Here is a 104,517-nt window from a genome sequence, read left to right as displayed (position 1 = left end):
TTGTCACCAGGCAGCGGTGGTTGTGGCAGAAGATGGCTGCGGCGCTGCCTGATGGCCTGCAAGCTCAGGGCGCAAAGCTTTCCACCCAGTCGATCAGCCGTGGCAGGCTGTGGCGCTTGAGGTCGTAGCCTTCCTCGATGGTACGGCGCGCGGCAGCGCCCAGGCGGGGCGCCTCCGGGTCGCCGGCAAGGGCGCGGATCAGCGCCGCCTCCAGCGCCGGCTGGTCGAAAAAGCCCACCAGGCGGCCATTCTCGCCGTCGCGGATCAGCTCACGCACCGGTTCGGTATCCGAGGCGACGATCTGGCAGCCCGCCGACATCGCCTCGGTCAGCGACCAGCTGAGGACAAACGGATAGGTCAGGTAGCAATGCACCCGGCTGACCTGCAGCAGCGCCAGATATTGCGGATAGGGCACCCGCCCCATGAAATGCAGCCGCGACAGGTCCAGCCGACCCGACAGTTCCGCCAGCAGCTTTTCCTTCCAGTTCGGCGCATCCCTGGGCAGGCTGCCATAGCTGACGCCGTCGCCGCCCACCAGCACCACCTGCGCCGCCGGCCGCGCGCGCATCACCTCGGGCAGGGCGCGCATGAAGCGGTGAAAGCCGCGATAAGGCTCGAGCGAGCGCGAGACATAGGTCAGCACCTCGTCGCCGGCGCGCAGGCTGCGGCCTTCGGGCAGCGCGAATTCGGCCTGCGGATTCGGGCAGACCACATCGGTGTCGATGCCGTCATGGATTACCGTCAGCTTCTGGCGCAGTTCGGGCGGAAAGCTGTCGGCTTGATAGCGCGTCGGGGCCAGTCCTGCGTCGGCCTGCACCAGCCCCTGGATCAGATGCGCCGAGCGCGCGACCGTGCCGACGCGGCCCTCGTCGCTGGCCGGGCTGATCTCGGGGTCGAAACCCACATCCTGGCCGCGGGTGCGGTAAAGCAGCTCGGCATAGACCAGAAGCCGCGCCTCGGGCCAGATCTCGCGCAGGAACAGCGTCTCGCCCCAGCCGGAATGGCCAAAGATGACATCCGGGGTAAAGCCGTGCCGGTCCCGCAGCGCCCGGCAGCCGCGCGCAGCCAGCCAGCCGCGTTCGGCATGTTCGCTGTAGGTGCGCCCCAGCATCGGCGGCAGCTTCATGTCGCCGGGTGACTTGTAACGCACCACCCGGACCGGCGAGGGGCGCGGGTTCTTTTCGTCGGTCAGCGCCAGCACCTCATGGCCGCGCGCCGCCAGCGCCGGCGCCAGATGCAGGAACTGCGCGGGAAAGTTCTGATGCACGAACAGGATCTTCATGCGCTTGCCGTCAGAAAGGCCGCCTCGATCAGGCGGCGGGTGTAATCGCTTTGCGGCGTCCGGAAGACGGCCTCGGTCGTGCCCTGCTCGACCACCTCGCCGGCGCGCATGACCATGATCTGATGCGACATGGCGCGCACCACGCGCAGGTCGTGGCTGATGAACAGAAAGGCCAGGCCATGCTTTTTCTGCAGGCGGCGCAACAGTTCCACGATCTGCACCTGCACGGTCATGTCAAGGGCGCTGGTGGGCTCGTCCAGCACCACCAGCTTCGGGCGCAGGATCATGGCGCGGGCGATGGCGATGCGCTGGCGCTGCCCGCCGGAGAATTCATGCGGATAGCGGTGCATGCTGGCCGGGTCCAGCCCGACCTCGCGCATGATCGCATCGACCAGATCGCGCGGGTTGGCGCCGGCATCGACGCCATGCACGCCCAGGCCCTCGGCGATGATCTGCTCGACGGTCATGCGCGGCGACAGGCTGCCATAGGGGTCCTGGAACACGATCTGCATGTCGCGCCGCAACCCGCGCAGCGCCCGCCCCGGCACCGAGGCGATGTCGCGCCCCATATAGACGATGTCGCCCTGGCTTTCGATCAGCCGCATGATCGCCAGCGCCAGCGTGGTCTTGCCCGAGCCGGATTCGCCGACGATGCCCAGCGTCTCGCCGGCGCGCACGGAGAGCGTGGCGCCGTTCACCGCCTTGATATGGCCGACGGTGCGGCGCAGCAGCCCGCGCTGGATCGGGAACCAGACCTTCAGATCGCGGGTGGCGGCGATCTCGGGCGCGTCGGGGGGCACGGGATCGGCGCGGCCCTGCGGCTCGGCCGCCAAAAGCATGCGGGTATATTCGTGCTGCGGATCGGCAAAGATCTGCGCCACCGGCCCCTGCTCGACAATCTCGCCGCCCTTCATCACGCAGACGCGATCGGCGATGCGGCGCACCAGGCCAAGGTCGTGGCTGATGAACAGCATCGACAGGTGCTCGCTGGCCTTCAGCTCGGCCAGAAGCTCCATGATCTGGGCCTGGATGGTCACATCGAGCGCCGTCGTCGGCTCATCCGCGATCAGCAGTTCCGGGCCATTGGCCAGGGCCATGGCGATCATCACCCGCTGGCGCTGGCCGCCGGACAACTGATGCGGATAGTCGGCCAGCCGGCTTTCGGGATCGCGGATGCCGACGCGGGTCAGCAACTCGATGATGCGGGCGCGCATCGGCTCGCCGCGCAACCCCTGATGCAGGGCAAGGCTCTCGCCCAGCTGCCGTTCCAGCGTGTGCAGCGGATTGAGCGAGGTCATCGGCTCCTGGAAGATGAAGCTGATGTCATTGCCGCGCACCTGCCGCAATTCGTCGTCCGAGGCGCCGACCAGTTCCCGCCCGCCATAGCGCACCGAGCCCTGCAGCTCTGCCGCCTCGCCCAAAAGCCCGACGGTCGACAGCGCGGTGACGGACTTGCCGCTGCCCGATTCGCCGACCAGCGCCACGGTCTCGCCCTTGCTGATGCTGAAGCTGACCCCCTTGACCGCGGCCACGCGCCGGCCGTCCTGGCGAAAGCTGACCTGCAGATCCTCGATGTGCAGAACCGGGTTCATCGAAAGGTCTTTCTGGGGTCGAAGGCGTCGCGGATGCCCTCGAAGATGAAGACCAGCAGCGACAGCATGATGGCAAAGCTGAAGAAGGCGGTAAAGCCCAGCCAGGGCGCCTGAAGGTTCTGTTTGGCCTGCAGCGCCAGTTCCCCCAGCGAGGGCGCGGAACTGGGCAGCCCGTAGCCGAGATAGTCCAGCGCCGCCAGCGACGAGATGGTGCCGGTGACGACGAAGGGCAGCATGGTCAGCGTCGCCACCATGGCATTAGGCAGGATGTGGCGGAACATGATCTTGCGGTCGCCGACCCCCAGCGCCCGCGCCGCGCGCACATACTCGAAATTGCGCGCGCGCAGGAATTCGGCCCGCACCACGCCGACCAGCGCCGGCCAGCCGAACAGGATCGAGACCAGCACCAGAAGCCAGAAGCTGCGCCCCAGGATGGCGAACAGGATGATGATGACGTAAAGAGAAGGGGTTGAGCCCCATATCTCAAGCAGTCTTTGCAGGAACAGATCGGTGCGGCCGCCGAAATAGCCCTGCACCGCCCCGGCCGAGATGCCGATCAGCGAGGCGACCGAGGTGACGATCAGCGTGAACAGGATCGACAGGCGAAAGCCGTAGATCACCCGCGCCAGCACGTCGCGCGCCGTGTCGTCCGTGCCCAGCCAATGCGCGGCGTCGGGCGCGCTGGGGGCGGTGCCGACATTGTTGATGGTGCGGAAATGATAGGGGATCGGCGGCCAGAGCATCCAGCCGGGTTCGACCTTTTCGCCGCCGATCATGCCGGTCTTGCGCGCCTCGGCCTCGACCGCGGCCGGGTCGTCCCAGCATTCGGGCCGGCCGCCGGTGCGGATCAGGCATTGCACGCCCGGGTCGGTGAAAATCGCCTCGGTCTCGAAATCGCCGCCGAATGCGGTCTCGGGGTAAAAGCGATAGACCGGGAAATACCAGCCGCCGCGATAGTTCACCACGATCGGCCGGTCATTGGCGATCAGTTCCGCAAAGAGCGAGGCCACGAACAGCAGGCCAAAGATCACCAGCGACCAGAAGGCGCGGCGGTTGCGGCGAAAGTTGCGCAGCCGGCGGCGGTTCAGCTCGCTCATCGCCATCAGCCGGCCCTCCGTTCAAAGTCGATGCGCGGATCGACCAGCACATACATCATGTCCGACAGGATGCCGACGATCAGCCCCAAGAGGCCAAAGACATAGAGCGTGCCGAAGATCACCGGATAGTCGCGCTGCACCGCGGCCTCGAATCCCAGCCGCCCCAGCCCGTCCAGCGAGAAGATCGTCTCGATCAGAATGCTTGACCCGAAGAACACCCCAAGGAACATGGCCGGAAAGCCCGCGATGACGATCAGCATGGCATTGCGGAAGACATGGCTGTAAAGCACCCGCCCCTCAGTCAGGCCCTTGGCGCGGGCGGTCATCACATATTGCTTGTTGATCTCGTCGAGAAAGCTGTTCTTGGTCAGCAGCGTCAGGGTGGCAAAGCTGGCGATAGTGGTGGCGATCACCGGCAGGGTGATGTGCCACAGATAGTCCATCAGCTTGCCCCAGAGGCTGAGCTCGGCGAAATTGTCCGAGGTCAGCCCGCGCAGCGGAAAGATCTGCCAATAGCTGCCGCCGGCGAACAGCACCATCAAGAGCACGGCAAACAGGAAGGCCGGGATGGCATAGCCGACGATGATTGCCCCCGAGGTCCAGCTGTCAAAGGCGCTGCCGTTCCTGACCGCCTTGCGGATGCCCAGCGGGATCGAGATCAGATAGGCGATCAGCGTCGACCACAGCCCCAGCGTGATCGAGACCGGCATCTTTTCCACCACCAGATCCACCACCGAGATCGAGCGGAAGAAGCTGGTGCCGAAATCGAAGGTCAGGTAATTGCGCATCATGATCAGGAAGCGGCGCACGGCGCCGATCTTTTGCTTGTGGCATTCGGGCGATTTCAGGTCTGGCTCACCCTGATGCGCGGGCGTGCAGACGATCTCGGCAAAGCCCATCTGCACCTCGAGCGAATCCAGCAGCTCGGGCGGGATGCCGCGGGCGCCGGCATATTCGCTGTTCTGCTGCGTCTCTCCGCCCGCGCCCGAGATATTGCGCAGCGCGTCCCCCTCGCCCTGCACGCGGGCAATGATCTGTTCGATCGGACCGCCGGGGACGAATTGCGTCAGGGTGAAATTGACCAGCATGATGCCGATCAGCGTCGGTATGATCAGCAGCAATCGCCGCAGGATATAGGCTGCCATCCGCCCGTCTTTCGCTCTGCCCCGGTCGGCAGGTCCTAGCGCAACGCGCCGGCCTGCCGCAGTTTTTCTGCCTTATCCGCGTCATGCCACCAGAAATCAAGCTCACCCAGCGCATAGGGCGGCATGGTCTGCGGATGCGCAAAGATGTCGTAATAGGCCAGGGTGTAATTGGCCTTGAACCATTGCGGCACCCAGAAGCGCAGCGACCGCAGCGCGCGGTCCAGGGCGCTGATCGTGGTGTCCATCTGCTCTTGCGTGGTGGCCTCGATGCCCTTCTGGATCAGCGCGTCGATGGCCGGGTTGGCCAGGCCCATCGGGTTGAACACGTCGCCGACATTTTCCGAACCGAAGACCTGCTCGGTGCCGCCGCCGATGAAGAAGCCCTGCGGGAAACTGTCGGTGATCATGTCGAAGTCATGGCCGCGGGTGCGGTTGGTCATCTGCGCGTCATCGACGCGCGTGTTCACCGCATCGATGCCCAGCGTGCGCAGGTTCTGCACGAAGGGGTTGATGATGCGGTCAAAGCTTTGGTTGTCGTTGAGGATCTCCAGCGCCAGCCGCTCGCCGCGCGCATCGACGCGCATGCCGTCGGCGCCGACCTTCCAGCCGGCGGCGTTCAGCAGATCCGCCGCCTGGCGCAAATGCTTGCGGTCCAGCTGGTTCTTGCCCGAGACCGGCTGCACCACCGCCTCATCGGTCAGGATGCCCTCCGGCAGGTCCTTGGCCAGCGGCTCCAGCAGCGCAAGCTCGCCCGCCGAGGGCGTGCCGCTGGCGGCAAGGTCGCTGTTGTCCCAGAAGGAATTCACCCGCGTGTTCAGCCCGTAAAACAGCGTCTCGTTCGACCATTCGAAGTTGAACATCAGCCCGATCGCCTGGCGCACGCGGATATCCTGCCATTTCTCGCGCCGCAGGTTGAAGATCCAGCTCTGCCCCGAGGCAAGGTCGCCGTTCGGCAGCACCTCCTGGCGCACCGCGCCCGATTTCAGCGCCGGAAAGTCGTAGCGCGTCGCCCAGTGGATCGAGGAGACCTCGTTGCGGAAGGTATAGACCCCGGCCTTGAACGCCTCGAAGGCGCTGTCGTAATCGGCGAAATATTCAAAGCGGATGCGGTCGAAATTGTGCCGGCCCAGGTTGATCGGCAGGTCCCTGCCCCAATAGTCGGGGTTGCGGCGGACGCTGATCGTGCGGCCCATCTCGGCGCTGTCGAAGACATAGGGCCCCGAGCCCAGGAAGGGCTTGTCGCTGGACTGTTCGATGTCGCGCCGGTTCTTGCGGAAATCCTCGCGCGAGAAGACGATCTGGCTGCCGACCTGCTGGATCACGTCGCGGCGCGGATAGTTCGGCTGAAAGATGAAGCGGATGGTGTGGTCGTCGATCACCTCGGCCTTGGCCACCATCTTGGCGATGCCGGTGCGATAGGAGGACAGCCCCTTGTCGCGCAGCAGTTCAAACGAAAACAGCACGTCATGCGCGGTCAGCGGCGTGCCGTCGGAAAACTTCGCCTCGGGGCGCAGGTGAAAGATCACCCAGTCGCGGCTTTCGGGATATTCGATGGTCTCGCAGAGCAGGCAATAGGACGAACCGCGCTCATCCACCGGGTCCTCCATCAGCCGTTCCAGCATGATGACCGACAGGAACGGCGCGCGGCCGCGATGAGTAAAGGGGTTGTAGCTGTCAAAGCCGCCGATGGCGGATTGCGAGATCTCGCCGCCCTTGGGCGCCTCGGGGTTCACATAGCGCAGATGCGGAAAACCGTCGGCCAGCGCCGGCTGGCCAAAGACCGCGATCCCCTGGGCGACGATGGTCGCGGGCCGGGCCTCCTGGGCCGAGGACCAGCCGGGGAGAAGTGCCAGGGCCAGAACCAGCGGGGCATGTCGCATGAAGGGCATCGTCATCGGGTGCTGCTGATCCTCTGTGCAGGCCGGGCGCGCATGGCCCGGCACGGGGGCAAGGCTAGCAGCCGTCGGCGCCGGTTCAACATGCAAATGCGTGATCCGGCCCGGAAATTCCCGCCGCGACGAAAAAGGGCGCCCGACGGGCGCCCCTGCTGCGGTCAGGAGAAGGGCTTACAGGCCCTGCAGATAGGCGATGACATTGGCACGGTCCTCGACCTTCTTCAGCCCGGCGAAGGTCATCTTGGTGCCCGGGATGACGCCCTTGGGATCGGCGAGGAATTCCTCGATCGCCTCGGGGGTCCAGTCGCCGCCATGCGCCTTCATCGGGTCGGAATACTTGAAGCCCTCGACGCTGGCGACCGCCCGGCCCACCACGCCGTCCAGATGCGGGCCGGTGCTGTTCTTGCCGTCCACCTTGTGGCAGGCCTTGCACTTGCCAAAGACCTTCTCGCCGGCGGTGGCATCGGCCGCGGCCAGGGCGGCGGCGAAATCGGGGGCTTCGGCGGCGGCCTCGCCCTCGCCCTCGGCTTCGCCCTCCTCGGCGCCCTCGACCGGGATGGTATAGGCCTGCACGCGCGCCTCGCCGTCATGGCTGGCGGGGGTGATATCGTAGATGCCCGACGCAATCCAGATCAGCAAAAGCAGGAACAGAAGCGAGCCGATCAGTGCCCCGGCTGCCTTGGTGATGTTCATCATGTTGAGCATGTCTGCGGATCCCTTGGGCTTGTCCGTGGAGTTGCCGGTATCTATCCGCTTTTGTTTCGCGGGTTCAAGATATAGTTATCGCCGCGGCGACGCCGCCGGGCCGACGGTCCGCGCGCACCCTGCCCCGCATGATGAAGGTATGAGACATGAGCACTGCCCCAAGCCGCAACGTGATCGCATTCCAGGGCGAGCCAGGCGCCTACAGCCACCAGGCCTGCCGCTCCTATCGGCCCGGGATGGAGGCGCTGCCCTGCCGCACCTTCGAGGACACGATCGAGGCCGTGCGCAGCGGTCGCGCGGAACTGGCGATGCTGCCGGTCGAGAACTCGACCTATGGCCGGGTGGCCGACATCCATCACCTGCTGCCCGAAAGCGGGCTGCGCATCATCGACGAATGTTTCGTGCGCGTGCGCATCAGCCTGCTGGCCGTGCCCGGCGCCCACCTGGCCGAGATTACCGACGCCATGAGCCATCCGGTGCTGCTGGGCCAGTGCCGCGGCTTCATGCGCCGCCACGACATCCGCGGCATCGTCGGCGCCGACACCGCCGGCTCGGCGCATGAGGTCTCGCGCCGCGGCGAACGGACGCTTGCGGCGCTGGCCTCGCCGCTGGCCGGCGAGATCTACGGGCTTGAGGAACTGGCCGCCGACATCGAGGACCGCCACAACAACACCACGCGCTTCCTGGTCATGTCCCAACAGGCGGATTTCAACCGGCGCGCCAATGCCGGCGGCGACACGACGATGATGACCAGCTTTGTCTTTCGGGTGCGCAACATCCCGGCCTCGCTTTACAAGGCACTGGGGGGCTTTGCCACCAATGGCGTGAACATGACCAAGCTGGAAAGCTACATGGTGGATGGCGTCTTCACCGCAACGCAGTTCTATGCCGACATCGAGGGCCATCCCGAGGATGCCCATGTCGCCCGCGCGCTTGAGGAGCTGGACTATTTCACCTCGAGCGTCAGCATCCTCGGCGTCTATCCAGCCGATCCGCTGCGCGCGGCGCAGGCGCGGGCCATGCCGATCACCTGAGGAATCGGCGAGAAGCCGGGATCGGGCCGGCCGGTGGCGGTCAGCTTGTCCAGCAGATCCGCCACCTGATGCGCATATTTGCGGTCAAGCTGGCCCTTGCCCAGCCGGGCCGTCTGCAAGATCAGCCGCGCCGCCACGCCGCGCGGCACCACCTCGGTCTCGCAGATCAGCCGCGACTTGCGCGGCGTCAGTGCCACCACGGTCATGCGCAGCGCGATGCCGAACTGATCCGAGCCGCCCTCAAAGGCCATGACCTCGGGTGCCTCTAGGCGGCTGAGCGCCATGTCCAACTCGCGATCGCGTCCGCGCCAGCGAAAGCCGATCATCCAGCTTGCGCCGACATCGGGCGGCGCCATCGCGTCCTGGCGGCGCACCGTGGCGCGGCGGCGCTGCAGCATGCGTTCAAGGTCGCGAAACCGGGTGATGGCCTGAAATAGCTCGGATGCGGGAAGGCCAATGTCCTGTCGGGTCGAAAACTTCATCAATGCTCCGGAATGCGCTCTTGCGCGGGAATGGCCTTCTCATACAGGTTGTGGCGGGGCATGCAACTCTGCCACATTCCGCATGGAACCGGATTATGATGTTCAATCGGTGGTTGCAATAACATCGTTCAAACTGCATGCAGATTGAATGAGCGCCACCCGCACCATGGCAGAGAAACCACAGATCCGCGGCCGGATCGACCTGCGCATCATGGCCACCACCGACCTGCACATGCATGTGCTGGGCTATGACTATTTCGCCGACCGCCCGGCGGCGCATCTGGGCCTGTCGCGGGTGGCGGCGCTGATCGAGCGTGCGCGCAACGCGGCACCCAATCACCTGCTGCTCGACAATGGCGACAGCCTGCAGGGCAGCCCGATGGGCGATTTCCTGGCCGCAACGCAGCGCGCCCAGCCGCATCGGCCGCATCCCGCCATCCAGGCGATGAACGCGCTGCGCTATGATGCGGCGACGCTCGGCAATCACGATTTCAGCTTTGGCCCCGAGTTTCTGCGCCGCGCCCTGTCCGGGGCGGGATTCCCGCTGGTCGGCACCAATCTGCGCAGCCGCCGCCCGCTGCCGGTCGCGCCGCATCTGCTGCTGGAGCGGCGGTTTCGCGACGAATTCGGCGCCGAACACGGCTTGCGCATCGGCCTGCTGGGCTTCCTGCCGCCGCAGACCGTGGACTGGGAACCGGAACTGGCCCGGCAGATCACGGTCCTCGACATTCTCGAGACGGCGCGCGCCGGCATCGCCCGCCTGCGCGCCCTGGGCGCGGATCTGGTCATCGTCCTGTCCCACAGCGGCATCGGCGCACTCGCGCCCGCGCCGCGGCTTGAAAACGCCGCCACTGCCCTCGCAGCGCTGCCCGGCATCGATGCGCTGATCGCCGGCCACACGCATCGGGTGTTTCCCTCGGCCGAACATCCGCCGGGTCCCGGCATCGACATCCACCGCGGCACGCTGGCGGGCAAGCCTGCGGTCATGCCGGGGTTCTGGGGCTCGCATCTGGGAATCATCGACCTGCGGCTTGAACCGCATGACGCCGGCTGGCGCGTCGCCGACTTCGCCTGCCGGGCCGAGCCGGTCGCAGAACAGCCGGCCACAGAACAGGCCGACCACCCCGCGGTCACCGCCCCCAGCCTGGGCGCGCATCGCCAGACCCTGCGCCATTTCCGTCGCCGCATCGGCCGCAGCGCGCGGCCGCTGAACAGCCATTTCGCCCTGCTCGGCCAGGACGCCGGCCTGCGGCTGGTGATGATGGCGCAGCGCTGGCATGTGCGGCGCATGCTACGCACCAGCCGCTGGCAGCACCTGCCGATCCTTTCGGCCGCAGCACCCTTCCGCGCCGGCGGTCGCGGCGGGCCGCAGCATTACACCGACATCCCCGCCGGGCAGCTTAGCCTGCGCAGCATCGCCGATCTCTACCTGTTCCCGAATCGCATCTGCGCCGTCGTGCTGACCGGGGCCGGGATCCGCGACTGGCTCGAACGCGCCGCCAGCCTGTTTTTGCGCATCGACCCCGGCCGGGCCGACCAGCCACTGATCGACCCCGAATTTCCCAGCTACAATTTCGACCTGATCGACGGGCTCGACTGGCGCATCGACCTAAGCCGCCCGGCCCGCCACGCCCCGGACGGCAGCCTGACCGGCGCAGGCCCCGGCCGCATCGCCAGCCTCGGCTTTCGCGGCCGCCCGGTGACGCCCGAACAGCAGTTCGTCCTGGCCACGAACAGCTACCGCCTGTCCGGCAGCGGCCTTTACGCGCCAGTGGTCGCCGGCCGGCCGGTGGCGCTGGACAGCGCCTCGCCCACGCGCGAGGTGCTGCGCCGCTATGTGGCGCAGCGCCGGGTGCTGGCGCCCGAACCCGGCATCGGCCTTGGCTTTTGCCCCCTGCCCGGCACCTCGGTGCTGTTCGACACCGGGCCGGGCGCCCGGCCGCATCTGCCCGACCTGCCCGCCCGGGCCGAGCCGCTGGGCATCGGACCCGAGGGATTCCTGCGGCTGCGCCTGCATCTCTAGAATGCCATCAAGCCGCTTGCATCCCGCCGCCCCTGCCCCTATCTAGGCAGCGAGAGGTTGGCGCGGGCAGGCGCCTCGCCAACCCGGTCAGGTCCGGAAGGAAGCAGCCGTAACGAGTCCCGCTTGGGTCGTTCGTCCAGCCTCTCACCCCATTCTCACGCCATCGCCCTTCGCCGCCCGAGACCCGCAAGCGCCACCCGCCAAAGGCCCGACGCATGTCCCCCATGACCCGCATCCTCTGCCTTGGCGCGATGCATTGGGACATCATCGGCCACAGCGCGCAGCCGCTGGCGCCCGGTGACGACGTGCCGGGACACATCCGGCAGCAGCCGGGGGGCGTGGCGCTGAACGTGGCGCTGGCGCTGGCGCGGCTGGGCCAGCGCGTGGCGCTTCTCTCGGTTCTCGGCTGCGACGCCCCGGGCGAGGCGCTGATCGCCGAAGCCGCGCAACGCGGCGTCGATACCCGCTGGATCCTGCGCGACGGCCGGCTGGCCACCGGCAGCTATGTCGCCATCGAAAGCCCGCAGGGGCTGGTGGCGGCGGTCGCGGACACGCGGGCGCTGGACGCGGCTGGGACCGCGATTCTCGCGCCGCTGCGCGACGGCAGCCTGGGCGATGCCACCGCGCCCTGGCAGGGCACGCTGGTCGTCGACGGCAACCTCTCGCCCGAGGTGCTGGCCGCGATCGCCTGCGACCCCTGCCTGGCCGCGGCCAGGCTGCGCATCGTCCCCGCCAGCCCGGAAAAGGCTCTGCGGCTGCGCGCGCTGATCGCGCATCCCGGCGCCATCCTGCATCTGAACCGCGCCGAGGCCGAGGCTTTGGCCGGGCGCGATCTGCCCCGCGCCGACCGCGCCGCCGAGGCGGTGCTGGCGCTGGGCGCCCGCCGCGTGCTGGTCACCGACGGCGCCAGCCTGGTTGCGGATGCGGCGCAGGGCGCCCCCACCCTGGCACTGACCCCGCCCCGCGTCGCCGCCGTCCGCGTCACCGGCGCCGGCGACATGTTTCTCTCGGCCCATCTTGCCGCCGAGGCCGGGGGCGCCGACCGGCCGACGGCGCTGGCCCGCGCCCTCGACGCCGCCACCCTTCACGTCTGTGGAAAGGACCTGCCATGAACCGACTGATCACCCCCTCACCCGAGGTCGCGCAGGCCCTGGCCGCAGGGCGCCCGCTGGTGGCGCTGGAATCGACCATCATCACCCATGGCATGCCCTATCCGCAGAACCTCGAGGTCGCGCGTCAGGTCGAGGCCACGGTGCGCGAGGCCGGCGCCGTCCCCGCCACCATCGCCGTCATGGGCGGGCGCATCCGCGTCGGGCTTGAGGAACAGGTGCTGGAAGACCTGGCCGCCACCCCGGGCGAGCAGGTGATGAAACTCTCGCGCGCCGATCTGGCCGCCTGCCTGGCCATGGGCCGCACCGGCGCGACCACGGTGGCGGCGACGATGATCTGCGCGCATCTGGCGGGCATCGCCACCTTCGCCACCGGCGGCATCGGCGGCGTGCATCGCGGCGCCGAGGACTCCTTCGACATCTCGGCCGACCTGCAGGAACTGGCGCAAAGCCCGGTCACGGTGGTCGCCGCCGGCGCCAAGGCCATCCTCGACCTGCCCAAGACGCTCGAGGTGCTGGAAACGCTGGGCGTGCCGGTGATCGCCTTCGGCCAGGACCAGCTTCCCGCCTTCTGGTCGCGCGAATCGGGCCTGCAGGCGCCGCTGCGCATGGACGAGCCGGCACAGATCGCCGCCGCGGCGCGGCTGCGGCGCGAGCTTGGCCTTGGCGGCGGCCAGCTGGTGGTGAATCCGATCCCCGCCGAGGCCGAGATCGCGCGCGCCGAGATGGTCCCCGTGGTCGAAAAGGCGCTGGCCGAGGCCGAGGCCCGGGGCATCAGCGCCAAGGCGGTCACGCCCTTCCTGCTGCAGCGCATCTTCGAACTGACCGGCGGACGCTCGCTTGACGCCAATATCGCGCTGGTGCTGAACAACGCCCGGCTGGCGGCGCGCATCGCCGCCGCCATGGCTCAATGCGCGGCATGAAGCAGCCCTGACGGGTCATAAGTGTCGCGCGCGCCAAGATGATCGGTGCAGCTTTCCAGAAAACCCTCGGCGGCAGCGACGCCGGCCGCATGCATCCGCGCCAGCAGGCCCGGCGGCGGCATCAGCTTGCTGCCGGCGCCCAGCGAGTTCATCAGATCGTCGTCCTTGATCGCATGCAGCAGCACGTTCTTCATCGGCCGCCCCCCCAGCCGGTTTTCGGCATGCAGGCGCTTGACGAAATTGATCGCCCGAAGCTCGGCCAGAAGCGAGGCGTTGAAGCTGATCTCGTTCACCCGGTCCTGGATCGCGGAGGGCGTCTTCGGGATGTTCTCGCTGTGCATCGGGTTGATGTTCACGATGACGATGTCGCGGGGCAGTTCGGGATGGAACAGCGGAAACAGCGCCGGATTGCCGGAATAGCCGCCGTCCCAGAAAGCCTCGCGCCGCCCAGTCTTCGGATCGTCGATCTCGACGGCGCGGAACAGTTCCGGCAGGCAGGCCGAGGCCAGGATGGTGTCGACCGTCACCTCGCCGTCAGAGAATATGCGGATCTGGCCGCTGCGCACATTGGTGGCGGTGACGAAAAACGCCGGCCCCCCGGGGCGGCCAAGCTGCGGGTGCGGCATCTCGCGCAGGATGGCCGACAGCGGGTTGGAATAGAACGGCCCGGTGTCATAGGGGCTGAACACCCGCGACAGCGATTCAAGCCAACCTACGGGCGAGAGCAGTTCGGTCAGCCGCTGCCAGCCGCGCGGCGCCGGAAACATCGAATGCAGCCAGCGCACCATCAGATTGTCGCTGACCATGCCGATCTCGGACCAGATATGCGCCAGGTTCTGGCGCGCCGCCTCGCGCCCGTGCCGGCCCGGCCCGCAGGCCAGACCCGCGGCCAGCGCCGCGCCGTTCAGCGCCCCGGCCGAGGTGCCGCTGATCGCCGCGATCTCGATCCGCGGCTCGTCAAGCAGCCGGTCGAGCACGCCCCAGGCAAAGGCGCCATGCGCGCCGCCGCCCTGCAAGGCCAGATTGATCCGTTTCGCGGCCATGCCGTCCCCCTTGTCGTTCAACTCTGGGTAAAGCTAACCTGGCGCCCGCCGACATGGAACCGCACAGAACCCGCCGGGCAGAAATGGATGCAGCGCCACCACAGCGCCCGGCGGTCATGCCGTTTTCCAGATACCCCCGCCCCCATGCCGCACCCGTGCCGCCTCAGTCCTCGGCCTGCGCCTCGGCCCGCGACTTGCCGGCCACGTCCAGCGCCAGCGTCGCCGCCATGAAGGCGTCGAGATCGCCGTCCAGCACGCCTTGCGTGTCCGAGGTCTCATGCGCGGTGCGCAGGTCCTTCACCATCTGATAGGGATGCAGAACGTATGAGCGGATCTGGTTGCCCCAGCCGGCATCGCCCTTGGCCTCGTGCTGGGCGTTGATCGCGGCGTTGCGCTTGTCCAGTTCCAGCTGGTAAAGCCGCGCCTTCAGCGCCGCCATGGCGTTGGCGCGGTTCTGGTGCTGGGATTTTTCGCTGCTGGTCACCACGATGCCGGTCGGCAGGTGGGTGATCCTGACCGCCGAATCGGTGGTGTTGACGTGCTGTCCGCCCGCCCCCGACGAGCGATAGGTGTCGATGCGGATCTCGTTGTCGGGGATGGTGATGTCGATATTGTCGTCGACCACCGGATAGACCCAGACCGAGCTGAAGGACGTGTGTCGCCGCGCCGCCGAATCATAGGGCGAGATGCGCACCAGCCGGTGCACGCCCGATTCCGACTTCAGCCAGCCATAGGCATTGGCGCCGCTGATCCTGTAGGCGGCCGAACGGATGCCGGCCTCCTCGCCCGGGGTTTCCGACAGCAGATCGACATTGTAGCCCTTCTTCTCGGCCCAGCGCACATACATGCGTGCCAGCATCGAGGCCCAGTCGGCGCTTTCCGTGCCGCCGGCGCCGGCGTTGATCTCAAGGAAGGTGTCGTTGCCGTCCGCCTCGCCGTTCAAGAGCGCCTCAAGCTCTTTTTGCGCCGCCAGTTCCGCCAGCGCCTTCAGCGAGCCTTCGGCGTCAGCGACGATCTCGGCGTCGTCCTCGGCTTCGCCCAGTTCGATCAGCTCGGCATTGTCGCGCAGTTCGCTGTCGATGCGGCGATAGGTTTCCACCGCATCCGACAGCATCTGGCGGTCGCGCATCAGCTTTTGCGCCCGCGCGGGATCGGACCAGATGTCGCCGGCCTCGATCATCGCGTTCAGTTCCTCCAGACGGTGCGGGGCGGTTTCCCAGTCCATGCGCTGGCCGAGCAGTTTCAGCGATTTGCGGATCGCCTCGATGGTGGCTTGGGTTTCGGCGCGCATGCGGCACTCACTTTCAGGTCGCGGGTTCGGATAGGGCAAGACAGATAGCGCGGGGCGCGGCGGCCCGCAAGCCGCGCCTCAGTAAAGCCCGCCCGAGGACAGGGTGCCGAAATCGGCCTTCTTGGGAATGATCTTGCGCTTGCCGGTCGAGGTGGTCACCGCCTGGCCGCTGTCGCGCTGCTCGGTGAACAGCGGCAGCGTCGCCGGATCGGCGCGGCCAAAGCCGCCGTCGATCAGGGCGATGGCGGTATTTTCCTGGCCGTCGCGGAAATATTCGGCGATCACATTGTCGCCCTTGGCATCCGGGCCAAGGATCGCCCCCGAGAAGCGGTCGATGTTGACGAAATGCCCGCCCGGCGGAACCTTGAAGGCGGTGCCGCCGAATTCCTTGACCGCCTCCTTCATGAATTCGTTGAACACCGGCACGCATAGCGTGCCGCCATAGGCGTTGCGGCCCAGGGTGCGCGGCTGGTCGTAGCCCAGATAGCAGCCGGCGACCAGGTTCGAGGTGAAGCCGATGAACCACACGTCCTTGGCGTCATTGGTGGTGCCGGTCTTGCCGGCGACCGGCACCGGCAGTTCCACCCCGCGCCCCGAGCCGCGCTTGACCACGCCCTCCAGCATCGAGGTCAGCTGATAGGCGGTGACCGCATCCATCACCCTTTCGCGGTTCGAGCGGATCTCGGGCGCCACGCCTGCGGGCAGGGTCGGCTGGTCGCAGGTCAGGCATTCGCGGCGGTCGTGGCGATAGATGGTGCGGCCGCGGCGGTCCTGCACGCGGTCGACCAGCGTGGGTTCCACCCGTTCGCCGCCATTGGCAAACATCGCATAGGCGGCGACCATCTTGAACAGCGTCGTCTCCTGAGCGCCCAGGGCATTGGCGAGGTAATGGCCCAGATGGTCATAGACGCCGAATTTTTCGGCGTATTTCGCCACCGTGTCCATGCCGATGTCCTGGGCCACGCGAATGGTCATCAGGTTGCGCGACTGCTCGATGCCGGTGCGCAGCGGCGTCGGGCCATAGAACTTGCCGCTGGCGTTCTTGGGCGTCCACAGCCCCTGCGGCGTGTTGAGCGTAATCGGCTCGTCGACGACGATCGTGGCCGGGGTGAAACCCGAATCCAGCGCCGCCGCATAGACGAAGGGCTTGAAGCTGGAGCCCGGCTGGCGCTGCGCCTGCGTGGCGCGGTTGAAGACCGAACTTTGATAGGAGAACCCGCCCTGCATGGCGATGACCCGGCCGGTGTTCACGTCCATGGCCATGAAGCCGCCCTCGATCTCGGGCACTTGGCGCAGGGTCCAGCGGATGAAGCTGCCGTCCTTGTCATCGGTCATCTGCCGCACCAGCACCACGTCGCCCACATCCAGCAGGTCGGCGGCCACCTTGGCCTTGGGCGCCAGATTGCCGTCAGCCAGGCGCTTTCGCGCCCATTGCACGTCCTTGGCGGGGATGGTGGCGCTGTCCTTCTGACCCTCGATGCCGATGGTGGCGTCGCTTTCGCCCAGCGACAGCACCACGGCCGGATACCAGCCGGGAATGTCGCGCGGCACCGGCGCCGCGGCCAGGGCGGCGCGCCAGTCGGCATCGGCGGCCAGCTTTTCGGCCGGGATGCTCTGGCGGGTGCCGCGCCAGATGCCGCGGCCGCGGTCATATTGCTCCAGCGCGCGTTGCAGGGCACGCGCCGCGATCTGCTGCAACTGCGGCGAGACCGTGGCCCGGATCGCCAGCCCGCCGCCAAAGAACTCCTCCTCGCCGAACTGCGCCGAAAGCTGGCGGCGGATCTCGTCGGTGAAATAGTCGCGCGGCGGCAGTTGCTGCTGGAATCCGGGGAAGTCGCCGTTCTGCACCGAGCGCAGCGGCAACTGCGCCTCCGCCTCATAGGTGGCCTGGTCGATGAAGCCGTTCTGCCACATCTCGCGCAGGACATAGTTGCGCCGCTCGGTCACGCGCTCACGCGCGCGCACCGGATGATAGCGGCCCGGCGCCTGCGGCATGGCGGCCAGCGTCGCCGCCTCATGCGGGGCAAGCTCGGTCAGGGGCTTGTTGAAATAGGTCTGCGCCGCGGCGGCGACGCCAAAGCTGTTCTGGCCAAGGAAGATCTCGTTCAGGTAAAGCTCAAGGATCTGGTCCTTGCTCAGCGTCTGTTCCAGCCGGGTGGCCAGGATCAGCTCCTTGATCTTGCGCTCGACGCTGCGATCCGAGCTGAGCAGGAAGTTCTTCATCACCTGCTGCGTGATGGTCGAGGCGCCGCGCACGTTCTCGCCCCGGGTCTTTACCGCCTGCACCAGGGCACCGATCATGCCGCGCGGGTCGAAACCGTGGTGGTGGTAGAAATTCTTGTCCTCGGCGCTGATGAAGGCCTCGCGCACCAGGGGCGGGATCTCGTCGATGGGGACGAAGATGCGGCGCTCCTCGGCGAATTCGTCGATCAGGCGGCCCTCGCCGGAATAGATGCGGCTGATGGTCTTGGGGGCGTATTTCGCCAGCTGCTCATGGCTGGGCAGGTCGCGCGAATACATCCAGAAAACCGCGCCCAGGGTCAGGGCGGCAAAGACCAGGGCGGTCACGATCCAGGAAAAGAACGCGCCGATAAAGGACAGGACGAAGCGCAGCAAGGGGGCCTCTGGGACAGTTCGCGGTTTCTATAGACAGCCAGGCGCGGCGCGTCAAAACAACCTTGCGCTATTTGCGCGCCAGCGAGGCGCGCACGACATCGTCCTCGGCCCAGGCACCGACGGCGCGGGTGATCGCCAGCGCCGTGCGACGCCGCCATTCCGGGTCGAACAGATTGGCGCGGTCGCCGGCGTCGGTCAGAAAGCCCAGCTCGACCAGCACCGAGGGAATGTCGGGCGATTTCAGCACCGAAAACGCCGCGCCCCGCACCGGGCGGCTGTGCATGACGATGCCGGCGCGGTTCAGTTCCGAGACCGCGAACTTGGCGAATGCCTCGGAGCGCGGCTGCGTCTCGGTGCGCGCCAGGTCCATCAGCGCCCCCGCCACCTGATTGTCGGTGCCGGCAAGGTCGAGCCCCGCCAGCAGGTCGTCGCGGTCGTGGCGCGCCGCCAGTTCGCGCGTGGCGCGGTCGTCGGCATGCGGGTTCCAGACATGGATCGACAGCCCCGCCGCCCCGCCCGCGGGCAGCGCGTCGGCATGCAGCGAGATGAACAGGTCGGCCCCGCCACTGCGCGCCAGCGTCATGCGCCGCTCGAGCGGGATGAAGCTGTCGTCGTCGCGGGTCAGCACCACCTCATGGCCGGCGCGGGTCAGTTCCTCGGCCAGTTCGCGGGCAAAGCCGCGCATCACCGCCGCCTCGCTGATCGCCCCGACCAGCGCGCCGGGGTCGTGGCCGCCATGGCCGGGGTCCAGCGCCACGCGCAGCGCCCGCCCGCCCTGGCGCCGCTGCGGCGCCGGCGCCAGCGCCTCGGGCCGGGGCAGGTCGCGCAGCGCTGCCAGCGCATCGCCGCGGGTGACAAAACCCTCGGCACCGGTCGGCTCGATGCGCAGCGCCAGCAGCGCGCCCGCGTCCCCGCGCGTCTGCTCGGCCGAGACCAGCGCATAGGGACCGGGCAGTTCCATCACCAGCCGCGACCAGCCGGGGCGGAACCGTCCCCAGCGCAGCGCCGGCACCAGGTCGCGCCCGGCCAGCGCCGCATGCGCGCTGTCGGCCAGTTCCAGCCCGCGGAAATCCACCACCAGCCGCGGCGGCTCGGCAAGGAAATACACGCGGTAAGGCACCGCCCGGCCCAGCGCCAGCCGCAGTTCCAGCGGCCGCGGCCTGCCGCGGTCGCGCCCCTCGGCCAGCAGCACCGATTGCGTCAGGTCCAGCTGCGCCGGCAGCGCATCCTGCTGCGCCCGCGCCGGCGCGGCGAAAAGCAGCAGCACCAGCGCGCAGAGCCGGATCATCGCGCCGCCATGAAGGCCGCCAGCCGCTCAAGCCCCTCGGCAATGTCGGCGCTGGAACGGGCATAGCTGAAACGCAGCGTCCGCGCCCCGCGCCGCGGATCGAAATCCAGCCCCGGCGTCACGGCGACACCCGCCTTTTCAAGGATCTCGGCGCAGAACTTCAAGCTGTCATCCGTCAGGTCCGACACATCGGCATAGATGTAGAAGGCCCCCTCGGGTGGCGCGATGCGGTGAAAGCCGATCTGCGGCAGACGCTCCAGCATCAGCTTGCGGTTCTGCGCATAGACGGCAAGGTTGGCATCGGCCTCGGCAGAACAGTCCAGCGCCGCCAGCGCCGCCACCTGGCTGGCATGGGGCGGACAGATGAACATGTTCTGGGCGATGCGCTCGACGGTGCGGATCTGGTCCTCGGGGACCACCATCCAGCCGATGCGCCAGCCGGTCATGCTGAAATACTTGGAAAAGCTGTTGATCACGAAAACCTCGTCCGTGACCTCGAGCGCCGAGTGAAAGCCCGCGCCATAATCGAGCCCGTGATAGATCTCGTCCGAGATCAGGTTGACGCGCAGTTCCGCCGCGCGCGCGCTCAGCGCCGCCAGTTCGTCCCGCCGCAGCACCGTGCCCGAAGGGTTGCCGGGCGAGGCAAGGATCAGCCCCTGCACGTCGGCGGGAATATCCGCAGGGCGCGGCTGATAGCGGTCCTCGATCCGGGTCTGGATGCCGACGGGCTCCAGCGACATGGCGCGCAGGATCTGGCGATAGCTCGGGTAGCCCGGCTCACCCAGGGCGACGCGATCACCGGCGTCGAACAGCGCCGAAAAGGCCAGCAGGAAGGCCCCCGAGGAACCCGGCGTCACCACCACCCGCGCCGGGTCCAGATCGACGCCATACCAGCGCCGGTAAAGCCCGGCGATGCCCCGGCGCAACTCGGGCAGGCCCAGCGCCACCGTATAGCCCAGCGGCTGGTCCAGTGCCGCGGCCAGCGCCCGGCGCGCACCCTCGGGCGCCGGCGTCGAGGGCTGGCCCACCTCCATGTGGATGATGTGGCGCCCGGCGGCCTCGGCGCGCCGCGCCGCCTCCATCACATCCATGACGATGAACGGATCGACCTGACCGCGGCGGGATTGTCTCATGTCTGCCTCGCTGAATTTCCTGCGGGTATCACAACTGCACCAGCCGCGGTCAAGCTGTCGCGGTCGGGCTTTCGCGGTCAAGCCCGCGTGATCCCCGGACGCGCCGCTTGCAAGATCGGCGCCGAATGGCCAAGTTCCGCCGCAACATGAGAGGACATCAGATGAAAGCCCTGCTGAGTGCCGCGCTGCTTGCGGCGACCGCCCTGCCCGCCCTTGCCTTTGACCCGGCCAGGATGAGCGAGGCCGAGAAGGCCGCCTTCGGCGAGGCGGTGCGCGACTATCTGATGGCCAATCCCGAGGTCCTGGTCGAGTCGATCAACGTGCTCGAGGCCCGTCGCGCCGCCGACGAGGTCCAGAACGACAAGACGCTGGTCGAGACGAACCGTGACGCGATCTTCAAGGACGGGCACAGCTGGATCGGCGGCAACCCCGAGGGCGATGTGACGCTGGTCGAGTTCATCGACTATCGCTGCAGCTTCTGCAAGCGCGTCCATCCCGACCTGGAGAAGCTGATCGCCGCCGATGGCAATATCCGCTGGATCCTCAAGGAATTCCCGATCCTGACCCAGGAAAGCGACATGGCGGCGCGTTTCGCCGTGGCCGTGCAGCAAGAGGCCGGGCCCGAGGCCTACAAGAAGGCGCATGACGCGCTGATGGAATCGCGCGGACCGGTCAATCTGGAAAGCCTGAGCAAGCTTGCGGGCGATCTGGGCGTGGACGGGCCGGCGGTGCTGAAGCGGATGAACACCGAAGAGGTTTCTGAGGTAATCCGCAAGAACCACCAGCTGGCCGAGCGCATGCGCATCATGGGCACGCCCACCTTCATCATCGAGGGCGAGATGGTTCGCGGCGTGCCGGCCGACGGGCTGGAGGACACCATCGCGCGCGCACGCGCGGCCAAGGGCTGAGCCAGCACCGGTCGCCGCGCCTGCGGCACGGCGGTCGGGGCATCTGGAAAACGGAAAGCGGCGCGCGGTGCCTACTCGGCGGCGTCGGCGGCTTTCGCCTCGATCTCGGCGGCACGCCTCTCCACCAGTTCCACGATGTGATCGACCATCTGCGCATTGGTCATCTTGTGGTCGGGCTTGCCGCCGACATAGACCATGCCCGCGCCGGCACCGCCGCCGGTAAAGCCGATGTCGGTCATCAGCGCCTCGCCCGGGCCGTTCACCACGCAACCGATGATCGACAGGCTGAGCGGCGTCTTGATGTGTTCAAGCCGCTTTTCCAGGATCTCGACGGTCCTGATCACGTCGAAACCCTGGCGCGCACAGCTGGGACAGGAGATGATCTGCACGCCGCGCGTGCGCAGGCCCAGCGATTTCAGGATCTCGAAGCCGACGCGCACCTCCTCGACCAGATCGGCCGAGAGGCTGACGCGGATCGTGTCGCCAATGCCCATCCACAGCAGATTGCCAAGCCCGATGGCGGATTTGACCGTGCCGGCGATCATCCCGCCCGCCTCGGTGATCCCGAGGTGGATCGGCGCGTCGGTCGCCTCGGCCAGTTGCTGATAGGCGGCGGCGGCCATGAACACGTCCGACGCCTTCACGCTGATCTTGAACTCGTGAAAATCGTTGTCCTGCAGGATCCTGATGTGGTCGAGGCCGGATTCGACCATCGCATCCGGGCAGGGTTCGCCGTATTTTTCCAGCAGATGCTTTTCCAGGCTGCCGGCATTGACGCCGATGCGCATCGAGCAGCCGTGGTCACGGGCGGCGCGGATCACCTCGCGCACGCGGGCGGCGTCGCCGATATTGCCCGGGTTGATGCGCAGGCAGGCGGCGCCGGCCTCGGCCGCCTCGATGGCGCGCCTGTAGTGGAAATGAATGTCGGCGACGATCGGCACCGGGCTTTCGCGGCAGATCTCGCGCAGGGCGCGGGTCGATGCCTCGTCCGGGGTCGAGACGCGCACGATGTCGGCCCCGGCCTCGGCGGCGCGGATCACCTGGTCCAGCGTCGCGATGACATCGCTGGTGTCGGTATTGGTCATGGTCTGGACGCTGATCGGCGCATCCCCGCCGACCGGCACCGATCCCACCATGATCTGGCGCGACTTGCGCCTGTCGATATTGCGCCAGGGGCGGATCGGATTGTGTGTCATGGGCTGGGCCTTTTCCTGCGCGGATCGGTATCAGCGCCACAGATAGGCCGATGCAGTCCGGCGGACAAGCCACAGCCGCGCGAGGCCGGCAGCCGGGGTCAGTCCTGCGCCGGCACCGCCTCGGGGCTGGCAGAGGAGGCAAGGGCCACCATCTGGGCCAGTTCCGGGTCCTTGCCGGGATCGGCGAGGGCCAGGTTCGAGGTCAGCGCCGTCTGCGAGAGTTCGAGATTGCGCACCACCTTGGCGCCCGGCGCCGCCGGCCCGTAGGTGCGGCCGTTCACCGCGAAATAGATCGCGCCCGAATTGCCGGCGCGCAGGACCGGCGCCGCCTCGAGCTTGGGCAGGGCAAAGCGTTCGCCCGCATCCATGGTCTTTTCCAGCAGCACCGTGCCGTCGGCCGAGGTCACCCGCACCCAGGCGGGGCGCGCGGCAAGGATCTCGATCTCGGCGGCGTCGGGGGCGACGGTGCGCACCGCGGCCTGGCTGGCCGGCATCTCGGGGCCGAATGCCTGTCCGGACAGGGCATTGCCGCGGTCGGCGGGCGCGGTGCTTGCCGCCCCCAGCCCCGGATCGATGGCGGCGATCGGCCCGTCACGCGCCACCAGCACCGGCACCGACAGCGCCTGCGGCCGGTAGGTCCGGTCAAGCCCCTCGGGGCGCGGCAGGTTGACCTCGGCGGTATCGACGGTTTCGGGCTGCGCCGCGTCCTGCACCGGGTCGAGCGTGGCAATGACGCCGGGCGCATAATCGCCGGGCGTCAGATTGACCTTCTGCACCTCTTGCAGCACCGCCCAGCCGCCATAGCCCAGCCCGCAGGCCAGGGCCAGCATCACCAGAAGCGAGCCGACGGCCCCCGGCTCGACCGAGGACCAGAGGCTTTCGGGCCTGGGCAGGAAGATCGGATGCGGATCCGTCAAGGTCCCGGTCGCATCCGGGGACCGGCGCTGCGGCCCGGGGGCGGCGGCGCCCGCCACCATCCCATGCGGCGGCTGGAACCCGGATTCCTGGCAGAAGCGGTGAAAGGTCCAGTCGGCATCAAGCCGCAGATAGCGGGCATAGGAACGCACATAGCCGGCGACGAAGCTGGGTGCGTCAAAGGCCGAGAGGTCGCAATTCTCGATCGCGGCGATATAGGCGGCGCGGATGCGCAACTCGCGCTGCACGTCCAGCAGCGACTTGCCCAAAGTCGCCCGTTCACCCCGCATCAGATCGCCAAGGCGGATGTCTGGATCGTCAAATCCCTGCGGTTGCGCCGCAGTTTCATGCTGACCATGAATCAGGGGTTCCCCCCTCAGCCCGATCATTGCGCCTGCCCCATTTTCTTTGCCAGCTCCCCCGAATCGGGAGGATCTCACAAGTTGATTAAGGCAAGCTTATCACGGGCACGAGAGGTGATCACGCGCATTCCTGTCAGGCGACCGAAACGCAGCGTCCCAGCTTGCACTGCGACCAAAGCCTGTCCATGGCGCGCACCAGATGGTCGATCTGCCGGGCGTCATGCACCGGCGAGGGGGTAAAGCGCAGGCGCTCGGTGCCGCGCGGCACGGTCGGGAAGTTGATCGGCTGCACATAGATGCCGAATTCCGCCAGCAGCATGTCCGACAGCGCCTTGCAATGCACGGGATGGCCGACATGGACCGGCACGATATGGCTGCCGTGATCCATGATCGGCATGCCAAGGCCGCGCAGCCGCATCTTCAGGATGCGGGCGTGCAGCTGCTGCCTGTCGCGCAGGATCTGCCCCTCGGCGGTCTTGAGGAATGCGATCGAGGCCGCCGCACCTGCCGCCACCGCCGGCGGGATCGAGGTGGTGAAGATGAAGCCCGGCGCATAGGAGCGGATCGCATCCACCATCCGGGCCGAGGCCGCGATATAGCCGCCAAAGACGCCAAAAGCCTTGCCCAGCGTGCCGTTGAAGATGTCGATGCGCCCCGCAAGCCCGTCGCGCTCGGCCACGCCGCCGCCGCGGGGGCCATACATGCCGACCGCATGGACCTCGTCGAGATAGGTCAGCGCGTTGAATTCCTCCGCCAGATCGCAGATCGCCGCAAGCGGGCCGAAATCGCCGTCCATGGAATAGATCGATTCGAAGGCGATCAGCTTGGGCGCCGCGGGGTCGTCGGCAGCCAGCAATTCGCGCAGATGCGCCACATCATTGTGGCGGAAGATGCGTTTGGCGCCGTCGAAACGCTTGATCCCCTCGATCATCGAGGCGTGGTTCAGCGCGTCGGAATAGATGATCAGCCCCGGAAACAGCTTGCGCAGCGTCGAAAGCGTCGCGTCATTGGCGATATAGGCGCTGGAAAAGACCAGCGCGGCCTCCTTGCCGTGCAGGTCGGCCAGTTCGGCCTCAAGCCGCTTGTGATAGACCGTGGTGCCCGAGATGTTGCGTGTGCCGCCCGAACCGGCGCCGGTCGCGTCCAGCGCCTCATGCATGGCGGCCAGCACCGCCGGATGCTGGCCCATGCCCAGATAGTCGTTGCCGCACCAGACGGTGATCTCGGATTCGCTGCCGTCGGGACGCACCCAGACCGCCTGCGGATAGGCGCCCTTGCGCCGCTCGATATCGATGAAGGTCCGGTAGCGGCCCTCCTCGTGCAGCTTTTCGATGGCGTGATCGAGGGCGGCTGAATAGTCCATCTCGCGTCCCTTGCCTTGCTAGAACTTGCTCGCTTGGGGGATCATGGCCTGATCCCGCGGGTGAGAACTTGATAAGTATCAAAGTCAGGAAAATATAGGGCAAAAATGCCGCATGGCCAGCGCCAAAACCGTCCCTTATCCTGAGGAAAACGCTGCGAATTGGCTGCGCCGACAGCCGGCAGCGCGAAAAAGCCTGCCCCGGACAGGACTTCCGCCCGGTGGCAGCCGCAGTCCCGCCCGGCAGCGGCGGCATTATCAAGATAACGCGAATGCAGCATCTGCGCGCCGGGGCGGGTCGCGCCTAGCGCCCCAGGAAGCGCGGCGCGCGCTTTTGCAGGAATGCGCTGACGCCCTCGCGGAAATCGGCGGTGCGCGCCATCTCGCCCTGCAGGCGCGCCTCAAGCCGCAGTTGCGCCGCCATGTCATTGCCGCCCGAGGCGCGCAGCAGCGCGCGGATCGCCATGAAGGCCGCGGTCGGCCCCTCGGCCAGTGCCCGGGCGCGGGCGGCAACCACGGATTCGAACTCGTGGTCGGGCACCGCCTCCCAGATCAGGCCCCAGTCGGCGGCCTGGCCGGCCGGGATGCGGTCGGCAAACAGCATCATGCCCATGGCGCGCGCCACACCGACCGCCCGCGGCACGATGAAACTGCCGCCCGCATCCGGCACCAGGCCGATGCGGCTGAAGGCCTGCACGAAGCTTGCGCTTTCGGCAGCGATGACCACATCGGCGGCCAGCGCCAGATTGGCCCCGGCCCCGGCGGCGATGCCGTTCACCGCCGCGATCACCGGCACCGGCGCCTCGCTGATTGCGGCCAGCATCGGCTCATATTCCTCGCGCAGGATGCGCTCGACATCGAAACCGGCAGCGGCATCGCCCAGATCCTGGCCCGAGCAAAAGGCGCGGCCATGCCCGGTCAGCAGGATGCAGCGCGTGTCCGCCGGCAGATCGCGCAGCGCCGTGACGATCTCGGCGCGCATGCGGCGGTCCAGCGCGTTCATCACCTCGGGCCGGTTCAGAGCCAGCCGGGTGATGCCGCGGTGATGCGTCAGTTCGATGGTCTGCCAGTTCATTCCCGCCCCCCGTTTCGACCATCCTGCCGAAGCGCCTGCGGGCGTGAAACCCCGGACCCTGCGTCAGTCGCGCATGATCCGCTCGAGCCGGGCCTTCTCGTCCTCGCTCAGCGCCGGCGCGGGTGCCGCCTCGTCGGCGGCGCCGCGCCCGCGCACAAAGCGCCAGCCCAGCACCAGCCCCAGCAGCAGCATTGCCGGCCCGGCCAGATACAGCAGCCAGTTGACCCCGCGCGCCGGCGGCTCGAACAGGACATATTCGCCGAAACGGTCGGTGACCGCCTGCACCGCCTCGCGGTCGCTGTCGCCAGCGACCAGCCGCTCGCGCAGGTAAAGCCGCAGATCGCGGCTGATCGGCGCATTCGATTCGTCGATGCTTTCACCCTGGCAGACCGGGCAGCGCAGCCCCTTGGAGATCTCGCGCGCCCGCGCCTCCAGCGCGGGGTCGGGCAGGACCTCGTCGGGCTGCACCGCCAGCACCGGCAGGGCCATCAGCAGCGACAGGCACAGCAGCAGGACCCGCATGGGCTATTCCGCCGGCTGCATGGCGGCGCGCGGCCGATGCGCCCCGGCCGCGACGCGGTAACGGCGGTCCGACAGGCTGATGCAGCCCCCCAGCGCCATCAGCGCCGCGCCCAGCCAGATCCAACTGGCGAAGGGCTTGATATAGCTGCGCACCGCCCAGCCGCCGCCATCCTGCCGGTCGCCGATCACCAGATAGAGGTCGCGGAACATCCCGTTCTGGATCGCCGCCTCGGTCGTGGGCATGGCCTGCACGGGATAGACGCGCTTTTCGGGATGCAGCAGGGCGACCTCGCGGCCGTTGCGGCTGACGCGCATGGTGGCGACGGTCGAATCGTAGTTCGGACCCGGCCGCTCCTCGATCCCCTCCAGGGTGATCTCATAGCCGGCGACGACAAAGCTTTCGCCCAGCCGCGCCACGCGGATGTCCTCGACCGACCAGGCCATGAGCAGGCTGACGCCGATGAAGGTGACGCCCAGCCCGGCATGGGCGACCGCCTTGCCCCAGTCGGCGCGCGGCAGGCGGCGCAGGCGCGACAGGCCGGAATTGCCGGTGCGCAGCCACAGGTCCACCGCCGCCCCGGCCACCAGCCAGCTGCCCAGCCCGGCGCCGATCACCGCCAGCGCCGAATGCCCGGTCGAGACGGCAAAGACCAGCGCCATCACCGCCACGCTCAGCATCAGGGCGCCGCGCAGCGAGTGGAACGCCCGGCCCAGCCGGCCGCGCTTCCACGGCAGGATCGCGCCCAGCGGCAGGATGATCGCCAGCGCCACCATGAAGGGGGTGAAGGCCTGTTCAAAGAACGGCGCCCCGACCGAGAGCTTGCGGTCCCACAGCATCTCGGCCACCAGCGGCCAGACCGTGCCGATGAAGACCACGAAGGCCGAGACCGCCAGCAGGATGTTGTTGAGCACCAGCGCCCCCTCGCGCGAGACGGGGGCAAAGACGCCCTTGGCCTGCATCGAGGCGGCACGCAAGGCAAACAGCGCCAGCGCCCCCCCGACAAAGACCGCAAGGATGCCCAGGATGAACACGCCGCGCGCCGGATCGCTGGCAAAGCTGTGCACCGAGGTGATCACCCCCGAGCGCACGATGAAGGTGCCGATCAGCGAGAATCCGAAGGCCAGGATGGCCAGCAGGATGGTCCAGCTCTTCAGCACCTCGCGCTTTTCCACCACGATGGCGGAATGCAGCAGCGCCGCGGCGATCAGCCAGGGCATGAAGCTGGCGTTCTCGACCGGGTCCCAGAACCAGAAGCCGCCCCAGCCCAATTCATAATAGGCCCACCACGAGCCGATGGCGATGCCGATGGTCAGAAACACCCAGGCCGCCAGCGTCCAGGGCCTGACCCAGCGCGCCCAGGCGGCATCGACCCGGCCCTCGATCAGGGCGGCGACGGCAAAGCTGAAGGCCATCGAAAGCCCGACATAGCCCAGATACAGGAACGGCGGGTGAAAGGCGAGGCCGGGGTCCTGCAGCAGCGGGTTCAGGTCGCGGCCGTTGAAGGGCGGGTTCGCCATGCGCAGGAACGGGTTCGAGGTGAACAGGATGAAGCCCAGGAAGGTCGCGCCGATCGCCGCCTGCACCCCCAGCACCCGCGCCCGCAGCCGCGGCGGCAGATTGGCGTCGAATGTGGCCGCGGCCGCTCCGAACAGCGCCAGGATCAGCACCCACAGCAGCATCGAGCCCTCGTGGTTGCCCCAGACGCCGGTGATCTTGTAAAGCATGGGCTTGGCGGTATGCGAATTCTCATAGACCAGCGCCACCGAGAAGTCCGAGGTGACGAAGGCCGCGGTCAGCGCGGCGAATGACATGGCGATCAGCCCGAACTGCGCCACCGCCGCCGGGCGCGCCGCATCGATCCAGCCGCTCCAGCCCTTGTGGGCGCCGATCATCGGCACCACCGACTGGAAAAGCGCCACGACAAAGGCGAGGATCAGGGCGAAATGGCCGAGTTCGGCGATCATGGACGTGCTCCGGCTGGCTGGCGCCGAAGGATAGCGCCGGCGCGGGCGGCAGACCAGCCCCCCGCGCCTGCCAGGTTGTCACATGCGCGCTAGCGCGCCGCCACCGTCTCGGCCCAGTCGCGCAGCGCGGCATTGTCGGCAAATGCCTCGCCACCCGGCAGCGCAAGCGCCTGCGGTGGCAGCGGCGGGTTGCGGATGATGGGACGGCTGCGGAAATAATGCGCCTCGCGCGCCCCGAAATAAAAGCTGATCACCGCCCCCAGCAGCCACCACAGCGGCTCGGGCACGAGGTTCAGGTTCTGCATGCGCAGGCCGAACCCCACCGGCTCGACCATGGCATAGCCGAACAGCGCCAGCGTCCCCAAGGTCAGCAGCGGCCGCGGCAGGCGGTTCAGCCCGTTCATCGCCCCGTCGAACCACCCGCGCGGCTGCGCCGCGAACTCGGCCGAGAACTGCGCGACGGCGCGTGCCTGCGCCTCTTCCTCCAGTTCCATGCGCCGGGTCGAGTTCTCGCGAAACACCTCGGCGACGCCGGTGGCGGCATTGGCCATGGTGGTCACCGCCGCGCCCGCGCCCAGAAACCGATCCATCACGCCCATTTCGCCACCCTCGCCCGATGCTGCGCCGCCGTCAGATGATAGCGGGCCGAGATGAACTCCTCGGCCCGGATGATCCAGCCGCCCTTGCCGCCGTCGCGGGCGCGGGCGTATTTGCGGCTGGCCGGGCGGGCATCGCCCAGGGCGTAGTAATAGTTGCGCCGCTCGATGCCATAGGCATCGACAAGATGTCCGGGCGCCGCCGCCTCGGCCTGGCGCACCGCCATCAGGCTGCGCGGCCCGAGGATGCCGTCGGCAGTGGCGGCAAAGCCCATGCGCGTCACCAGCTTCTGCAGGATCTTCACCGCATTGGTGCCAGCGTTCACATACATGTCGAAGACCGAGGCCTGCAGCGCCTCGGGCAGCGTATCCAGCCCCGGCTTGCGGAAATAATGCTCGACGAAGATGCGCTGGGCATCGGCGCGGCTCAGGGCGCGCACATCGGCCACGTCCACGCGGCCATCGCCGGTCTTGTCGAAACCCAGCCGCCGCAGCGTCGCCAGCGTGACGCCGAAATTCGTCGCCCCGCCGGGGTCGTCGGGGTCGTTGACATAGCCCCCTTCACGCGCGACGATCTCGGCCGCGATCTGCTCCACCGTCTTCATTCCAGCCCCCGTGACAAGCTGACACAAGGCTGGAGAGCCGCGGTTAACCTTTCCTTAACCGGCCGCGCGTTGCCTCACGAGTTCGGGTCCTCGTAGATGCCCTGGTCCTTGAGCGAATCGATGACCTCGCGCGGGACATAATTCTCGTCGTGCTTGGCCAGGATCTCGGTTGCGACAAAGGTGCCGCCCTGCATCTGGCCGGTGCCGATCATGCCCTGGCCCTCGGCGAAAAGATCGGGCAGCACGCCGGTAAAGCGCACCGGGACCGAGGCGCCGCCATCGGTGACGTTGAAACTGACCGTCTCGCTGGCGCCACGCACCAGCGTGCCTTCCTCGACCAGGCCGCCAAGGCGAAAGACCTCGCCCGCTGAGGGCGGGTTCTCGGCCATCTGGCTGGGGGCGCGATACAGGTTGATGCCGTCGCGAAAGCCGTAGCCGATCAGCGCCACCGCCAGGACCAAAGCCACGGCAGCGGCGACGATGACCTGGATGCGGCGCTTTTTTTTCAGCGATTTCATTGTATTGCCCTTTGAATGTCAGGCGTTCTCGAACCTGACCGATTGGCGCAGGAATTGCGTGGCCTTGCCCGACACGCGGTCGGGATCGCCGGTGGTCAGAAAGCGCGGCACCGTGCCCGCGCCCAGCATGGCAGGATGGCGCGCCAGATAGTCCTCAAGGCTTTCGGCCACCAGATCGGGCTGGGAATAGACCCGGACACCCGGGCCCAGCGCCTTCTGGAAGGCCGCCTGCACCAGCGGGTAATGCGTGCAGCCCAGGATCGCCGCCTCGGGATGGGGCATGCGGCGCAGCAGCGCCTCGACATGGCTGGTCACCAGCGCCTCGGCCAGGATCTCGTCGCCCATCTCGATGGCATCGACGACACCACCGCAGGGCTGCGCCTCGACATCGACGCCGATGGCACGAAAGGCCAGTTCGCGCTGAAAGGCGCGGCTGGCCACCGTGGCCGGGGTGGCAAACAGCGCCACATGCTTGACCGCCACCTCGCGCGGCGGCGAATTGTCGCCCCAGCGGCGTTCGGTCAGCGCCTCGATCATCGGCACGAACACCCCGAGCACGCGCTTGTCGCCCGGCAGCCAGGTCTCCTGCATGCGCCGCAGCGCCGCCGCCGAGGCGGTGTTGCAGGCCAGGATCACCAGATCGCAGCCCTCGTCCCAAAGCCGCTCGACCCCGGCGCAGGTCAGGTTGAAGATGTCCTCGGCATCGCGCACGCCATAGGGCGTGTGGCGGTTGTCGCCCAGATAGACCAGCGGCAGGTCCGGCAGGCGTGCGGCAATGGCGTTGTGCACGGTCAGCCCGCCCAGACCGGAATCGAATACGCCCACCGCCATGAATAGCCTCCTGCTCGCGACGCGCCCTATTTAGGGTGCGGCAGGCCCGAATGCCATGACTTATGTCACTTGGCCGCAGCCGATCGCGCCTTGTCCGGGGCCAGGAAGGATATTCCGGCCATGGCGATGGCGTGCGCCCGATTCCGGTCAGCAGCACTGCCGGGCAAGGGGTTTTCCTGTGCTTTGCGGCTTGTCCGCACAAGGTTCTGTGGTAAGGGTTGCACTGAATGCATGGCTGCTGCCGCAAGAAAGCATTTTGATGGACTGGGACAAGCTGCGAATCTTTCACGCCGTGGCCGATGCGGGCAGCCTGACGCATGCGGGCGATGTGCTGCACCTGTCGCAGTCCGCCGTCAGCCGCCAGATCCGCGCGCTTGAGGATTCGCTGGCCACCACGCTGTTTCACCGCCACGCCCGCGGGCTGATCCTGACCGAACAGGGCGAACTGCTGTTCGATGCCACCTCCTCGATGGTCAGAAAGCTCGACACCACCGCCGCGCGCATCCGCGACAGCGAAGAAGGCGTCTTTGGCGAGTTGAAGGTGACCACCACTACCGGCTTCGGCAGCATGTGGCTGGTGCCGCGCCTGGCCAAGCTCTATGACCGCTATCCCGATCTCAAGATCGACCTCATGCTCGAGGAACGCGTGCTGGACCTGCCCATGCGCGAGGCCGACGTGGCCATCCGCATGAAGGAACCGAACCAGCAGGACCTGATCCGCCGCCGCCTGCTGAACATCCGGATGCGGCTTTACGCGACGCAGGAATATCTCGACAAGGCCGGCACGCCGCAGTCGCTGGACGATCTCGCGCCGCACCGGCTGATCTGCCAAAATCCGCAGACGCCGCAGGTCAGTTCGGGCGCCGTGCTTTCGCAGATGCTGCTGGCTCGCAACATGAGTTCCAGCCTGACCGTCAACAATTACTTCGGCGTGCTGCAGGGCGTGCTCAGCCATGTCGGCCTCGGCGTGCTGCCCGATTACCTGACCATAGATTTTCCGAACCTTGTCAGGGTGTTGCCATCAGTCGAATCCGGAGAGGTGCCGGTATTCCTTGCCTTCCCCGAGGAATTGCGCACCTCGCGCCGCGTGGCGGCCTTCCGCGACTTCGTGCTTGAGGAAATCCAGTATCTGCGCCGCCAGCAGACCGAGGAACTGACCCCCGACATCGCCCCGGACTAGGCCCGGGCAACCCTGCCGCTTGCACGAGCCATTCGCTGCACGCATAGCGGCCATGCCCGCGAACCGGGATTTCATCCTTGATCCATGCGCGCCCAACGCCTATTTCCGGTCTCGAAGGCGATGATCCGAGGAAACTCTCATCTTCTTCAACCTCCCTGTTGGACTTGAGCCGGGCTTCGTGCCCGGCTTTTTTTTTGCCCTGCCGGCCGGGGTTTTGCCCGGCGCGGCCCGCGGCCCCTTTCCTAAACCGCTGCCGGCGCTTAAAAGGCCGCAAAACCGGGAAAGGGGTGCCAGCATGACCGAACCGCAGATCACCGAGGACCTGATTGCTTCGCACGGCCTCAAGCCCGACGAATACCAGCGCATCCTTGAGATCATCGGCCGCAAACCGAGCTTCACGGAACTGGGCATCTTCTCGGCCATGTGGAACGAGCATTGCTCCTACAAATCGTCGAAGAAATGGCTGCGCACCCTGCCCACCACCGGTCCGCAGGTGATCTGCGGCCCGGGCGAAAACGCGGGTGTGGTCGACATCGGCGACGGCCAGGCCGTGGTCTTCAAGATGGAAAGCCACAACCACCCCAGCTATATCGAGCCGCATCAGGGCGCGGCGACAGGCGTCGGCGGCATCCTGCGCGATGTCTTCACCATGGGCGCGCGCCCGATCGCCGCCATGGACGCGCTCAGCTTCGGCCGTCCCGATCACCCCAAGACCGCGCATCTGGTCAAGGGCGTGGTCGAGGGCATCGGCGCCTACGGCAACGCATTCGGCGTCCCGAACGTCGGCGGCGAGGTGCGTTTCCACGCCTCCTATGACGGCAACTGCCTGGTGAACGCCTTTGCGGCCGGACTCGCCGATGCCGACAAGATCTTCTATTCGGCTGCATCGGGCATTGGCATGCCGGTGGTCTATCTGGGCGCCAAGACCGGGCGCGACGGCGTCGGCGGCGCCACCATGGCCAGCGCGGAATTCGACGACACCATCGAGGAAAAGCGCCCGACCGTGCAGGTCGGCGACCCCTTCACCGAAAAATGCCTGCTGGAAGCCTGCCTTGAGCTGATGCAGACTGACAGTGTGATCTCGATCCAGGACATGGGTGCCGCGGGCCTGACCTGCTCGGCGGTCGAGATGGGCGACAAGGGGGGCTTGGGCATCCGGCTGAACCTTGAAAACGTGCCGCAGCGCGAGGCCAATATGTCGGCTTACGAAATGATGCTCTCGGAAAGCCAGGAACGGATGCTCATGGTGCTGAAACCCGAGAAAGAGGCCGAGGCCCGCGCGATCTTCGAAAAATGGGACCTCGACTTTGCCATCGTCGGCGAGACCATCGCCGAGGACCGTTTCCTGATCCTGCACCACAACGAGGTCAAGGCCGACCTGCCGCTGTCGAAGCTGTCGTCCAGCGCGCCGGAATACGACCGTCCCTGGGTTCCGACCCCCGCGGCCTCCGCCCTGCCCGCCCTGCCTGCGATCACCCCCATCGCAGCGCTGAAATCCCTGATCGGTTCGCCCAATTACGCGCACAAGGCCTGGGTCTGGGAGCAGTATGACACCCAGGTCGGCGCCGATACCGTGCGCCGTCCCGGCCTTGGCGCCGGCGTGGTGCGCGTCCATGGCACACAAAAGGCGCTCGCCTTCACCAGCGACGTGACGCCGCGCTATGTCCTGGCCAACCCCCATGAGGGCGGCAAGCAGGCGGTCGCCGAGGCTTATCGCAATCTTTCCGCCTGCGGCGCCCTGCCCTTGGCGACCACCGACAACCTGAACTTCGGCAACCCCGAAAAGCCCGAGATCATGGGTCAGCTGGTCGGCGCGATCAAGGGCATCGGCGAGGCCTGCGCGGCGCTCGACTTCCCGATCGTCTCGGGCAATGTCTCGCTTTACAACGAGACCGACGGCAAGGGCATCATGCCCACCCCCACCATCGGCGGCGTCGGCCTGATCGCGCATCTGGACGATCTGATCGGCGGTCTGCCCGGCGAAGGCGATCTGGCGCTGGTCATCGGCGAGACCCGCGGCCATCTTGGCCAGTCGGCACTGGCCGCCGAGGCCTTCGGCATCGAGGCGGGCGACGCGCCGCCCGTCGATCTGGCGGCCGAGCGCAAGCATGGCGAATTCCTGCGCGCCAATGGCAAGCTGGTCTCGGCCGCCTGCGACCTTTCGGACGGCGGGCTGGCGCTGGCGGCCTTCGAGATGGCCGAGGCCGCGGGGCTGGGCGTGATGATCGAGCACGCTGACATCGCCCAGCTTTTCGGTGAGGATCAGGCCCGCTACCTGCTTGCCTGCACCCCGCAACGCGCCGCGGCACTGACCGGCTCCGCCGCGGCCGCAGGCGTGCCGCTGACCGTCGTTGGCCGCTTTGGCGGCGCCAAGGTGGCGCTGGGCGGCGACGCGGCCCCCCTGACCGAGCTCTCGGCCCTTTACCGCGGCGCCTTCGAGAAGCGGCTCAACCTCGAACTGGCCTGATCGGCGCTGGCCGCTGCCGAGGAGCCGACTCAGCCGCGCTGATAGCTTTCGCTGGCCTCGAGCAGGTTGCGGGCATAGTCGGTCCGCGCCTTGCGGTCGCGCAGCGCCTGCGCCGGCATCCGCTCGACGATCTCGCCGCCGCGCATGACCGCCAGCCGGTCACACATATGCGCCACCACCGCCAGATCATGGCTGACCATGACATAGGTCAGGCCGCGTTCCTCGCGCAGCTCGGCCAGCAGGTTCAGGATCTCGGCCTGCACGCTGACATCAAGCGCCGAGGTCGGCTCATCGAGCAGCAGCAGCCGCGGCTCGGCGGCCAGGGCGCGGGCGATGGCGACGCGCTGGCGCTGGCCGCCCGACAGCTGATGCGGATAGCGAAAACGGAAACCGCGGCCAAGCCCGACCTGATCCAGGAGCCGGGTGATGCGGGCGTCGATCTGGTCCATGCCCTGCAGTTGCAGGGTTTCGGACAGCACGCGATCGACCGAATGCCGGGGGTGCAGGCTGGCATAGGGGTCCTGAAAGACCATCTGCACCGTTTTGTGAAACCCGCGCGAGCGGTGCTGGCCCGACACCGTCTCGCCAGCCACCGCGATCTGGCCCGACCAGGTGCCGAGCAGGCCGGTGATCGCGCGCAGGATCGTGGACTTGCCCGAGCCGCTTTCACCGACGAGGCCAAAGCTTTCGCCCTGCGCCACGGTGAAGCCGGCATCCCTGACCGCATCGACCCGGTCCGGGGCATGGCCGAACCAGACGTGAAGATTGTCGACCGTCAGCATGGGTGGCGCCGCCGCAATTGAGTATTTGAGGAACGAAGAAGACGCATCACAGCCCTCCTGGCAGGGGGGTGTCGATTTCCTCGTCGCGCCAGCTGTCCTGGCGCTGCAGCACCGGCAGGCGCGCGACCGGGTGATCGAGCCGCGGCAGGCTGTTCAGCAGGCCCTGCGTATAGGGATGCCTTGCCGCGTGCAGATCGGCGGCGGCCAGTTCCTCGACCACGCGGCCGGCATACATGATCAGCACCCGGTCGCAGAACTGCGCCACGAGGTTCAGGTCGTGGCTGATGAAGATCAGCCCCATGCCGCGGGCCGAGACCAGCCCGTCCATGATGCGCAGCACCTCATTGCGGACCGAGACATCGAGGGCCGAGGTGGGCTCGTCCGCGATCAGGATTTCCGGATCCGGCGCCAGCATCATCGCGATCATGATGCGCTGGCCCATGCCGCCCGAGACCTCGTGCGGATAGGCGGCGAAGACGCGTTCGGGGTCGCGGATCTGCACGGCGGCGAGCATCTCGAGCGCCTTGTCGCGGGCGGCGGCGCGGCTGGCGCGGCTGTGCTGGCGGTATCCCTCGACCAGCTGCTGGCCCACGGTCATCACCGGGTTCAGGCTGAACTTCGGATCCTGCATCACCATCGAGATGCGCGCGCCGCGCAACTCGCGCATCTGCCGCTCGGGCAGGTTCAGGATCGAGGCCCCGCCCAGGTCCATCCGGTCGGCGGTGACCCGGCCCGGCGGCCGCACCAGCCCGAGGATGGCGCGCCCGGTCATTGACTTGCCCGAGCCGGATTCGCCCACCACCCCCAACCTTTCGCGCCCGAGGTCGAAGCTGACGCCGCGCACCGCCTGGAATTCGCCGCTGCGGGTCGGGAAGGTCACGCGCAGGTTGCGCACGGACAGCAGCGGGCTCATTCTTTGTCCCCCTTGGGATCGAGCACGTCGCGCAGCCCGTCACCGAGCAGGTTGAAGGCCAGGCTGACAATGAAGATGGCCAGCCCCGGCATGGCCGCGACCCACCAGAAATCCAGGATGAAAGCGCGCCCGTCCGAGATCATCGCCCCCCATTCCGGCATCGGCGGCTGCGCGCCAAGCCCCAGAAAGCCCAGCCCCGCCGCCGAAAGGATGATCCCCGCCATGTCGAGCGCCACCCTGACGATGAGCGAGCTGATGCACAGCGGCCAGACATGGCCAATCAGCAGCCGCAGCGGCCCCGCGCCCTGCAGCCGCGCCGCGGCGATGTAGTCGGCGTTGCGGACGCTGAGCGTCTCGGCCCGGGCCAGACGCGCATAGGCCGGCCATGAGGTGATCGCCAGCGCCAGCACGGCATTGCCGATACCGGGGCCAAGCGCCGCGACGAAGGCCAGCGCCAGAATCAGCTTGGGAAAGGCCAGGAAGATGTCGGTGACCCGCATCAGCACCTGATCGGCCAGCCCGCCGGCAAAGCCCGCGACGGTACCGATCAGCAGCCCGATCACCGGCGCGACCAGCGCCACGGTGCCGACGATGAACAGCGTGATGCGCGAGCCGTGGATCAGCCGCGACAGGATGTCCCGCCCCAGCGCATCCGAACCCAGCCAATGCGCGGGCGAAGGCGGTGCCAACCGGTTGGCCAGATCCTGGGCAAAAGGATCCTGCGGCGAGATCCAGGGCGCAAAGGCCGCAACCAGCACCAGCAGCACGAGGATCACCAGCCCCAGCATGGCCAGACCATTGCCCCGGAAGGTCAGCCAGCCCTGATAGACGGCGCCGAGCCTCGCCTGCCGCCGGGTCTGCGGCGCGTCGCTGAGCAGCCACTGGCGCGTGGTTTCGGTCATTTCGCCCTCGGGTCCAGCACGCGGTAAAGCAGGTCGGAAAACAGGTTCAGCGCCACGAAGCAGGCGCCGACGATCACCGTGCCGCCCAGCACGGCGTTCATGTCCCCGGCCAGCAGCGCCTTGGTGATGTACTGGCCGATGCCGGGCCAGGCAAAGACGATCTCGGTCAGCACCGATCCTTCGAGCAGCGAGCCGAAGCTGAGCGCGATCACCGTGATCAGCGGCACCAGCACGTTGCGGAAGGCATGACCCCAGATCACCCGCGTCTCGGACAGGCCCTTGACGCGGGCGGTGGTGACATATTCCGCCGAAAGCTGCTCCAGCATGAAGCTGCGAGTCATGCGGCTGATATAGGCGAGGCTGAAATAACCCAGCAGGCTGGCCGGCAGGATGATGTGGCTGAAGGCGTCGCGGAAGGCCGGCCAGTCGCCCGCCAGGGCGCTGTCCACCAGGATCATGCCGGTGACCTCGGGCACCATGCCGTCAAAGATGATGCCCTGCCGGCCCGGACCGCCGACCCAGCCCAGCGTGCCGTAAAACAGCAAGAGCCCCATCAGCCCCAGCCAGAAGATCGGCATGGAATAGCCGACCAGCGCCACCACGCGAGCGATCTGGTCGGTGACGCCGCGCCGACGTGCCGCGGCGATGACGCCCAGCGGCACGCCGACGCTGACGCCGATCAGCGTGCCCAGCGTCGCCAGTTCCAGGGTCGCCGGGAACACCCGCCGCAGGTCCTGCGCCACCGGATGCCCGGTCGAGATCGAGCGGCCGAAATCGCCGCGCAGCACCTCGCCCATGTAGCGCAGGAACTGCTGCCAGATCGGCTTGTCCAGCCCCATGGCGACGCGGGCGGCGTCATATTGCGCCTGGCTGGCGCGTTCGCCCACCACCTTCAGCACCGGGTCGATCGGCATGACCCGCCCGATGACGAAGGTGACCAGCAAAAGCCCGAGCAGGGTCAGCAACAGCGACAGCAGCACCCCGGCCGCGGCCCTTGCGCGCCGCTGCCAGGGCCCCTGCCCGCGGCCGCTGGCCGGGGGCCGCGTCGGCCCCCCGCCGGTGGCGGTTGCCTCGCGGCCCACCCGTTACTCCTTGGTGACCTGGCGATAGATGACGGAGCTGACCGATCCGCCCGAGGTCCAGTCCTTGACGTTCTTCTGCGTCGCGACCTGTTCGATCTTCTGGAACATCGGGATGATCGGCGCGATCTCGCGGTATTGCTTCTGGATGTCCAGATACATCTGCACGCGCTTGTCGGTGTCGCCTTCCAGCGTCGCCGCCACCGTGGCCTTGTTCATCTCCTCGGGCACGGCCCAGCTGTTGCGCCAGGCCAGCTGCGACAGGCCCGCGTCATCGGCGTTGTTGGGATTATAGGCAAAGGTCGAGGCGTTGGTGTTCGGATCGGCATAATCCGGACCCCATTCACCGATGAAGATCGGCACCTGCCGCGCGCGATAGGCGTCCAGCACCTGCGCCCCGGTCATCTGCTGGATCTCCAGCGTCAGCCCGGCCTGCGCCATCGATGCCTGCAGTGTCTGCGCCACGTTCACATATTCGGGGATGTCGCGCACCACGGTCTTGACCGTGCCCGAGGTGATGCCGGCGTCGGCAAGGATCTTCTTCGCCTTCTCGACATCAAAGCTCCAGGGATTTTCATCCGAGGCGCCCAGATAGCCCTCGGGCAGGAAGTTCTGGTGGATCTTCCACTGCCCCTTCAGGAAGCTGCCCTCGATGCCCTTGTAATCGACCAGATATTTCATCGCCTCGATCACGGCGGGCTGCGACAGCAGCGGGTCTTTCTGCGACAGGCCCATATACAGGATGCGGCCGCGCAGCTCGTCCGTGACCTTCAGCTTGTCATTGCCCGCGACGCCATCGACATCGGTGGGCGTCAGGTTGCGCGCCACGTCGATGTCGCCCTGTTCCAGCAGCAGGCGCTGGGCGCTGCTTTCCTGGATGTGGCGCACGATCACCCGCGCCATGCCGGGCGCACCCTGCCAGTAATCGGGATTGGCGACCAGCTGCACGGCCTCGTTCGGCTTCCAGGCGCCCAGGCTGAACGCGCCCGAGCCGGCGGCATTGGTCGAAAGCCAGGCATTGCCGAAATCATCGCCCTCGGCATGCTGCATCGCCGTTTCCTTGTCGACGACCGAGCCGACTTCCGAGGCGAGGCTGTTCAGCACGAAACTTTGCGCATAGGGCTGGTCCAGCTTCAGGATCAGCTTGTTGCCGTCGAAGGTCACCGTCTGGTCGACGTTCTCCGGGGTAAAGCCGAACTGGTTCAGGATGAAGGCGGGCGACTTGTTCAGCTTGACGGCGCGCTGCAGCGACCAGGCGGCGTCCTCGGCCCGGACCGGATTGCCGGACTGGAACTTGACCCCCTCGCGCATGGTCAGGGTGATGGTCTTGCCATCTTCGCTGACCTCCCATGCCTCGGCCAGGCTGGGCTTGATGCCGGCCTTCAGGTCCAGCGGGTCGAAATCGACCAGCCGGTCGTAAAGGTTGTGGATCACGTCCTGGCCCGAGAACTCGAAGCTTTGCCCCGGATCGAGGCTGATGATGTCGTCGATCTGCGCGGCGATGACCAGCGTATCGGCCGGGGTCTCGGCCCAGGCGGCGGGGGCGGCCAGCGACACGGCCGAGGCCAGAAGCAGCGCGCGAAGCGCAAGGCGGTTGTGCATGATTGTCTGATCCCTGTTGTCACGCCCGCTTGTCCGGGGCTTGAATGCCCGCACCTTGGCGCGAAGCCGGGCGTCCCGCAAGCCCCTCGTCAGGGTCTTGTCGGGGGTCACCTCGGGACCGGCGATCGCGCTGCGGGCTTGCAAGGGCGCGCGCAGTCGGCCATCTCGGGGCAAGCAGGAGAGATCATGGACAAACGCATCCTTCCCGAACGGCCCGGCTGGCGCGAGGAAGCCGAAAGGCTGGGCTTCACCTTCGCCGACATGGGCGGAGAGCCCTATTGGGACGAAACCGGCGCCTATGCCTTCACCCTGAACGAGATCGAGCAGGACATCGAGGCGCCCGCGACCGAACTGCATGCCATGTGCCGCGAGGCCGTGGACCTGGCGGTGCGCGACGAGACCTGGCTTGCGCGGCTTGCCATCCCCGAGGCGCATCGCGATCTGGTCGCCGCCAGCTGGGCCATGGCCGAGCCCGAGCTTTATGGCCGCATGGACCTGGCCTATGACGGCAAGGGCCCGGCGAAACTGCTGGAATACAACGCCGACACCCCGACCTCGCTTTACGAATCCGCCAGTTTCCAGTGGCTGTGGTTCGAACAGCAGCAGGCCGCCGGCGTGCTGGACGAGGAATGCGACCAGTTCAACGGCATCCACGAGGCCATCGTCGCGCGCTGGAGCCAGATCTGCGCCGATGGCGAGGATGTGCATTTCGCCGCCGACCCCGACAACCCCGAGGATTACGCCACCGTCGAGACCCTGGCCTGGGCCGCGCGCGAGGCGGGTCTGGGCGCACATTTCACCCCGCTTGCCCAGATCGGCCTGACCGATGAGGGGCAGTTCGCCGACGAGCAGTCGCGCGTCATCGGCACGCTCTTCAAGCTTTACCCCTGGGAGGACATGCTGCGCGACCGATTCGCCGCGCATCTGCAGGGCTCGGGTGCGCGCTTCATCGAGCCGCCCTGGAAGGCGGTGCTGTCGAACAAGGGCCTTCTACCGCTCTTGTGGCAGATGTTTCCCGGCCATCCGAACCTGCTGCCGGCCTTCTTTGCCGCGGATGTGCAGGACGCGCTGACCGGCGGCAGCCCCGCCCCGCATCTGGCCGAGGCCTTCGCGGCCGCGCGCGAGGAGCTGGCCCGCGGCCATGTCACCAAGCCGATCTTCTCGCGCGAGGGGGCGGGCGTGGTGATCCACGAACACGGGCGCGAGGTGGCGCGCACGCAGGACGACAGCTATTCGCACCATCCGATGATCGTGCAGGCGCTGGCGCCGCTGCCCGAATTCGACGGCTTCCACCCGGTGCTGGGCGCATGGATCGTGGGCGAGAACTGCTGCGGCCTTGGCCTGCGCGAGGACCGCGCCCGCATTACCCACAACCTGTCGCGCTTCAAGCCGCATTTCATCGAGGGCTGACCCATGACACATTCCCCGCTTCGCAAACGCTCGCGCCATGTGGCGCTGGTGCTGGCCGGAACCGCAACGCTGGCGCTGGCCGCCTGCGAGGACGACCGCGTGGACGCCCAGGCCTTCCCCAATCTCGACGCCTGCATCGCCGCGGCCGCGGACGCCAATGGCTGGTTCACCGCGGACGACTGCCGCAAGAACTTTGCCGCCGCCGAACAGGAACTGCTCGAGACCGCGCCGCGCTACGAATCCAAGGAATTGTGCGAACAGGAACACGGCGCCGGCAATTGCGGCGGCGATCCGGCGGCGCAGGCCTCGGGCGGCGGGTTCTCCTTCATGCCGATGCTGATGGGCTTCATGATGGGCTCGATGCTGTCGCGCGGCGGCGGGCTGTTCTCGCAGCCGATGGTCTCCACGCCGGACGGGCGCTATGCGACACCCGGCGGCGGCCAGAGCTTTTCGTCGAACAGCGGCGCCGGCAAGGTGTCGGCCACGGCCTTCCAGCGCGCGCCCTCGACCATCGGCAAGCCGCCGATGACCGCGGTGCAGGTGCAAAGCCGCGGCGGCTTTGGCGCCGGCGCCACCGCCAAGCCGGGGACGCGCGCCGGCTCCGGCGGCTGATGCGGTCGCGGGTTGTGCCGGCGCCGGAATGGCGGCAATCTCGGCGGCGCAATTCCAGCCCCTCCAGCCTCAAGGTGCGCCATGACTCCCGAGATGCAGTCCCAGACGACCCGCGCCCTGTGCCAGCTTGCCCCGGTGGTGCCGGTGCTGGTCGTCCCGGACGCGGCACGGGCCGAGGGGCTGGCGCAGGCGCTGGTCGCCGGCGGGCTGTCGGTGCTTGAGGTGACCCTGCGCACGCCCGCGGCGCTGGCGGCGATCGCCCATATGGCGCGTGTGACCGGCGGCCATGTCGGCGCCGGCACCGTGCTGACCGCCGATGACGCAAGGCGCGCACGCGACGCCGGGGCAAGCTTTGCCGTCTCGCCCGGCGCCACCGAAAGGCTGGTTGCCGCCTGCGAGGAGATCGGCCTGCCGCTGCTTCCGGGCGCCGTCACCGCCTCCGAGGTGATGCGGGCGATGGAGATGGGCTTTTCCATGCTGAAATTCTTTCCCGCCGAGGCCGCGGGCGGGGTCCGCGCGCTGAAGGCCATCGGAGCACCGCTGCCGCAGGTCAGCTTCTGTCCCACCGGCGGCGTGACGCCGGCCAGCGCGCCCGACTATCTGGCGCTGGCCAATGTGACCTGCGTTGGCGGCAGCTGGATCGCCCCCGATGCCGATGTCGCCGCCGGCGACTGGGCCGCGATCGAGGCCCGCGCTCGCCAGGCCGCCGCGCTGAAATGACCCGCAGATGATCGCCGCCGAATTTTCCATGCGCCGCGCCTGGCGCAATGTCGCGGTCCTGCTGCTGGCGCAGGCGCTGCTGGGCGCGCAGATGTCGATGATCTTCATCGTCGGCGGGCTGGCCGGGCAGATGCTCAGCCCCAACCCCTGCATTGCCACGCTGCCGCTGTCGATGGTGGTGCTGGGCTCGGCGCTGGCGGCGCGGCCGCTGGCGGCGTTCATGCGCCGCAACGGCCGGCGCAGGGGTTTCCTGCTGGCCTGCCTTTCGGGGGCGCTGGGCGCGGCCTGCGCCGCCGGCGGGCTGATCCTGGGCAATTTCTGGCTGTTCATGCTGAGCGGGCTGTTTACCGGCGTCTATCAGTCGGCGCAGGGCTTTTACCGCTTTGCCGCCACCGACTGCGCCCCGCCCGAGTTCCAGTCGCGCGCCATCTCGCTGGTGCTGGCGGGCGGGCTGGCCGCGGCCTTTACCGGCCCCTATCTGGTGCGCCTGACCGCCGAGGCAACGGCGATCCCCTTCCTGGCCACCTATGCCGCGATCGTCGGCTTGAACCTGCTGGGGCCGCTGCTGTTTGCCTTTCTTGACATTCCCCGCCCCGCACCCGCGCCGGCCGGCCACCCGCGCGGCAGGCCGGTCAGGGAACTGATCCGGGTGCCGGCGATCGCGGTGGCGATGATCTGCGGCATGGTATCCTATGCGCTGATGAACCTGGTGATGACCTCGGCGCCGCTGGCGGTGGTGGGCTGCGGCTTCCAGACCGCCGATGCGGCGAATGTGGTCTCGGGGCATGTGCTGGCGATGTTCGCGCCCTCGTTCTTCACCGGGCATCTGATCGCGCGTTTCGGGGCCACGCGCATCGTCATGGCGGGGCTGGCGATCCTGGCCGGCGCCGGCGCCGTGGCGCTGTCGGGGGTCGAGCTGACGCATTTCTATCTGGCGCTGGTGCTGCTGGGGCTCGGCTGGAATTTCGGCTATATCGGCGCCACCGCCATGCTGACCCGCGCCTATCACTCCGACGAGCGCGAGACCGTGCAGGGGCTGAACGATGCCGTGGTCTTTGCCGGGGTCTTTGTCGCCTCGCTGTCATCGGGAGGGCTGATGAACTGCTGGGGCGGCTCGCCGCAAGGCGGCTGGAATGCGGTGAACCTTGCCATGCTGCCCTTCCTGGTGCTGGCCGGGGGCGCGCTGATCTGGCTGATGCTGCGCCCGCGTGAGGCGGCCAGGTAGAAAGGGGGGCTTGTCCCCACCCCCTGCGGGATATTTGGGCAGGAAAGAATTCAGAACAGGGATTTCTGTTCCTGTTCCTTGCGCGGCTTGCGGGGCTTGCCCTGAGGGGTGTCAGGGCGGGCGGCGATCTGGCCGTCGTGGAACTCGATCTCGAAGCGCGGGGTCTGGGCGGCGGCCTCGGCGCGGGTCAGAAGGCCCGCGGGTCCGTGGATGACGGCAAAGCCGCGGCGCAGGGTTTCGCGGTAGCCCAGGGTCTGACGCAACCGGTCGAGCCGCTCGAGGCTGTCGCGGCGCGGCGCAAGGATGCGGGCGGTGCTGGCCTGCAACCGCGCGGCCAGCAGTTGGGCGCGCTGGCGGTCGCGGTCCAGATTGCGCCGCGCATCCGACAGCATGCGGGCGCGGGCGCGGGTCAGCCGTGCGGCCAGATCCGACAGGCGCTCGGCCCGGCGGCTGCGCAGCCGCGTCAGGCATTGCGGCAGGCGCCCGGCGTGATCGTCCAGCCGCTGGCGGCGGTTGCGCAGATTGGCATGCAGCAGCGACAGCGACAGCGGCAGCGCATTCAGCCGCTCGCGGCGCGAGCGCATGAAGTTCCGCAGCGCCGGCTCCAGCCGTTCGGCAAACAGGTCAAAGCGCTGGCGGGCGGAATCGGTCAGCGCCTGCGGCCGGCCCAATGCGCGGCCAAGGTCGCTGAGACGCTGACGCAGGCGCTGATCCTGCGTCTGGCTGGCGCGCAGGATGCGGGCCTGCATCTCGGCCAGGCGGGCGGCCAGGTCGGTGCGCACCGGCACGGCGATCTCGGCGGCGGCGGTCGGCGTCGGCGCGCGGCGGTCGGCGGCGAGGTCGATCAGCGTCGTGTCCGTCTCATGCCCCACTGCCGAGATCAGCGGGATGCGGCTTTCGGCGGCGGCGCGCACGACGATTTCCTCGTTGAACCCCCAGAGATCCTCGAGGCTGCCGCCGCCGCGCGCCACGATGATCAGCTCGGGGCGCGGGATCTGGCCGTCCGCGTCCAGCGCGTTGAAGCCGCGGATGGCGGCGGCGACCTGCGGCGCGCAGCTCTCGCCCTGCACCGCCACCGGCCAGATCAGCACCCGGCTCGGAAAGCGATCGCGAAGCCGGTGCAGGATGTCGCGGATGACCGCGCCCGAGGGCGAGGTGACGACGCCAATCACCCGCGGCAGGTAGGGCAGCGGCCGCTTGCGGGCATCGTCGAACAGCCCCTCGGCCGCCAGCGCCTTGCGGCGTTTCTCCAGCATCAGCATCAGCGCGCCGGCGCCCGCCGGCTCGATCTCGTCGACGATGAGCTGATATTTCGACTGGCCGGGAAAGGTGGTCAGGCGGCCGGTGGCGATGACCTCGATGCCTTCCTCGGGCCGGGTCGAGAGCCTTGCCGCCTGCCCCTTCCAGGTCACGGCGGCGATCACCGCGCGGTCATCCTTGAGGTCGAAATACAGATGCCCCGAGGACGGGCGCGAGACGCGGCCGATCTCGCCGCGCACGCGCACGCGGCCGAATTCGCCCTCGAGCACGCGTTTGACCGCGCCCGAGATTTCCGAGACGGTAAATTCCGGCGCATTGCTGGCGGGGGTGTCTTCGATCAGTTCCATGCCCTCGGTTGTGGCGCGCGACCGCCGCGGGATCAAGGGGATTGATCCGCGCCCGGCCAGTTCCTAGAAGGCGCGGGACCATCCAGAGGGGCCAACGCATGAACATCCTGATCCTTGGCAGCGGCGGGCGCGAACATGCGCTGGCCTGGGCGATCCGGCAGAACCCGAAATGCGACCGGCTGTTCGTCGCCCCCGGCAATGCCGGGATCGAGCCGATGGCGCGGCTGGCGGCGCTGGACATCCTCTCGGGCCCGGCGGTGATCGGCTTTTGCGAGGAAAACGCCATCGACCTGGTGGTGATCGGTCCTGAGGCGCCGCTGGCGGCGGGTGTGGCCGACGATCTGCGCGGCGCGGGCATCCTGGTGTTCGGGCCCTCGGCGGCGGCGGCGCGGCTGGAGGCCTCGAAAAGCTTTACCAAGGAGGTCTGCGACGCCTGCGGCGCGCCCACCGCCGCCTGGGCGCGCTTTGACGCGCTGGCGCCTGCGGTGGCCCATGTCCGCGCCCAGGGCGCGCCGATCGTCATCAAGGCCGACGGGCTGGCCGCCGGCAAGGGCGTGACCGTGGCCATGACCGAGGCCGAGGCCATCGCGGCGCTTGAGGATGCCTTTGGCGGCGCCTTTGGCGCGGCCGGCGCCGAGGTGGTGATCGAGGAGTTCATGTCCGGCGAGGAGGCGAGCTTTTTCGTGCTGTGCGACGGCAAGGACTGCCTGCCCATCGGCACCGCCCAGGACCACAAGCGCGTGGGCGAAGGCGATACCGGCCCGAATACCGGCGGCATGGGCGCCTATTCCCCGGCCCCGGTGCTGACCCAGGCGATCCAGGACCGGGTGATGGCCGAGATCGTGCGCCCGACCGTGGCCGAGATGGCCGCGCGCGGCACGCCGTTCCAGGGCGTGCTTTATGTCGGGCTGATGATCGAGGCCGGCCGCGCCCGGCTGGTCGAATACAATGTCCGCTTCGGCGACCCGGAATGTCAGGTGCTGATGATGCGGCTGGGCGCGCAGGCGCTGGACCTGATCCTGGCCTGCGCCGAGGGCCGGCTGGCCGACATGCAGGTGACCTGGGCCGAGGATCACGCGCTGACGGTCGTTCTGGCCGCGAAGGGCTATCCCGGCGCCCATGACAAGGGCAGTCGCATCGGCGGGCTGGAGCGCCTCGCCGAGGACAGCACGCGCATGGTCTTTCACGCCGGCACGGCGCGCGCGGATGGGCAGATCGTTGCCAATGGCGGAAGGGTGCTGGCCGCGACCGGGCGTGGCGTCACCCTGGCCGAGGCGCATGCCCGCGCCTATCGGCTGGCAGAGGCCATCGACTGGCCGGAAGGCTTTTTTCGCCGCGACATCGGCTGGCGCGCGCTTTGATGCGCCCCGCGGGTGATGGCTGTCGCGATGAGTATTTGAGGAACGAAGAAGAACAAGGGGCGGCGCTGGCTGCATCGCGCCCCGTTTCATCGCCGCGGCGGGGAAATTGCCCCGGGGGTGTTTTTTCGGCTTTTCAACCGCGCAGCGCTGGTCCTATAGTCCCGGCCATGATGCGGAGCAGACAGATCATTGCCACGGCCCGGGACGCGCGCAACGGCGCGCGTATTGCCGTGCAGCTTCGCGGTCTTCTTCTTCTGACGCTGCGCTGAGCGGGTCTTCCGGGCCGCCGCTCAGACAGGTTCGCGCCCGGACACCCTGACAGCGCAAGAAGGACCAGCAGCAATGACCGACAAGAACCGCGTATTGATCTTTGACACCACCCTGCGCGACGGCGAGCAGTCGCCCGGCGCGACGATGACCCATGACGAGAAGCTGGACATCGCCGAGATGCTGGACGACATGCGCGTGGACATCATCGAGGCGGGCTTTCCCATCGCCTCGGAGGGGGATTTCGCCGCCGTCAGCGACATCGCGAGACGCGCGCAGAACGCGGTGATCTGCGGGCTGGCGCGGGCGCAGATCCCCGACATCGACCGCTGCTGGGAGGCGGTGCGCCACGCGAAACGCCCGCGCATCCACACCTTCATCGGCACCTCGCCGCTGCATCGCGCCATTCCGAACCTGGACATGGACCAGATGGCCGAGCGCATCGAACAGACCGTGACCCATGCCCGCAACCTGTGCGACAACGTGCAATGGTCGGCCATGGACGCCACAAGGACCGAGCACGACTATCTGTGCCGCGTGGTCGAGATCGCCATCCGCTGCGGCGCCACCACCATCAACATCCCCGATACCGTGGGTTATACTGCGCCCTCGGAATCGGCCGATCTGATCCGCATGCTGCTGGAGCGGGTGCCGGGCGCCGACGGGGTGATCTTTGCCACGCATTGCCACAACGATCTGGGCATGGCCACGGCCAATTCGCTGGCCGCGGTCTGCGCCGGTGCGCGCCAGATCGAATGCACGATCAACGGTCTGGGCGAGCGGGCCGGCAATACCGCGCTGGAGGAAGTGGTGATGGCGCTGAAGGTTCGCCATGACATCATGCCCTATGCCACCAATATCGACACCACCAAGATCATCGGCCTGTCGCGGCGGGTGGCGCAGGCCTCGGGGTTCGTGGTGCAGCCGAACAAGGCGGTGGTGGGCAAGAACGCCTTCCTGCACGAATCCGGCATCCATCAGGACGGGGTGCTGAAGAATGTCGAGACCTTTGAAATCATGCGCCCCGCCGACATCGGGTTGAACGAGGCCAATATCGCCATGGGCAAGCATTCGGGCCGCGCGGCGCTGCGATCCAAGCTGCACGATCTGGGCTTTGATCTGGGCGACAACCAGCTCAAGGACATCTTCGTGCGCTTCAAGGCGCTGGCCGACCGCAAGAAGGAGATCTTCGATGAGGATCTGGTCGCGCTGATGCAGGACAGCGCCGCCAATACCGAACACGACTTCCTTCAGGTCAAGCACCTGCGCGTGGTCTGCGGCAGCGACGGCCAGTCGGCCGACCTGACGATGATCGTGGGCGATGCCGAGAAATCCGTGCACGCCGAGGGCGATGGGCCGGTTGACGCCTGTTTCAGGGCGGTGAACGCGATCTGGCCGCATGAGGCGCGGCTGCAGCTTTACCAGGTCCATGCAGTGACCGGCGGCACCGACGCCCAGGCCACGGTCAGCGTGCGCATGGAGGAGGACGGCCGCATCGTCACTGGCCAGGCCGCCGACACCGACACCATCCTCGCCAGCGTCAAGGCCTATGTCGGCGCGCTGAACCGGCTGAAGGTGCGGCGTGAGATGGTCGGCGAAGGCGCCGACGCCAAGCAGGTCAGCATGTATTCGCACTGACGGGCGCAGGCAGGCGAAAGGGCGACCTAGGCCGCCCTCTTTCGCTGCGCGAACCCCAGGTCTATGTCGCGCAGAAAGGGGAAATCCTCGGCCAGTTCGCACTGGAAGGCCTCGGGCGACAGCGGCTCGAACCATTTCGGAAAGCGGGCGACGATGGTTGCGACGGAATCGCCCTCGTCCCAGCGCGTCAGCACATAGCCATTGCCCGAGTTGTCGGTGAAAGCCGGGAAATGCCTTGGCAACTGGAAATGGTGGTAGGCATAGATGCAGCGGCCCGGCCCGCGCATCCTGACTGCCGCCCCGGCCGAGACAAAACTCTGATGCGTACGCCAGAAGCTGACCGGCTCGTGGTCATAGCTGCCCAGGGCCAGACCTTGAGGAAAGCTGAGGGCAAAGCCCGGCAGGTCGGCAAATCGCCGCGCATGGCCGCGCAGGCGCGCGACATGATGACGGCTGAGCGCGTCATCGTCATCGAGGCGGAACTGAACCACCGACCGGCCCGCCGCCTCCGCCGCCGCCAGCAGATGCTCGCGCAGCGCGTTGCGGGTGTCGCGCGTGTCTGACAGGATCAGCCTGATCTGCGGCACGCCGGCACAAAGGTCGCGCAGCCGCTCCAGCCACGGCGCCGGCAATTCGGGCGAGGTCAGGATCCAGAAGCTGAAATCCGCATCGGTCTGCGCCCTGATCGAGGGCAGGCAAAGCGTCTCGAAGGCGGCGAAACGGCGTTCCAGCCGCGAAGGCGCATAAAGCATCCCGGCGCGGCGGGCGATGGCGCCAGCGGTGCCCTGCGAACTTCCGACCCAGTCGCATCTGCCCAGAAAGGAAAACCGGCAGATACCGACGATATCATCACGCAATTCAACCCTCCTTGCGGCCCGGTCGCCGGCGGCACCCTATGTGGCCCACCCCGCGGGATCAAGCAGGCACCCGCGGGGCGCTGCATGGGCAAAGTTTCCGGTTTTCCCCCGGCCCGGCACAGCCTATACCTGCGCAATCTCCGGCTGCGTGACTCGTCGGGGCAATCGGGCAAGGGCCGTCGGGACAACGATGGCCGAACCGCCGTCGCGGCAGGGACGGCAGAAGGGATTTTCACATGGCCTTTGGCGGGTTGTTTTCGACCGATATCGCGATTGATCTGGGGACGGCGAATACGCTGATCTATGTCAAGGGCAAGGGCGTGATCCTGAACGAACCCTCGGTCGTGGCCTATCACGTCAAGGACGGCAAGAAGCAGGTCCTGGCCGTGGGCGAGGACGCCAAGCTGATGCTGGGCCGCACCCCCGGCAGCATCGAGGCGATCCGGCCGATGCGCGACGGCGTCATTGCCGATTTCGACAGCGCCGAGGAAATGATCAAGCATTTCATCAAGAAAGTGTTCAAGCGCACCACCTTCAGCAAGCCCAAGATCATCGTCTGCGTGCCCCACGGCGCCACTCCGGTCGAAAAGCGCGCCATCCGCCAGTCGGTGCTGTCGGCCGGCGCCCGCCGGGCCGGGCTGATCGCCGAACCCATCGCCGCCGCCATCGGCGCCGGCATGCCGATCACCGAGCCGACCGGCAGCATGGTCGTGGACATCGGCGGCGGCACCACCGAGGTCGCGGTCCTGTCGCTGGGCGATGTGGTCTATGCGCGCTCGGTCCGCATCGGCGGCGACCGCATGGACGACGCGCTGATCAACTACCTGCGGCGCAACCACAACCTGCTGATCGGCGAGGCCACGGCCGAGCGCGTCAAGACCCAGATCGGCACCGCCCGCATGCCCGACGATGGTCGCGGCGCCACGATCCTGGTGCGCGGCCGCGACCTGCAGAACGGCATCCCCAGGGAAATGGAGGTCACCCAGGCCATGGTCGCCGAGGCGCTCTCGGAGCCGGTGCAGCAGATCTGCGAGGCGGTGATGGTCGCACTTGAGGCGACGCCCCCCGACCTGGGCGCCGACATCGTCGATCGCGGCGTGATGCTGACCGGTGGCGGCGCCATGCTGGGCGAACTGGATCTGGCGCTGCGCGAGCAGACCGGGCTGATGGTCAGCCTGGCCGATCAGCCGATGCACTGCGTGGCACTGGGCACCGGCAAGGCGCTGGAATTCGAAAAGCAGCTGCGCCACGTGATCGACTACGACAGCTGACCGGTCCCGGCCGATGGCGCGCAAGGGCCCTGATTACGCGGCTCCGGTCCGCCGCATCCTGGTATCGCTGCTGGTGCTGGTGCTGCTGTCGGTCTTTCTGTTCTGGCAGATCGACAGCCCGCGGGCCGAGCGCATGCGTGCGGCCATCGTTGACCGTTTCGTGCCCGGCTTCGAATGGGCCATGCTGCCGGTCACCCGCCTGTCGCGCATGGTCGCCGGGTTCCAGTCCTATGCCCGGCTTTACGAACAGAACCGCGAATTGCGCCGCGAATTGCAGAAGATGTCCGCCTGGAAAGAGGCCGCCGTGCAGCTGGAGCAGGAAAACGCCAAGCTGCTGGCGCAGAACAACGTGCGAATCGACCCGGCGCTGACCTCGGTTTCCGGGGTGGTGCTGACCGACAGCGGCACGGCCTTTCGCCAGTCGGTGCTGCTGAACGTCGGCGCGCGCGACGGCATCCTGGACGGCTGGGCCACGATGGACGGGCTCGGGCTGGTCGGGCGCATCTCGGGCGTGGGCCGCACCAGCAGCCGGGTGCTGTTGCTGACCGATCCCTCCAGCCGCATCCCGGTGACCATCCTGCCCTCTGGGCAGCATGCGCTGATGGGTGGCGACAATACCGCCCTGCCCGCGCTGGAGTTCATCGAAAGCCCCGAGGACATCCGCCCGGGCGACCGCGTGACCAGTTCCGGCGATGGCGGCGTGTTCCCGGCCGGCCTGCTGGTCGGCCAGGTGGCGCAGGCCAGCGACGGGCGGCTGCGCGTGCGGCTGGCCGCCGATTACGGCAGGCTTGAATTCCTGCGCGTGCTGCGCAGCCACCCGGCCGAGCGGCTGGGCGATACCGGCTTGCTGATCCCGCCGCCCCAGGCCGAATTCATCGGCCCGCCGATGCCGCCGATGCCGCCGATCAGCGCCGCGCCCGCCGGGGCCGGCGATGATTGAGCCCGCGCGCCGCCAGCGCCTGGCCGGTCAGGCCCTGTTCGCGGCACTGTTCCTGGCCATCCTGTTCTGGCGCCTGCTGCCGCTGCCGCTGGCGCCGGGTCGGGCGGCCTGGCCGGGGCCCGACCTGGGGCTGTGCCTGGCGCTGCTGTGGGTGCTGCGCCGCCCGCAGAATCTGCCGGTGCTGACCGTGGCGCTGCTGTTTCTGGTCGCCGACGTGCTGCTCATGCAGCCGATTGGCCTCGGCGCCGCCATCGCGGTGATCGGCACCGAGGCCGCACGAACGCGCGAGCAGCGTTGGCGTCAGCTGCCGTTCATGGTTGAATGGCTGCGTGTGGCGATCCTTCTGGCCCTGATGATGCTGACAAACCGTTTCCTGATGAGCGTGACCTTCCTGCCCCTGCCGGCGCTGGGCATGGTGATCGTGCATTATCTGGCCACGGTCGCCGTCTATCCGCCGCTGGCCGGGCTTTGCGCCTGGGCGCTGGGGCTGCGCCGCAACCCGGCCGAACGCGCCCCGGGGCATGGCTGAGCCATGCGCAGATCGGACAAGGACATCGCGGAAAGCAGCCGGCTGATCACCCGCCGCGTCTTGATGCTGGGGGTGATCCAGGCGGCGGTGGTCTCGGTGCTGGGGCTCAGGCTGCGCTCGCTGCAGCTTGACCATGCCGACGAGTTCCGCCTGCTGGCGGACGGCAATTCCATCAAGATCCGGCTGCTGCCGCCGGCGCGCGGGTTGATCCTGGACCGCAACGGCACGATCATCGCCGGCAATGAACAGAATTATCGCGTGACCCTGACGCGCGAGGAGGCGGGCGATGTCTCGGCGGTCATCGCCGGCCTGCGCCGCATCATCCCGATGACCGACCGCCAGGCCGCCGAGATCCTGGCCGAGATCCGCAAGCGCAGCGCCGTGACCCCGGTCATGGTCGCCGACCGGCTGAGCTGGGCCGAGTTTTCCTCGATCGCGCTCAATACCCCGGCCCTGCCCGGGGTGGCGCCGGAATCGGGCCTGTCGCGCAGCTATCCGCGCGGCGGGGATTTCGCGCATGTGCTGGGCTATGTCGGGCCGGTCTCGGATTTCGACCTGTCGCGGATCGAGAACCCCGACCCGGTGCTGCGCCTGCCCGAGTTCCAGCTGGGCAAGGTCGGCATGGAGGCCAAGCTCGAGGAGGTGCTGCGCGGCAAGGCTGGCGCGCGCCGCATCGAGGTCAACAGCGTCGGGCGCGAGATGCGCGAACTGTCCCGCCAGGAGGGCGATCAGGGCGCGACGGTGCAGACAACGCTGGACGCGGGGCTGCAGAACTTTGCCACGCAGCGGCTGGGCAGCGAAAGCGCCGCCGCCGTGGTCATCGACGTGACGAACGGCGACATCCTGGCGATTTCCTCGTCGCCGGTCTTCGATCCCAACAAGTTCGTGCGCGGCATCTCGGGGCCGGACTATCGCGCGCTGATGAACCACGACCACCGGCCGCTGGCCGACAAGACCGTGCAGGGCGCCTATCCGCCGGGCTCGACCTTCAAGATGGTGACGCTGCTGGCCGGGCTCGAATCGGGGGTGATCAACCCCGGCTCGCGCTTTTACTGCCCCGGCTCGCTGCAGGTTGCCGGCCGCCGGTTCCATTGCTGGAGCCGCGGCGGTCACGGCACCGTCAATACGGTCCAGAGCCTCGAGCGCTCCTGCGATGTCTTCTATTACGAACTGGCGCAGCGCGTCGGCATCGACCGCATCGCCGCCATGGCGCGCAAGCTCGGGCTGGGCGTGCGCCACGACCTGCCGATGTCGGCCATTGCCGAGGGCATCGCCCCCGACCGCGCCTGGAAGCGCGCCCGCTACAACCAGGAATGGCAGTTGGGCGATTCCATCAATGCCTCGATCGGCCAGGGCTATGTGCTGGCCTCGCCCCTGCAGCTTGCGGTGATGACGGCGCGCATCGCCACCGGGCGGGCGGTGGCGCCGCGGCTGGTGCGCGCGGTGGACGGGGTGGTGGCCCCGGTGCCGGACTGGCCGGACCTGGGCATCGGCCCCTTGCACCTGCGCACCGCCCGCGCCGGAATGGATGCGGTGATGAACGGCAGCCACGGCACGGCGCGGCGCGCGCGCATCCTCGCGCCGGAATGGCAGATGGCGGGCAAGACCGGCACCTCGCAGGTCCGAAACATCACCGCGGCCGAGCGCGCGCGCGGCGTGATCTCGAACGACCAGCTGCCATGGGAGCGGCGCGACCACGCGCTGTTCGTCTGTTTCGCGCCCTTCGACATGCCGCGCTATGCCGTCTCGGTGGTGGTCGAACACGGCGGCGGCGGCTCGGCGGTGGCGGCGCCGATCGCCCGCGACATCCTGCTGTTCGCGTTGGCGGGCGGCCTGCCACCGCTCTCGGCCTATCCCGAGAGCGAGCGCGCCAAGGTGCAGGAGATCTGGTCGAAGATGAACCTGATCCGGCCCGAGCCGGCCAGGACCGTGCGGGCGCGGGCCTGACATGGGCTATCTGAACTATCAGGTCACGCATGTCCCGACCGGCTGGCGCAAGGTGCTGCACCTGAACTGGCCGCTGGTGTTTCTGGTCACCGCCGTCAGCTGCATCGGCTTTCTGATGCTTTATTCCGTTTCGGGCGGCGACATCGACCGCTGGGCCATGCCGCAGATCCAACGCTTTGGCGTCGGCATGGCGCTGATGCTGGCGCTGGCCTTCGTGCCGATCTGGTTCTGGCGCGCGGTCGCGGCCGCGGCCTACGGCTTGTGCCTGCTGCTGCTGGTGCTGGTCGAGGTGATGGGCGATGTCGGCATGGGGGCGCAGCGCTGGCTGGTCTTGGGGCCGCTGCGCATCCAGCCGTCGGAGCTGACCAAGATCGCCTATGTGCTGATGCTGGCCGCCTATTACGACTGGCTGCCGGTGGAAAAGGTCTCGCGGCCGCTGTGGGTGCTGATCCCGGTGCTGCTGATCCTGGCGCCAACCGGGCTGGTGCTGATGCAGCCCGACCTGGGCACCTCGGTCATGCTGGTCGCCGGGGGCGGCATCGTCATGTTTGCCGCCGGCGTCAGCCTGTGGTATTTCGGCGCCGTCATCGCCATGGTGGCGGGCCTTGTCACCGCGGTGATGAAAAGCCGCGGCACCGACTGGCAATTGCTGCACGACTATCAGTTCAAGCGTATCGACACCTTCCTCGACCCCGGCTCGGACCCCTTGGGGGCGGGCTACAACATCATGCAGGCGCAGATCGCGCTCGGCTCGGGCGGCTGGTCGGGGCGCGGCTTCATGCAGGGCACGCAGTCGCGGCTGAACTTCCTGCCCGAGAAGCACACCGATTTCATCTTTACCTCGCTGGCCGAGGAATTCGGCTTTGTCGGCGCCATCTCGCTGCTGGCGCTTTACGTGCTGATCCTGGGATTCTGCCTGCATTCGGCGCTGAGCAACCGCGACCGCTTTGCCAGCCTACTGACCGTCGGCATCGCCGGCACGTTCTTTCTTTACTTCGCCATCAACATGGCGACGGTGATGGGCATGCTGCCGGCCAAGGGATCGCCCCTGCCGCTGGTCAGCTACGGGGGGACCTCGCTGATGATCCTGCTGATGGGCTTTGGCATCGTGCAGTCGGCGCATGTGCACAGGCCGCGCGGTTAGGTGGCCGCGCGGATGAGGGTGCTGTTCGCCGCCCCCGCGCAGCTGTGGGACGCCTGGTCCCCGGCCCTGCGCGCCGCCTGCCCCGAGATGGAACTGTGCCGCGCCGGCGATCCGGCGGGCTTTGACGCGCTGATCTATGCCCCCGGCTATCCCGAGGACGGCGGCACGCTGGATTTCACCCCCTTCACCCGCGCCCGCCTGGTGCAAAGCCTCTGGGCCGGGGTCGAGCGCATCGTCACCAACCCGACGCTGACCCAGCCCCTGTGCCGCATGGTCGATCCGGGCCTGGCGCTGGGCATGGTCGATTACTGCGCCGGCTGGGCGCTGCGCGCGCATCTGGGCATGGACCGCCACGCCCAGGACGGCATCTGGCGCCATGACGCCGTGCCGCCGCTGGCGCGCGACCGCGCCGTCACCGTGCTGGGCATGGGCGAACTGGGCCGCGCCGTCGCGCTGGCGCTGGCCGGGCTGGGGTTCCGGGTCGCGGGCTGGTCGCGCTCGGGCCGGCCGGTGCCGGGGATCGAGGTCATGCCCGCCACGATGCTGCCCGCAGCGTTGGCCCGGGCCGAGATCCTGATCTGCCTGTTGCCCGACACCCCGGACACCCGCGACCTGCTGGATGCCCGGCGGCTGGCGCTGCTGCCGCCGGGCGCCACGCTGATCAATGCCGGGCGCGGCACGCTGATCGACGATGCCGCGCTGCTGGCGGCGCTGGCCGGGGGCCGGCCGGCGCGGGCGGTGCTGGACGTGTTCCGCACCGAACCCCTGCCCGCGGATCACCCGTTCTGGCACGATCCCCGCGTCACCGTCACCCCGCATGTCGCGGCCGAGACCCGCCCGGCCACCGCCGCCCCGGTCGTGGCCGCGAACCTGCGCCGCGCCATGCGGGGCGAGCCGCCGCTTTACCTTGTGGACCGCCGGCGCGGCTATTGACCCCAGTCCGGCGCGAAACCCGCTGCCGGCAGGCAGGCGCAACTTGCACGAGAACCGCGCCCGGTTGATAACAGGGCAAGGCAAACGGCCCCGGCCCGATGGAGTGACTTGATGACGATTACCCCCGTTCTTCTGGCAGGCGGTTCCGGCACCCGGCTTTGGCCGGTGTCGCGCAAGAGCTTTCCCAAGCAGTTCGCGCCGCTGGTGGGCGAGGAAAGCCTGTTCCAGGCCTCGGCGCGCCGGCTGTCGGGGCCGCGTTACGGCGCGCCGGTGGTGATGACCAATGCCGATTTCCGCTTCATCGTGGCCGAACAGCTGGACCAGATCGGCATTGCGCCCGCCGCGATCCTGATCGAGCCCATGGGCCGCAACACCGCTCCCGCCATCCTGGCTGCGGCGCTGGACGCTTTCGAGCGGGACCCGGACGCGGTGCTGCTGGTCGCACCCTCGGATCACGTCGTGCCCGATGCCGAGGGCTTTGGCCGCACCGTCGATCTGGGCCTGCCGGCGGCGCGTGCCGGCCGCATCGTCACCTTCGGCATCACCCCCACTCGCCCCGAGACCGGCTATGGCTATATGGAGGCCGAGGGCAGCGGCGCCGGCCCCCTGGCCCTGAAGCGCTTTGTCGAAAAGCCGCAGGCCGAAAAGGCCGCGCGCATGATCGCCCAGGGCAATTACCTGTGGAACGCCGGCATCTTCCTGTTCGCTGCCCGCACCATGATCGAGGCGTTCCGGGCGCATGCCCCCGAATACCTGATCCCGGTGCAGGCGGCGCTGACCGAGGCGCGCCCCGACCTGGGCTTTCTGCGCCTGGCGCCCGAGCCATGGGACCGGCTGCCCGATCTCTCGATCGACTATGCGGTGCTGGAAAAGGCCGGCAACCTGTCGGTGGTGCGCTTTTCCGGGCATTGGTCGGATCTGGGCGGCTGGGACGCGGTCTGGCGCGAGGAACAGGACGCGGCGCCGGCCGAACGCGGCGCCGTCACCGATGCGCGCTCGACCGCCATCGATTGCGACAATGTGCTGCTGCGCTCGCAGCACGAGGGGCTCGAGGTGGTGGGCATCGGGTTGCGTGACATGATGGTGGTGGCCACCAATGACGCGGTGCTGGTCGCGCCCATGGATCGCGCGCAGGACGTGCGCCAGGCGGTCGCCGCGCTGAAGGACAAGGGCGCGCGCCAGGCGGAATCCTTTCTGCGCGACCACCGCCCCTGGGGCTGGTTCGAGACGCTGGCGCTGGCCGAGCGCTTTCAGGTCAAGCGCATCGTGGTGAACCCTGGCGCGGCGCTGTCGCTGCAGTCGCATTTTCACCGCTCGGAACACTGGATCGTGGTCTCGGGCACCGCGCGGGTGACCGTGAACGAGGTGGTGACGCTGGTCACCGAGAACCAGTCGATCTATGTGCCGCTGGGCGCCGTGCACCGCATGGAAAACCCCGGCAAGGTGCCGATGGTGCTGATCGAGGTGCAGACCGGCGCCTATCTGGGCGAGGATGACATCATCCGCTACGAGGATGTCTATTCCCGCGGCTGATCGCGGCTTTGTGCGGCGCGCTTGCTTGCCGGCGGTCCGGGGCGCGGCTAACCATGACGGCGCTGGAACAGGGGCCGCAATGATAAGACAGCTGATCCTGGCCGCGATGCTGGCGCTGGCCGCATCGGGCGCCGCGGCCGCGGAACTGGCGGTGCAGCTTCGCGGCCCGACGCTGGCCGCATCGGCCGGCTACCACCTGGCGCATGCGCGCGGCTATTACGCGGACGAATCGCTGCAGGTCACGCTGCTGCCGCCCTCGGACGGCCCGGCGCTGGAAAGCCTCGCACGCGGCGAGGCGCAGCTGGCGGTGGAGTGGCTGCCCGCGGCGCTGGTGGCGCGCGAACATGGCCTGCCGCTGGTCAATATCGCCCAGGTCTTTGCCCGCCCGGCGCTGCGGCTGACCTGCAATGGCGATGCCGGCGTCGCCGAGGCCGGCGACCTGCGCGGCAAGACCGTCGGCAGCCGCTTTGGCGGCAGCGAACTGCCGCTGCTCGCCTGGTTGAACCGGCTGGGGCTGCGGTCCGACGGCAGCCTTTCCGGGGTGGCGCTGCTGAACCAGGGCGAGGGGGACGCGATGCTGCGCCAGAAACAGGCCGATTGCATCAGCACGCTGCGCCACGATCCGCCGGGCCTGCCGGACACGGTGACGCTGGATCCCGCGACCCAGGGCGCCGCACTGCTTGAGGACGGGATTTATGTCCTGGCCCCGCTGCTGGCCAAGCCCGGGATGGACCGGCAACTGGCGGGTTTCCTGCGCGCCAGCATGAGGGGCTGGCACGAGGCCCTGGCCGATCCCGAGGCCACGGCGCACCTGCTCTTGGGCCCCGATCCCGACGCCGGGGCGCTGGCGCACAACACCCGCATGCTGCGCGACATGGCCGGCATCCTTGCCCCCGGCTTTCGTCCCGACGAGGCGGCGCTGCGCCATGGCATCGACACCCTGCTGGCCGGCGGACCGCAGGCGGTGCTGGCCCGCCCGCCCGAGGGCGCGCTGACCCATGCCATCCGCGACATCGCGGCGCAGCCGCAGGTGGCGCAAACCCCGTGATCCCCCCTTGCCCTTGGCCGCCGGCCCGGGCATGAGGCGCGCATGCCAGATCCAGCCGAGACGAAGAAACACACCGCAATCGAGGACGCCCAGGGCCTGGCCTATGGCAGTTTCATGGCCGCCGTCGGCATTTTGCTGCTGACGCATCTGGGCTTTGTCACCGGCCAGACCGCAGGGCTGGCGCTGCTGATCTCATATGCCAGCGGCTGGGGCTTCGGCCCGGTGTTCTTCGTGGTGAACCTGCCCTTCTACTGGCTAGGCTACCGCCGGCTCGGCCTTGCGTTCATGGTGAAAAGCTTTCTTGCCGTCGGGCTGATGTCGGCGCTGGCGGCGTTCCTGCCGCCGGTGCTGCAATTCGGCCATATCCATCCGGCGATCGGGGCGGTGATGATCGGCTTCATCTCGGGCTCGGCGCTGCTGGCGCTGTTCCGGCATGGCGCCTCGCTGGGCGGCATCGGCATCGTGGCGCTTTACCTGCAGGACCGCACCGGATTCCGCGCCGGCTGGACGCAGATGATCGTCGATGCCGCGATCTTTGCCGCCGCGCTGGCGCTGCTGCCGGACTGGCGCGCCGTCGCCTGGTCCTTTCTGGGCGCAGTGGTGCTGAACCTGGTCATCGCCATCAACCACCGCCGCGACCGCTATATCGCCTGAGGTCGCCGACTTACGCCGCCACCCCCAGCGCGCGTTTGACATTCGCGGTCCAACCCAGCAGCCGCTGCCCCTCGACGATGATCGCCGGCCGCTTCATCAGCGCCGGGCGCGCCGACAGCATGGCCAGCGGCGTGGCGGCGCGCTCTTCCTCGGACATGGCGCGCCAGGTCAGGCTGGCGCGATTGACCAGCCTTTCGCCGAAACCCGCGATCATCTGCTGCCATTCGCTGTTCGACAGGGGCGCGGTCCTGACATCGCGAAACAGCACGCGCCAGCCTGCGGCCTCAAGGTCGGTCAGCGCTTTCTGGCAGGTGGAACAGTGGGCAAGGCCAAACATCTCAAGTTGTTTTTGCATCAGATCAACGGCACCAGCGGCACGTCGCATCCGGCAAGGGCCAGAAGCGCGGCAAGGGAAAAGAGCAGTCTCATCCTTGGGTCCTTCCTGTTCTAGTGCCGGCCATCATGCAGCCGGGCGCGGATGCGGCGCATGCCCAGCCAGACGCTGAGCACCGCGACCGGGGTCAGCGCCGCGACCAGCACCGCCTTGTCGATCGACAGCGCATGCGCCAGCGGATACAGCGCATAGCCCAGCAGCCCGACGGCGTAATAGCTGATCGCCACCACCGACAGGCCCTCGACCGTGTGCTGCAGCCGCAGCTGCAGATCGGCGCGGCGGTCCATGCGCTGCATCAGCTCCTGGTTCTGGGCGCCGCGCCAGACATCGACGCGGGTGCGCAGCAGATCGCCGGCCCGCTCGCTGCGGTCAAGCATCGCCGCCAGCCGCCGCTCGGCCGATTTCGCCGTGCGCATCGCCGGCAGATAGCGCCGCGCCATGAATTCGGCCAGCATCTGCCCGCCGGGAAAGCGGCTTTCGCGCAGCGCCGCAATGCGGTCGGTCACGATCGCCTCATAGGCCGCATTGGCGCCAAAGCGAAAAGAGTGCTGCGTCGCCGCGCTCTCCAACCGCGCCGAGACCGAAAGCAGGTCGTGCAGCACCGCCTCGGCCGGGCGCGAATCATCGGTCATGCCCTGCACGATGTCGCTGAGCTGCACATCGAGCACATTGAGCTGCGCCGTCAGTTCGCGCGCGCGCTCAAGCCCCAGCATGGACATGGCGCGATAGGTCTCGAGATCCAGCAGCCGCTGCACGATGCGGCCGATGCGGTCAGGCTGCGTGCCGGCCCGCACGAAGACGGCAAAGCGCATCCAGCCCATCGGGTCGATGCGGAAATCGCCGGCGACCACCGCTGCCTCCTCGACCACCCAGACGGTGGCAAGGCTGTCGGCCGCGAACCATTCGTGCAGGCGCGGCATGATGCTGCCCGGATCGTCGGGCAGAGGCTCGACCTGGACGATGGCGGCGGCGACGCGTTTGCCCGGGGCCTGGCCTTGCCAGTCGGCGGCAAAGATCTCGGCCGCGCAGGGGTCGAAGGCGCGCGCCGGCAGGCCCGGCGCGAAGGCGGCATAGGTGACGAATTCGGTGTGGCTTTCCCAGCGCAGATGGTGCCGGCCCAGCTGCGCGGCGTAATGGCCGGCGCTGGTGTCGGGGCGCGGCGCGCCGTGGCGGCTGCACAGATCGGCCAGATGCGCGACATCGCGCGAGCGATCGCGGTTGGCGGCATCGCGCGGTTCCTTGAACGCCAGATAGACCGCGGTGCAGGGCGTCTGCAGCCGCGGCGAGGGCCGGGCGTGCAGTTCATTGGTCAGCGCATAGCGCAGCGGGTGATCGTCGGTCGCGGTCATGGCGGCATGTTTAGCGCGGCACGGCGCTCTGGCAACCGGAAAGCGCAGGCGGGCGCGCCTTCAGGATTTCGTGATCGCGCCTTGCATTGCCGGGCGGGCGGCGGCGGGGCAGAATGCGGCAAAACGCCGGACGAAGGGACAATCGGAATGAACATGCACTGGGTGGGGCGGATCATGGCCGCCGGTTTGATCGCCGGTCTGGCCGCCTGCGCGCCCAGCAAGTTCAAGACCTATTCCGGCCCGCCCGTCACCCAGGTCGTGGTGCACAAGGGCGAGCGGCAGATGTATCTGCTGAGCGGCAACAAAGTGCTGAAATCCTATCGCATCGGCCTTGGCAACGAGCCGATCGGCCACAAGCAGTTCGAGGGCGACGGCAAGACACCCGAGGGCATCTATTTCATCGACCGCCGCAACCCCGACAGCCGCTATTACCTTTCGGTGGGGGTCTCATATCCCAATGCGCAGGACCTGGCGCTGGCCGAATCGATGGGGCGCAGCGCCGGTGGCGACATCTTCATCCACGGCCAGGGTCCCGAGGGCCGCGTGCAGTCCAAGCTGAAACAGGACTGGACCGCCGGCTGCATCGCCGTCACCGATGACGAGGTCGAGGACATCTACGCCATGGTCCGCGACGGCACGCCGATCGTGATCACGCCATAGGCGGAACCTTGCCGGCGCCGGCCGAATACGACCGCCGGAACCGTAAAAACGACCGACCTGATCAAAAGACCAGATAGGCCCGATGGCCGGCATGGATTTACAAATTATCTTAATTGCCAGTCATCGAGCACCGAGTCGCATGTATCTGCCACCGCATATTTCCGAGGCGCTGATCGATTCCGCCGAGACCGAGGGCTATGTCCCCGGCTCGATCGAAAGTGTGCTGCGCTTTGGCCCGCGCTCGCGCTGGCGGGCGGGGCTGATCGTCGCCAGCTCCGAACATTCCCACGCCATCGCCACGCGTTGCGCGCTGCTGATCCCGCGCAAGGGCAAGCGCACGCGCAAGCTGGCGCTGCATCCCGCCCTGCCCGCGGATGTGATCAAATCCATGCTGGACGCGATCTGAACCGTTGATCCGACAGCAAAAAGGCGGGCCCGGGGCCCGCCTTTGCGCGTTTCAGAACCAGCCCGCCTATTCGATCATCGGCAGCAGCTGGTCCACCGACTTGCGGGCGTCGCCATAGAACATGCGCGTGTTCTCCTTGTAGAACAGCGGGTTCTCGATGCCGGAATAGCCTGTGCCCTGACCGCGCTTGGAGACGAACACCTGCTTGGCCTTCCAGACCTCCAGCACCGGCATGCCGGCGATGGGGCTGTTCGGATCCTCTTGCGCCGCCGGGTTCACGATGTCGTTCGAGCCGATGACGATGACCACATCCGTGCTGGGGAAATCGTCGTTGATCTCGTCCATCTCCATCACGATGTCATAGGGCACGCGCGCCTCGGCCAGAAGCACGTTCATGTGCCCGGGCAGACGCCCGGCGACGGGGTGGATGGCAAAGCGCACCTCCTTGCCGGCGTCGCGCAGCTTGCGCACCAGTTCCGAGACCGCCTGCTGCGCCTGCGCCACCGCCATGCCATAGCCCGGCACCAGGATCACGCTGTCGGCGTCGTTCAGCGCCGCGGCCACGCCCTCGGCGTCGATGGCGATCTGTTCGCCCTCGATCTCCATGGCCGGACCCGATTCGCCGCCGAATCCACCCAGAATCACGCTGACGAAATTGCGGTTCATCGCCTTGCACATGATATAGCTCAGGATCGCACCCGAGGAGCCGACCAGCGCCCCCACCACGATCAGCAGGTCATTGCCCAGGGTAAAGCCGATGGCCGCCGCCGCCCAGCCCGAATAGCTGTTCAGCATCGACACCACCACCGGCATGTCGGCGCCGCCGATGCCCATGATCAGGTGATAGCCGATGAACAGCGCAAATGCGGTGATCAGCAAGAGCCACAGCACCGGCGCCCCGACCGAGCAGTAAAGGATCAGCGCCACGAGCGAGGCGGCCGCGGCGCCGGCGTTCAGCAGATGCCCGCCCGGCAGTTTCTTCGGCTTGCCGTCGATCTTGCCCGCCAGCTTGCCGAAGGCCACGATCGAGCCGGTGAAGGTCACCGCGCCGATGAAGATGCCCAGCGCCACCTCGACCTTCAGCATCGAGATCTCGGCCGCGGTCTTGTGCGCCAGCACGGCGGCGAAGCCCTCGAATTCGGCCGCGGCATCGCGTGCGCGTGCGCGCAGCATGCGCGACAGTTCGAATTGCGCGTTGAAGCCGATCAGCACGGCGGCCAGGCCGACAAGGCTGTGCATGGCCGCGATCAGCTGCGGCATCTCGGTCATCTGCACGCGCATGGCCACGACCCAGCCGACGGCGCCGCCCATGACCAGCATCAGCAGCGTCAGACCCCAGTTGCCGGAGCCGGGCCCGATCAGCGTGGCAAAGACCGCCAGCGCCATGGCCGCGATACCATACCAGACCGCGCGCTTGGCACTTTCCTGCCCCGAAAGCCCGCCAAGCGACAGGATGAACAGGACGGCGGCGACCACATAGGCGGCAGTGGTGAATCCGTATTCCATCACCCTCTCCTTACGACTTCTGGAACATGGCCAGCATCCGGCGCGTGACCAGGAAGCCGCCAAAGATGTTGACCCCGGCCATCAGCACCGACAGCGCCGCCAGAAACACCACCAGCCACGAGCCCGAGCCGATCTGCAACAGCGCGCCGACGATGATGATCGAGGAAATGGCGTTGGTGATCGCCATCAAGGGCGTGTGCAGCGAATGGCTGACGTTCCAGATCACCTGGAAGCCGACAAAGCACGACAGCACGAAGACGATAAAATGCTGAAGAAAGCTGATCGGCGCGATCATGCCCACCAGCAGCATCGCGACTGCGCCCACCACCAGCAGCATCACCTGCGACCGGGTCTGGGCGCGGAAATCCGCCAGTTCCTTGGCGCGCCGCTCCTCCAGCGTCAGTTCCTTGACCTTTTCCTTGGGCTTCTGCGCCGCGATCGCGGCCACTTTCGGCGGCGGTGGTGGCCAGGTCACGTCGCCGTCATGGGTGACGGTGGCGCCGCGGATGACATCATCCTCCATGTTCTGGACGATGACCCCGTCCTTGCCCGGCGTCAGGTCGGTCAGCATGTGGCGGATGTTGTTGCCGTAAAGCTCGGAGGCCTGCGCCCCCATGCGCGAGGGGAAGTCGGTATAGCCGATGACCACCACGCCATTGTCGCTGACGATGCGCTGGTCGGCCACGGTCAGGTCGCAGTTGCCGCCGCGCTCGGCCGCAAGATCGACGATGACCGAGCCGGTCTTCATCGCCGCGACCATGTCATCGGTCCACAGCTTGGGCGCCGGACGGCCGGGGATCAGCGCCGTGGTGATGACGATGTCCATCTCGGGCGCCAGTTCGCGGAAACGCTTGAGCTGCGCCTCGCGGAACTCGGGGCTCGAGGGGGCGGCATAGCCGCCGGTCGCCGCGCCGTCGGTCTGGGCTTCACTGAAATCGAGAAAGACGAACTCGGCGCCCATCGATTCGATCTGCTCGGCCACCTCGGGGCGCACGTCAAAGGCATAGACCTGCGCGCCCAGGCTGGTCGCGGCGCCGATCGCGGCAAGGCCCGCGACGCCGGCGCCGACGATCAGCACCTTGGCCGGGGGCACCTTGCCCGCCGCGGTCACCTGGCCGGTGAAAAAGCGGCCATAGTTGTTCGCCGCCTCGATCACCGCACGGTAGCCGGCGATATTGGCCATCGAGGACAGCGCATCCATCTTCTGTGCGCGCGAGATGCGCGGCACCATGTCCATGGCGATGGCGGTGACGCCCTGTTCGCGCGCCGCTTCCAGCAGTTCGGCATTCTGCGCCGGCCAGAAATGCGAGATCAGCGTCTGGCCGCGCCGCATCTGCTTCAGCTCGGTCTCGCTGGGCGGGCGCACCTTGATCACCACATCGACGGCGCCGATCAGCGCCGCGGCATTGGATTCGACCGTGACCTCGGCCGCCTTGTAGGCCGCATCGGAAAAGCCCGCGCGCAGGCCCGCGCCCGATTCCACAAAAACCTCATGGCCCAGCTTCCTCAGATGGGCGGCCGATGAGGGAGTTACCGCGACGCGCGCCTCCCCCTCGTAAACTTCCTTCAACGCGCCGATCTTCACGAGGCGACCTCCTCTGCTTGCGACATGCAGCGCTCTGCATAGCATCGCGCAACATTCTTTCACAAGGGCGAGACGGCCTGTGCGGCCAAGGAAAGTTACGCCACGTCGGAATCGTAGTCGCTGACCAGCAGATGCGTCGGCGCCACGTCCTCCTGCACCTTGGCGAAACGGCCGATGGGCGCGGCAAAGACATTGTCGGTCAGGTCGTCATTGACGGTCGAGACCTCGCCGATCAGCACCGGCCCGCCCTCGGCCCAGAATTCGTGCCAGTCACCGGGGCGCAGGGTGACGGATTCGCCGGGGGCAAGGCGGATGACCCCGCCCGGTGCCACCTCGCGCGGGGTGCCGTCGCAATCGACGCGGCAGGGCGCGTTGCGGTCCAGCCGCCCCTGCCCGTCCGAGCCGCACAGCCGGATGGCCAGCGTCGCGCCCCAGCGGTTGATGATGTCCTCTGTCTTGATGACATGGGTGTGCATGGGGCTGATCTGGTTTTCCTGGCTGATCAGCAGCTTTTCGGCATAGACCATGCCGCGCCCGGCCTGCAGGTCGGAGAGCCGGCCATTCCTGAGGGTGAACAGGAACAGGCCCAGCCGGTCGAAATCGCCCTGGCCGTAATCGGTGATGTCCCAGCCCAGCCGACCGTCGCGAATCGCGGGCGTGGCCCTGTCGCGAAACTCGGCCGGGCTCCAATGCGCAAAGGGCGGCAGGTGAAAGCCCGCCCGTGCAATCATCGCAGCCGCATCGGCCATGATCTCGTTGATGCGCGAACGCTTCATCGGCTTTCTCCCCCTCAGATCCAGCGCCTGACCTTCTGCCTGTAGCTGCTATAGGCATCGGGAAAGGCGCGGGCAATCACCTCCTCCTCGTGCCGGATGAAGCGCTGCTGCAGCACCAGCGCCAGCACCGGCACCAGCAGCAGCCCGGCGATCCGGCCCGAGGCCAGCATCAGCCCGGCAAACAGCAGAAGATCCGCCAGATAGATCGGATTGCGCGAATACCCAAACGGACCCGAAGTCACCAGCGCCTCGGGCCGGCGCCCGGGAATGATCGTGGTGCGCGCGCGTCGCATGGTCAGCGCCGCCCAGACCATCAGCGCAAGCCCTGCCGCCAGAACGAGAAAACCCGCCCAGCGCCACACCGCGGGCGGGTCAAGCGCCGGGACCAGCCCCCAGCCGGCCAGCGCGAACAGCGCCAGCCAGACCGGCGGCAGGTCCAGGGCGCGCCACATCAGGCGACGCGCTTGGCCTGCTCGGCCTTAGCCTGCAACCGGCGGGCATGCAGCACCGGCTCGGTATAGCCCGAGGGCTGCACCCGGCCGAGGAACACCAGATCGCAGGCGGCCTGGAAGGCGGCGCCGTCAAAACCCGGCGCCATCGGGCGATAGGCCGCGTCGCCCCGGTTCTGTCCGTCCACCACCGCGGCCATCTTGCGGAAGGCGTCCATGACCTGGCGTTCGTCGACGATGCCGTGCAGCAGCCAGTTCGCCAGCGCCTGTGCCGAGATGCGCAGCGTGGCGCGGTCCTCCATCAGGCCGACATCGTTGATGTCGGGCACCTTCGAGCAGCCGACCCCCTGATCGATCCAGCGCACGACATAGCCAAGGATGCCCTGGCAGTTGTTTTCCAACTCGCGGGTGATCTCGGCGTCGCTGTAGTTGCGCCCGGCGGCCAGCGGGATGGTCAGCAGGTCGTCAAGGCGCGACGGGCGGTGCTGCGCCGCGATCTCGGCCTGGCGGGCATGCACGTCCACGCGGTGGTAATGGGTGGCGTGCAGCGTCGCGGCGGTCGGGCTGGGCACCCAGGCGGTGTTGGCGCCGGCCATTGGATGCGCGATCTTTTGTGCCAGCATGTCGGCCATGTTGTCGGGAATCGCCCACATGCCCTTGCCGATCTGCGCCTTGCCGGCCAGGCCGCAGGCAAGGCCGATGTCGACGTTGCGATCCTCATACGCCATGATCCAGGGCTGGCCGCGCATCTCGCCCTTGGCCAGCATGGGGCCCGCCTCGATCGAGCTGTGGTATTCGTCGCCGGTGCGGTCCAGAAAGCCGGTGTTGATGAAGGCGACGCGGTGTTTCGCGGCGCGGATGCATTCCTTGAGATTGGCGCTGGTGCGGCGTTCCTCGTCCATGATGCCCAGCTTGACGGTGTGGCGCGGCAGACCCAGCACCTCCTCGACGAAATCGAAGATCTCGCTGGCGAAGGCCACTTCCTCGGGGCCGTGCATCTTGGGCTTCACCACATAGATCGAGCCGGTGACCGAGTTCTTCGGCCCCTCGCGGTCCAGATTGTGCTTGGCGCAAAGCGCGGTCACCATCGCGTCCAGCAGCCCCTCGTAGACCTCGTTGCCGTCGCGGTCCAGAACGGCCGGAGTGGTCATCAGATGGCCGACATTGCGCACCAGCATCAGCGCGCGGCCCCTGGCGGTGACGCGGCTGCCATCGGGGGCGGTGAATTCGATATCGGGGTGCAGCTTGCGGGTGAAGGTCCTGCCGCCCTTGGTCACCTCTTCGGCAAGCGTGCCGTCCATCAGGCCCAGCCAGTTGCCATAGGCCAGCGCCTTGTCCTCGCCATCGACGCAGGCGACGGAATCCTCGCAATCCATGATCGCCGACAGCGCCGATTCGATCACGATGTCCGAGATGCCCAGCCGATCCTGGCCGCCGACCGGGGTCGAGCCATCGACCACCAGGCGGATCAGCAGCCCGTTGTTGCGCAAGAAGACCGATTGCGGCGCGGCGGCGTCGCCGTCATGGCCGGCGAATTTCGCACCCTCGCGCAGCGCCGGGACCAGCACCCCGTCCCTGACCGCAAGGCTGGTGGCATCGGTCCAGGACCCCTGCGCCAGCGGCACCGCCTGATCGAGGAACTCGCGCCCCCAGGCGATGACCCGGGCGCCGCGCGCGGCGTCATAGCCCTTGCCCTGCGGCAGGTCGCCCAGGGCATCCGAGCCGTAAAGCGCGTCGTAAAGGCTGCCCCAGCGCGCATTGGCGGCATTCAGCGCAAAGCGGGCATTGGTGATCGGCACCACCAGTTGCGGCCCGGCGATGCTGGAGAATTCCGGGTCGGTGGCCGGGGTCTCGATGGCGAAATCCTCACCCTCGGGGACCAGATAGCCGATCTCGGCCAGAAAATCGCGATATGCGCCGGCGTCGCGCGGCTGGGCGCGATGGGCGATGTGCCAGCCGTCGATGGCGGTCTGCAACTCTGCGCGCCGGTCCAGCAGCGCGCGGTTGCGCGGCCCGAAGTCATGGATCAGCCGCGAGAGCCCCTCCCAGAAGCGCTCGGGCGCGACACCGCTGCCCGGCAGCGCCCGCTCGCTGATGAATTTGGCCAGCGTCCCTTCGACCCGCAATCCTGCCTTTTCCACGCGACCCATGTTCGTGCCCTTCCAGTTCCAGTGTCTCGGCGATTTGGTGCACCGTGGTATGCCAAAACGCGCATTTGTTCAACCGGGCCGATTTTCCACGCTGCCGCGAGGCTGTCTTGCGCTTTCATGGGCAATCCGGCGCCCGCGCGGGGCGGTGGATCGCGGGTCCTCAGTTCGCGGGCGCGGCCGTGGTCCCCTCGGCCGGCCTTGCGGTGCCGGTGGCGGCGTCCAGCGCCTCACCGGCGCGGTTGACCGCATCCCGGGCCGCCTCGCCCGCACCCTGCAGCGCCGCCCCGGCGGCGTCGCTCGCCTTGCCGGCGGCGGCGCCGACCGCCTCGGCCGCCCTTTCGGCGGCGGCACCGGCGGCCTCGCTGGTCTCGGTGACGGCGGTGGTGACGGCGGCGGCCCCGGCTCTGGCGGCCTCGCCCGCGGCATCGGCGGCCTGCCCGACCACGGCCCTTGCGGCATCCCTGGCCTTTTCCAGCGGCGCGGCTGCGCCTTCCTGCGGCTCGGAGCCGGCATCGGCCGGGGCGGTGGTGGTGACGGCGGCATCTTCGCCGGTGGTGCCGACCTGGTTGCCGGCCATGAAATACTGCAGCGCGAAATAGGCGACGGCCAGCGCCAGCAGTACCCCGATGACCAGCGGCAGCGGCGAGGCGCGCAGCTGCGCCGGATCGGTCGCGGGCTGACTGCCCGCCGGGCGGTGCGGATCGCTGCTTTCGGTGCGCTTGGGGTCGTTGGGGTCGTAATGCGCCATCTGGGGGTCCTCGTTGCCATGTCCTGCCCGGCCGGCAGGGGCATGTGCCGCTTGCGACCCGGCCGGTCAGCGACTAACACTTGACACTCGTACAAGTTCCCGGGCCCGCCCAGATTTTCACCTGCCCGAAGGTGTCGCCATGACCATCACCCAGCATCTCGCCGACTGGCGCCCCTATGCATTCGAGATCGCGCAGACGCGGCTGGAATTCGACCTTGCGCCGCGCGCGACGCAGGTGCGCTCGCAGATCGATTTCCGCCGCCTGACGCCGGGCGATCTGGTGCTGGACGGCGCCGGGCTGAAGACCCTGGCGCTGGCGGTGGACGGCCGGCCGCTGGACCTCGGGCTGATCCGCGAGGCCGAAGAGCGCCTGGTGGTGCCCGCCGCCCTGCTGCCCGAGCGCTTCACCTTCGAGGCCCTGGTCGAGATCGACCCCGAGGCCAATACCGCGCTGGAGGGGCTTTACCTGTCGGGCGGCATCTTCTGCACCCAATGCGAGGCCGAGGGGTTCCGCCACATCACCTGGTATCCCGACCGCCCGGACGTGATGGCGCCCTTCCGCGTCACCGTGCGGTCGGACAAGCCGGTGCTCCTGTCGAACGGCAACCCGGTAGCCTCGGCGCCGGGCGAGGCGGTCTGGCACGACCCCTGGCCCAAGCCCGCCTATCTGTTCGCGCTGGTCGCCGGCGATCTGGTGGCGATCCCCGACAGTTTCACCACCATGTCGGGGCGCAAGGTGGCGCTGAACGTCTGGGTCCGCCCCGGCGACCAGGATCGCGCCGGCTATGCCATGGAAAGCCTGATCCGCGCGATGGAATGGGACGAGAGCGCCTATGGCCGTGAATACGATCTGGACGTGTTCAACATCGTCGCTGTCGATGACTTCAACATGGGCGCGATGGAAAACAAGGGGTTGAACATCTTCAACTCGAAACTGGTGCTGGCCAGCGCCGAGACCGCCACCGACAGCGATTACGAACGCATCGAGGCGGTGATCGGGCATGAATATTTCCACAACTGGACCGGCAACCGCATCACCTGCCGCGACTGGTTCCAGCTGTGCCTGAAGGAAGGGCTGACGGTGTTTCGCGACCAGCAGTTCACCTCCGACATGCGCTCGGCGGCGGTCAAGCGCATCAGCGACGTGCAGACCCTGCGCGCGCGCCAGTTCCGCGAGGATGCGGGCCCGCTCGCGCATCCGCCGCGCCCCGACCACTATCAGGAAATCAACAATTTCTACACCGCCACCGTTTATGAAAAGGGCGCCGAGGTGATCGGGATGCTCAAGCGGCTGGTGGGCGATGACGGCTACGCCAAGGCGCTGGATCTGTATTTCACCCGCCACGACGGCCAGGCCTGCACCATCGAGGACTGGATCGCGGTGTTTCAGGACGCCACCGGCCGCGACCTTGCGCAGTTCAAGCGCTGGTATACCGACGCCGGCACGCCGCGGCTGAGGCTGTCCGAGGACTGGGCCGATGGCCGGCTGACGCTGAACTTCAGCCAGCGGACCGCGCCGACGCCGGGCCAGCCCGAAAAGCCCGCCCGCGTCATCCCGATCGCGCTGGGGCTGATCGGCCCGAATGGCGACGAGGTGCTGCCGACCACCGTGCTCGAGATGACCGCGCCCGAGCAGAGCTTTCATTTCGACGGGCTGGGCGCGCGCCCGGTGGTGTCACTGCTGCGCGGCTTTTCCGCCCCGGTGACCGTCACGCGCGAGATCGCGCCCGAGGCGCAGGCGCTGCTGCTGGCCCATGACAGCGACGCCTTCGCGCGCTGGCAGGCCGGGCACGACCTGGCGCTGGCGGCGCTGATCGCGCGCGCGCAGGGCGACGGCGGCGCCGGGGCGGCCTTCCTGCAGGCGTTGGGCGGGCTTCTGGACGATGCGGCAGTCGACCCGGCCTTTGCCGCGCTCTGCCTCGCCCTGCCCGGCGAGGAGGAGGTCGCGACCGAGATCGCCGTGGCCGGCACCACCCCCGACCCCGACGCCATCCACGGCGCCCGCGAATCCCTGGCCCGCGACCTTGCCGCCCTGCACGATGCCGCACTGGCCCGGTTTTTCGATGCCATGCAGGATACGGGCCGCTTTCGTCCCGACGCGCAGGGCGCGGCACGGCGCAGCCTGCGTCTGGCCTGCCTTGGCTATCTCTCGCGCCTGGACGGCGGGGCGCGCGCCGAGGCGCTGTTCGCCGGTGCCGGCAACATGACCGAGCGGCAGGGCGCGCTGGAATGCCTGATCGCCGCCGGGCGCGACGCTGCGGCCCTGGCCGAATTCGTGCAGATGTTCGGCGACAACCGCCTGGTCATGGACAAGTGGTTCATGGTGCAGCCGCTGCGCGCCGCGCCGGCGCAGGCCGTGGTCCGCGCCCGCGAACTGGCGACGCGCGCCGATTTCGACTGGAAGAATCCGAACCGCTTCCGGGCGCTGATCTCGGGGGTTTCGGGCAATCACGCGGCCTTTCATGCCGCCGACGGCTCGGGCTATGACTTTCTGGCCGAATGGCTGATGCGGCTCGACCCGGTGAACCCGCAGACCACCGCCCGCATGTGTTCGGCCTTCGAGACCTGGACGCGCTATGACGCCGGTCGCCAGGTCCGGGCCCGCGCCGCGCTGGAGCGCATCGCCGCGCTTGCGGGCCTGTCGCGCAATACCGCCGAGATGGTCACGCGCATCCTGGCCGTGGCGGGCTAGCCAGGCGGCGGCGCCGGTCACATCGCCATCCGGCTACACCACCATGTCGTCGCGGTGGATCAGTGCCGCGCGGCCGGGATAGCCCAGGATCACCTCGATCTCGGCGCTGCGATGGCCGGCGATGGCGCGGGCCTCGACGGCGGAATAGCGCACCAGACCGGCGGCCAGCCGCCCGCCCCGGCCGTCCAGCACCAGCACCGGATCGCCGCGCCCGAAACGGCCCGAGACCGCGGTGACGCCGGCGGGCAGCAGCGACTTGCCCTGGCCCAGCGCCTGGGCGGCACCGGCATCGACGGTGATCTCGCCCTTTGGCTTCATCGCCGCGATCCAGCGCTTGCGCGCCGCCTGCGGATCGGTGTCAGGCAGGAACCAGGTGCTGCGCGCACCCTTGGCCACCGCCGTCAGCGGGTTCAGCACCGAGCCTTCGGCAATGGCCATGGCGCAGCCACCGGCAACCGCGGTGCGCGCCGCCATCAGCTTGGTCTTCATGCCGCCCTTGCTGAGGCCCGAGACCGGATCGCCGGCCATGGCCTCGATCTCCGGGGTGATCTGCGCGATCACCGGCAGGTGGCGGGCATCGGGGTCGGTCTTGGGATTGGCGGTGTAAAGCCCGTCCACATCCGACAGCAGCAGCAGCTGGTCCGCGCCGCAGGTCACCGCGATCTGCGCCGCCAGCCGGTCGTTGTCGCCAAAGCGGATCTCGTCCGTGGCCACGGTGTCGTTTTCATTCACGATCGGCACCACGCCCAGGCCCAGCAGCGTCTGCATGGTGGCGCGGCTGTTGAGATAGCGCCGCCGGTCGGTGGTGTCGTCAAGCGTCATCAGCAGCTGCGCGGTCTTGACGCCATGCGGGGCCAGCGCCTCCTCATAGGCGCGGGCCAGGCGGATCTGGCCCACCGCCGCCGCGGCCTGCGACTGCTCGACCCGCAGGGGGCCGGCGGGCAGTTCCAGCACCTTGCGCCCCAGCGCGATGGCGCCCGAGGATACCAGCACCACATCCGTGCCCCGCGCCCGCGCCGCCGCCACGTCGTCGCACAGCGCCCTCAGCCAGTCGCCGCGCAGCCCGCGCTCGCCCACCAGCAGCGCCGAGCCGATCTTGACCACCAGCCGCGCGGCGCGGCCCAGCACCGGGGTCACGGCTGCCACGGCCTGTCCTGCTGTTCGGGGGCCGGCAGGCGCGCCGGCCCGATCTCGGACCAGAGCGCGCGCAGCACCTCGCTGACGCCCAGATGCGCCACGCCCGACATCAGCAGCACCCGCCCGCCGATCGCGCCCTCGAGCGCGGCCTTGCGCTCGGCCAGGGTCTCGGGGTCCAGCGCGTCGATCTTGTTCAGCGCGGTGATGCGCGGCTTTTGCGCCAGTTTTGGGGAATAGGCGGCCAGTTCGATCAGGATGGTATGGGCGTCATGGGCCACGTCCTCGGATGTGCCGTCGACCAGATGCAGCAACACGCGCGAGCGTTCGACATGGCCCAGGAACTGATCGCCGAGGCCGCGACCCTCGGAGGCACCCTCGATCAGGCCGGGAATGTCGGCCATGACGAATTCATGCCCGTCGATGCCGACGACGCCGAGGTTCGGGTGCAGCGTGGTAAAGGGATAGTCGGCGATCTTGGGCCGCGCGTTCGACACCGCCGCCAGGAAGGTCGACTTGCCGGCATTGGGCAGGCCGACAAGGCCCGCATCCGCGATCAGCTTCAGCCGCAGCCACAGCGTGCGCTCGATCCCAGGCTGGCCGGGGTTGGCGTGGCGCGGGGCGCGATTGGTCGAGCTTTTGAAATGCAGGTTGCCGAAGCCGCCATTGCCGCCGCGCGCCAGCAGCACGCGGCTTCCCGGCTCGGTCAGGTCGGCGACCACTGTTTCCTGGTCCTCGTCGAGGATCTCGGTGCCGACCGGCACGCGCAGCACGATGTCCTCGCCCGAGGCGCCGGTGCGCTGCGAACCCATGCCGTGGCCGCCCGACTTCGCGAAGAAATGCTGCTGGAAGCGGAAATCGATCAGCGTGTTCAGCCCCGCCGCCGCCTCGGCCCAGACATCGCCGCCGCGGCCGCCGTCGCCGCCGTCGGGTCCGCCGTATTCGATGAACTTCTCGCGGCGAAAGGACACGCAGCCGGCACCGCCCCCGCCCGAGCGGACATAGACCTTGGCAAGATCGAGGAATTTCACGCGCTGGTTTCCTTGCAAGACTGCGGCAGGCCGGGGATACGCGCTTGCCCCTGCCGGTTCAAGTGCGGCGTGACTTTCGCGCCCGGGCAGGGCATGAGGCAATGCGAACGAACGGAGACGCCATGCCCGCCCTGCCCTATGCCACGCTTCTTGCCGCCGTCACGCTTGAGGTGGCCGGCACCACTTTCCTGCAGCGCAGCGAGCAATTCACCCGCCTGCTGCCGACGCTGCTGACCGGGCTGTGCTATGCCGGCGCATTCTACTTCCTGTCGCTGACGCTGCGATCCATGCCGCTGGGCATCGCCTATGCGATCTGGAGCGGGCTGGGCATCGTCGCGATCTCGGTCATCGGGCTTTTCGCCTTCGGCCAGCGGCTGGACGGCGCCGCCGTGCTGGGCCTTTGCCTGATCGTGGCCGGCGTCATCATCGTGCACCTGTTTTCCGGCAGCATCACGCATTGAGGCAGGCCCCTTCACATTCGCCGCGTCAGGGCTAGATAATATCGGGAAGGAGGGCCCGATGATCCTGTTCGACAACAGCTATGCCCGACTGCCGCAAGGCTTCTTCACCCGCACGGCACCGACCCCGGTGCGCGCCCCGGCCCTGGTGGCGCTGAACCGGCCGCTGGCGGCGCGGCTGGGGCTGGACGCCGACTGGCTTTCCAGTCCCGAGGGTCTGGCCATGCTGGCCGGCAACGCCCTGCCCCGCGGCGCCGAGCCCATCGCCCAGGCCTATGCCGGCCACCAGTTCGGCGGCTTCGTACCGCAGCTTGGCGACGGGCGGGCGCTGCTGCTGGGCGAGGTGGTGGCGCCGGACGGCGCACGCTTCGACCTGCAGCTTAAGGGCGCAGGGCCCACGCCCTTCTCGCGTCAGGGCGACGGCAGGGCCTGGCTGGGCCCGGTGCTGCGCGAATATCTGGTCAGCGAATTCATGGCCGCCGCCTGCATCCGGACCACACGCGCCCTGGCCGCCGTCAGCACCGGCGAGACGGTGGTGCGCGAATCGCTGCTGCCCGGTGCGGTGCTGACCCGCGTCGCCTCAAGCCATATCCGCGTCGGCACCTTTGAATTCTACGCGGCAAGGGGCGACCGGGCGCGGCTGCAGCTGCTGGCAGATCACGTCATCGCCCGCCACTATCCCGGCGCCTCGGGCGCGGCCGAACTGCTGGCGCGCGTCGTCGCCGCCCAGGCCGGAACCATCGCCGGCTGGATGGCGCTGGGTTTCGTCCATGGGGTGATGAACACCGACAACATGTCGGTCTCGGGCGAGACCATCGACTATGGCCCCTGCGCCTTCATGGACGCCTACCGGCCCGACACGGTGTTCAGCTCGATCGACGCGCGCGGCCGCTACGCCTGGGACGAGCAGCCCAATGTCGCGGTCTGGAACCTGGCGCAGCTGGCCAGCTGCCTCGTGCCGCTGATGGGCGAGGAGGAGGCCGCGGTGGCCGAGGCCACGCGCATCGTCCACGGCTTTCCCGAGCTTTACCAGCGCGCCTGGCTGCAGCGTTTCGCCGCCAAGCTGGGCATCGCGCAGCCGCGCCTCGGCGACCGCGCCCTGATCGAGCGGCTGCTGGCGCTGATGGCGGCGGCGGGCGCGGATTTCACCCGCGTCTTTGCCGGGCTGGCGGACGGGCGCGCCCGGGACGAATTCGCCGCCCCCGCACCCTTCGACGCCTGGGCCGCGGACTGGCAGGCGCGCATCCGCGACCTGCCCGACACGGCCGCGGTCATGGCGCGCGCCAATCCGCGCCGCATCCCGCGCAACCACCGCATCGAGGAGGTCATCGCCGCCGCCTGCGGCGGCGATTTCGCCCCGTTCCACGCGCTTGAGGCGGCGCTGGCCGCCCCCGGCGAGGATCGGCCGGAATGGGACGGGTTCGCCCTGGCGCCGCGCCCCGAGCAGGTGGTGCATTGCACCTTCTGCGGCACATGAACGATACCGCCGCCCCCGGGGTGCGCAGCATCGCCCGCCTGCGGCTGGCCAGCTACAACCTGCACAAATGCCGGGGCATGACCGGCCCGCACGCGCCCGAGCGCAACCTGCGCGTCATCGCGGAACTGCGCGCCGACGTGATCGCCCTGCAGGAGGTGGATTTCCGCTTTGGCGCCCGGCCCGAGGCGCTGCCGCGCGCCCTGATCGAGCGCTTTACCGGGCTGGTGCCGGCGCCCTTTCTGGGCACGGGGGAAAATTCGCTGGGCTGGCACGGCCAGACCATCCTGATGCGCCCGGAACTTCTGGCCCGGGCCGAGATCCGCCGCCTGCCGCTGCCGGGGATCGAGCCGCGCGGCGCGCTGGTGCTGCGCCTGCCCGGGGTGACGGTGGTGGCGCTGCACCTAGGGCTTATGCGCTCGTCGCGGCGCGCGCAGCTGTCGCGCATCGTCGCGCAGGTGCGCCGCATCGGCAATGACCGCGTGGTGCTGACCGGGGATTTCAACGAATGGCACGACACCCGCGGCCTTGAGGCGTTAAGCCCGCTGCGCGTCATCGCCCCCGGCCCCAGCTGGCCCGCGCCCTTTCCGCGCCTGCGCTATGACCGCTTCGCCCTGTCGCGCGGCATTGCCGTGCTGGCCTGCGGCGTGGTGGCCAGCGAAATGGCGCGCCAGGCCTCGGATCATCTGCCGGTCTGGGCCGACCTGGCGGTGGACGCGCATCAGGATGCACCGCGCGGCCTGCCGGTGGCGCGCATCGCCTCGCGCATCCCCGGCATCACCGGCGTGGCCGGGGCAGAATGACGCTTTCTTGCCGCGGCTTCCTCGGCTAAACAACCGCAACTCTCGTCAGAACAAGGACGCAAGGCCCATGACCGCCATCATCGACATTTTCGCGCGCGAGATCCTTGACAGCCGCGGCAATCCGACCGTCGAGGTCGATGTCACCCTGGAAGACGGCACCATGGGCCGCGCCGCCGTGCCCTCGGGCGCCTCGACCGGCGCGCATGAGGCGGTGGAAAAACGCGACGGCGACAAGGGGCGCTATCTGGGCAAGGGCGTGCTTGAGGCCGTCAACGCCGTCAACGGCGAGATCGCCGAGAACCTGATCGGCGAGGACGCGACCGAGCAGGTGGGCATCGACCGGCTGATGATCGAACTGGATGGCACCGCGAACAAGGGTCGCCTGGGCGCCAACGCCATCCTCGGCGTATCGCTGGCGGTGGCCAAGGCCGCGGCCGAGGCGACGGCGCAGCCGCTTTACCGCTATGTCGGCGGCACCGGCGCACGCATCCTGCCGGTGCCGATGATGAACATCATCAACGGCGGCGAACATGCCGACAACCCGATCGACATCCAGGAATTCATGATCATGCCGGTGGCGGCGGAAAACATCCGCGACGCCGTACGCATGGGGTCCGAAGTCTTTCACACGCTGAAAAAGGAGCTTTCGGCGGCGGGCCTGAACACGGGGATCGGCGACGAGGGCGGCTTTGCCCCGAACCTTTCCTCGGCCCGCGAGGCGCTGGATTTCATCCTGCGGGCGATCGAGAAGGCCGGCTACGCGCCGGGCGAGGACATCATGCTGGCGCTGGACTGTGCCTCGACCGAATATTTCAAGGGCGGCAAATACGAGATGAAGGGCGAGGGCAAGTCGCTGACCCCCGCCGAGAACGTCGCCTATCTTCAGGCGCTGTGCAACGATTACCCGATCCTGTCGATCGAGGACGGCTGTTCCGAGGATGACTGGGATGGCTGGAAACTGCTGACCGACACGCTGGGCGGCCGCGTGCAGCTGGTCGGCGACGATCTGTTCGTCACCAACCCTGTGCGCCTGGCCGAGGGCATCGCCCGGGGCTGTGGCAATTCGCTGCTGGTCAAGGTCAACCAGATCGGCACCCTGACCGAGACCCTGGACGCGGTGCGCATGGCCGACCGCGCCGGCTATACTTCGGTCATGTCGCACCGCTCGGGCGAGACCGAGGACGCGACCATCGCCGATCTCGCCGTGGCGACGAATTGCGGCCAGATCAAGACCGGCAGCCTTGCGCGCTCGGACCGGCTGGCGAAATACAACCAGCTGATCCGCATCGAGGAAATGCTGGGCGCGACGGCGGAATATGCTGGCCGCACCATCCTGCGCGGCTAAGCGGCGCATCGCCCGCGCCGGTCGGCGCGGGCAGGGTCAGATCGTGCGCCCGCCATCCACCTCGAGGATGACGCCGGTGATGAAATCCGCCTCGTCCGAGGCGAGATAAAGCGCGGCATTGGCAATGTCGCGCGGCTGCGACAGCCGGCCCATCGGGATGGTGGCGACAAAGCGGGCGCAGTTTTCGGGCGTGTCGGGGCAGCCCATGAACCGCTCGAGCAGCCCCGTCTCGCCCATGACCGGGGCGATGCCGTTCACCCGGATGCCATCGGGCGCCAGTTCCACCGCCAGGCTGCGCGTCATCAGGTTCACCGCCCCCTTGGAGGCGTTGTACCAGGTCAGGCCGGGCCGCGGCCGGATGCCTGCGGTCGATCCCACATTGATCATCACCCCCTGCCCGCGCGCCGTGCCGCGTTCGCGCCAGTAAGGCACGATCCCATGCGTCATGTGAAAGATCGACAGCACGTTCACATCGAATATCCGGCGGAAGGCCGCCTCGTCGGTGGCCAGAAGCGGGCCGTTGGCCGTGGTCCAGCCGGCATTGTTCACCACGATGTCGAGACTGCCGAAGGCCGAGCGCGCGCTGGCCACCGCCGCCGCCACCTGCTCGCCGCGGCTGACATCGCAGGCCAGCACCAACCCGTCGATGTCGCGCGCGACTGCTGCGGCACTGTCGCCGTCGATGTCGAGGATTGCGACGCGCGCCCCTTCGCGCGCAAAGCGCTCGGCGATGCCGCGGCCAAATCCCGAGCCCGCCCCGGTCACCAGTGCCGTCTTGCCGCGCAGCCGCATGAACCCCTCCTCAGGCAAAGCGATGAACGATGGTCTTCAGCCGCGAGAATTCGTAAAGCGCGGCAAAGCCCTTTTCCCGGCCGTGGCCCGAGCGGCGCACGCCGCCAAAGGGCAGCTCGATCCCGCCCCCGGCGCCATAGCAGTTGATGAACACCTGACCGCAGCGCAGGGCGCGGGCGACGCGCGCCTGACGGTCGCCGTCGCGGGTCCAGATGCCGGCGACCAGCCCGTAATCGGTGCCATTGGCGACGGCGATCGCCTCGGCCTCGGTCTCGAAGGGGATGGCGGCCAGCACCGGGCCAAAGATTTCCTCCTGCGCCAGCGAGCTGGCCGGATCGACTGGGCCGAACAGCGCCGGCGCCACATAAAAGCCGCCCGGCGGCGCCTCGGCGGCGATGCTGCCGCGGGCGATCAGCGGCGCCGCGGCGGCCTCGATGTGGGCCTGCACCCGCGCCCGCTGCCGGGCCGAGATCAGCGGCCCCAGCAGCGCGCCTTCGTCGGGCGGGCGGGCGCTGATGGCGCGAAAGCGTTCGGCCAGCATCGCGGTCAGCCGCTCCCAGACCGGGCGCTGGATCAGCACCCGCGAGCCGGCCGAACAGGTCTGGCCGCCGTTCTGCACGATGGCGTTGACGATGACCGGGGCCGCGGCATCCAGATCGGCATCGGCAAAGACGATCTGCGGCGACTTGCCGCCCAGTTCCAGCGTGCAGGGGATGTGGTTGGGCGCCGCCGCGATCTGGATCGCCTCACCCACCTCGGGCGAGCCGGTAAAGCTGATGAAATCGACCCCGGGATGTTCGGCCAGCGCCCGGCCCGCCACCGTGCCGCGGCCGGTGACGATATTGATCGCGCCCGGAGGAAACCCCGAGGCCAGCGCCAGTTCGCCCAGGCGCAGGATGCTGAGGCAGGCGTCCTCGGCCGGTTTCGTCACCGTGGCATTGCCCATGGCCAGCGCCGCCCCGACCGAGCGGCCAAAGATCTGCACCAGATAGTTCCAGGGGATGATATGGCCGGTGACGCCATGCGGCTCGCGCAGGGACAGCGCGTCATGGCCGTTCAGGAAGGGGATCACCTCGCCATGCAGCTTGTCGGCGGCGCCGCCGTAGTATTCGAAATAGCGCGCCAGCGCCTGCATGTCGGCGCGCGCCTGGGCGATGGGCTTGCCGTTGTCGCGGCTTTCCAGCCGGGCCAGATCCTCGGCCCCGGCCTCGATGCGCAGGGCAAGGCGCAGCATCAGCCGGCCGCGTTCCGCAGCCGTCAGCCGGCCCCAGTCGCCGGCAAGCGCTGCGCGGGCAGCGCGGATGGCAGCCGAGATTTCCTCGGGGCCGGAATCGGCGATGGCGGCAAAGGGCTGGCCGTCGACGGGCGAGATCACCGGCAGCTCCGCCCCGTCCCGGGCGGGCAGCCATTCTGCCCCGATCAGGTTCAGCGCGCGCGGGACCGGCGTCTGCGTCATCGTCACCCCCCTTGCCCGGGCGGGATTCGCCCTGATGCAGGGTGACGGCCAGCGGCGCGGCACGCAAGCCCCGCCTCAGCCCTGGCGTTCAGGCGCGGCCCAGCTTGGCCAGGCGCGCCGCGCGCAGCTGCGCGAAATCGTCGCCGGCGTGATAGGAGGAGCGCGTCAGCGGCGTCGCGGAAACCATGAGAAAGCCCTTGCCATAGGCGGCCTTCTCATAGCCCTTGAATTCCTCGGGGGTCACGAAACGGTCGACGCGGTGATGCTTGGGCGTCGGCTGCAGATACTGGCCGATGGTGATGAAATCGATGTCGGCGGCGCGCATGTCATCCATGACCTGCATGACGCCCTGCCGGTCCTCGCCAAGGCCGACCATGATCCCCGATTTGGTGAACATCGCCGGGTCCAGTTCCTTCACCCGCTGCAGCAGCCGCAGCGAGTGGAAATAGCGCGCGCCGGGCCGCACCTCGGGGTAAAGCCCGGGCACGGTTTCCAGATTGTGGTTGAACACGTCGGGCCGCGCCTCGACCACGGTTTCCAGCGCGTCAGCGCGCGATTTCAGAAAGTCCGGCACCAGCACCTCGATGGTCGAGCCGGGAGCGCGATGGCGGATGGCGCGGATGGTCTGGGCGAAATGCTCGGCGCCGCCGTCGTCAAGGTCGTCGCGATCGACCGAGGTGATCACCACATGTTTCAGGCCCAGCTTCTGCACGGCATGGGCGACACGGCCGGGTTCGAACACGTCCAGCGCCTTGGGCTTGCCGGTGGCGACGTTGCAGAAGGTGCAGCCGCGGGTGCAGATCTCGCCCATGATCATCATGGTGGCATGGCCGGCCGACCAGCATTCGCCGACGTTGGGACAGCCCGCCTCTTCGCAGACGGTCGAGAGCCGGTTGTCGCGCATGATGTCGCGCGTCTGCTTGTAGCCCTCCGAGGTCGGCGCCTTGACGCGGATCCAGGACGGCTTCTTGGGCTGTTCCTGATCGGGCCGGTGGGCCTTTTCGGGGTGGCGTTGCTCGGGCATCCGGAGATCGCGCAAGGGCTTGTCCTTTTCGGGTCGCGGTTCGCGCAGCAATACCGCTTGTGGCGCCAAAACGCAACGGCAGAGCGGCTGCGACAATATGGCAGCTTTCCGCCAGACGGCGTGCCGGGCGGCGCCCCTCCTTCGCTGCATTGCAGAAACTGCGGTGCGGCACTATATATGGGCAAGCCAATGAAGAACCGGCGCGGCAGGGGCCGCGCCCGATGAACCGAACCGACGAACCGAACCAAGGAGATGACGATGAAAACCGGATCCAGCCTGCCGAAAGTGACCTTCCGCACCCGCGTGCGCGACGAGGCCGTGGGCGGCCCCAATCCGTTCCGCTGGCAGGACGTGACCACCGGCGATTATTTCGGCGGCAAGCGCGTGGTGCTGTTCTCGCTGCCGGGCGCCTTCACGCCGACCTGCTCGACCTATCAGCTGCCGGGCTTCGAGAAGGCCGCCGACGAGATGGCCGACCTCGGCATCGACGACATCTACTGCCTGTCGGTGAACGACAGTTTCGTGATGAATCAATGGGCAAAGTCCCAGAACCTTGAAAACGTCAAAGTCATCCCCGATGGCTCGGGCGAATTCACCGACGGCATCGGCATGATGGTGCGCAAGGACAACCTGGGCTTTGGCGCCCGCAGCTGGCGCTATGCCGCCGTGGTCAGGGACGGGGTGATCGAGGCCTGGTTCGAAGAGCCGGGCCGCAGCGACAACTGCCCCGAAGACCCCTATGGCGAGACCTCGCCCGAGACGGTGCTGGCCTGGCTGCGCGCCAACCCGGCCAAGGCCGCGGCCTGAGCGGTACGGCAAATCCGCATGCCTGAAGATGCCGGCGCCATCGCGCCGGCATCTTTCTTGGGCGACCCTTTGGCCGGCTAGCCCTTGCGCAGCGCGTTCAGCAGCGCTGCACCCAGCGCGCCCGGCGCGCCGCTCTCTGCGGGTCCGACGGATTTCGCGCCGCGCGCGGGCGGGGACTTTGCGCCCGTTCGGCCTGCGCATCGCGTGCACTGGCGCCACCGTCCTTGCGCATGCTGAGCCCGATGCGCTTGCGCGCCACGTCCACCTCGGTCACCCGAACCCGCACCACGTCGCCCACCTTGACCACCTCGTTCGGGTCCTTCACGAAACGGTCGGCCAGCTGGCTGACATGCACCAGCCCGTCCTGATGCACGCCGATATCGACGAAGGCGCCAAAGGCCGCGACATTGGTCACCGTGCCTTCCAGTGCCATGCCGGGGCGCAGGTCCCTGATGTCCTCGACCCCTTCGGCAAAGCTGGCGGTAACAAAGCTCGGGCGCGGGTCGCGGCCGGGCTTTTCCAGCTCTGCCAGGATGTCGCGGACCGTCGGCAGGCCGAAATGCTCGTCCACGAACTGCTCGGCGCGCAGGCTCCTCAGCGCCGTGCCGTCGCCGATGATCTGGCGGATGTCGCGGCCGCAGGCGGCAACGATGCGGCGCGCGACGCCGTAAGCCTCGGGGTGGACGGATGAGGCGTCCAGAGGCTCCTTTCCGCCGCGGATGCGCAAAAAACCGGCGCATTGTTCAAAGGCGCGCGGGCCAAGGCCGGTGACCTTCTTCAGTGCCGCGCGCGAGGCGAAGGCGCCCTCGGCATCGCGATGCGCGACGATGTTCTGCGCCAGTGCCGGTCCCAGCCCCGCGACATGCGCCAGCAACGGTGCCGAGGCGGTGTTCAGATCGACCCCCACGGCATTCACCGCATCCTCGACCACCGCCTGCAGCGTCCTGGCCAGTTGCCGCTGGTCCACGTCATGCTGGTATTGCCCGACGCCGATCGATTCGGGTGGCACCTTGACCAGTTCCGCCAGCGGGTCCTGCAACCGCCGCGCGATCGAGACCGCGCCGCGCAAGGACACGTCCAGATCCGGAAATTCGCGCGCCGCCAGTTCGGATGCCGAATAGACCGAGGCCCCGGCCTCGGAGACGATGACCTTCACCGGCGGCTTCACCCCTTCGGGCAGGCGTTTCAGCACCTCGGCGACCATGCGCTCGGTCTCGCGGCTGGCGGTGCCGTTGCCGATGGCGATCAACTCGACCTTGTGGCGCAGGATTGCCGCCGCCAGCGCCGCCTCGGCGCCGCGCAGGTCGGATTTCGGCGGGAAGGGATGCAGCGTCGCGGTCTCGAGCAGCTTGCCGGTGGCGTCCACCGCCGCCAGCTTGACCCCGGTGCGGATGCCCGGGTCCAGCCCGATGGTGGCGCGCGGCCCGGCGGGCGAGGCCAGCAGCAGGTCGCGCAGGTTGCGGGCAAAGACCCGGATCGCCTCGGCATGGGCGCGGCTGCGCAGATCCGCCAGCAGTTCGACATACATGCCGTTCGACAGCTTCACCCGCCAGCACCAGCCCGCGATCTTGCGCAGCCACAGATCGCCCGGCCCCTCGCCCAACCGGCCCAGCGCCGCGCAGACGATGGCCTCGGCGCGGGCGGCGCCGGTTTCCGGCTCGGGGGCGATGTCGATGGTCAGCACCTCTTCCCTGGCGCCGCGCAGGATCGCCAGCGCCCGATGCGCCGGAATGGTCGCCCATTTCTCGCTTTGCGCGAAATAGTCGCTGAACTTGGCGCCGCTCTGTTCCTTGCCCGGCACCAGTTTCGAGGAGATGACCGCCTCGGCCTGCATGAATTCGCGCAGCCGGCCCAGCAGGGCCGCGTTTTCCGACAGTTCCTCGGCCAGGATGTCGCGCGCCCCGTCAAGTGCCGTCTTCACATCGGCCACCGCTTCCGACAGATAGGCCGCGGCCAGCGCCTCGGGCTGGGCGTGGCGGTCTGCCTCGATGGCGCGCAACAGCGGCTCAAGCCCGTTCTCGCGCGCGATCATCGCCCGGGTGCGGCGCTTGGGCTTGAAGGGCAGATAGATGTCCTCGAGCGTGGCCTTGGTCTCGGCCGTGGCGATGGCGCGGGCCAGTTCCTCGGTCAGCTTGCCCTGGCCGCGCACCGATTCAAGAATGGCGCCGCGCCGCGCCTCAAGCTCGCGCAGATAGGCCAGGCGCTCGGCGAGGTTGCGCAGCTGCGTGTCGTCCAGCCCGCCGGTGACCTCCTTGCGATAGCGCGCGACGAAAGGCACGGTCGCGCCGCCGTCCAGAAGCCCGGTGGCTGCCAGCACCTGCGCCGGGCTGGCGCCGATCTCGGTGGCGATGATGCGATAGATGCGCTCGGCTGTCTGCACGGCGGGCCTCCTGTGGCTGTCTGGCTTGCCGTCATAGCCAATGCCGCGCCGCGTTCCAAGCGCCGCCGCGCCAGGCGGGGCGCCAGGACCGGCGCCCCCGCTGGGGATCGGGACCCGGCCCCGGTCAGTCCGCCGGGGCGGGCTTGGGTGCCACCACCGGTTCTTCCTGCGGCGGGCTGGCCAGCGTCTCGGGCATCGGCGTCAGCGTGACGCCGGCGGCCGCACCCAGCGGCTCGCCCTCGCGCGTGGTCTCGCCGGTCTTGACCGGTTCGCTGTCGGCGGCGCTGAGTGCGGCGGCAGCGGCGGCCTCGGCGGCGCCGGGCGCCGGCAGAGGGTCGGCACCGGCCGCGCCATCGCCGTGCAGATAGTCGAAGAACTGCCATTTCGGCTCGATCACCATCGAGGTCGAATCACCCTGCATCGAGCGCTCATAAGAGGTCAGCGAGCGGGTGAAGGCAAAGAACTCGGGGGCGCGGCCAAAGGCCTCGGCATAGATGGCGTTGCGTTTCGCATCGGCCTCGCCGCGCACGATCTCGGCCTTCTTGCGCGCCTCCGAGGTCAGTTCGACCACGGTGCGGTCGGCGGCGGCACGCACACGCTGCGCCGCCTCGCCGCCGCGGGCGATCTCGTCGGCGGCCTCGCGCTCGCGCTCGGCGCGCATGCGGGCATAGGTTGCGTTCAGGTTCTGCTCGGGCAGGTCGGTGCGGGTCAGGCGCACGTCGATCACCCGCACCCCCAGATCCTTGGCATCCTCGCGCGCGAGATCGCGGATGCGGTTCATCAGCGGCGTGCGGTCGTCCGACAGCACCATGGTCGAGGGGACCGAGCCCAGCACCTGGCGGATGGCGTTGGTCACGATCGGCTCAAGCCGGCGCTGGGCGAATTCGACCCCGCCCGACCCCACGGCGCGGCGGAACTGCACGACATCGGAGATCTGCCAGCGCGCGAAGGCGTCCACCACCAGGCGGCGGTCGTCCAGCGGCGTCACCTCCATTGGCGGCGTCTGCAGGCCAAGGATGCGGGCGTCGTATTTCACCACATTGTCGAGGAAGGGCACCTTGATGCCAAGGCCCGGCTCCTCGCGCACCTCGACCACCTCGCCAAAGCGCAGGACCAGCGCCTTATCGCGCACGTCGACGATATAGATCGAGGCCACGACCAGAAGCGTGACCACGGCAAGGGCCGGCAGGACCAGAAGCTTGATCGTCCGATTCATCACTGCGTCCCTCCGGCGGCCTTGCCCGACTTCGGCTCGCCCGGTTTTGCCTCGCCCGTGGTGCCGCCCTGCAGCTGCCCCAGCGGCAGATAGGGCACGACGCCCGCGGCGGCATCGCCGTCCAGGATGACCTTGTGCACCCCGCCAAGAACCTTTTCCATGGTTTCCATATACATCCTGCGGCGCGTCACCTCGGGCGCCTTGACATATTCCGCATAGACCGAGTTGAAGCGCGCGGTCTCGCCCTCGGCGGTATTCACCGCCTCGGCGCGATAGGCCTCGGCGCGTTCGATCACCGCCGCCGCCTCGCCGCGGGCATTGGCCAGCACGCGGTTGGCATAGGCATCGGCCTCTTTTTCAAGCCGGTCGCGTTCCTGCTGCGCGGCCTGCACCTCGCGGAAGCTGTCGATGACCTCCTTGGGCGGGTCGGCGCGGTCGAGGTTGACGCGCAGCACATTGATCCCGGCCTCGTATTCGTTCAGCGTGTTCTGCACCGCCAGCTTCAGATCCTCGCCGATGGCGCCGCGGTCGCGGTTCAGGATCGGCGCCAGTTCCGAACGCGCCACGATGTCGCGCATGGCCGATTCCGACACGGCGCGGATGGTGTCCTCGGGATCGGCAAGGTTGAACAGGAATTTTTCGGGGTCCGAGATGTTCCAGACCACCTGATAGGCCATGTCGACGATGTTCTGGTCGCGCGTCAGCATCAGCGCGCCATCGGCGGGGCCGTTGGTGCCGGTGCCGATCTCGGTCGTGCGCTCGCGCGAGACCTGCACCACCTCGGCGGTGACGGCGGGCCAGGGGGCAAAGTTCAGGCCCGGCTCGCCGGTGCCGACGGGCTTGCCGAACAAAAGCTCGACCGCACGTTCCTCGGGCTTGACGGTATAGAACGAGCTGAAGGCCCAGAACCCTCCCACCACCAGCGCCGCGATCACCCAGGCGCCGGGGCCCATCGAGAACCCCGGTCCGCGCGGGCGCTGCGGACCGCCCGGACCGCCGGGGCGGTTGCCGCCGCCCTTGCCGCCCATCAGCACGCGCAGCCGGTCCTGGCCCTTGCGGACCAGTTCCTCGATTTCAGAGCCCTGGCCGCCTTGCGGGCCCTGCGGCCTGCGATCGCCGTCGTCACCCTGATTGCCGCCGGCACTGCCCCAGGGGCGCTGCCCCCCGGGCGGCTGCTTGCCGCCCTTGCCGTCGTCCCCGCCGCCGCCCCAAGGGCCTTGTCCCGCCATGCGTCTCTTGCCTCGCTTCTATATGCAGAGTTTTCGTTGAAACTGGTGCCCCGGCCGGGAAAATCAAGCCGGCGCGGCAATCGCGCCGATGCGGCGCGTGGGCTTGCGCATGGTGACCAGCTCTTCGGCCAGGGTCGGATGCACGGCGATGGCGGCGTCGAAATCGGCCTTGCTGGCGCCCATGCCCATCGGGACGGCGACCAGCTGGATCATCTCGCCCGCCTCGGGACCGAAGATGTGGCAGCCCAGCACGCGCCCACCGTCCGGCGCGACGATCAGCTTCATCACCGCCCGCGCGTCCGAGCCGGCAAACAGCGAGCGCATCGGCCGGAAGCTGGCGACAAAGACATCCGCGGGGCCGGCGACCGCGGCCTCCTCCTCGGTCAGGCCGATGCTCGCGACCTCATGCGGGCGCAGATAGACGGCGCTGGCGACCAGGCTGTGATCGACCCTGCGCGGCTTCGCGCCAAAGACGGTATCGGCAAAGCTGTGCCCCTCGCGGATGGCGACCGGCGTCAGGTTCACCCGGTCGGTCACGTCGCCCACCGCATAGACCGAGGGCACCGAGCTTTGCGACCATCCGTCCACCACGATCTCGCCCTTGCGGCCCAGCTTCACGCCGGCCTCTTCAAGGCCGAGGCCGCGGGTATAGGGGGCGCGGCCGGTGGCGAACATCACCGCGTCAAAGATCTCGCTGCTGGAATCGGCAAAGCTGACGCGGATGCCCGCGCCCGCGCGGTCAAGCCGCGTGGGATTGCAGCCCAGGCGCAGGTCGATGCCGACGCTGCGCAGCTGTTCTGTGGCCTGGCGGCGCATCTCGCCGTCAAAGCCGCGCAGCACCGCGTCGCCGCGATAGGCCAGCACGGTCTGGCTGCCCAGGCCCTGCAGGATGGTGGCAAATTCGCAGGCGATGAAGCCGCCGCCCATGACCAGCACCCGGCCCGGCAGCCTGTCCAGAGTGAACAGATCGTCCGAGATCAGCCCCAGTTCCTTGCCCGGAATGTCGGGGCGCACCGGGCGCCCGCCGACGGCGAACAGGATGTGCTTGGCGCTGTGGCGGCTGCCGTCAGCCAGTTCCACCGTATGCGCGTCATGCAGTCGCGCGCGCTGGTGGTGGATGTCCACGCCCGCCCCCTCCAGCCCCGAGGTATAGGCGCCCTCGAGCCGGTCCAGCTCGCGCATCAGCTTGCCGTGAAAGCCCGGCCAGTCGAAACCGCCCTCGCCCGCATCCGCCCAGCCATAGCCGCGCGATTCCGCCGCCATGGCCCCGGCCTGCGAGGCGAAGATCATCAGCTTTTTCGGCACGCAGCCGCGGATGACACAGGTGCCGCCCATGCGGCTTTCCTCGGCCAGGCCCACGCGGGCGCCGTATTCGCCCGCCGCGATGCGCGCCGCGCGCACCCCGCCCGAGCCGCCGCCGATGACGAAAAGATCGTAGTCGAATTTCATGCCAGGTCCTCGCGCCGCAGTTCCGCCACCGAGCCGTCCGGGCGGCCGATGATCGCAAGCTGGCAGATATTCAGGAAAAGCCCGTGTTCAACCACCCCGGCGATCCCGGCCAGCCGCTCGGCCAGTGCCGTGGCGTCGGGAATCGATTCAAGCGCGAGGTCAAGCACATGATTGCCCTCGTCGGTCAGCACCGGCTGGCCGTCGCGCTTGCGCAGCAGGATCGGGCGCCGGTCCAGCCCCAGATCCTCCAGCGCGCGCCGGATCAGGACCTGGGTCGCCTCGGCGCCAAAGCGGATCACCTCGACCGGCAGGTGAAACTGGCCCAGCCGGTCCACCAGCTTGCCCTGGTCGGCGATCACCACCATGCGGTCCGAGGCGGTGGCGACGATCTTTTCGCGCAGATGCGCCGCGCCGCCGCCCTTGATCAGGTTCAGGTCGGGATCGACCTCGTCGGCGCCGTCGATGGTCAGGTCGAGCCAGCCGATATCGTCCAGTTCCTCGACCTTCAGCCCCAGCGACTGCGCCAGATCCGCCGTGGCCTTCGAGGTGGCGGCGCAACGCAGATCGAAACCCTCGGCCCTGACCCGTTCCGCCAGGCGGCGGACAAAGATCGCCGCGGTCGAGCCCGTGCCCAGGCCCAGCCGCATCCCCGGCCGCACCAGCAGTGCCGCGGCGCGCGCGGCGGCATCCTTGGAAAGATCGGTGATGGCGGGATCGGTCATGGCGCGGTTTCCTGGCAAGATGGCAGCTTTTCTTGCGGTTATAGCGGGCGCCAGCGCCATGGGCCACCGCCGGGCGCATTTTTCCTGCCCTCTGCGGGTGATTGCGTCGCGCCCGGCCCTGACCTAAAGCTGGCGGCCATGATCATTCCACCCTCATATGCCGCCATCATCACTGCCGCCGGCCGCGGCACCCGCGCCGGCGAAGGCCCGCCCAAGCAGTGGCGCGCGCTTGCCGGCCGCACGGTGCTGGCGCGCAGCATCGCGGCCTTCGCCGATTTTTCGCGCATCGTGGTGACGCTGGCCCCCGAGGACATGGCCCGCGGCCTGGACGAGCTGTCCGGCCCGGTGACGCTGGTCGCGGGCGGCGCCAGCCGCAGCGACAGCGTGCGCGCGGCGCTGGAAAGCCTCGAGGGCAGCGGCGTCACGCATGTGCTGATCCATGACGGCGCAAGGCCGCTGGTTTCTGCCGCCACCATCGCCGGCGTCGTCGCGGCGCTGAAGGCGGGCGCGCCTGCCGCCGCCCCGGCGCTGCCGGTCACCGATGCGCTGTGGCGCGCCGATCGGGGCCGCGTGACCGCCGCCGTTGCGCGCGAGGGGCTGATGCGCGCGCAGACGCCGCAGGGATTTGCGCTGGCGCCGATCCTTGCTGCGCATCGCGCCCATCCCGAGGGTGCCGCGGACGATGTGGAACTGGCGCTGCGCGCCGGCCTTGCGGTCAGCATCACCCCGGGCGACGAGGACAATCTGAAACTGACCTGGCCCGGCGACTTTGCACGGGCAAGACGCATTCTGGAGGGCGCGATGGACATTCGCCTTGGCAACGGTTTCGACGTGCACGCCTTTACGGCGGGCGACCATGTCTGGCTCTGCGGGGTCAGGATCGCGCATGACAGGGCGCTGCTTGGCCATTCGGACGCCGATGTGGGCATGCATGCGCTGACCGACGCCATCTATGGCGCGCTGGCGCAGGGCGACATCGGCCGGCATTTCCCGCCCTCGGACCCGCAGTGGAAAGGGGCGGAAAGCCATGTATTCCTGCGCCATGCCGCGGAGCTGGCGCGGCAGATGGGCTATGCGATCTCGAATGCCGACGTGACGCTGATCTGCGAGCGCCCCAAGATCGGGCCGCATGCCGGCGCAATGGCGCTGCGCCTGTCCGAATTCCTCGGCATCGAGACCGACCGCGTCAGCGTCAAGGCCACCACCTCGGAACGGCTGGGTTTTACCGGCCGCGAGGAGGGCATCGCCGCCATCGCCACCGCCACGCTGATCCGGGACTGAGCCATGGAGCGGATGATCGCGACATTCTTCGGCATCGGCAGGCTGCGCCCGGCGCCGGGCACCTGGGGCTCACTGGCCGCTGTGGCACTGGCGGTGCTGGCGGTCGAGACCGGCGCGGCACCACTGGTGCCCCTGGGGGCATTGCTGGCCACGGTCCTGGGTCTCTGGGCGGTGCCGCGGGTGATCGCGGGCAGCGCCGACAAGGACCCGTCCGAGATCGTCATCGACGAGGTGGCCGGGCAATGGCTGGCGATGAGCTTTACCGTGCTGCCGCTCTGGTGGCACGGCGTATCCATCCTGGACGCCTGGCCGGCGTTCGTCGTGCCCTTCCTGCTGTTTCGCCTGTTCGACATCTGGAAGCCCTGGCTGGTCGGCCGCGCCGACCGGCGCGGCGACGCAGCCGGCGTGATGCTGGACGACCTTTGGGCCGGACTGTTCGCAGGCGTGGTCTCGGTCCTGCTGGCCGGGCTCTGGCACCGGCTGCTGGAGCCGCTGCTGTGACCGGTCCGGCCGAGATCCTGGCGCGGGCGCGGGCGCGCGGCGTGCTGATCGCCACCGCCGAAAGCTGCACCGGCGGGCTGATCATCGGCCGGCTGACCAATGTGCCGGGGTCCTCGGACGCGGTGGATCGCGGCTTTGTCACCTATTCCAATGCCGCCAAGATCGAGATGCTGGGGATCCGCCCCGAGACCCTTGCCGCCCATGGGGCAGTCAGCGAGGAAATCGCCGCCGAAATGGCCGCAGGAGCGCTGGCGCGGTCGGCCGCCGGCATCGCGGTTGCGGTCACCGGCATCGCCGGCCCCGGCGGGTCCGAGAGCAAGCCCGAGGGCCGGGTCTGCTTCGGCATTGCCGATGCCGGCGGCGTCAGGACCGAAACGGTCGAATTCGGCGCCATCGGCCGTTCCGCCGTGCGCGCGGCGAGCGTCGAACACGCGCTGGCGATGCTCATGGACGCACTGGCCTGACACCCGCGGCCCGATACCGGCGGCCTGACCCCCGGCGGACTTGAAATACCGCGCATCGTCCCCAAGTCGGCATCAGTCGGATGGCCCATGGGCGCCGACGGACCTGCCCGCCCGGTTTCGGGGGGCAAGCCTTTGTATCGCTTGAAGAAGGATGCGAACATGCGCAATCTTGACCTGACTCCGCTTTACCGTGCCTCGGTCGGCTTTGACCGCATGGCAGATGTCATGGACCGGGCCCTGTCGGCCGACATCGCCACCTATCCGCCCTACAATATCGAGAAGACCGGCGAGAGCGCCTATCGCATCTCGATTGCCGTGGCCGGGTTTGCGGCAGACGAGTTGACCGTCGAGGTCCGCGACGGCGCGGTGATCGTCTCGGGCCGCAAGGCCGCCGAGGACGAGAGCCGCAACTATCTGCATCGCGGCATCGCCACCCGCGCCTTTGAACGCCGCTTTACCCTGGCCGACCATGTGCGCGTCGATGGTGCAAGCCATGTGGACGGCATGCTGAACATCGACCTCGTGCGCGAGATCCCCGAGGCACTGAAGCCGCGCCGCATCGAGATCGCGAAAGCGGCCGGGTCGGTCAACCGGTTGGATGCCTGAGCGCGCCTGAGCGGGGGCGCTGCCCCCGCGCCCCCGGAGTATTTGCAGAACGAAGAAGCGGGCGTCATGCAGGGCGTGGCGCCCGCAAATGTCAGAACCGGCGGCGGGCGCGCAGCGCGGCGGTGATGGTGCCGTCGTCGAGATAGTCGAGTTCGCCCCCGATCGGCACACCCTGGGCAAGGCCGGTGACGGCGACGCCCGAGGGTGCCAGCGCCTCGGCGATGTAATGCGCGGTCGTCTGGCCCTCGACCGTGGCGGCGAGGGCGAGGATCACCTCGGTGATGCTTTCGTCCGCGATGCGGGCGATCAGTTGCGGGATGCGCAGGTCTTCGGGACCGATCTCGTCCAGCGCCGAGAGGCTGCCGCCAAGGACGTGGTAGCGGCCGCGAAAGGCCCGGCCGCGTTCCAGCGCCCAGAGGTCGGCAACCTCGGTCACCACGCAGATCTCGCCATTGGCGCGCGCGGGGTCGGCGCAGATCGGGCAGATGTCGGACTGGGTGATATTGCCGCAATGCACGCATTCGCGGGCGCTGTCCGCGACGCTGGCCATGAGGCTGGCCAGTTGCGCCATCTGGCCGCTGCGCCGGCGGATCAGATGCAGCACCACCCGCCGCGCCGAGCGCGGCCCCAGTCCCGGCAGCCGCGCCATGGCCGAGATCAGCGTCTCGATCTGGTCGCCGGCGGCGGCGGCCATGTCAGAAGGGCATCTTCAGATCGGCCGGCAGGCCCATCTCGCGGGTCAGGCGGGCCATTTCCTCTGCCGCCCGCTCCTGGGCGCGGCGCTGCGCGTCCTTGATCGCGGCGAGGATCAGGTCCTCGACCACCTCCTTGTCCTCGGAGCGGAAGATCAACGGGTCGATGTCGAGGCCGGTCAGCTCGCCCTTGGCGGTCGCCGTGGCCTTGACCAGGCCGCCGCCGGCCTCGCCGGTGACGGAAAGGCGGTTCAGCCCCTCCTGCATCTCGGTCATCTTCGCCTGCATCTGCTGGGCGGCCTCCATCATCTTCGACAGATCGCCCATGTCGCCAAGTCCCTTGAACATCGTCTATTCCTCGTCCTCGAAAGGGTCCCATTCCGCGACCTCGGCCACCGGGCCTTCGGTCAGGTCATGCGGGGATGTATCCTCGCCCGCGGGGTTTTCAACCGGCACCGGCACCGGCACGGGACGGATCTTGGTGATTTTTGCCCCCGGGAAGACGGCCATGATCGCCTGCACGGTCGGATTGTCCATGGCGCGGGCGCGGGCCTCGGCCTCGCGCAGGGCGCGTCTTTCGCTGATCGTGGGCAGACCGCCTTCCGAGACCACGCTGACCGCCCAGCGCTGCCCGCCGGTCCAGCCGCGCAAGCGTTCGGCGAGGCGTTGCGCGAAGTCGCGGGGCGCCCGGTCGCCGGGCCGGAACTCGATGCGTCCGGGGGCATAGCGCACGAGGTGCAGGTGATCCTCGACATCGAGCAGCAGCTTCATGTCGCGCATGCGGCGGATCAGTTCGATCACCGATTCGAAATCGGGCAATCCGGCCAGCGCATCGGGCGAGACGGCAACCGCCGCCGCCGCGCCGTCCGGTCGGGCGGCGACGGGGGCACGTGGAGCCATGGCGCGGGGGGCGTCATTGTGGCCGGGCGCGGCGGCGGCGCGCTGGCCGAGTTCGCCGGCGCTGGCGGCGGCCTGCACCCGGCGGATCAGCGTCTCGGGGTCGGGCAGGTCTGCGACATGGGTCAGACGGATGACCGCCATTTCCGCGGCCATCATCGCATTCGGGGCGACGGCGACCTCCTCGAGCGATTTCAGCAGCATCTGCCAGAGCCGGGTCAGGGCGCGCATCGGGACGCGCCCGGCGATCGCGCCGCCGCGGGCGCGCTCGTCGGGGCCGACGGTCGGATCCTCCAGCGCCTCGGGGGTGATCTTGGCGATCGAGATCCAATGGGTGATCTCGGCCAGGTCGCGCAGCACCGCCATCGGATCGGCGCCATCGGCATATTGCGCCTGCAACTCGGCCAGCGCCGCGGCCGCATCGCCGCGCAGGATCATGTCAAACAGGTCCAGCACCCGCCCGCGGTCGGCCAGTCCCAGCATGGCGCGCACCTGCAGCGCCGTGGTTTCACCGGCGCCATGGCTGATCGCCTGATCCAGCAGGCTGGTCGCGTCGCGGGCCGAACCTTCGGCGGCGCGGGTGATCAGCGCCAGCGCGTCATCGCTGATCCCGGCGCCCTCGGCCGCGGCGATGCGGCGCAGCAGCGCGATCATCACCTCGGGCTCGATGCGGCGCAGATCGAAGCGCTGGCAACGCGACAGCACCGTGACCGGCACCTTGCGGATTTCCGTGGTGGCAAAGATGAACTTCACATGCGGCGGCGGTTCTTCCAGCGTCTTCAAGAGCGCGTTGAAGGCGCTGGTCGAGAGCATGTGCACTTCGTCGATGATGTAGATCTTGTAGCGCGCCGAGGCGGCGCGGTAATGCACCGATTCGATGATCTCGCGGATGTCGTTGACACCGGTGCGCGAGGCCGCGTCCATCTCCAGCACATCGACATGGCGGCCCTCGCTGATCGCCACGCAATGTTCGCAGGTGCCGCAGGGTTCGGTCGTGGGGCCGCCCTGCCCGTCCGCACCGATGCAGTTCAGCCCCTTGGCGATGATGCGCGCGGTCGTGGTCTTGCCGGTGCCGCGGATGCCGGTCATCACGAAGGCCTGGGCGATGCGATCCGCGGCGAAGGCGTTCTTCAGCGTGCGCACCATGGCGTCCTGGCCGACCAGATCGGCGAATGTCTCGGGGCGGTATTTCCGCGCCAGCACCTGATAGTTCTGTTCGCTCTCGCTCATCTCTCGGCCCTGGTCAGATGGGCGCAGACTAGCGGCGGCGCGCCGGGGCGACAACCGCCGAAGCGTTCAGCCGGCCTGCCAGTCGAAGGCCAGCTCCTCGCGGAAGGCGAAGCGGGCGATATGGCTGTCGACGACCTGCTGCATGTGCTGCATGGAATCGACCGGCGCGGTCAGGCGGATGTGCAGCGCCTCGGGCGTGGCGCTCAGCACCACGCCGCGCGCCTCGGGCATGGTGATGCGGCCCTGGGCGGCGTCGAACTCGACCTCGAACTTGTGCGCCCAATGCTTGCAGAGCTGCTGCAGATAGCGGCTGGCATGGGGCGTCGGGACGGTGCAGAGGGTCTGGGGCATGGCGATTCCTGTGGCTTCCGGCCGGCTCATGGCAAAGGCTGCGGCCGGGGTCAATGGCTGAGGGATATTATCGGGTATCGCCCCACCCGCCCGTGGCCCGTTGACGGGTGGCACCGGGCGGGATAGTCGCGCGCCATGGCACGCGCACCGCTTCTGCAATTGACCGAGATTTCGCTGACCTTCGGCGGCAACCCCGTCTTTGACGGGCTGAACCTGACCGTGCAGCAGGGCGACCGGCTGGCGCTGGTCGGGCGCAACGGCTCGGGCAAGTCGACGCTGATGAAGGTCATGGCCGGGCTGGTCGAGCCCGACGCCGGCCAGGTCGTCACCCCGGCCGGCACGCATGTCGGCTATATGGAACAGGACCCCGACCTTTCGGGCTATGCCACCCTGGGCGATTTCGCCCGCGCCGGCCTGGGCGAGACTGAGGGTTACCGCGTCGAAATGGCGGCCGAGGGGCTGAAATTCGACCCCGACCGCCCTGTCGCCACCGCCTCGGGCGGCGAGCGACGGCGCGCGGCGCTGGCGCGGCTGCTGGCCGAGGCGCCGGAACTGATGCTGCTCGACGAGCCGACGAACCATCTGGACATCCAGGCCATCGCCTGGCTCGAGGAACAGCTGTCCGCCACCCGCGCCGGCTTCGTGCTGATCAGCCACGACCGCGCCTTCCTGCGCGCCCTGACGCGTGCGACGCTGTGGATCGACCGTGGCGAAGTTCGCCGCCAGGAGCGCGGTTTCGAGCATTTCGAGGACTGGCGCGAGACCGTCTGGGCCGCCGAGGACGAGGCCCGCCACAAGCTGGACCGCAAGATCAAGGCCGAAGCCCGCTGGGCGGTCGAGGGGATCAGCGCGCGCCGGAAACGCAACCAGGGCCGGGTGCGCGCCCTGGCGGCGCTGCGCGAGGAACGCGCCGGCCAGATCCGCCGCCAGGGCACGGCGGCGATGGAACTGGACGCCGGGCAACAGTCCGGCAAGCGGGTGATCGACGCCAAGGGCATCGCCAAGTCCTTTGGCGACCGCGTCATCCTGAAACCCTTTGACCTGCGGGTGCTGCGCGGCGACCGCGTGGCCTTTGTCGGCCCCAATGGCGCCGGCAAGACCACGCTGATCAAGATGCTGACCGGCGAGATGGCCCCCGACGCGGGCGAGGTCAGTCATGGCACCAATCTGGAAATCGCGGTCTTCGACCAGGCGCGCTCGGCCATCGACGAGACGGTATCGCTGTGGGACGCGCTGGCGGGGGACCCCGAGATGCGCGTCTCGGGCCGGGCCGATCAGGTCATGGTGCGCGGCAATCCGCGTCATGTCGTGGCCTATCTCAAGGATTTCCTGTTCGACGAGGCGCAGGCCCGCGCCCCCGTGGGCAGCCTTTCGGGCGGGGAAAAGGCGCGGCTCCTGCTGGCGCGGATCATGGCGCGGCCCTCGAACCTTCTGGTGCTGGACGAGCCGACGAACGATCTGGACGTGGAGACGCTGGATCTGCTGCAAGACATCCTGGGCGATTATGACGGCACGGTGCTGCTGGTCAGCCACGACCGCGACTTCATCGACCGCGTCGCCACCTCGACCGTGGCGATGGAGGGCGACGGCCGCGCGGTGATCTATCCCGGCGGCTGGTCCGACTATCGCCGCCAGCGCCCCGAGGATGCCCCCGCGGCCGAACCGGCGCGGCCCGCCGCCACCGCGCCGCGCCCCGAGGCGCGGCCTGCCCCCGAACGCGCCGGCCTGAGCTTTACCGAGCGCAAGCGCCTCGACGCCCTGCCCGCCGTCATCGAGCGCCTCGAGGCCGAGATCGGCAAGCTGTCGGATTTCCTGTCGCAGCCCGACCTGTTCCAGACCGCCCCGGCCAAGTTCGCCCGCGCCAGCGAGGGCCTGGCCGAACGCCAGCACGCGCTCTCCGCAGCCGAGGAGGAGTGGCTGGACCTGGCGGCGCGCGACGAGGGCTAGCCCCGGGCGCTAGACATCCAGTTCCTCGACGAAACGGGCGTTCTCCTGGATGAACTGGAAGCGCAGTTCGGGCTTCTTGCCCATCAGCCGCTCGACCAGATCGCCGGTCTCACCGCCCTCCTCCTCGTCGATCGAGACCCGGATCAGCTTGCGCGTCTCGGGGTTCATCGTGGTGTCCTTCAGGTCCTTGGCGTCCATCTCGCCCAGACCCTTGAAGCGCTGCACGTCGATCTTGCCCTTTCCGCCGATGCCTTTGGCCAGCAGGCGTTCCTTTTCCGCGTCGTCGGCGACATAGACGCGATGCGCCCCCTGCGTCAGGCGGTAAAGCGGCGGGCAGGCCAGATAGAGGTGGCCCTTGTCGATCAAGGGCCGCATCTGGGTAAAGAAGAAGGTCATCAGCAGGCTGGCGATATGGGCGCCGTCCACATCGGCATCGGTCATGATGATGATCTTGTCATAGCGCAGGTCGTCGACATTGAACTTGCTGCCCATGCCGACGCCCAGCGCCTGGCAGAGATCGCTGATCTCCTGGTTCGAGCCCAGCTTGGAACTGGCCGCGCCCAGCACGTTCAGGATCTTGCCGCGCAGGGGCAGCAGCGCCTGGGTCTTGCGTTCGCGCGCCATCTTGGCGCTGCCGCCAGCCGAATCGCCCTCGACGATGAACAGCTCGGTGCCCTCGCGCGCGTTGTTCGCGCAATCGACCAGCTTGCCGGGCAGGCGCAGCTTCTTGGTGGCGGATTTGCGCGCGGTTTCCTTTTCCTGCTTGCGGCGCAGGCGCTCTTCGGCGCGCAGCACCAGGAAATCGAGGATCGCGCCCGCCGATTTCGTATCCGCAGCCAGCCAGTTGTCGAAATGATCGCGCACCGCACCTTCGACCAGGCGGGCGGCCTCGGTCGTGGCGAGGCGGTCCTTGGTCTGGCCGACGAATTCGGGCTCGCGGATGAAACAGCTGACCAGGGCGCAACCGCCGGTCAGCAGGTCCTCGCGGGTGATGTTCGCGGCCTTGCGGTTGTTCACGCGCTCGCCATAGGCGCGCAACCCGCGCAGGATCGCCGACCAGAACCCGGCCTCATGCGTGCCGCCCTCGGGGGTGGGCACGGTGTTGCAATAGGACTGGATGAAGCCGTCGCGCGAGGGCGTCCAGTTGATCGCCCAGTCCACCTTGCCAGGGACGCCGAACTTTTCCTTGAAATCGACGCTGCCCGCGAAGGGCCGGTCGGCATAGGTCGAGGCCTTGCCAAGCACCTCGGTCAGATAGTCGGCCAGACCGCCGGGGAAATGAAACACGGCCTCGAGCGGCGTCTCGCCGTCGTCGATGGCGGATTTCCAGCGGATTTCCACGCCCGAGAACAGATAGGCCTTGGACTTGACCATGCGCAGCAGCCGCGCCGGGCGAAAGCGGTGGTGGCCAAAGATCTGCTCGTCGGCATGGAAGGTGACGGTGGTGCCGCGCCGGTTCGGGGCGGCGCCGATCCTCGCGACCGGGCCTTGCGGGATACCGCGCGAAAAGCGCTGCTCGAACAGCTCGCGGTTGCGCGCCACCTGCACCACCATGCTGTCGGAAAGCGCGTTCACGACGGATGCGCCGACGCCGTGCAGTCCCCCCGAGGTCTGATAGGCGCCCTCGGTGAACTTGCCGCCGGCATGCAGTGTGCACAGGATCACCTCCAGCGCCGACTTGCCGGGGAATTTCGGATGCGGGTCGATCGGGATGCCGCGGCCATTGTCGCGCACCACGACGCTGTAATCCTCCAGCAGTTCGACCTCGATGCGGCTGGCGTGGCCGGCCACGGCCTCGTCCATCGAGTTGTCGAGGATCTCGGCCACCAGATGGTGCAGCGCGCGTTCATCCGTGCCGCCGATATACATGCCGGGGCGCTTGCGCACCGGCTCGAGCCCTTCCAGCACCTCGATCGAAGCGGCCGAATAGCTGTCGGTTGCCTTGTCGGAGGCGGGAAAGAGATCGTCGGCCATGGCTCTGCTCGTCTTGTTCTTATGGGCGGGCGTTATCTCATGCCGGGCGGGGCGGGGGCAAGGGCGGCTGTGGCCCCTCTACTCCGGCTCGGCCATGCGTTCGCGCCACATGCGCTGAAAGGCCGGGCGGGCCTGACAGGCGGCAAGCCAGGCGGCGGTGGCGGGAAACTGCGCCATCAGCCCGGCATGGCCCTGGGCATAGCGCACCACCTCGGCCATGTTGATGTCGGCCACGGTAAAGCGGCCGCCGACCAGATGGCCGTGCCGCGCGATATGGTCCTCAAGCACGCGCAGCGGCCGCGGCAGGCGTTCGACCGCCGCCGCCAGCGCCGCCGCGTTGGCGCCGGGACGCAGGTTGGTCTGCACCGCCAGCGAATTCGGCTCGATCGTGGTGGCGGCATAGAAGGTCCATTGCAGCATCAGCGCGTCCTCGACGGCATCGGCCGGGCCCAGCGGCTGGGCATGGCGGCGCGCCAGATGCAGCGTGCAGGCCATGGATTCCGACAGCACCAGATCCCCGTCCTGTATGACCGGCACCGCCCCCGCCGGCGACAGCCGCAGAAAGCTTTCCGAGCGCGTGTGCAGCGGCGCGTCGGGCGCATCCGGATCGGCCAGACGATAGGCCTGGATCACCGGCACCTGCCGGAACGGCAGCCCGAGTTCGTAGCACAGCCAGATGATGCGCGACGCGCGCGAGCGGGTGACGCCATAGACGGTCAGCATTGTCGTTCTCCTTCGCCCCTGGCGCGAGGTTAGGCCCGGCTAGAGGTTCTGCGCAAGATAGCGCATCATGTTGCCGCCCATGACCTTGCCGATCTGCGGCGCCGAAAGGCCCGCATCCAGCAGCGCCTGGGTCAGCGCCTGCAGATGCGCCGCGTCGAAGGGCACCTCGACCGCGCCGTCGAAATCCGAGCCGAGTGCCACGTGCTCCTCGCCCAGCAGCGCGATGGCGGCGCGGATCGCCTTGGCGATGTCGGCCGGCGTGCGCCCGCAGGTGACATCGGCCCAGAAGCCGATGCCGACCAGCCCACCCTTGTCGGCGATGGCGCGCAGCAGATCGTCGGGCAGGTTGCGCGGCGTGGCGCATTGGCCATGCACGCCGGTATGGGACAGGATCGGACTTGTGCCGGGAATGGCCAGCACGTCGCGCACCACTTGCGGGCCGGCATGGGACAAGTCGATGATCATGCGCCGCGCCTGGGCCTCGGCCACCACCTCATGGCCAAAGGCGCTCAGGCCCTGGCCGCTGGTGCCGTGCAGGCTGCCGCCCAGTTCGTTGTCGAAGAAATGCGTCAGTCCGATCATCCGGAACCCGGCGCCATAAAGCACCTGCAGATTGTCGATCCGGCCCTCAAGCGGATGCGCGCCCTCGGTGGCAAGGATCGCGCCCAGGGTTCGCGCCCCGTCGCGCCGCGCCGCCAGCAGGTGCTGCAGATCCGCGGCCGAGCGGATCAGCACCAGATCCCCAGGCGCGCGCCCGGCCATGCGCCGCAGCGCCGCCGCCTGCACCAGCGCGCGCTCCTTGAGGCTGAACCAGGCCGGCACCGGCCGCAGCTGGCCGATGAACAGCGGCGTGATATTGTCGGGCGCATCGGCGGAATTGGCGCCATAGGTCTGGCCGCGCGGGCTTTTGGTGACGGTGGCAAAGACCTGAACCGCGACATTGCCCTCGGCCAGGCGCGGAATGTCGACATGGCCGCGTCCGGCGCGCAGCAGAAGGTCGCGGTCCCAAAGCAGCGCGTCGGAATGCAGATCGCCAATGACCAGGCGCGTGTGCAGTTCCCGCGCCTCGGCCGACACCGGCCAGCCACCCTGGGGCATGGCGACCGGATTCAGCCGCGCCTCGATCCAGGCCGGTCCGCGGATGGCGACAGCCGCCGCCGCCAGCAGCCCCAGCGCCAGCGTCCAGAGGATCAGGCGCCGGATCAGGCGGATCATGCCGCCCCCCTTGCCTTGCGTGCTGCGCCAGGACGGGACGTCTGCCCGGCGCTCACGCCTCCATCGCCTCGAGCTCGTCGATAAAGCCCTCGATCATCGCAAGGCCGCGGTCCCAGAAGGCCGGGTCCGAGGCGTCAAGGCCAAAGGGCGCCAGCAGTTCCCGGTGATGGCGTGAGCCGCCCGCGGCCAGCATGTCGAAATATTTCGCCTGGAAATCGGGCAGGCCGGATTCATAGGCGGCGTAAAGTGCGTTCACCAGCCCGTCGCCAAAGGCATAGGCATAGACATAGAAGGGCGAATGCACGAAATGCGGCACATAGGTCCAGAAACATTCATAGCCCGGCATGAATTCAAAGACCGGGCCAAGGCTTTCGCCCTGCACCGACATCCACAGCGCGTTGATGTCCTCGGGGGTCAGTTCGCCCTCGGCGCGGGCGGCGTGCAGCCGGCATTCGAAGTCATAGAAGGCGATCTGGCGCACGACGGTGTTGATCATGTCTTCGACCTTGCCGGCCAGCAGCGACTTGCGCTGCGCGGGGTCGGAGGTGCCGGCCAGCAGCGCACGGAAGGTCAGCATCTCGCCAAAGACGCTGGCGGTCTCGGCCAGGGTCAGCGGCGTCGCGGCCAGCAGCTCGCCCTGCGCGGCGGCCAGGCGCTGGTGGACGCCGTGACCCAGTTCATGCGCCAGCGTCATCACGTCGCGCGGCTTGCCCAGATAGTTCAGCAGCACATAGGGATGCACCGTTGTCACCGTCGGATGCGCGAAGGCGCCGGGCGCCTTGCCGGGCTTGACGCCGGCATCGATCCAGCCCCTGTCGAAGAAGGGCGCGGCCAGTTCCGCCAGCCGCGGCGAGAAGCCGGCATAGGCATCCAGCACCGTCGCCTGCGCCTCCGGCCAGTCGATCAGGCGCGGGGTCTCGCTGGGCAGGGGGGCGTTGCGGTCCCAGACCTGCAGCTTTTCCAGACCCAGCCATTCCGCCTTCAGCGCGTAGTAGCGGTGCGACAGGCGCGGATAGGCGGCGGTCACGGCATTTCGCAGCGCCTCGACCACCTCGGGTTCGACATGGTTCGACAGATGCCGCGCTGTCTGCGGCGTCGGCATCTTGCGCCACTGGTCCTCGATGGCCTTTTCCTTGGCCAGCGTGTTGTGGATGCGGGCGAACAGCTTGACATTGCGGCCAAAGACCTCGGCCAGCGCCCGGGCGCCGGCCTCGCGCCGGGCGCGGTCGTGGTCGGCCATCAGGTTCAGCGTCGCCTCGAGACCCATTTGCTCGCCCGCGACATCGAAGCTCAGGCCGGCGGTGGTCTCATCGAACAGCCGGTTCCAGGCGGCGGCACCGACCACCGAATTGTCGTGCAGAAAGCGTTCCAGCTCGTTCGACAGCTGATAGGGCCGCATGGCGCGCATGCGGTCGAAGACCGGGCGATAGCGCGCCGGACCATCGGCGGCGGCAAAGATCTCGGCATAGCGCGCATCGGCGATGCGGTTGAATTCGAGGCTGAAGAAGACCAGCTTCGTGGTCGCCCGGGTGATGCGGTCCTGCAGGTCGCCCAGCTGCTTGGCGCGTTCGGAATCACTGGTGTTCTGGTAATAGCGCAGCCCGGCATAGGACATGATGCGGCCGGCGAGGATGTCGATCTGCTGATAGCGCTCGATGCAGGCCAGCATGCCGGCGGGGTCCAGCGCCGCCAGCTTGCCTTCGTAGTCGCGGGCGAATTCGCAACAACCCTGTTCGACCGCCTCGAGGTCGCGCAGCAGTTCGGGCGCGTCCGGGGCGGCATAAAGGTCGCTCAGGTCCCATTCCGGCAGGCGGTCAAAGCGTGGCTCCTCGACCGCGGGCAGGGCATTGCCGTCGCGCGGCAGGCAGCCGGTCAGGAAGTGGGTCAGGGGGCGGCAGGCGGAAATCGTCATGGGCGGTCCTTTCGTCTGGACCGATTTGTGGACGCTGTGCCGCCGCGCTGCAAGCCATTAGCGTGCGATCCGCGCCCCGCCGCGGCGCGGGGAACCGGTCAGAGGAGGTGCCGGTTTCTGAGACAGGGGCATAAGGTGGATCGACCGATGAAAAGGACGATCCAGCATGAAGACACGCAGACGGTTTACGGCCGAGTTCAAGGCCAAGGTTGCGCTTGAAGCGATCCGCGGCGAGCGGACGATTTCGGAGCTGGCGACGAAGCACCAGCTTCACCCGAACCAGATCACGCAGTGGAAACGGCAGGCCATCGAGAATCTGGCCAAGGCGTTCGACGACAAGGCTTCGGATGCGCAGGTCGGCCGGGAAGCCGAGGTGACGAAACTGCACGCCAAGATCGGCCAGCTCGTCGTCGAGCGGGATTTTTTGGCCAAGGCCTTCGATCGCTGAGCCTGGATCGGAGGAGAATGATGATTGATCCCGATCACGGGGAGTGTCTGAAACTCTGTGTATCTGAGCGGGCCCATGCGGTTTCAGATACGGTCAGGCGTCGAAACGC

At 68.3% G+C, this 104,517-nt stretch carries 91 protein-coding genes and 1 other RNA gene; 37 read left to right on the top strand and 55 right to left on the bottom strand.

Annotated features, from left to right (window positions below):
• Positions 1–64: 64 nt before the first annotated feature.
• The 6 genes from WMK75_RS04150 to WMK75_RS04125 all read right to left on the bottom strand — a co-directional run bounded on the left by WMK75_RS04150 (position 65) and on the right by WMK75_RS04125 (position 7,716).
• The gene (locus WMK75_RS04150) at positions 65–1,282 is read right to left on the bottom strand and encodes a glycosyltransferase (protein WP_347266392.1); all 1,218 of its coding nucleotides are present in this window, start codon (positions 1,280–1,282) and stop codon (positions 65–67) included.
• Positions 1,279–2,874 (bottom strand): ABC transporter ATP-binding protein, encoded by a 1,596-nt coding sequence (locus WMK75_RS04145; protein ID WP_347266391.1) that lies wholly within the window; start codon positions 2,872–2,874, stop codon positions 1,279–1,281. The genes WMK75_RS04150 and WMK75_RS04145 overlap by 4 nt, the downstream gene beginning before the upstream one ends.
• Complete coding sequence (locus WMK75_RS04140) at positions 2,871–3,977, bottom strand: ABC transporter permease (protein ID WP_347266390.1); 1,107 nt, start codon at positions 3,975–3,977, stop codon at positions 2,871–2,873. The genes WMK75_RS04145 and WMK75_RS04140 overlap by 4 nt, the downstream gene beginning before the upstream one ends.
• Positions 3,977–5,116: an ABC transporter permease subunit gene (locus WMK75_RS04135; RefSeq protein WP_347266389.1), complete on the bottom strand. Its 1,140-nt coding sequence runs from the start codon at positions 5,114–5,116 to the stop codon at positions 3,977–3,979. The genes WMK75_RS04140 and WMK75_RS04135 overlap by 1 nt, the downstream gene beginning before the upstream one ends.
• A gap of 35 nt (positions 5,117–5,151) precedes the next feature.
• Positions 5,152–7,011: an extracellular solute-binding protein gene (locus tag WMK75_RS04130; RefSeq protein ID WP_347266388.1), complete on the bottom strand. Its 1,860-nt coding sequence runs from the start codon at positions 7,009–7,011 to the stop codon at positions 5,152–5,154.
• A 171-nt stretch (positions 7,012–7,182) separates the two neighbouring features.
• A complete protein-coding gene (locus WMK75_RS04125; protein ID WP_347266387.1) occupies positions 7,183–7,716 on the bottom strand; it encodes a cytochrome c family protein in 534 nt (177 codons plus the stop codon).
• A gap of 146 nt (positions 7,717–7,862) precedes the next feature.
• On the opposite strand from WMK75_RS04125, the gene WMK75_RS04120 reads away from it, so the two are divergent.
• Positions 7,863–8,750 carry a prephenate dehydratase gene (locus WMK75_RS04120; protein WP_347266386.1) on the top strand — a complete coding sequence of 296 codons (888 nt, stop codon included), beginning with the start codon at positions 7,863–7,865 and terminating at the stop codon, positions 8,748–8,750.
• Here the strand turns inward: WMK75_RS04120 and WMK75_RS04115 are convergent.
• The gene (locus WMK75_RS04115) at positions 8,696–9,232 is read right to left on the bottom strand and encodes a hypothetical protein (RefSeq protein WP_347266385.1); all 537 of its coding nucleotides are present in this window, start codon (positions 9,230–9,232) and stop codon (positions 8,696–8,698) included. The two genes, WMK75_RS04120 and WMK75_RS04115, sit on opposite strands and share 55 nt — an antisense overlap.
• Before the next feature lie 148 nt (positions 9,233–9,380).
• Between WMK75_RS04115 and WMK75_RS04110 the strand changes: the two genes are divergently transcribed.
• The 4 genes from WMK75_RS04110 to WMK75_RS04095 all read left to right on the top strand — a co-directional run bounded on the left by WMK75_RS04110 (position 9,381) and on the right by WMK75_RS04095 (position 13,287).
• Complete coding sequence (locus WMK75_RS04110; protein WP_347266384.1) at positions 9,381–11,255, top strand: bifunctional 2',3'-cyclic-nucleotide 2'-phosphodiesterase/3'-nucleotidase; 1,875 nt, start codon at positions 9,381–9,383, stop codon at positions 11,253–11,255.
• A gap of 50 nt (positions 11,256–11,305) precedes the next feature.
• An RNA gene (gene ffs / locus WMK75_RS04105) (signal recognition particle sRNA small type) lies at positions 11,306–11,405 on the top strand.
• 65 nt (positions 11,406–11,470) lie between these two features.
• On the top strand, positions 11,471–12,367 hold the full coding sequence (locus WMK75_RS04100; protein ID WP_347266383.1) for a PfkB family carbohydrate kinase: 897 nt from the start codon (positions 11,471–11,473) through the stop codon (positions 12,365–12,367).
• Positions 12,364–13,287 carry a pseudouridine-5'-phosphate glycosidase gene (locus WMK75_RS04095; protein WP_347266382.1) on the top strand — a complete coding sequence of 308 codons (924 nt, stop codon included), beginning with the start codon at positions 12,364–12,366 and terminating at the stop codon, positions 13,285–13,287. Before WMK75_RS04100 ends, WMK75_RS04095 begins: the two co-directional genes overlap by 4 nt.
• Here the strand turns inward: WMK75_RS04095 and WMK75_RS04090 are convergent.
• From WMK75_RS04090 to WMK75_RS04070, 5 genes are all read right to left on the bottom strand, one after another.
• The gene (locus WMK75_RS04090; protein ID WP_347266381.1) at positions 13,272–14,330 is read right to left on the bottom strand and encodes a patatin-like phospholipase family protein; all 1,059 of its coding nucleotides are present in this window, start codon (positions 14,328–14,330) and stop codon (positions 13,272–13,274) included. The genes WMK75_RS04095 and WMK75_RS04090 overlap by 16 nt on opposite strands.
• 163 nt (positions 14,331–14,493) lie before the next feature.
• Positions 14,494–15,621, bottom strand: a complete 1,128-nt coding sequence (gene prfB, locus WMK75_RS04085) for a peptide chain release factor 2 (RefSeq protein WP_347266380.1) — start codon at positions 15,619–15,621, stop codon at positions 14,494–14,496.
• Between the two features lie 78 nt (positions 15,622–15,699).
• On the bottom strand, positions 15,700–18,237 hold the full coding sequence (locus tag WMK75_RS04080; RefSeq protein WP_347266379.1) for a PBP1A family penicillin-binding protein: 2,538 nt from the start codon (positions 18,235–18,237) through the stop codon (positions 15,700–15,702).
• A gap of 67 nt (positions 18,238–18,304) precedes the next feature.
• The gene (locus WMK75_RS04075; protein WP_347266378.1) at positions 18,305–19,525 is read right to left on the bottom strand and encodes an N-acetylmuramoyl-L-alanine amidase; all 1,221 of its coding nucleotides are present in this window, start codon (positions 19,523–19,525) and stop codon (positions 18,305–18,307) included.
• Complete coding sequence (locus tag WMK75_RS04070; protein ID WP_347266377.1) at positions 19,522–20,658, bottom strand: aminotransferase class I/II-fold pyridoxal phosphate-dependent enzyme; 1,137 nt, start codon at positions 20,656–20,658, stop codon at positions 19,522–19,524. The genes WMK75_RS04075 and WMK75_RS04070 overlap by 4 nt, the downstream gene beginning before the upstream one ends.
• A 161-nt stretch (positions 20,659–20,819) precedes the next feature.
• Here WMK75_RS04070 and WMK75_RS04065 point away from each other — a divergent pair, with 161 nt between their 5' ends.
• On the top strand, positions 20,820–21,566 hold the full coding sequence (locus tag WMK75_RS04065; RefSeq protein ID WP_347266376.1) for a DsbA family protein: 747 nt from the start codon (positions 20,820–20,822) through the stop codon (positions 21,564–21,566).
• 71 nt (positions 21,567–21,637) lie between these two features.
• On the opposite strand, the gene ispG is transcribed toward WMK75_RS04065, so the two are convergent.
• The 10 genes from ispG to WMK75_RS04015 all read right to left on the bottom strand — a co-directional run bounded on the left by ispG (position 21,638) and on the right by WMK75_RS04015 (position 31,511).
• Positions 21,638–22,762: a flavodoxin-dependent (E)-4-hydroxy-3-methylbut-2-enyl-diphosphate synthase gene (gene ispG / locus WMK75_RS04060; RefSeq protein WP_347266375.1), complete on the bottom strand. Its 1,125-nt coding sequence runs from the start codon at positions 22,760–22,762 to the stop codon at positions 21,638–21,640.
• Between the two features lie 98 nt (positions 22,763–22,860).
• The gene (locus WMK75_RS04055; RefSeq protein ID WP_347266374.1) at positions 22,861–24,066 is read right to left on the bottom strand and encodes a RodZ domain-containing protein; all 1,206 of its coding nucleotides are present in this window, start codon (positions 24,064–24,066) and stop codon (positions 22,861–22,863) included.
• Between the two features lie 106 nt (positions 24,067–24,172).
• The gene (gene hemA, locus WMK75_RS04050; protein WP_347266373.1) at positions 24,173–25,402 is read right to left on the bottom strand and encodes a 5-aminolevulinate synthase; all 1,230 of its coding nucleotides are present in this window, start codon (positions 25,400–25,402) and stop codon (positions 24,173–24,175) included.
• A 301-nt stretch (positions 25,403–25,703) separates the two neighbouring features.
• Positions 25,704–26,474 carry an enoyl-CoA hydratase-related protein gene (locus WMK75_RS04045; protein WP_347266372.1) on the bottom strand — a complete coding sequence of 257 codons (771 nt, stop codon included), beginning with the start codon at positions 26,472–26,474 and terminating at the stop codon, positions 25,704–25,706.
• Positions 26,475–26,537: 63 nt separating this feature from the next.
• On the bottom strand, positions 26,538–26,996 hold the full coding sequence (locus tag WMK75_RS04040; RefSeq protein ID WP_347266371.1) for a cytochrome c-type biogenesis protein: 459 nt from the start codon (positions 26,994–26,996) through the stop codon (positions 26,538–26,540).
• Between the two features lie 3 nt (positions 26,997–26,999).
• Positions 27,000–28,961, bottom strand: a complete 1,962-nt coding sequence (locus tag WMK75_RS04035) for a heme lyase CcmF/NrfE family subunit (protein ID WP_347266370.1) — start codon at positions 28,959–28,961, stop codon at positions 27,000–27,002.
• An 89-nt stretch (positions 28,962–29,050) separates the two neighbouring features.
• On the bottom strand, positions 29,051–29,551 hold the full coding sequence (locus tag WMK75_RS04030) for a holin family protein (RefSeq protein ID WP_347266397.1): 501 nt from the start codon (positions 29,549–29,551) through the stop codon (positions 29,051–29,053).
• Positions 29,551–30,162: a holin-associated N-acetylmuramidase gene (locus WMK75_RS04025; RefSeq protein ID WP_347266369.1), complete on the bottom strand. Its 612-nt coding sequence runs from the start codon at positions 30,160–30,162 to the stop codon at positions 29,551–29,553. The genes WMK75_RS04030 and WMK75_RS04025 overlap by 1 nt, the downstream gene beginning before the upstream one ends.
• Before the next feature lie 74 nt (positions 30,163–30,236).
• The gene (gene ccmE, locus WMK75_RS04020) at positions 30,237–30,680 is read right to left on the bottom strand and encodes a cytochrome c maturation protein CcmE (RefSeq protein ID WP_347266368.1); all 444 of its coding nucleotides are present in this window, start codon (positions 30,678–30,680) and stop codon (positions 30,237–30,239) included.
• 18 nt (positions 30,681–30,698) lie between these two features.
• Positions 30,699–31,511: an aspartate/glutamate racemase family protein gene (locus WMK75_RS04015; protein WP_347266367.1), complete on the bottom strand. Its 813-nt coding sequence runs from the start codon at positions 31,509–31,511 to the stop codon at positions 30,699–30,701.
• 259 nt (positions 31,512–31,770) lie between these two features.
• Between WMK75_RS04015 and WMK75_RS04010 the strand changes: the two genes are divergently transcribed.
• Positions 31,771–32,691, top strand: coding sequence for a LysR family transcriptional regulator (locus tag WMK75_RS04010; RefSeq protein WP_347266366.1), 921 nt, complete (start codon positions 31,771–31,773; stop codon positions 32,689–32,691).
• Between the two features lie 295 nt (positions 32,692–32,986).
• A complete protein-coding gene (gene purL, locus WMK75_RS04005) occupies positions 32,987–35,158 on the top strand; it encodes a phosphoribosylformylglycinamidine synthase subunit PurL (RefSeq protein WP_347266365.1) in 2,172 nt (723 codons plus the stop codon).
• A 29-nt stretch (positions 35,159–35,187) separates the two neighbouring features.
• Here purL and WMK75_RS04000 read toward each other — a convergent pair whose 3' ends face one another.
• The 5 genes from WMK75_RS04000 to WMK75_RS03980 all read right to left on the bottom strand — a co-directional run bounded on the left by WMK75_RS04000 (position 35,188) and on the right by WMK75_RS03980 (position 40,436).
• A complete protein-coding gene (locus WMK75_RS04000; RefSeq protein ID WP_347266364.1) occupies positions 35,188–35,940 on the bottom strand; it encodes an ABC transporter ATP-binding protein in 753 nt (250 codons plus the stop codon).
• A 46-nt stretch (positions 35,941–35,986) separates the two neighbouring features.
• On the bottom strand, positions 35,987–36,853 hold the full coding sequence (locus WMK75_RS03995) for an ABC transporter ATP-binding protein (protein WP_347266363.1): 867 nt from the start codon (positions 36,851–36,853) through the stop codon (positions 35,987–35,989).
• Positions 36,850–37,755, bottom strand: coding sequence for a nickel transporter permease (gene nikC, locus WMK75_RS03990; protein ID WP_347266362.1), 906 nt, complete (start codon positions 37,753–37,755; stop codon positions 36,850–36,852). The genes WMK75_RS03995 and nikC overlap by 4 nt, the downstream gene beginning before the upstream one ends.
• Positions 37,752–38,735 (bottom strand): ABC transporter permease, encoded by a 984-nt coding sequence (locus WMK75_RS03985; RefSeq protein ID WP_347266396.1) that lies wholly within the window; start codon positions 38,733–38,735, stop codon positions 37,752–37,754. Before WMK75_RS03985 ends, nikC begins: the two co-directional genes overlap by 4 nt.
• A 105-nt stretch (positions 38,736–38,840) precedes the next feature.
• Positions 38,841–40,436 carry an ABC transporter substrate-binding protein gene (locus tag WMK75_RS03980; protein ID WP_347266361.1) on the bottom strand — a complete coding sequence of 532 codons (1,596 nt, stop codon included), beginning with the start codon at positions 40,434–40,436 and terminating at the stop codon, positions 38,841–38,843.
• A gap of 186 nt (positions 40,437–40,622) precedes the next feature.
• On the opposite strand from WMK75_RS03980, the gene WMK75_RS03975 reads away from it, so the two are divergent.
• The 4 genes from WMK75_RS03975 to WMK75_RS03960 all read left to right on the top strand — a co-directional run bounded on the left by WMK75_RS03975 (position 40,623) and on the right by WMK75_RS03960 (position 44,403).
• Entirely contained in the window at positions 40,623–41,846 is a 1,224-nt protein-coding gene (locus tag WMK75_RS03975; protein ID WP_347266360.1) for a glutathionylspermidine synthase family protein, read from the top strand.
• Between the two features lie 3 nt (positions 41,847–41,849).
• Positions 41,850–42,458, top strand: a complete 609-nt coding sequence (locus WMK75_RS03970) for a DUF1190 domain-containing protein (RefSeq protein ID WP_347266359.1) — start codon at positions 41,850–41,852, stop codon at positions 42,456–42,458.
• Between the two features lie 81 nt (positions 42,459–42,539).
• Positions 42,540–43,178: a bifunctional 4-hydroxy-2-oxoglutarate aldolase/2-dehydro-3-deoxy-phosphogluconate aldolase gene (eda, locus tag WMK75_RS03965; protein ID WP_347266358.1), complete on the top strand. Its 639-nt coding sequence runs from the start codon at positions 42,540–42,542 to the stop codon at positions 43,176–43,178.
• A 7-nt stretch (positions 43,179–43,185) separates the two neighbouring features.
• Positions 43,186–44,403, top strand: a complete 1,218-nt coding sequence (locus WMK75_RS03960; RefSeq protein WP_347266357.1) for an MFS transporter — start codon at positions 43,186–43,188, stop codon at positions 44,401–44,403.
• 50 nt (positions 44,404–44,453) lie between these two features.
• Here WMK75_RS03960 and xseA read toward each other — a convergent pair whose 3' ends face one another.
• A complete protein-coding gene (gene xseA / locus WMK75_RS03955) occupies positions 44,454–46,010 on the bottom strand; it encodes an exodeoxyribonuclease VII large subunit (RefSeq protein WP_347266356.1) in 1,557 nt (518 codons plus the stop codon).
• A gap of 98 nt (positions 46,011–46,108) precedes the next feature.
• On the opposite strand from xseA, the gene purD reads away from it, so the two are divergent.
• Together purD and WMK75_RS03945 are read left to right on the top strand one after the other, a co-directional pair.
• A complete protein-coding gene (gene purD / locus WMK75_RS03950; protein ID WP_347266355.1) occupies positions 46,109–47,371 on the top strand; it encodes a phosphoribosylamine--glycine ligase in 1,263 nt (420 codons plus the stop codon).
• 342 nt (positions 47,372–47,713) lie between these two features.
• On the top strand, positions 47,714–49,276 hold the full coding sequence (locus WMK75_RS03945) for a 2-isopropylmalate synthase (protein WP_347266354.1): 1,563 nt from the start codon (positions 47,714–47,716) through the stop codon (positions 49,274–49,276).
• Positions 49,277–49,302: 26 nt separating this feature from the next.
• On the opposite strand, the gene WMK75_RS03940 is transcribed toward WMK75_RS03945, so the two are convergent.
• Positions 49,303–50,133, bottom strand: coding sequence for a glycosyltransferase (locus WMK75_RS03940; RefSeq protein ID WP_347266353.1), 831 nt, complete (start codon positions 50,131–50,133; stop codon positions 49,303–49,305).
• 236 nt (positions 50,134–50,369) lie between these two features.
• Between WMK75_RS03940 and WMK75_RS03935 the strand changes: the two genes are divergently transcribed.
• The 9 genes from WMK75_RS03935 (at position 50,370) to WMK75_RS03895 (ending at position 60,132) form a co-directional block, all read left to right on the top strand.
• Positions 50,370–51,404: a rod shape-determining protein gene (locus WMK75_RS03935; RefSeq protein ID WP_347266352.1), complete on the top strand. Its 1,035-nt coding sequence runs from the start codon at positions 50,370–50,372 to the stop codon at positions 51,402–51,404.
• Between the two features lie 13 nt (positions 51,405–51,417).
• Positions 51,418–52,344 (top strand): rod shape-determining protein MreC, encoded by a 927-nt coding sequence (gene mreC, locus WMK75_RS03930; protein ID WP_347266351.1) that lies wholly within the window; start codon positions 51,418–51,420, stop codon positions 52,342–52,344.
• Positions 52,337–52,873 carry a rod shape-determining protein MreD gene (locus WMK75_RS03925; RefSeq protein ID WP_347266350.1) on the top strand — a complete coding sequence of 179 codons (537 nt, stop codon included), beginning with the start codon at positions 52,337–52,339 and terminating at the stop codon, positions 52,871–52,873. The genes mreC and WMK75_RS03925 overlap by 8 nt, the downstream gene beginning before the upstream one ends.
• A gap of 3 nt (positions 52,874–52,876) precedes the next feature.
• Positions 52,877–54,820 carry a penicillin-binding protein 2 gene (mrdA, locus tag WMK75_RS03920; RefSeq protein WP_347266349.1) on the top strand — a complete coding sequence of 648 codons (1,944 nt, stop codon included), beginning with the start codon at positions 52,877–52,879 and terminating at the stop codon, positions 54,818–54,820.
• A gap of 1 nt (position 54,821) precedes the next feature.
• The gene (rodA, locus tag WMK75_RS03915) at positions 54,822–55,964 is read left to right on the top strand and encodes a rod shape-determining protein RodA (protein ID WP_347266348.1); all 1,143 of its coding nucleotides are present in this window, start codon (positions 54,822–54,824) and stop codon (positions 55,962–55,964) included.
• Positions 55,965–55,976: 12 nt separating this feature from the next.
• Positions 55,977–56,897 carry an NAD(P)-dependent oxidoreductase gene (locus WMK75_RS03910; protein ID WP_347266347.1) on the top strand — a complete coding sequence of 307 codons (921 nt, stop codon included), beginning with the start codon at positions 55,977–55,979 and terminating at the stop codon, positions 56,895–56,897.
• A 111-nt stretch (positions 56,898–57,008) separates the two neighbouring features.
• A complete protein-coding gene (locus WMK75_RS03905; protein ID WP_347266346.1) occupies positions 57,009–58,430 on the top strand; it encodes a mannose-1-phosphate guanylyltransferase/mannose-6-phosphate isomerase in 1,422 nt (473 codons plus the stop codon).
• A 79-nt stretch (positions 58,431–58,509) separates the two neighbouring features.
• A complete protein-coding gene (locus tag WMK75_RS03900; RefSeq protein WP_347266345.1) occupies positions 58,510–59,478 on the top strand; it encodes an ABC transporter substrate-binding protein in 969 nt (322 codons plus the stop codon).
• 42 nt (positions 59,479–59,520) lie between these two features.
• Complete coding sequence (locus tag WMK75_RS03895; protein ID WP_347266344.1) at positions 59,521–60,132, top strand: YitT family protein; 612 nt, start codon at positions 59,521–59,523, stop codon at positions 60,130–60,132.
• A 10-nt stretch (positions 60,133–60,142) separates the two neighbouring features.
• Here the strand turns inward: WMK75_RS03895 and WMK75_RS03890 are convergent, their stop codons facing one another.
• Positions 60,143–60,469 carry an ArsC/Spx/MgsR family protein gene (locus WMK75_RS03890; protein ID WP_347266343.1) on the bottom strand — a complete coding sequence of 109 codons (327 nt, stop codon included), beginning with the start codon at positions 60,467–60,469 and terminating at the stop codon, positions 60,143–60,145.
• A 110-nt stretch (positions 60,470–60,579) separates the two neighbouring features.
• Entirely contained in the window at positions 60,580–61,875 is a 1,296-nt protein-coding gene (locus WMK75_RS03885) for a DUF3422 domain-containing protein (protein WP_347266342.1), read from the bottom strand.
• Positions 61,876–62,028: 153 nt separating this feature from the next.
• Here WMK75_RS03885 and WMK75_RS03880 point away from each other — a divergent pair, with 153 nt between their 5' ends.
• Together WMK75_RS03880 and WMK75_RS03875 are read left to right on the top strand one after the other, a co-directional pair.
• Complete coding sequence (locus WMK75_RS03880) at positions 62,029–62,535, top strand: L,D-transpeptidase family protein (protein ID WP_347266395.1); 507 nt, start codon at positions 62,029–62,031, stop codon at positions 62,533–62,535.
• 139 nt (positions 62,536–62,674) lie between these two features.
• Positions 62,675–62,941 carry a hypothetical protein gene (locus WMK75_RS03875; RefSeq protein ID WP_347266341.1) on the top strand — a complete coding sequence of 89 codons (267 nt, stop codon included), beginning with the start codon at positions 62,675–62,677 and terminating at the stop codon, positions 62,939–62,941.
• A gap of 66 nt (positions 62,942–63,007) precedes the next feature.
• Here WMK75_RS03875 and WMK75_RS03870 read toward each other — a convergent pair whose 3' ends face one another.
• The 6 genes from WMK75_RS03870 to WMK75_RS03845 form a co-directional block, all read right to left on the bottom strand.
• Positions 63,008–64,447 (bottom strand): NAD(P)(+) transhydrogenase (Re/Si-specific) subunit beta, encoded by a 1,440-nt coding sequence (locus tag WMK75_RS03870; RefSeq protein ID WP_347266340.1) that lies wholly within the window; start codon positions 64,445–64,447, stop codon positions 63,008–63,010.
• 10 nt (positions 64,448–64,457) lie between these two features.
• Positions 64,458–66,032, bottom strand: coding sequence for a Re/Si-specific NAD(P)(+) transhydrogenase subunit alpha (locus tag WMK75_RS03865; RefSeq protein ID WP_347266339.1), 1,575 nt, complete (start codon positions 66,030–66,032; stop codon positions 64,458–64,460).
• Between the two features lie 95 nt (positions 66,033–66,127).
• A complete protein-coding gene (locus tag WMK75_RS03860) occupies positions 66,128–66,808 on the bottom strand; it encodes a D-lyxose/D-mannose family sugar isomerase (protein ID WP_347266338.1) in 681 nt (226 codons plus the stop codon).
• 14 nt (positions 66,809–66,822) lie between these two features.
• Positions 66,823–67,260 carry an isoprenylcysteine carboxylmethyltransferase family protein gene (locus WMK75_RS03855; RefSeq protein WP_347266337.1) on the bottom strand — a complete coding sequence of 146 codons (438 nt, stop codon included), beginning with the start codon at positions 67,258–67,260 and terminating at the stop codon, positions 66,823–66,825.
• A complete protein-coding gene (locus WMK75_RS03850) occupies positions 67,260–69,407 on the bottom strand; it encodes a malate synthase G (RefSeq protein ID WP_347266336.1) in 2,148 nt (715 codons plus the stop codon). The genes WMK75_RS03855 and WMK75_RS03850 overlap by 1 nt, the downstream gene beginning before the upstream one ends.
• 160 nt (positions 69,408–69,567) lie before the next feature.
• Positions 69,568–70,155, bottom strand: a complete 588-nt coding sequence (locus WMK75_RS03845) for a hypothetical protein (RefSeq protein WP_347266335.1) — start codon at positions 70,153–70,155, stop codon at positions 69,568–69,570.
• Between the two features lie 139 nt (positions 70,156–70,294).
• Between WMK75_RS03845 and pepN the strand changes: the two genes are divergently transcribed.
• Positions 70,295–72,847: an aminopeptidase N gene (pepN, locus tag WMK75_RS03840; protein ID WP_347266334.1), complete on the top strand. Its 2,553-nt coding sequence runs from the start codon at positions 70,295–70,297 to the stop codon at positions 72,845–72,847.
• Between the two features lie 33 nt (positions 72,848–72,880).
• Here the strand turns inward: pepN and proB are convergent, their stop codons facing one another.
• Entirely contained in the window at positions 72,881–73,993 is a 1,113-nt protein-coding gene (gene proB / locus WMK75_RS03835) for a glutamate 5-kinase (protein WP_347266333.1), read from the bottom strand.
• Positions 73,981–75,012, bottom strand: coding sequence for a GTPase ObgE (gene obgE, locus WMK75_RS03830; protein ID WP_347266332.1), 1,032 nt, complete (start codon positions 75,010–75,012; stop codon positions 73,981–73,983). The genes proB and obgE overlap by 13 nt, the downstream gene beginning before the upstream one ends.
• Before the next feature lie 122 nt (positions 75,013–75,134).
• Here obgE and WMK75_RS03825 point away from each other — a divergent pair, with 122 nt between their 5' ends.
• The 4 genes from WMK75_RS03825 to eno all read left to right on the top strand — a co-directional run bounded on the left by WMK75_RS03825 (position 75,135) and on the right by eno (position 79,092).
• A complete protein-coding gene (locus WMK75_RS03825; protein WP_347266331.1) occupies positions 75,135–75,473 on the top strand; it encodes a multidrug efflux SMR transporter in 339 nt (112 codons plus the stop codon).
• Positions 75,474–75,531: 58 nt separating this feature from the next.
• Entirely contained in the window at positions 75,532–76,947 is a 1,416-nt protein-coding gene (locus tag WMK75_RS03820; protein WP_347266330.1) for a protein adenylyltransferase SelO, read from the top strand.
• Positions 76,944–77,747, top strand: a complete 804-nt coding sequence (locus WMK75_RS03815) for an endonuclease/exonuclease/phosphatase family protein (protein ID WP_347266329.1) — start codon at positions 76,944–76,946, stop codon at positions 77,745–77,747. Before WMK75_RS03820 ends, WMK75_RS03815 begins: the two co-directional genes overlap by 4 nt.
• A gap of 67 nt (positions 77,748–77,814) precedes the next feature.
• Positions 77,815–79,092, top strand: a complete 1,278-nt coding sequence (gene eno, locus WMK75_RS03810; protein ID WP_347266328.1) for a phosphopyruvate hydratase — start codon at positions 77,815–77,817, stop codon at positions 79,090–79,092.
• Between the two features lie 36 nt (positions 79,093–79,128).
• Here eno and WMK75_RS03805 read toward each other — a convergent pair whose 3' ends face one another.
• The 3 genes from WMK75_RS03805 to lipA all read right to left on the bottom strand — a co-directional run bounded on the left by WMK75_RS03805 (position 79,129) and on the right by lipA (position 82,364).
• A complete protein-coding gene (locus WMK75_RS03805; RefSeq protein WP_347266327.1) occupies positions 79,129–79,884 on the bottom strand; it encodes an SDR family oxidoreductase in 756 nt (251 codons plus the stop codon).
• A gap of 10 nt (positions 79,885–79,894) precedes the next feature.
• Positions 79,895–81,340, bottom strand: a complete 1,446-nt coding sequence (locus WMK75_RS03800; RefSeq protein WP_347266326.1) for an aldehyde dehydrogenase family protein — start codon at positions 81,338–81,340, stop codon at positions 79,895–79,897.
• 88 nt (positions 81,341–81,428) lie between these two features.
• Positions 81,429–82,364: a lipoyl synthase gene (gene lipA / locus WMK75_RS03795; protein ID WP_347266394.1), complete on the bottom strand. Its 936-nt coding sequence runs from the start codon at positions 82,362–82,364 to the stop codon at positions 81,429–81,431.
• A 258-nt stretch (positions 82,365–82,622) separates the two neighbouring features.
• On the opposite strand from lipA, the gene WMK75_RS03790 reads away from it, so the two are divergent.
• A complete protein-coding gene (locus WMK75_RS03790) occupies positions 82,623–83,171 on the top strand; it encodes a peroxiredoxin (RefSeq protein WP_347266325.1) in 549 nt (182 codons plus the stop codon).
• A 97-nt stretch (positions 83,172–83,268) separates the two neighbouring features.
• Here WMK75_RS03790 and WMK75_RS03785 read toward each other — a convergent pair whose 3' ends face one another.
• The 5 genes from WMK75_RS03785 to rpiA all read right to left on the bottom strand — a co-directional run bounded on the left by WMK75_RS03785 (position 83,269) and on the right by rpiA (position 90,167).
• Positions 83,269–85,551: a Tex family protein gene (locus WMK75_RS03785; RefSeq protein ID WP_347266324.1), complete on the bottom strand. Its 2,283-nt coding sequence runs from the start codon at positions 85,549–85,551 to the stop codon at positions 83,269–83,271.
• A 124-nt stretch (positions 85,552–85,675) separates the two neighbouring features.
• Complete coding sequence (locus tag WMK75_RS03780; RefSeq protein WP_347266323.1) at positions 85,676–86,767, bottom strand: protease modulator HflC; 1,092 nt, start codon at positions 86,765–86,767, stop codon at positions 85,676–85,678.
• A complete protein-coding gene (gene hflK, locus WMK75_RS03775; RefSeq protein ID WP_347266322.1) occupies positions 86,767–87,996 on the bottom strand; it encodes an FtsH protease activity modulator HflK in 1,230 nt (409 codons plus the stop codon). The genes WMK75_RS03780 and hflK overlap by 1 nt, the downstream gene beginning before the upstream one ends.
• Positions 87,997–88,059: 63 nt before the next feature.
• Entirely contained in the window at positions 88,060–89,445 is a 1,386-nt protein-coding gene (gene gorA / locus WMK75_RS03770) for a glutathione-disulfide reductase (protein ID WP_347266321.1), read from the bottom strand.
• Positions 89,442–90,167 carry a ribose-5-phosphate isomerase RpiA gene (gene rpiA / locus WMK75_RS03765; RefSeq protein WP_347266320.1) on the bottom strand — a complete coding sequence of 242 codons (726 nt, stop codon included), beginning with the start codon at positions 90,165–90,167 and terminating at the stop codon, positions 89,442–89,444. The genes gorA and rpiA overlap by 4 nt, the downstream gene beginning before the upstream one ends.
• A gap of 138 nt (positions 90,168–90,305) precedes the next feature.
• On the opposite strand from rpiA, the gene WMK75_RS03760 reads away from it, so the two are divergent.
• The 4 genes from WMK75_RS03760 to WMK75_RS03745 all read left to right on the top strand — a co-directional run bounded on the left by WMK75_RS03760 (position 90,306) and on the right by WMK75_RS03745 (position 93,019).
• Positions 90,306–91,448 carry a bifunctional 2-C-methyl-D-erythritol 4-phosphate cytidylyltransferase/2-C-methyl-D-erythritol 2,4-cyclodiphosphate synthase gene (locus WMK75_RS03760; RefSeq protein WP_347266319.1) on the top strand — a complete coding sequence of 381 codons (1,143 nt, stop codon included), beginning with the start codon at positions 90,306–90,308 and terminating at the stop codon, positions 91,446–91,448.
• 3 nt (positions 91,449–91,451) lie between these two features.
• Positions 91,452–91,949 (top strand): phosphatidylglycerophosphatase A, encoded by a 498-nt coding sequence (locus WMK75_RS03755; RefSeq protein WP_347266318.1) that lies wholly within the window; start codon positions 91,452–91,454, stop codon positions 91,947–91,949.
• Positions 91,946–92,413, top strand: coding sequence for a CinA family protein (locus WMK75_RS03750; RefSeq protein ID WP_347266317.1), 468 nt, complete (start codon positions 91,946–91,948; stop codon positions 92,411–92,413). The genes WMK75_RS03755 and WMK75_RS03750 overlap by 4 nt, the downstream gene beginning before the upstream one ends.
• A gap of 159 nt (positions 92,414–92,572) precedes the next feature.
• Positions 92,573–93,019: an Hsp20 family protein gene (locus tag WMK75_RS03745; RefSeq protein ID WP_347266316.1), complete on the top strand. Its 447-nt coding sequence runs from the start codon at positions 92,573–92,575 to the stop codon at positions 93,017–93,019.
• 91 nt (positions 93,020–93,110) lie between these two features.
• Here the strand turns inward: WMK75_RS03745 and recR are convergent, their stop codons facing one another.
• The 4 genes from recR to WMK75_RS03725 are packed head-to-tail and all read right to left on the bottom strand — an operon-like array spanning position 93,111 to position 96,189.
• A complete protein-coding gene (gene recR, locus WMK75_RS03740) occupies positions 93,111–93,713 on the bottom strand; it encodes a recombination mediator RecR (RefSeq protein WP_347266315.1) in 603 nt (200 codons plus the stop codon).
• 1 nt (position 93,714) lies between these two features.
• Positions 93,715–94,059: a YbaB/EbfC family nucleoid-associated protein gene (locus WMK75_RS03735; RefSeq protein WP_347266314.1), complete on the bottom strand. Its 345-nt coding sequence runs from the start codon at positions 94,057–94,059 to the stop codon at positions 93,715–93,717.
• Positions 94,060–94,062: 3 nt separating this feature from the next.
• Positions 94,063–95,865 carry a DNA polymerase III subunit gamma/tau gene (locus tag WMK75_RS03730; protein ID WP_347266393.1) on the bottom strand — a complete coding sequence of 601 codons (1,803 nt, stop codon included), beginning with the start codon at positions 95,863–95,865 and terminating at the stop codon, positions 94,063–94,065.
• Positions 95,866–95,904: 39 nt separating this feature from the next.
• The gene (locus WMK75_RS03725; protein ID WP_347266313.1) at positions 95,905–96,189 is read right to left on the bottom strand and encodes a DUF2218 domain-containing protein; all 285 of its coding nucleotides are present in this window, start codon (positions 96,187–96,189) and stop codon (positions 95,905–95,907) included.
• A 135-nt stretch (positions 96,190–96,324) separates the two neighbouring features.
• On the opposite strand from WMK75_RS03725, the gene WMK75_RS03720 reads away from it, so the two are divergent.
• Positions 96,325–98,136: an ATP-binding cassette domain-containing protein gene (locus WMK75_RS03720; RefSeq protein ID WP_347266312.1), complete on the top strand. Its 1,812-nt coding sequence runs from the start codon at positions 96,325–96,327 to the stop codon at positions 98,134–98,136.
• A 9-nt stretch (positions 98,137–98,145) separates the two neighbouring features.
• Here the strand turns inward: WMK75_RS03720 and parE are convergent, their stop codons facing one another.
• The 4 genes from parE to WMK75_RS03700 all read right to left on the bottom strand — a co-directional run bounded on the left by parE (position 98,146) and on the right by WMK75_RS03700 (position 103,960).
• Positions 98,146–100,110, bottom strand: a complete 1,965-nt coding sequence (gene parE, locus WMK75_RS03715; RefSeq protein WP_347266311.1) for a DNA topoisomerase IV subunit B — start codon at positions 100,108–100,110, stop codon at positions 98,146–98,148.
• Between the two features lie 78 nt (positions 100,111–100,188).
• Positions 100,189–100,833: a glutathione S-transferase family protein gene (locus tag WMK75_RS03710; RefSeq protein WP_347266310.1), complete on the bottom strand. Its 645-nt coding sequence runs from the start codon at positions 100,831–100,833 to the stop codon at positions 100,189–100,191.
• A gap of 39 nt (positions 100,834–100,872) precedes the next feature.
• Positions 100,873–102,048 (bottom strand): membrane dipeptidase, encoded by a 1,176-nt coding sequence (locus WMK75_RS03705; protein ID WP_347266309.1) that lies wholly within the window; start codon positions 102,046–102,048, stop codon positions 100,873–100,875.
• A 52-nt stretch (positions 102,049–102,100) separates the two neighbouring features.
• Positions 102,101–103,960: a M3 family oligoendopeptidase gene (locus WMK75_RS03700; RefSeq protein ID WP_347266308.1), complete on the bottom strand. Its 1,860-nt coding sequence runs from the start codon at positions 103,958–103,960 to the stop codon at positions 102,101–102,103.
• Positions 103,961–104,126: 166 nt separating this feature from the next.
• On the opposite strand from WMK75_RS03700, the gene WMK75_RS03695 reads away from it, so the two are divergent.
• Positions 104,127–104,408 (top strand): transposase, encoded by a 282-nt coding sequence (locus WMK75_RS03695; protein WP_085501511.1) that lies wholly within the window; start codon positions 104,127–104,129, stop codon positions 104,406–104,408.
• The last annotated feature ends 109 nt before the right edge of the window (positions 104,409–104,517 follow it).

Source organism: Paracoccus sp. (in: a-proteobacteria), from assembly GCF_039808215.1.
GTDB lineage: Bacteria > Pseudomonadota > Alphaproteobacteria > Rhodobacterales > Rhodobacteraceae > Paracoccus.
Note: the sequence above shows the minus strand (reverse complement) of the source record. Positions and strands in the feature narration are given on the sequence as shown.

Bases quoted from the DNA above. Each gene is read 5' to 3' on its own strand.
- WMK75_RS04045 (WP_347266372.1), bottom strand. From the start codon at position 26,474: ATGAACTGGCAGACCATCGAACTGACGCATCACCGCGGCATCACCCGG.
- xseA (WP_347266356.1), bottom strand. From the start codon at position 46,010: ATGGAACTGATCGAAGACACCCCCGCCAGCAATGCGCCGGAATTTACC.
- WMK75_RS03860 (WP_347266338.1), bottom strand. From the start codon at position 66,808: ATGAAGCGTTCGCGCATCAACGAGATCATGGCCGATGCGGCTGCGATG.
- WMK75_RS04115 (WP_347266385.1), bottom strand. From the start codon at position 9,232: ATGAAGTTTTCGACCCGACAGGACATTGGCCTTCCCGCATCCGAGCTA.
- WMK75_RS03880 (WP_347266395.1), top strand. From the start codon at position 62,029: ATGCACTGGGTGGGGCGGATCATGGCCGCCGGTTTGATCGCCGGTCTG.
- WMK75_RS03975 (WP_347266360.1), top strand. From the start codon at position 40,623: ATGGACAAACGCATCCTTCCCGAACGGCCCGGCTGGCGCGAGGAAGCC.
- WMK75_RS03910 (WP_347266347.1), top strand. From the start codon at position 55,977: ATGAGGGTGCTGTTCGCCGCCCCCGCGCAGCTGTGGGACGCCTGGTCC.
- WMK75_RS04025 (WP_347266369.1), bottom strand. From the start codon at position 30,162: ATGAAGACGGTGGAGCAGATCGCGGCCGAGATCGTCGCGCGTGAAGGG.
- pepN (WP_347266334.1), top strand. From the start codon at position 70,295: ATGACCATCACCCAGCATCTCGCCGACTGGCGCCCCTATGCATTCGAG.
- mreC (WP_347266351.1), top strand. From the start codon at position 51,418: ATGGCGCGCAAGGGCCCTGATTACGCGGCTCCGGTCCGCCGCATCCTG.
- ispG (WP_347266375.1), bottom strand. From the start codon at position 22,762: ATGACACACAATCCGATCCGCCCCTGGCGCAATATCGACAGGCGCAAG.
- ccmE (WP_347266368.1), bottom strand. From the start codon at position 30,680: ATGAAATCGCTGAAAAAAAAGCGCCGCATCCAGGTCATCGTCGCCGCT.
- WMK75_RS04040 (WP_347266371.1), bottom strand. From the start codon at position 26,996: ATGCGGGTCCTGCTGCTGTGCCTGTCGCTGCTGATGGCCCTGCCGGTG.
- WMK75_RS03790 (WP_347266325.1), top strand. From the start codon at position 82,623: ATGAAAACCGGATCCAGCCTGCCGAAAGTGACCTTCCGCACCCGCGTG.
- WMK75_RS03885 (WP_347266342.1), bottom strand. From the start codon at position 61,875: ATGACCGCGACCGACGATCACCCGCTGCGCTATGCGCTGACCAATGAA.
- hemA (WP_347266373.1), bottom strand. From the start codon at position 25,402: ATGGACTATTCAGCCGCCCTCGATCACGCCATCGAAAAGCTGCACGAG.
- parE (WP_347266311.1), bottom strand. From the start codon at position 100,110: ATGGCCGACGATCTCTTTCCCGCCTCCGACAAGGCAACCGACAGCTAT.
- rodA (WP_347266348.1), top strand. From the start codon at position 54,822: ATGGGCTATCTGAACTATCAGGTCACGCATGTCCCGACCGGCTGGCGC.
- WMK75_RS03700 (WP_347266308.1), bottom strand. From the start codon at position 103,960: ATGACGATTTCCGCCTGCCGCCCCCTGACCCACTTCCTGACCGGCTGC.
- WMK75_RS03825 (WP_347266331.1), top strand. From the start codon at position 75,135: ATGCCCGCCCTGCCCTATGCCACGCTTCTTGCCGCCGTCACGCTTGAG.
- nikC (WP_347266362.1), bottom strand. From the start codon at position 37,755: ATGACCGAAACCACGCGCCAGTGGCTGCTCAGCGACGCGCCGCAGACC.
- WMK75_RS03970 (WP_347266359.1), top strand. From the start codon at position 41,850: ATGACACATTCCCCGCTTCGCAAACGCTCGCGCCATGTGGCGCTGGTG.
- rpiA (WP_347266320.1), bottom strand. From the start codon at position 90,167: ATGACCGATCCCGCCATCACCGATCTTTCCAAGGATGCCGCCGCGCGC.
- WMK75_RS03895 (WP_347266344.1), top strand. From the start codon at position 59,521: ATGCCAGATCCAGCCGAGACGAAGAAACACACCGCAATCGAGGACGCC.
- WMK75_RS03745 (WP_347266316.1), top strand. From the start codon at position 92,573: ATGCGCAATCTTGACCTGACTCCGCTTTACCGTGCCTCGGTCGGCTTT.
- WMK75_RS04120 (WP_347266386.1), top strand. From the start codon at position 7,863: ATGAGCACTGCCCCAAGCCGCAACGTGATCGCATTCCAGGGCGAGCCA.
- WMK75_RS04140 (WP_347266390.1), bottom strand. From the start codon at position 3,977: ATGGCGATGAGCGAGCTGAACCGCCGCCGGCTGCGCAACTTTCGCCGC.
- WMK75_RS03935 (WP_347266352.1), top strand. From the start codon at position 50,370: ATGGCCTTTGGCGGGTTGTTTTCGACCGATATCGCGATTGATCTGGGG.
- WMK75_RS04010 (WP_347266366.1), top strand. From the start codon at position 31,771: ATGGACTGGGACAAGCTGCGAATCTTTCACGCCGTGGCCGATGCGGGC.
- WMK75_RS03760 (WP_347266319.1), top strand. From the start codon at position 90,306: ATGATCATTCCACCCTCATATGCCGCCATCATCACTGCCGCCGGCCGC.
- WMK75_RS03705 (WP_347266309.1), bottom strand. From the start codon at position 102,048: ATGATCCGCCTGATCCGGCGCCTGATCCTCTGGACGCTGGCGCTGGGG.
- recR (WP_347266315.1), bottom strand. From the start codon at position 93,713: ATGGCCGCCGCCGCCGGCGACCAGATCGAGACGCTGATCTCGGCCATG.
- WMK75_RS03905 (WP_347266346.1), top strand. From the start codon at position 57,009: ATGACGATTACCCCCGTTCTTCTGGCAGGCGGTTCCGGCACCCGGCTT.
- WMK75_RS04130 (WP_347266388.1), bottom strand. From the start codon at position 7,011: ATGACGATGCCCTTCATGCGACATGCCCCGCTGGTTCTGGCCCTGGCA.
- WMK75_RS04100 (WP_347266383.1), top strand. From the start codon at position 11,471: ATGTCCCCCATGACCCGCATCCTCTGCCTTGGCGCGATGCATTGGGAC.
- WMK75_RS04000 (WP_347266364.1), bottom strand. From the start codon at position 35,940: ATGCTGACGGTCGACAATCTTCACGTCTGGTTCGGCCATGCCCCGGAC.
- WMK75_RS03845 (WP_347266335.1), bottom strand. From the start codon at position 70,155: ATGGCGCATTACGACCCCAACGACCCCAAGCGCACCGAAAGCAGCGAT.
- hflK (WP_347266322.1), bottom strand. From the start codon at position 87,996: ATGGCGGGACAAGGCCCTTGGGGCGGCGGCGGGGACGACGGCAAGGGC.
- gorA (WP_347266321.1), bottom strand. From the start codon at position 89,445: ATGAAATTCGACTACGATCTTTTCGTCATCGGCGGCGGCTCGGGCGGG.
- WMK75_RS03850 (WP_347266336.1), bottom strand. From the start codon at position 69,407: ATGGGTCGCGTGGAAAAGGCAGGATTGCGGGTCGAAGGGACGCTGGCC.
- eno (WP_347266328.1), top strand. From the start codon at position 77,815: ATGACCGCCATCATCGACATTTTCGCGCGCGAGATCCTTGACAGCCGC.
- WMK75_RS03995 (WP_347266363.1), bottom strand. From the start codon at position 36,853: ATGAGCCCGCTGCTGTCCGTGCGCAACCTGCGCGTGACCTTCCCGACC.
- WMK75_RS03720 (WP_347266312.1), top strand. From the start codon at position 96,325: ATGGCACGCGCACCGCTTCTGCAATTGACCGAGATTTCGCTGACCTTC.
- WMK75_RS04075 (WP_347266378.1), bottom strand. From the start codon at position 19,525: ATGATCCGGCTCTGCGCGCTGGTGCTGCTGCTTTTCGCCGCGCCGGCG.
- purD (WP_347266355.1), top strand. From the start codon at position 46,109: ATGAACATCCTGATCCTTGGCAGCGGCGGGCGCGAACATGCGCTGGCC.
- WMK75_RS04070 (WP_347266377.1), bottom strand. From the start codon at position 20,658: ATGAGACAATCCCGCCGCGGTCAGGTCGATCCGTTCATCGTCATGGAT.
- eda (WP_347266358.1), top strand. From the start codon at position 42,540: ATGACTCCCGAGATGCAGTCCCAGACGACCCGCGCCCTGTGCCAGCTT.
- WMK75_RS03820 (WP_347266330.1), top strand. From the start codon at position 75,532: ATGATCCTGTTCGACAACAGCTATGCCCGACTGCCGCAAGGCTTCTTC.
- WMK75_RS04135 (WP_347266389.1), bottom strand. From the start codon at position 5,116: ATGGCAGCCTATATCCTGCGGCGATTGCTGCTGATCATACCGACGCTG.
- WMK75_RS04030 (WP_347266397.1), bottom strand. From the start codon at position 29,551: ATGGATCGGTTTCTGGGCGCGGGCGCGGCGGTGACCACCATGGCCAAT.
- WMK75_RS03980 (WP_347266361.1), bottom strand. From the start codon at position 40,436: ATGCACAACCGCCTTGCGCTTCGCGCGCTGCTTCTGGCCTCGGCCGTG.
- WMK75_RS03725 (WP_347266313.1), bottom strand. From the start codon at position 96,189: ATGCCCCAGACCCTCTGCACCGTCCCGACGCCCCATGCCAGCCGCTAT.
- WMK75_RS04125 (WP_347266387.1), bottom strand. From the start codon at position 7,716: ATGCTCAACATGATGAACATCACCAAGGCAGCCGGGGCACTGATCGGC.
- WMK75_RS03815 (WP_347266329.1), top strand. From the start codon at position 76,944: ATGAACGATACCGCCGCCCCCGGGGTGCGCAGCATCGCCCGCCTGCGG.
- WMK75_RS03780 (WP_347266323.1), bottom strand. From the start codon at position 86,767: ATGAATCGGACGATCAAGCTTCTGGTCCTGCCGGCCCTTGCCGTGGTC.
- WMK75_RS03890 (WP_347266343.1), bottom strand. From the start codon at position 60,469: ATGTTTGGCCTTGCCCACTGTTCCACCTGCCAGAAAGCGCTGACCGAC.
- WMK75_RS03945 (WP_347266354.1), top strand. From the start codon at position 47,714: ATGACCGACAAGAACCGCGTATTGATCTTTGACACCACCCTGCGCGAC.
- WMK75_RS04055 (WP_347266374.1), bottom strand. From the start codon at position 24,066: ATGATCGGGCTGAGGGGGGAACCCCTGATTCATGGTCAGCATGAAACT.
- WMK75_RS04035 (WP_347266370.1), bottom strand. From the start codon at position 28,961: ATGATCGCCGAACTCGGCCATTTCGCCCTGATCCTCGCCTTTGTCGTG.
- WMK75_RS03900 (WP_347266345.1), top strand. From the start codon at position 58,510: ATGATAAGACAGCTGATCCTGGCCGCGATGCTGGCGCTGGCCGCATCG.
- WMK75_RS03960 (WP_347266357.1), top strand. From the start codon at position 43,186: ATGATCGCCGCCGAATTTTCCATGCGCCGCGCCTGGCGCAATGTCGCG.
- WMK75_RS04065 (WP_347266376.1), top strand. From the start codon at position 20,820: ATGAAAGCCCTGCTGAGTGCCGCGCTGCTTGCGGCGACCGCCCTGCCC.
- lipA (WP_347266394.1), bottom strand. From the start codon at position 82,364: ATGCCCGAGCAACGCCACCCCGAAAAGGCCCACCGGCCCGATCAGGAA.
- WMK75_RS04015 (WP_347266367.1), bottom strand. From the start codon at position 31,511: ATGGCGGTGGGCGTATTCGATTCCGGTCTGGGCGGGCTGACCGTGCAC.
- purL (WP_347266365.1), top strand. From the start codon at position 32,987: ATGACCGAACCGCAGATCACCGAGGACCTGATTGCTTCGCACGGCCTC.
- WMK75_RS03875 (WP_347266341.1), top strand. From the start codon at position 62,675: ATGTATCTGCCACCGCATATTTCCGAGGCGCTGATCGATTCCGCCGAG.
- prfB (WP_347266380.1), bottom strand. From the start codon at position 15,621: ATGCGCGCCGAAACCCAAGCCACCATCGAGGCGATCCGCAAATCGCTG.
- WMK75_RS04145 (WP_347266391.1), bottom strand. From the start codon at position 2,874: ATGAACCCGGTTCTGCACATCGAGGATCTGCAGGTCAGCTTTCGCCAG.
- WMK75_RS04150 (WP_347266392.1), bottom strand. From the start codon at position 1,282: ATGAAGATCCTGTTCGTGCATCAGAACTTTCCCGCGCAGTTCCTGCAT.
- WMK75_RS04090 (WP_347266381.1), bottom strand. From the start codon at position 14,330: ATGGCCGCGAAACGGATCAATCTGGCCTTGCAGGGCGGCGGCGCGCAT.
- WMK75_RS03755 (WP_347266318.1), top strand. From the start codon at position 91,452: ATGGAGCGGATGATCGCGACATTCTTCGGCATCGGCAGGCTGCGCCCG.
- WMK75_RS03695 (WP_085501511.1), top strand. From the start codon at position 104,127: ATGAAGACACGCAGACGGTTTACGGCCGAGTTCAAGGCCAAGGTTGCG.
- WMK75_RS04110 (WP_347266384.1), top strand. From the start codon at position 9,381: ATGAGCGCCACCCGCACCATGGCAGAGAAACCACAGATCCGCGGCCGG.
- WMK75_RS03925 (WP_347266350.1), top strand. From the start codon at position 52,337: ATGATTGAGCCCGCGCGCCGCCAGCGCCTGGCCGGTCAGGCCCTGTTC.
- mrdA (WP_347266349.1), top strand. From the start codon at position 52,877: ATGCGCAGATCGGACAAGGACATCGCGGAAAGCAGCCGGCTGATCACC.
- WMK75_RS03710 (WP_347266310.1), bottom strand. From the start codon at position 100,833: ATGCTGACCGTCTATGGCGTCACCCGCTCGCGCGCGTCGCGCATCATC.
- WMK75_RS03800 (WP_347266326.1), bottom strand. From the start codon at position 81,340: ATGACGCAGACGCCGGTCCCGCGCGCGCTGAACCTGATCGGGGCAGAA.
- WMK75_RS03855 (WP_347266337.1), bottom strand. From the start codon at position 67,260: ATGTGGCGCGCCCTGGACCTGCCGCCGGTCTGGCTGGCGCTGTTCGCG.
- WMK75_RS04095 (WP_347266382.1), top strand. From the start codon at position 12,364: ATGAACCGACTGATCACCCCCTCACCCGAGGTCGCGCAGGCCCTGGCC.
- WMK75_RS03870 (WP_347266340.1), bottom strand. From the start codon at position 64,447: ATGGAATACGGATTCACCACTGCCGCCTATGTGGTCGCCGCCGTCCTG.
- WMK75_RS03805 (WP_347266327.1), bottom strand. From the start codon at position 79,884: ATGCGGCTGCGCGGCAAGACGGCACTGGTGACCGGGGCGGGCTCGGGA.
- WMK75_RS03735 (WP_347266314.1), bottom strand. From the start codon at position 94,059: ATGTTCAAGGGACTTGGCGACATGGGCGATCTGTCGAAGATGATGGAG.